The sequence below is a fragment of the Pseudomonas sp. IT-P253 genome, assembly GCF_949768125.1.
GTDB lineage: Bacteria > Pseudomonadota > Gammaproteobacteria > Pseudomonadales > Pseudomonadaceae > Aquipseudomonas.
Genome location: NZ_CATKPT010000044.1, coordinates 1 through 113024 on the forward strand (window position 1 = coordinate 1; position 113024 = coordinate 113024).

General features: G+C 58.4%; 110 protein-coding genes, 3 tRNA genes and 2 pseudogenes (1 of these 115 running past the window's edge). 83 read left to right on the forward strand and 32 right to left on the reverse strand.

Annotated features, from left to right (window positions below; genetic code table 11):
• Window positions 1-114: 114 nt before the first annotated feature.
• Window positions 115-1434 (reverse strand): tRNA 5-hydroxyuridine modification protein YegQ, encoded by a 1320-nt coding sequence (gene yegQ / locus ACM6IR_RS20435; RefSeq protein WP_414909374.1) that lies wholly within the window; start codon window positions 1432-1434, stop codon window positions 115-117.
• A 164-nt stretch (window positions 1435-1598) separates the two neighbouring features.
• Here yegQ and ACM6IR_RS20440 point away from each other — a divergent pair, with 164 nt between their 5' ends.
• Entirely contained in the window at window positions 1599-2660 is a 1062-nt protein-coding gene (locus ACM6IR_RS20440) for an AI-2E family transporter (RefSeq protein WP_414909375.1), read from the forward strand.
• Here the strand turns inward: ACM6IR_RS20440 and ACM6IR_RS20445 are convergent.
• From ACM6IR_RS20445 to ACM6IR_RS20455, 3 genes are all read right to left on the reverse strand, one after another.
• Window positions 2657-2839 (reverse strand): hypothetical protein, encoded by a 183-nt coding sequence (locus ACM6IR_RS20445; RefSeq protein ID WP_414909376.1) that lies wholly within the window; start codon window positions 2837-2839, stop codon window positions 2657-2659. The genes ACM6IR_RS20440 and ACM6IR_RS20445 overlap by 4 nt on opposite strands.
• Before the next feature lie 105 nt (window positions 2840-2944).
• Window positions 2945-3139 carry a hypothetical protein gene (locus tag ACM6IR_RS20450; protein WP_414909377.1) on the reverse strand — a complete coding sequence of 65 codons (195 nt, stop codon included), beginning with the start codon at window positions 3137-3139 and terminating at the stop codon, window positions 2945-2947.
• A gap of 233 nt (window positions 3140-3372) precedes the next feature.
• Entirely contained in the window at window positions 3373-3765 is a 393-nt protein-coding gene (locus ACM6IR_RS20455) for a hypothetical protein (protein ID WP_414909378.1), read from the reverse strand.
• 245 nt (window positions 3766-4010) lie between these two features.
• Between ACM6IR_RS20455 and ACM6IR_RS20460 the strand changes: the two genes are divergently transcribed.
• Both ACM6IR_RS20460 and ACM6IR_RS20465 read left to right on the forward strand, forming a co-directional pair.
• Window positions 4011-4829, forward strand: a complete 819-nt coding sequence (locus tag ACM6IR_RS20460; RefSeq protein WP_414909379.1) for a shikimate 5-dehydrogenase — start codon at window positions 4011-4013, stop codon at window positions 4827-4829.
• A 37-nt stretch (window positions 4830-4866) separates the two neighbouring features.
• A complete protein-coding gene (locus tag ACM6IR_RS20465) occupies window positions 4867-5385 on the forward strand; it encodes a cupin domain-containing protein (RefSeq protein ID WP_414909380.1) in 519 nt (172 codons plus the stop codon).
• A 172-nt stretch (window positions 5386-5557) separates the two neighbouring features.
• Here ACM6IR_RS20465 and ACM6IR_RS20470 read toward each other — a convergent pair whose 3' ends face one another.
• Window positions 5558-6199 (reverse strand): YceH family protein, encoded by a 642-nt coding sequence (locus tag ACM6IR_RS20470; protein ID WP_414909381.1) that lies wholly within the window; start codon window positions 6197-6199, stop codon window positions 5558-5560.
• Window positions 6200-6501: 302 nt separating this feature from the next.
• Between ACM6IR_RS20470 and ACM6IR_RS20475 the strand changes: the two genes are divergently transcribed.
• From ACM6IR_RS20475 to ACM6IR_RS20500, 6 genes are all read left to right on the forward strand, one after another.
• Complete coding sequence (locus tag ACM6IR_RS20475) at window positions 6502-7479, forward strand: NAD-dependent epimerase/dehydratase family protein (RefSeq protein ID WP_414909382.1); 978 nt, start codon at window positions 6502-6504, stop codon at window positions 7477-7479.
• Between the two features lie 45 nt (window positions 7480-7524).
• A complete protein-coding gene (locus ACM6IR_RS20480) occupies window positions 7525-8265 on the forward strand; it encodes a glycosyltransferase family 2 protein (protein WP_414909383.1) in 741 nt (246 codons plus the stop codon).
• Window positions 8262-8540, forward strand: a complete 279-nt coding sequence (locus ACM6IR_RS20485) for a lipid-A-disaccharide synthase N-terminal domain-containing protein (RefSeq protein WP_414909384.1) — start codon at window positions 8262-8264, stop codon at window positions 8538-8540. Before ACM6IR_RS20480 ends, ACM6IR_RS20485 begins: the two co-directional genes overlap by 4 nt.
• A gap of 3 nt (window positions 8541-8543) precedes the next feature.
• Window positions 8544-10049 (forward strand): ArnT family glycosyltransferase, encoded by a 1506-nt coding sequence (locus ACM6IR_RS20490; RefSeq protein ID WP_414909385.1) that lies wholly within the window; start codon window positions 8544-8546, stop codon window positions 10047-10049.
• Window positions 10050-10240: 191 nt separating this feature from the next.
• Window positions 10241-10750, forward strand: a complete 510-nt coding sequence (locus ACM6IR_RS20495; RefSeq protein ID WP_414909386.1) for a DUF1993 domain-containing protein — start codon at window positions 10241-10243, stop codon at window positions 10748-10750.
• Between the two features lie 235 nt (window positions 10751-10985).
• Window positions 10986-12140, forward strand: coding sequence for an MFS transporter (locus ACM6IR_RS20500; protein ID WP_414909387.1), 1155 nt, complete (start codon window positions 10986-10988; stop codon window positions 12138-12140).
• Between the two features lie 7 nt (window positions 12141-12147).
• On the opposite strand, the gene nhaR is transcribed toward ACM6IR_RS20500, so the two are convergent.
• Window positions 12148-13047, reverse strand: a complete 900-nt coding sequence (gene nhaR, locus ACM6IR_RS20505; protein ID WP_414909388.1) for a transcriptional activator NhaR — start codon at window positions 13045-13047, stop codon at window positions 12148-12150.
• 205 nt (window positions 13048-13252) lie between these two features.
• Between nhaR and ACM6IR_RS20510 the strand changes: the two genes are divergently transcribed.
• Together ACM6IR_RS20510 and ACM6IR_RS20515 are read left to right on the forward strand one after the other, a co-directional pair.
• The gene (locus ACM6IR_RS20510) at window positions 13253-13495 is read left to right on the forward strand and encodes a hypothetical protein (RefSeq protein WP_414909389.1); all 243 of its coding nucleotides are present in this window, start codon (window positions 13253-13255) and stop codon (window positions 13493-13495) included.
• Window positions 13496-13524: 29 nt separating this feature from the next.
• Complete coding sequence (locus ACM6IR_RS20515; RefSeq protein WP_414909390.1) at window positions 13525-14274, forward strand: TerC family protein; 750 nt, start codon at window positions 13525-13527, stop codon at window positions 14272-14274.
• Between the two features lie 77 nt (window positions 14275-14351).
• On the opposite strand, the gene ACM6IR_RS20520 is transcribed toward ACM6IR_RS20515, so the two are convergent.
• Window positions 14352-14519, reverse strand: coding sequence for a hypothetical protein (locus tag ACM6IR_RS20520; protein WP_414909391.1), 168 nt, complete (start codon window positions 14517-14519; stop codon window positions 14352-14354).
• Between the two features lie 173 nt (window positions 14520-14692).
• Between ACM6IR_RS20520 and ACM6IR_RS20525 the strand changes: the two genes are divergently transcribed.
• The 3 genes from ACM6IR_RS20525 (at window position 14693) to ACM6IR_RS20535 (ending at window position 15961) form a co-directional block, all read left to right on the forward strand.
• The gene (locus tag ACM6IR_RS20525; RefSeq protein ID WP_414909392.1) at window positions 14693-15421 is read left to right on the forward strand and encodes a peptidase C39 family protein; all 729 of its coding nucleotides are present in this window, start codon (window positions 14693-14695) and stop codon (window positions 15419-15421) included.
• Window positions 15422-15516: 95 nt separating this feature from the next.
• The gene (locus ACM6IR_RS20530) at window positions 15517-15738 is read left to right on the forward strand and encodes a DUF6021 family protein (RefSeq protein ID WP_414909393.1); all 222 of its coding nucleotides are present in this window, start codon (window positions 15517-15519) and stop codon (window positions 15736-15738) included.
• A gap of 7 nt (window positions 15739-15745) precedes the next feature.
• On the forward strand, window positions 15746-15961 hold the full coding sequence (locus ACM6IR_RS20535) for a hypothetical protein (RefSeq protein ID WP_414909394.1): 216 nt from the start codon (window positions 15746-15748) through the stop codon (window positions 15959-15961).
• A gap of 59 nt (window positions 15962-16020) precedes the next feature.
• Here the strand turns inward: ACM6IR_RS20535 and pbpG are convergent, their stop codons facing one another.
• Entirely contained in the window at window positions 16021-16959 is a 939-nt protein-coding gene (gene pbpG / locus ACM6IR_RS20540) for a D-alanyl-D-alanine endopeptidase (protein ID WP_414909395.1), read from the reverse strand.
• Between the two features lie 236 nt (window positions 16960-17195).
• A complete protein-coding gene (gene folD, locus ACM6IR_RS20545) occupies window positions 17196-18050 on the reverse strand; it encodes a bifunctional methylenetetrahydrofolate dehydrogenase/methenyltetrahydrofolate cyclohydrolase FolD (RefSeq protein WP_414909396.1) in 855 nt (284 codons plus the stop codon).
• Between the two features lie 279 nt (window positions 18051-18329).
• Between folD and ACM6IR_RS20550 the strand changes: the two genes are divergently transcribed.
• From ACM6IR_RS20550 to ACM6IR_RS20595, 10 genes are all read left to right on the forward strand, one after another.
• A tRNA-Arg gene (locus ACM6IR_RS20550) sits at window positions 18330-18406 on the forward strand.
• A gap of 40 nt (window positions 18407-18446) precedes the next feature.
• Window positions 18447-18522, forward strand: a tRNA-His gene (locus ACM6IR_RS20555).
• Window positions 18523-18576: 54 nt separating this feature from the next.
• A tRNA-Leu gene (locus ACM6IR_RS20560) sits at window positions 18577-18661 on the forward strand.
• 423 nt (window positions 18662-19084) lie between these two features.
• Window positions 19085-20395: a trigger factor gene (gene tig / locus ACM6IR_RS20565; protein WP_414909397.1), complete on the forward strand. Its 1311-nt coding sequence runs from the start codon at window positions 19085-19087 to the stop codon at window positions 20393-20395.
• Window positions 20396-20488: 93 nt separating this feature from the next.
• Window positions 20489-21124, forward strand: a complete 636-nt coding sequence (clpP, locus tag ACM6IR_RS20570; RefSeq protein WP_414909398.1) for an ATP-dependent Clp endopeptidase proteolytic subunit ClpP — start codon at window positions 20489-20491, stop codon at window positions 21122-21124.
• A gap of 111 nt (window positions 21125-21235) precedes the next feature.
• A complete protein-coding gene (gene clpX / locus ACM6IR_RS20575) occupies window positions 21236-22519 on the forward strand; it encodes an ATP-dependent Clp protease ATP-binding subunit ClpX (RefSeq protein ID WP_414909399.1) in 1284 nt (427 codons plus the stop codon).
• Between the two features lie 161 nt (window positions 22520-22680).
• The gene (gene lon, locus ACM6IR_RS20580) at window positions 22681-25077 is read left to right on the forward strand and encodes an endopeptidase La (RefSeq protein WP_414909400.1); all 2397 of its coding nucleotides are present in this window, start codon (window positions 22681-22683) and stop codon (window positions 25075-25077) included.
• A gap of 151 nt (window positions 25078-25228) precedes the next feature.
• Entirely contained in the window at window positions 25229-25501 is a 273-nt protein-coding gene (locus tag ACM6IR_RS20585; protein WP_002552737.1) for an HU family DNA-binding protein, read from the forward strand.
• Between the two features lie 233 nt (window positions 25502-25734).
• Window positions 25735-27606, forward strand: a complete 1872-nt coding sequence (locus ACM6IR_RS20590) for a SurA N-terminal domain-containing protein (protein ID WP_414909401.1) — start codon at window positions 25735-25737, stop codon at window positions 27604-27606.
• A 199-nt stretch (window positions 27607-27805) separates the two neighbouring features.
• Window positions 27806-28630 carry a DUF2242 domain-containing protein gene (locus tag ACM6IR_RS20595; protein ID WP_414909402.1) on the forward strand — a complete coding sequence of 275 codons (825 nt, stop codon included), beginning with the start codon at window positions 27806-27808 and terminating at the stop codon, window positions 28628-28630.
• Window positions 28631-28980: 350 nt separating this feature from the next.
• On the opposite strand, the gene ACM6IR_RS20600 is transcribed toward ACM6IR_RS20595, so the two are convergent.
• On the reverse strand, window positions 28981-30021 hold the full coding sequence (locus ACM6IR_RS20600; RefSeq protein WP_414909403.1) for an AraC family transcriptional regulator: 1041 nt from the start codon (window positions 30019-30021) through the stop codon (window positions 28981-28983).
• Between the two features lie 3 nt (window positions 30022-30024).
• Window positions 30025-31155: a nitrilase-related carbon-nitrogen hydrolase gene (locus tag ACM6IR_RS20605; RefSeq protein WP_414909404.1), complete on the reverse strand. Its 1131-nt coding sequence runs from the start codon at window positions 31153-31155 to the stop codon at window positions 30025-30027.
• Between the two features lie 415 nt (window positions 31156-31570).
• Here ACM6IR_RS20605 and ACM6IR_RS20610 point away from each other — a divergent pair, with 415 nt between their 5' ends.
• Window positions 31571-33610 (forward strand): FAD-dependent oxidoreductase, encoded by a 2040-nt coding sequence (locus ACM6IR_RS20610; RefSeq protein ID WP_414909405.1) that lies wholly within the window; start codon window positions 31571-31573, stop codon window positions 33608-33610.
• Between the two features lie 155 nt (window positions 33611-33765).
• Window positions 33766-34683, forward strand: coding sequence for a 1-aminocyclopropane-1-carboxylate deaminase/D-cysteine desulfhydrase (locus ACM6IR_RS20615; protein WP_414909406.1), 918 nt, complete (start codon window positions 33766-33768; stop codon window positions 34681-34683).
• Between the two features lie 10 nt (window positions 34684-34693).
• Here the strand turns inward: ACM6IR_RS20615 and ACM6IR_RS20620 are convergent, their stop codons facing one another.
• From ACM6IR_RS20620 to ACM6IR_RS20630, 3 genes are all read right to left on the reverse strand, one after another.
• On the reverse strand, window positions 34694-35242 hold the full coding sequence (locus ACM6IR_RS20620) for a cytochrome b (protein ID WP_414909407.1): 549 nt from the start codon (window positions 35240-35242) through the stop codon (window positions 34694-34696).
• 185 nt (window positions 35243-35427) lie between these two features.
• Window positions 35428-36255 carry a phosphonoacetaldehyde hydrolase gene (gene phnX / locus ACM6IR_RS20625; RefSeq protein ID WP_414909408.1) on the reverse strand — a complete coding sequence of 276 codons (828 nt, stop codon included), beginning with the start codon at window positions 36253-36255 and terminating at the stop codon, window positions 35428-35430.
• A 191-nt stretch (window positions 36256-36446) separates the two neighbouring features.
• Window positions 36447-37556, reverse strand: coding sequence for a 2-aminoethylphosphonate--pyruvate transaminase (locus ACM6IR_RS20630; protein ID WP_414909409.1), 1110 nt, complete (start codon window positions 37554-37556; stop codon window positions 36447-36449).
• A gap of 109 nt (window positions 37557-37665) precedes the next feature.
• On the opposite strand from ACM6IR_RS20630, the gene ACM6IR_RS20635 reads away from it, so the two are divergent.
• Together ACM6IR_RS20635 and ACM6IR_RS20640 are read left to right on the forward strand one after the other, a co-directional pair.
• Window positions 37666-38529 (forward strand): LysR substrate-binding domain-containing protein, encoded by an 864-nt coding sequence (locus ACM6IR_RS20635; RefSeq protein ID WP_414909410.1) that lies wholly within the window; start codon window positions 37666-37668, stop codon window positions 38527-38529.
• Window positions 38530-38670: 141 nt separating this feature from the next.
• Window positions 38671-38763: pseudogene (locus ACM6IR_RS20640) on the forward strand (hypothetical protein); the annotation flags it as partial.
• A 53-nt stretch (window positions 38764-38816) separates the two neighbouring features.
• Here ACM6IR_RS20640 and ACM6IR_RS20645 read toward each other — a convergent pair.
• The gene (locus ACM6IR_RS20645) at window positions 38817-40139 is read right to left on the reverse strand and encodes a type VI secretion system Vgr family protein (RefSeq protein WP_414909411.1); all 1323 of its coding nucleotides are present in this window, start codon (window positions 40137-40139) and stop codon (window positions 38817-38819) included.
• A gap of 232 nt (window positions 40140-40371) precedes the next feature.
• On the opposite strand from ACM6IR_RS20645, the gene ACM6IR_RS20650 reads away from it, so the two are divergent.
• A complete protein-coding gene (locus ACM6IR_RS20650; protein ID WP_414909412.1) occupies window positions 40372-41079 on the forward strand; it encodes a YebC/PmpR family DNA-binding transcriptional regulator in 708 nt (235 codons plus the stop codon).
• A gap of 140 nt (window positions 41080-41219) precedes the next feature.
• On the opposite strand, the gene ACM6IR_RS20655 is transcribed toward ACM6IR_RS20650, so the two are convergent.
• Entirely contained in the window at window positions 41220-42536 is a 1317-nt protein-coding gene (locus ACM6IR_RS20655) for a leucine-rich repeat-containing protein kinase family protein (protein WP_414909413.1), read from the reverse strand.
• 152 nt (window positions 42537-42688) lie between these two features.
• Window positions 42689-43819, reverse strand: a complete 1131-nt coding sequence (zapE, locus tag ACM6IR_RS20660) for a cell division protein ZapE (protein ID WP_414909414.1) — start codon at window positions 43817-43819, stop codon at window positions 42689-42691.
• Window positions 43820-44011: 192 nt separating this feature from the next.
• Here zapE and selD point away from each other — a divergent pair, with 192 nt between their 5' ends.
• Together selD and mnmH are read left to right on the forward strand one after the other, a co-directional pair.
• Window positions 44012-45046 (forward strand): selenide, water dikinase SelD, encoded by a 1035-nt coding sequence (gene selD, locus ACM6IR_RS20665; protein ID WP_414909415.1) that lies wholly within the window; start codon window positions 44012-44014, stop codon window positions 45044-45046.
• Window positions 45046-46149, forward strand: coding sequence for a tRNA 2-selenouridine(34) synthase MnmH (mnmH, locus tag ACM6IR_RS20670; protein WP_414909416.1), 1104 nt, complete (start codon window positions 45046-45048; stop codon window positions 46147-46149). Before selD ends, mnmH begins: the two co-directional genes overlap by 1 nt.
• Window positions 46150-46259: 110 nt before the next feature.
• Here the strand turns inward: mnmH and ACM6IR_RS20675 are convergent, their stop codons facing one another.
• Window positions 46260-47315, reverse strand: a complete 1056-nt coding sequence (locus ACM6IR_RS20675) for a permease (protein WP_414909417.1) — start codon at window positions 47313-47315, stop codon at window positions 46260-46262.
• Between the two features lie 57 nt (window positions 47316-47372).
• Complete coding sequence (locus ACM6IR_RS20680) at window positions 47373-48047, reverse strand: histidine phosphatase family protein (protein WP_414909418.1); 675 nt, start codon at window positions 48045-48047, stop codon at window positions 47373-47375.
• A gap of 339 nt (window positions 48048-48386) precedes the next feature.
• Between ACM6IR_RS20680 and ACM6IR_RS20685 the strand changes: the two genes are divergently transcribed.
• Window positions 48387-49100 carry a glutathione binding-like protein gene (locus ACM6IR_RS20685; protein ID WP_414909419.1) on the forward strand — a complete coding sequence of 238 codons (714 nt, stop codon included), beginning with the start codon at window positions 48387-48389 and terminating at the stop codon, window positions 49098-49100.
• 208 nt (window positions 49101-49308) lie between these two features.
• Window positions 49309-50283, forward strand: a complete 975-nt coding sequence (gene hemB / locus ACM6IR_RS20690) for a porphobilinogen synthase (protein WP_414909420.1) — start codon at window positions 49309-49311, stop codon at window positions 50281-50283.
• A 123-nt stretch (window positions 50284-50406) separates the two neighbouring features.
• Here the strand turns inward: hemB and ACM6IR_RS20695 are convergent, their stop codons facing one another.
• Window positions 50407-51942: an FAD-dependent oxidoreductase gene (locus ACM6IR_RS20695; RefSeq protein ID WP_414909421.1), complete on the reverse strand. Its 1536-nt coding sequence runs from the start codon at window positions 51940-51942 to the stop codon at window positions 50407-50409.
• 175 nt (window positions 51943-52117) lie between these two features.
• On the opposite strand from ACM6IR_RS20695, the gene ACM6IR_RS20700 reads away from it, so the two are divergent.
• The gene (locus ACM6IR_RS20700; RefSeq protein WP_414909422.1) at window positions 52118-53203 is read left to right on the forward strand and encodes a DUF1615 domain-containing protein; all 1086 of its coding nucleotides are present in this window, start codon (window positions 52118-52120) and stop codon (window positions 53201-53203) included.
• A 421-nt stretch (window positions 53204-53624) separates the two neighbouring features.
• On the opposite strand, the gene ACM6IR_RS20705 is transcribed toward ACM6IR_RS20700, so the two are convergent.
• A complete protein-coding gene (locus ACM6IR_RS20705) occupies window positions 53625-54203 on the reverse strand; it encodes a Maf family protein (protein WP_414909423.1) in 579 nt (192 codons plus the stop codon).
• Window positions 54204-54308: 105 nt separating this feature from the next.
• Between ACM6IR_RS20705 and ACM6IR_RS20710 the strand changes: the two genes are divergently transcribed.
• From ACM6IR_RS20710 to ACM6IR_RS20810, 21 genes and pseudogenes are all read left to right on the forward strand, one after another.
• Window positions 54309-54836, forward strand: a complete 528-nt coding sequence (locus tag ACM6IR_RS20710; RefSeq protein ID WP_004371317.1) for a YceD family protein — start codon at window positions 54309-54311, stop codon at window positions 54834-54836.
• Between the two features lie 13 nt (window positions 54837-54849).
• Complete coding sequence (gene rpmF, locus ACM6IR_RS20715; RefSeq protein WP_008152339.1) at window positions 54850-55032, forward strand: 50S ribosomal protein L32; 183 nt, start codon at window positions 54850-54852, stop codon at window positions 55030-55032.
• Between the two features lie 4 nt (window positions 55033-55036).
• Window positions 55037-56047 carry a phosphate acyltransferase PlsX gene (gene plsX, locus ACM6IR_RS20720; protein WP_414909424.1) on the forward strand — a complete coding sequence of 337 codons (1011 nt, stop codon included), beginning with the start codon at window positions 55037-55039 and terminating at the stop codon, window positions 56045-56047.
• 125 nt (window positions 56048-56172) lie between these two features.
• Complete coding sequence (fabD, locus tag ACM6IR_RS20725) at window positions 56173-57111, forward strand: ACP S-malonyltransferase (RefSeq protein ID WP_414909425.1); 939 nt, start codon at window positions 56173-56175, stop codon at window positions 57109-57111.
• Window positions 57112-57127: 16 nt separating this feature from the next.
• The gene (gene fabG, locus ACM6IR_RS20730) at window positions 57128-57871 is read left to right on the forward strand and encodes a 3-oxoacyl-ACP reductase FabG (RefSeq protein ID WP_201113817.1); all 744 of its coding nucleotides are present in this window, start codon (window positions 57128-57130) and stop codon (window positions 57869-57871) included.
• Window positions 57872-58062: 191 nt separating this feature from the next.
• Window positions 58063-58299: an acyl carrier protein gene (gene acpP, locus ACM6IR_RS20735; RefSeq protein WP_003442511.1), complete on the forward strand. Its 237-nt coding sequence runs from the start codon at window positions 58063-58065 to the stop codon at window positions 58297-58299.
• Window positions 58300-58407: 108 nt separating this feature from the next.
• Entirely contained in the window at window positions 58408-59652 is a 1245-nt protein-coding gene (gene fabF, locus ACM6IR_RS20740; RefSeq protein WP_414909426.1) for a beta-ketoacyl-ACP synthase II, read from the forward strand.
• Entirely contained in the window at window positions 59652-60467 is an 816-nt protein-coding gene (gene pabC, locus ACM6IR_RS20745) for an aminodeoxychorismate lyase (RefSeq protein ID WP_414909427.1), read from the forward strand. Before fabF ends, pabC begins: the two co-directional genes overlap by 1 nt.
• Window positions 60468-60470: 3 nt before the next feature.
• Window positions 60471-61691: an endolytic transglycosylase MltG gene (gene mltG / locus ACM6IR_RS20750; protein WP_414909428.1), complete on the forward strand. Its 1221-nt coding sequence runs from the start codon at window positions 60471-60473 to the stop codon at window positions 61689-61691.
• A 20-nt stretch (window positions 61692-61711) separates the two neighbouring features.
• A complete protein-coding gene (gene tmk / locus ACM6IR_RS20755; protein ID WP_414909429.1) occupies window positions 61712-62344 on the forward strand; it encodes a dTMP kinase in 633 nt (210 codons plus the stop codon).
• A complete protein-coding gene (locus tag ACM6IR_RS20760; protein WP_414909430.1) occupies window positions 62337-63323 on the forward strand; it encodes a DNA polymerase III subunit delta' in 987 nt (328 codons plus the stop codon). Before tmk ends, ACM6IR_RS20760 begins: the two co-directional genes overlap by 8 nt.
• Before the next feature lie 77 nt (window positions 63324-63400).
• A pseudogene (locus ACM6IR_RS20765) lies at window positions 63401-63491 on the forward strand (pilus assembly protein PilZ); the annotation flags it as partial.
• Window positions 63492-63505: 14 nt separating this feature from the next.
• Window positions 63506-64291, forward strand: coding sequence for a TatD family hydrolase (locus tag ACM6IR_RS20770; protein ID WP_414909431.1), 786 nt, complete (start codon window positions 63506-63508; stop codon window positions 64289-64291).
• A 342-nt stretch (window positions 64292-64633) separates the two neighbouring features.
• On the forward strand, window positions 64634-65272 hold the full coding sequence (locus ACM6IR_RS20775; protein WP_414909432.1) for a TetR/AcrR family transcriptional regulator: 639 nt from the start codon (window positions 64634-64636) through the stop codon (window positions 65270-65272).
• Between the two features lie 139 nt (window positions 65273-65411).
• Complete coding sequence (locus ACM6IR_RS20780) at window positions 65412-66380, forward strand: GTP 3',8-cyclase MoaA (protein ID WP_414909433.1); 969 nt, start codon at window positions 65412-65414, stop codon at window positions 66378-66380.
• Between the two features lie 244 nt (window positions 66381-66624).
• Window positions 66625-67233: a DUF4823 domain-containing protein gene (locus ACM6IR_RS20785; RefSeq protein WP_414909434.1), complete on the forward strand. Its 609-nt coding sequence runs from the start codon at window positions 66625-66627 to the stop codon at window positions 67231-67233.
• A 16-nt stretch (window positions 67234-67249) separates the two neighbouring features.
• Window positions 67250-67810 (forward strand): DUF1285 domain-containing protein, encoded by a 561-nt coding sequence (locus tag ACM6IR_RS20790; protein ID WP_414909435.1) that lies wholly within the window; start codon window positions 67250-67252, stop codon window positions 67808-67810.
• Window positions 67811-67908: 98 nt separating this feature from the next.
• Window positions 67909-68622, forward strand: coding sequence for a GntR family transcriptional regulator (locus ACM6IR_RS20795; protein WP_414909436.1), 714 nt, complete (start codon window positions 67909-67911; stop codon window positions 68620-68622).
• Window positions 68619-69617 carry an ADP-ribosylglycohydrolase family protein gene (locus tag ACM6IR_RS20800; RefSeq protein WP_414909437.1) on the forward strand — a complete coding sequence of 333 codons (999 nt, stop codon included), beginning with the start codon at window positions 68619-68621 and terminating at the stop codon, window positions 69615-69617. Before ACM6IR_RS20795 ends, ACM6IR_RS20800 begins: the two co-directional genes overlap by 4 nt.
• A gap of 192 nt (window positions 69618-69809) precedes the next feature.
• On the forward strand, window positions 69810-71276 hold the full coding sequence (locus tag ACM6IR_RS20805; RefSeq protein ID WP_414909438.1) for a purine-cytosine permease family protein: 1467 nt from the start codon (window positions 69810-69812) through the stop codon (window positions 71274-71276).
• Complete coding sequence (locus ACM6IR_RS20810; protein WP_414909439.1) at window positions 71269-72198, forward strand: PfkB family carbohydrate kinase; 930 nt, start codon at window positions 71269-71271, stop codon at window positions 72196-72198. The genes ACM6IR_RS20805 and ACM6IR_RS20810 overlap by 8 nt, the downstream gene beginning before the upstream one ends.
• 132 nt (window positions 72199-72330) lie before the next feature.
• Here ACM6IR_RS20810 and ACM6IR_RS20815 read toward each other — a convergent pair whose 3' ends face one another.
• The 4 genes from ACM6IR_RS20815 to ACM6IR_RS20830 all read right to left on the reverse strand — a co-directional run bounded on the left by ACM6IR_RS20815 (window position 72331) and on the right by ACM6IR_RS20830 (window position 74687).
• Window positions 72331-72711, reverse strand: a complete 381-nt coding sequence (locus ACM6IR_RS20815; protein WP_414909440.1) for a Rho termination factor N-terminal domain-containing protein — start codon at window positions 72709-72711, stop codon at window positions 72331-72333.
• A gap of 40 nt (window positions 72712-72751) precedes the next feature.
• Window positions 72752-73006 carry a hypothetical protein gene (locus ACM6IR_RS20820; RefSeq protein ID WP_414909441.1) on the reverse strand — a complete coding sequence of 85 codons (255 nt, stop codon included), beginning with the start codon at window positions 73004-73006 and terminating at the stop codon, window positions 72752-72754.
• A 53-nt stretch (window positions 73007-73059) separates the two neighbouring features.
• Window positions 73060-73398 (reverse strand): hypothetical protein, encoded by a 339-nt coding sequence (locus ACM6IR_RS20825; RefSeq protein ID WP_414909442.1) that lies wholly within the window; start codon window positions 73396-73398, stop codon window positions 73060-73062.
• 83 nt (window positions 73399-73481) lie between these two features.
• Complete coding sequence (locus ACM6IR_RS20830; protein WP_414909443.1) at window positions 73482-74687, reverse strand: MFS transporter; 1206 nt, start codon at window positions 74685-74687, stop codon at window positions 73482-73484.
• Window positions 74688-75041: 354 nt separating this feature from the next.
• On the opposite strand from ACM6IR_RS20830, the gene ACM6IR_RS20835 reads away from it, so the two are divergent.
• The 6 genes from ACM6IR_RS20835 to ACM6IR_RS20860 all read left to right on the forward strand — a co-directional run bounded on the left by ACM6IR_RS20835 (window position 75042) and on the right by ACM6IR_RS20860 (window position 80909).
• A complete protein-coding gene (locus ACM6IR_RS20835) occupies window positions 75042-75524 on the forward strand; it encodes a GNAT family N-acetyltransferase (RefSeq protein ID WP_414909636.1) in 483 nt (160 codons plus the stop codon).
• Between the two features lie 210 nt (window positions 75525-75734).
• Window positions 75735-76727: a 2-dehydro-3-deoxygalactonokinase gene (locus ACM6IR_RS20840; protein WP_414909444.1), complete on the forward strand. Its 993-nt coding sequence runs from the start codon at window positions 75735-75737 to the stop codon at window positions 76725-76727.
• 19 nt (window positions 76728-76746) lie between these two features.
• Entirely contained in the window at window positions 76747-77367 is a 621-nt protein-coding gene (locus tag ACM6IR_RS20845; RefSeq protein WP_414909445.1) for a 2-dehydro-3-deoxy-6-phosphogalactonate aldolase, read from the forward strand.
• A gap of 45 nt (window positions 77368-77412) precedes the next feature.
• Window positions 77413-78561 (forward strand): galactonate dehydratase, encoded by a 1149-nt coding sequence (gene dgoD, locus ACM6IR_RS20850; protein ID WP_090186690.1) that lies wholly within the window; start codon window positions 77413-77415, stop codon window positions 78559-78561.
• 173 nt (window positions 78562-78734) lie between these two features.
• Window positions 78735-80045, forward strand: a complete 1311-nt coding sequence (locus tag ACM6IR_RS20855) for an MFS transporter (RefSeq protein ID WP_414909446.1) — start codon at window positions 78735-78737, stop codon at window positions 80043-80045.
• A 60-nt stretch (window positions 80046-80105) separates the two neighbouring features.
• Entirely contained in the window at window positions 80106-80909 is an 804-nt protein-coding gene (locus tag ACM6IR_RS20860) for an IclR family transcriptional regulator (protein ID WP_414909447.1), read from the forward strand.
• An 11-nt stretch (window positions 80910-80920) separates the two neighbouring features.
• Here ACM6IR_RS20860 and ACM6IR_RS20865 read toward each other — a convergent pair whose 3' ends face one another.
• The gene (locus ACM6IR_RS20865) at window positions 80921-81973 is read right to left on the reverse strand and encodes an NAD(P)-dependent alcohol dehydrogenase (RefSeq protein ID WP_414909448.1); all 1053 of its coding nucleotides are present in this window, start codon (window positions 81971-81973) and stop codon (window positions 80921-80923) included.
• Between the two features lie 191 nt (window positions 81974-82164).
• Here ACM6IR_RS20865 and ACM6IR_RS20870 point away from each other — a divergent pair, with 191 nt between their 5' ends.
• A complete protein-coding gene (locus ACM6IR_RS20870) occupies window positions 82165-83055 on the forward strand; it encodes an AraC family transcriptional regulator (protein ID WP_414909449.1) in 891 nt (296 codons plus the stop codon).
• A gap of 96 nt (window positions 83056-83151) precedes the next feature.
• Here ACM6IR_RS20870 and ACM6IR_RS20875 read toward each other — a convergent pair whose 3' ends face one another.
• Window positions 83152-84816 (reverse strand): electron transfer flavoprotein-ubiquinone oxidoreductase, encoded by a 1665-nt coding sequence (locus ACM6IR_RS20875; protein WP_414909450.1) that lies wholly within the window; start codon window positions 84814-84816, stop codon window positions 83152-83154.
• 544 nt (window positions 84817-85360) lie between these two features.
• Here ACM6IR_RS20875 and ACM6IR_RS20880 point away from each other — a divergent pair.
• The 10 genes from ACM6IR_RS20880 (at window position 85361) to ACM6IR_RS20925 (ending at window position 94896) form a co-directional block, all read left to right on the forward strand.
• A complete protein-coding gene (locus ACM6IR_RS20880; protein ID WP_007945693.1) occupies window positions 85361-86110 on the forward strand; it encodes an electron transfer flavoprotein subunit beta/FixA family protein in 750 nt (249 codons plus the stop codon).
• The gene (locus ACM6IR_RS20885) at window positions 86111-87040 is read left to right on the forward strand and encodes an electron transfer flavoprotein subunit alpha/FixB family protein (RefSeq protein WP_414909451.1); all 930 of its coding nucleotides are present in this window, start codon (window positions 86111-86113) and stop codon (window positions 87038-87040) included. It begins immediately after the preceding gene.
• 191 nt (window positions 87041-87231) lie between these two features.
• Window positions 87232-88056 carry a substrate-binding periplasmic protein gene (locus ACM6IR_RS20890; protein WP_414909452.1) on the forward strand — a complete coding sequence of 275 codons (825 nt, stop codon included), beginning with the start codon at window positions 87232-87234 and terminating at the stop codon, window positions 88054-88056.
• A 9-nt stretch (window positions 88057-88065) separates the two neighbouring features.
• The gene (locus tag ACM6IR_RS20895) at window positions 88066-88422 is read left to right on the forward strand and encodes a DUF4398 domain-containing protein (protein ID WP_414909453.1); all 357 of its coding nucleotides are present in this window, start codon (window positions 88066-88068) and stop codon (window positions 88420-88422) included.
• The gene (locus tag ACM6IR_RS20900; RefSeq protein ID WP_414909454.1) at window positions 88419-89231 is read left to right on the forward strand and encodes an OmpA family protein; all 813 of its coding nucleotides are present in this window, start codon (window positions 88419-88421) and stop codon (window positions 89229-89231) included. Before ACM6IR_RS20895 ends, ACM6IR_RS20900 begins: the two co-directional genes overlap by 4 nt.
• 223 nt (window positions 89232-89454) lie before the next feature.
• Window positions 89455-90894 (forward strand): PLP-dependent aminotransferase family protein, encoded by a 1440-nt coding sequence (locus ACM6IR_RS20905; protein WP_414909455.1) that lies wholly within the window; start codon window positions 89455-89457, stop codon window positions 90892-90894.
• A gap of 89 nt (window positions 90895-90983) precedes the next feature.
• Window positions 90984-91457, forward strand: a complete 474-nt coding sequence (locus tag ACM6IR_RS20910) for a translation initiation factor 2 (RefSeq protein ID WP_414909456.1) — start codon at window positions 90984-90986, stop codon at window positions 91455-91457.
• A 167-nt stretch (window positions 91458-91624) separates the two neighbouring features.
• Window positions 91625-91879 carry a YkgJ family cysteine cluster protein gene (locus tag ACM6IR_RS20915; RefSeq protein ID WP_414909457.1) on the forward strand — a complete coding sequence of 85 codons (255 nt, stop codon included), beginning with the start codon at window positions 91625-91627 and terminating at the stop codon, window positions 91877-91879.
• A 41-nt stretch (window positions 91880-91920) separates the two neighbouring features.
• Window positions 91921-92526, forward strand: coding sequence for an START domain-containing protein (locus tag ACM6IR_RS20920; protein WP_414909458.1), 606 nt, complete (start codon window positions 91921-91923; stop codon window positions 92524-92526).
• A 276-nt stretch (window positions 92527-92802) separates the two neighbouring features.
• Window positions 92803-94896: an LTA synthase family protein gene (locus tag ACM6IR_RS20925; protein WP_414909459.1), complete on the forward strand. Its 2094-nt coding sequence runs from the start codon at window positions 92803-92805 to the stop codon at window positions 94894-94896.
• A 63-nt stretch (window positions 94897-94959) separates the two neighbouring features.
• On the opposite strand, the gene ACM6IR_RS20930 is transcribed toward ACM6IR_RS20925, so the two are convergent.
• The gene (locus ACM6IR_RS20930; protein ID WP_169858239.1) at window positions 94960-95118 is read right to left on the reverse strand and encodes a DUF3309 family protein; all 159 of its coding nucleotides are present in this window, start codon (window positions 95116-95118) and stop codon (window positions 94960-94962) included.
• A gap of 282 nt (window positions 95119-95400) precedes the next feature.
• Here ACM6IR_RS20930 and ACM6IR_RS20935 point away from each other — a divergent pair, with 282 nt between their 5' ends.
• The 3 genes from ACM6IR_RS20935 to csrA all read left to right on the forward strand — a co-directional run bounded on the left by ACM6IR_RS20935 (window position 95401) and on the right by csrA (window position 96952).
• Window positions 95401-96216: an SDR family oxidoreductase gene (locus tag ACM6IR_RS20935; RefSeq protein ID WP_414909460.1), complete on the forward strand. Its 816-nt coding sequence runs from the start codon at window positions 95401-95403 to the stop codon at window positions 96214-96216.
• Window positions 96217-96280: 64 nt separating this feature from the next.
• On the forward strand, window positions 96281-96613 hold the full coding sequence (locus ACM6IR_RS20940; RefSeq protein WP_414909461.1) for a YnfA family protein: 333 nt from the start codon (window positions 96281-96283) through the stop codon (window positions 96611-96613).
• Window positions 96614-96766: 153 nt separating this feature from the next.
• Window positions 96767-96952: a carbon storage regulator CsrA gene (gene csrA, locus ACM6IR_RS20945; protein ID WP_414909462.1), complete on the forward strand. Its 186-nt coding sequence runs from the start codon at window positions 96767-96769 to the stop codon at window positions 96950-96952.
• Between the two features lie 5 nt (window positions 96953-96957).
• Here the strand turns inward: csrA and ACM6IR_RS20950 are convergent, their stop codons facing one another.
• Window positions 96958-97185 (reverse strand): YheU family protein, encoded by a 228-nt coding sequence (locus ACM6IR_RS20950; protein WP_003199186.1) that lies wholly within the window; start codon window positions 97183-97185, stop codon window positions 96958-96960.
• A 228-nt stretch (window positions 97186-97413) separates the two neighbouring features.
• Window positions 97414-99396 (reverse strand): bifunctional tRNA (5-methylaminomethyl-2-thiouridine)(34)-methyltransferase MnmD/FAD-dependent 5-carboxymethylaminomethyl-2-thiouridine(34) oxidoreductase MnmC, encoded by a 1983-nt coding sequence (gene mnmC, locus ACM6IR_RS20955; protein ID WP_414909463.1) that lies wholly within the window; start codon window positions 99394-99396, stop codon window positions 97414-97416.
• Window positions 99397-99715: 319 nt separating this feature from the next.
• Between mnmC and pap the strand changes: the two genes are divergently transcribed.
• From pap to ACM6IR_RS20970, 3 genes are all read left to right on the forward strand, one after another.
• Complete coding sequence (gene pap, locus ACM6IR_RS20960) at window positions 99716-101239, forward strand: polyphosphate:AMP phosphotransferase (RefSeq protein ID WP_414909464.1); 1524 nt, start codon at window positions 99716-99718, stop codon at window positions 101237-101239.
• A 102-nt stretch (window positions 101240-101341) separates the two neighbouring features.
• Window positions 101342-102526 (forward strand): thiolase family protein, encoded by a 1185-nt coding sequence (locus ACM6IR_RS20965; RefSeq protein ID WP_414909465.1) that lies wholly within the window; start codon window positions 101342-101344, stop codon window positions 102524-102526.
• A gap of 268 nt (window positions 102527-102794) precedes the next feature.
• A complete protein-coding gene (locus tag ACM6IR_RS20970) occupies window positions 102795-103754 on the forward strand; it encodes a DMT family transporter (RefSeq protein WP_414909466.1) in 960 nt (319 codons plus the stop codon).
• Between the two features lie 113 nt (window positions 103755-103867).
• Here ACM6IR_RS20970 and ACM6IR_RS20975 read toward each other — a convergent pair whose 3' ends face one another.
• Window positions 103868-105262: a class II fumarate hydratase gene (locus ACM6IR_RS20975; RefSeq protein ID WP_414909467.1), complete on the reverse strand. Its 1395-nt coding sequence runs from the start codon at window positions 105260-105262 to the stop codon at window positions 103868-103870.
• A 192-nt stretch (window positions 105263-105454) separates the two neighbouring features.
• Here ACM6IR_RS20975 and ACM6IR_RS20980 point away from each other — a divergent pair, with 192 nt between their 5' ends.
• The 5 genes from ACM6IR_RS20980 to ACM6IR_RS21000 all read left to right on the forward strand — a co-directional run bounded on the left by ACM6IR_RS20980 (window position 105455) and on the right by ACM6IR_RS21000 (window position 109860).
• Window positions 105455-105979, forward strand: coding sequence for a DUF2059 domain-containing protein (locus ACM6IR_RS20980; RefSeq protein ID WP_414909468.1), 525 nt, complete (start codon window positions 105455-105457; stop codon window positions 105977-105979).
• 12 nt (window positions 105980-105991) lie between these two features.
• Entirely contained in the window at window positions 105992-106303 is a 312-nt protein-coding gene (locus ACM6IR_RS20985) for a BolA family protein (protein ID WP_414909469.1), read from the forward strand.
• 163 nt (window positions 106304-106466) lie between these two features.
• Entirely contained in the window at window positions 106467-107408 is a 942-nt protein-coding gene (locus ACM6IR_RS20990) for a rhodanese-related sulfurtransferase (protein ID WP_414909470.1), read from the forward strand.
• Window positions 107409-107411: 3 nt separating this feature from the next.
• On the forward strand, window positions 107412-108050 hold the full coding sequence (locus ACM6IR_RS20995; protein WP_414909471.1) for a DsbA family protein: 639 nt from the start codon (window positions 107412-107414) through the stop codon (window positions 108048-108050).
• Complete coding sequence (locus ACM6IR_RS21000; RefSeq protein ID WP_414909472.1) at window positions 108043-109860, forward strand: ABC transporter ATP-binding protein; 1818 nt, start codon at window positions 108043-108045, stop codon at window positions 109858-109860. The genes ACM6IR_RS20995 and ACM6IR_RS21000 overlap by 8 nt, the downstream gene beginning before the upstream one ends.
• Before the next feature lies 1 nt (window position 109861).
• Here the strand turns inward: ACM6IR_RS21000 and ACM6IR_RS21005 are convergent, their stop codons facing one another.
• A protein-coding gene (locus tag ACM6IR_RS21005; RefSeq protein ID WP_414909473.1) for a hypothetical protein crosses the window boundary here: on the reverse strand, window positions 109862-113024 show its 3' portion. The gene runs 1568 nt beyond the window's last position; only the last 3163 of its 4731 coding nucleotides appear in the window; its start codon lies beyond the right edge, outside the window — the gene reads right to left on this strand; it ends in the stop codon at window positions 109862-109864.

The window sequence follows — 113024 nt, forward strand, 5'->3', positions numbered from 1 at the left end:
CACGGCAGGTTTACCGAGCCATCGTTCTTCGCGAGCAAGTCGAATCGTCGTACCGCCGTTCCCACATTGGATCTTCGGTGTTAGTGAGATCCGGGCTTGCTCGCGAAGGTGGAATCACCGCACATCCCGCATCAACAGTCCAAAACTCAGCTCTACCGCGTCGGGAATCGGCACATACACCGTGTGCCCATCTCCCGGCGCCACTTCAATCGGCTCACCTTTGGCGTTTTGCAGCTGATGCAAATCGAAGTGAAAGTTGCCCTTGGGTGTCATTAACTCGATGTGATCGCCCAGGCGAAAACGGTTCTTCACTTTGACTTCCGCCAGTCGGTCACGCCGCTCGCCGGTCAACTCGCCTACAAACTGCTGGCGCTCCGACACTGAGCTGCCGTTCTGATAGTTCTGGTATTCGTCATGCACATGCCGGCGCAGGAAACCTTCGGTGTAGCCGCGCTGGGCGAGGGACTCCAGGTCCGTCATCAGGCTGCGGTCGAACTCGCGACCGGCCACCGCATCGTCGATTGCCCGGCGATACACCTGAGTGGTCCGTGCGCAGTAGAAGTGCGATTTGGTCCGGCCCTCGATTTTCAATGAGTGCACGCCCATTCGCGTCAGGCGCTCGACATGCTGCACGGCGCGCAGGTCCTTGGCGTTCATGATGTAGGTGCCGTGTTCGTCCTCGAAGGCCGGCATCAGTTCGTCGGGTCGACTGGCCTCCTGCAACAGGAACACCCGGTCGGTTGGCGCGCCAATTCCCAGGGTTGGTTCAGGCTGGAAGGTCTGAACAATCTCACCAAGCTGGTTTTCCGTGGCCTCTGTGGCAGAGTATTTCCAGCGACAGGCATTGGTGCAGCTGCCTTGATTGGCATCGCGCTTGTTCATGTAGCCCGACAGCAGGCAACGGCCGGAATAGGCCATGCACAACGCACCGTGCACAAACACCTCCAGCTCCATTGTCGGCACTTGCTGGCGGATCTCGGCGATTTCTTCCAGGGACAGTTCCCGCGACAGGATGATCCGGCTCAAGCCTTGTTGCTGCCAGAATTCGACACTCGCCCAATTGACCGTGTTGGCTTGCACTGAGAGGTGGATCGGCATTTGCGGAAAATGCCGGCGCACCAGCATGATCAGGCCTGGGTCGGACATGATCAACGCGTCCGGCGCCATGGCAATCACGGGCTCCAGGTCCCTGAGGAACGTTTTGAGCTTGGCGTTGTGCGGGGCGATGTTCACCACTACATAAAAACGCTTGCCCTGGGCCTGGGCCTCGCGAATGCCAAGGGCCAGGTTGGCGTGATCGAATTCGTTGTTGCGTACGCGCAGGCTGTAGCGCGGCTGCCCGGCGTAGACCGCATCGGCGCCGTAGGCGAAGGCATAACGCATGTTTTTCAGGGTGCCGGCGGGGGCCAGGAGTTCGGGGGAGACAAGGGTCATGGCGGTGTCGATCGCAAAAGTCGCCGAGGGTAAGCGGCTTGCCCCAAGGGTTTATTGATCTGGATCTATGCTTGATGAACAAACGGATGGCACTCGCGCGAACCGTGGCGGACTAAGCATCAGGACATGACATTAGTGTCCCTGCGGACTGACATGGATCGGACATGAACGACTCGACGCTACAAGACAAATCGCTGGTGATCTTGTTGGGGCTGGTGACCGCCGCGTTTATCTGGATTTTGCTGCCGTTCTACGGCGCAGTGTTCTGGGCGGTGATCCTCGGCATCCTCTTTGCGCCCCTGCAGCGTCGACTGCAACTGAGATTCGGCTGGCCGCGCAACCTGACCTCGTTGCTCACCTTGGGCATCTGCCTGGTGATTGCGATCTTGCCGGTGATCATCCTCAGTACCCTGCTGGTTCAAGAAGGGACAACACTTTACAAAAACATCGAAAGTGGTGAGCTGGACATCGCCGGGTATATGACGCATTTCAAACACAGCTTGCCACCGTACTTTCAGCATTTGCTCGACAGGCTGGGCATGGGCGAGTTGAACGGACTGCGGGAGAAAATCATCAAGAGTGCAATGACGGGTAACGAGTTCGTTGCCGCGCAGGCGTTCAGCTTTGGCCAAGGCACGTTTGATTTTGTGGTGAGCTTTTTCATCATGCTCTACCTGTTGTTTTTCTTTCTGCGGGACGGCGCCGAGCTTGCACGCAAAGTGCGGTCTGCCGTGCCGTTGCAGGAGCACCAGAAACGCCGTTTGCAACTCAAGTTCAATCGCGTAGTGCGGGCGACGGTGAAGGGCAACCTGGTGGTGGCTATCACGCAGGGGGCGTTGGGTGGTTTGATTTTCTGGTTTCTGGATATTCCGAGCGCGTTGCTCTGGGCGGTACTGATGGCGTTTCTGTCGCTGTTGCCAGCGGTGGGGGCGGGGATTGTCTGGGCGCCAGTGGCAGCGTTTTTCCTGCTCAGCGGGGCCATCTGGCAGGGCGTGGTGCTGGGGTTGTTCGGGGTATTCGTCATCGGCCTGGTGGACAACGTGCTGCGACCGATCCTGGTGGGCAAGGATACGAAGATGCCGGACTACCTGATCCTCATCTCAACCCTGGGTGGTCTGGCGATCTTCGGCCTCAATGGCTTTGTTATCGGACCATTGATTGCGGCACTTTTCATGTCGAGCTGGGCCATTTTCATCGAAACCAAACCGCGGGTTCAGCTGCCTTAGGCGCTGAGGTTGCCTTTGCCGATACATCGCGAAAGTGCCTGGGCGGCCGGCAACGAGGTGAGCGGACCGCTGATGGGTTCGCCGTCCTGCATCAGGTACCAACAGGCGAGCAATCCCAGTTCTCGCAGAGGTGCGGGAACGGCGCTGCCAATAACGGACATGATCTGAACCTGGGACATAAATACCTCCATCAATCGATGGAGCTACCTTACGGACCTGGCGATTTTTCGGACAATCAACGCTTTCGATAGTGATCATTGATATCAGTGAGACCAATCGACCTGTCAATCGACGACCAAATCGAGCATATGAATGACTTCGTGCTCATTGAGCAGGCCTTTGCGCACCAGGTTCTCAGCCAGCAGCGAGAGAAACTTGGCACTGCGATGGCTTTCCAGGTGCCTGAGTTCGGTCAGTGTGTTGTACACCTTGCTGGAAGTGCACAAGTCGACATTGCGGTGCGGGTTTTGCGTTGGCATGAGGTCGTCCTTGTTTTTATCAACCTGTTGTTGGCGGACAGATCCAAGCTTGCGGACCTGATATGACGAAAATATGACCGTTTTCCTCGCGTGGGCGCGAATAGTTGAGTCAATCTTGCCAAGTTGAACCGGCGCCGCTGTCCCGACAGCGACCTTGACGCGATTTATCCAGACCAGCGCCGACGGACGGTCATAAAAAAGCCCCGCTGTCGAAGCGGGGCTTGATGACACCGTTACCAGTGGCCATACCCGTGGCCATAACCGTGGCCATAACCGTGGGGAGGGCCGTAGTAACCTCGGCCGTAGTAACCGCGTGGCGGGCCGTAATAAACCGGTGGTGGGCCGACGTAGACCGGTTGTTGCACGTAGACCGGGGCCGGCTGGTAATAAACCGGTGGCGGTTGTTGCATGTAAACCGGTTGTGGTTGAGCGTACACCGGTTGCGGCTCTACATAGACCGGCCGGTTGGCGTTAATCAGGGCCGAACCGACGATTGCAGTACCGACGATCGCGCCAAACACCGCTGGACCTTCCCAACTGTTGCCACCACCGCCATGGGCTTGCGCCTGCCCTGCGATAGCGAGTGCGCCGATCAGCAAAGCTACTGTGGGGATTTTACGGATCATGATAATTCCTCGGTTCTTCGACCCGGCGCTTGGGTCTGCAATAGACCCAAGGATTGTCGCGGGGATACTTCTAAGACAGCGAATTTCTGAAAATCAGCACGGTCGTTAGGTAAATTTTGTGTAAGGTCTGTACCGCCATCCTTACGGTCCCGCGCAAACCCGCGTAGACAGGCCTATATGATCGATCAGAACCCGATGGAATGGCTAATCCCGTCCATCTGAAAGTGCTATTGAAGGAGATCCATATGCAGATGAGCCCCAACAAAGACACCCAGTTGTGCATGTCCCTGTCGGGGCGCCCGGGGAACTTTGGCCTGCGCTTTCACAATCATCTGTACGAACAGCTGGGCCTGAATTTTTACTATAAAGCCTTCAGTAGCCAGGACCTGACCGGAGCGGTTGGCGGTATTCGCGCCCTGGGGATTCGTGGCTGCGGCGTTTCGATGCCGTTCAAGGAAGCCTGCATTGCGCTGGTCGATGAGCTGGACGCGTCTGCCGCCGCCATTCAATCGATCAACACCATCGTCAATACCCACGGGCATCTCAAGGCGTATAACACCGATTACATTGCCATCGAGCAATTGCTTAAAACCCATGAAGTGCCCAAGAACTCGACCTTCGCCTTGCGCGGCAGCGGCGGTATGGCCAAGGCCGTGGCCAGTGCCCTGCGCGACGGCGGCTACAACAATGGGCTGATCGTCGCCCGCAACGAACAGGCTGGCCGGGTGCTGGCCGAATCGTTGGGCTATCAATGGCAGGCGGAACTGGGCAGTCAGCGGCCACAAATGTTGATTAACGTCACCCCGATCGGCATGACCGGCGGCCCGGAGGCCGATCAACTGGCGTTCGATGCTCAAACCATTTCATCTGCAGAGACCGTCTTCGATGTGGTAGCGATCCCCTCGGAAACCCCGCTGATCGTGCGAGGCCGAGTCGAAGGGAAGCGGGTGATCACCGGGCTGGAAGTGATCGCGATTCAGGCGCTGGAGCAGTTCGTGCTTTATACCGGCGTGCGGCCGACGGATGAGCAGTTCCACAAAGCGGTGGAATTTGCCCGTCGCTGAAAGATCTTTTGCGTTTTGTGCCCTATGGAGGTTTCTCATGCATCCCGCCATTCTCAACCTGCACCAGGTCAAACTTGAACCGCTACCCGAGGCCCTGGCGCCCACCGGCGACACAGCTGGGCGCTATCAACAGCGGATAGCCCGCGTCGGTCAGCAATTGGGGGCGAAAAAGCTGGGTTATCGGTTGTACGTACTGGAGCCAGGCATGCGCGGCAGCCCGTTTCATAGTCATCGGGTCAACGAGGAGATGTTTTACGTCGTGGCCGGGGAAGGGGAGGTTCGTCTAGGTGGCGAACGTTTTCCCATCAGTGCGGGCGACGTGATCGCCTGCCCGCCGGGTGGTCCTGAGGCGGCGCACCAGATCATTAACACCAGCGACGCTGAACTGCGCTACCTGGCGGTCAGCACCCAGCAATCGCCAGAGATCTGCGAATACCCGGATTCAGGCAAGTACGCGGTGATGGACGACTTCAAGGTCGACGCCCAGGGCAATGCCTCGGGCTTCGTCGCCATCGCCCGACCGGGCGACGGTGTGGATTACTGGGACGGCGAGTAGGCGCACCCTGTAGCAGCTGCCGAGCCTGCGAGGCTGCGTTCGGCTGCGCAGCAGTCGTTTTATCAAACGATGCGGTGCTTCAGGAAAATCGTGTGTGCAGGTTTTACGACTGCTGCGCAGCCGAACGCAGCCTCGCAGGCTCGGCAGCTGCTACAGGGTGCTACAGCGTTGGTTATTCGAGGCGCGCCAGGCGTTCTTCCAGTGCTGCAATTCGCGCTTCCAGCTCTTCGATCCGCTCAACCGACACGCCGCTACTGCGCTCCACCGGGTTTTGCCGTGCCGCGAGTATCACTTCAATATCCGCCGGATCCCCCATCGCGTGCATATACCGGTCTTCACGCTGGCCCGCCTGACGCGGTATCAGCAGCGCCAGACCCCGCGCGATCAACCGTTCCAGCTGATGCACGACCTGTTCGGTATCTTCAAATTCATGCATGCGCGCGCTGCGGGTCAGCAGTTCATTGACCGTCTGCGGACCACGCAAAAACAACAACCCCGTCAAAATTACCTGCGCAGGCACCAGTTCCAGTGCCTTGTCGACCTTATGCTCCCAGCGATCTGCCCGGCTGCCCATCACCAATCGGGTGAAGCCGCGACCTTCGAGGGCACGCAGGCTCTGGCCGACCTGACCCTGGGTAAGGTTCATCACCGGTTCACGGCTGGTTTTCTGATTGCAGGCAATCACCAATGCATTGAGCGTCAGCGGATAGGTTTCCGGGCTGGTCGCCTGTTTCTCGATCAACGAACCCAGAATGCGAATTTCCGTGCTGTTGAGTCGCGGCTCGTCGATGGTTGTTTCTTGCTCAGTGCTCATGATTCTGCATCCTTACTCAGGTTCATGTTTTTCTCTTGCGTGGATGCACTTTAGATGGGCAGGCGTTAATGACAACACAAATCATTGCATCGGCTCATCACAAAACATGAATGATTTGTTAACATCATTTTTAATATTCGGTGGACACCGCAGGCATAGCCGCGGATCTGGTCCTCAAATGAGGCCCTGCGCGTCTCCTTGAGCGACAGCGCCACCGGCCTTATTTAATGGTATTTGGAGCAAGGCATGAAGCTGACGTTGATATTGACCAGGCACGATGTGCTGATTTACGCATACGCATCATGACTCTTCTGGTCACCGGCGCAGCTGGTTTCATCGGTTTTCACACGGCCAGGCGTTTATGCCAGGACGGACATGAAGTAGTCGGCATCGACAACCTCAACGACTACTATGATGTGGCGCTCAAACGCGCGCGTCTCAAAGAGCTGGAGTCCTTGCCGGGCTTTCGATTCCAGAAGCTGGACATCGTCGACAAGCCGGCATTGATGGCGTTGTTCAGCGACTATGGTTTTACCGAAGTTGTGCATTTGGCCGCGCAGGCGGGCGTTCGTTATTCGCTGGACAATCCCGACGTTTACGCGCAATCGAACCTGGTGGGCTTTCTCAATGTGCTGGAAGCCTGCCGGCACTATCGCCCCGCGCATTTGATTTATGCTTCGAGCAGCTCGGTGTATGGCACCAACAGCAAAATGCCGTTCAGCGTCGAGGACGCAGTCGATAATCCCATTTCGCTCTATGCAGCCAGCAAGCGGGCCAATGAATTGCTGGCCCACACTTACTGCCATTTGTATGGGTTGAAGGCCAGCGGTTTACGCTTTTTTACCGTTTACGGGCCGTGGGGGCGACCCGACATGGCGCTGTTCAAATTCACCAAAGCGATGCTCGAAGGCCAGCCGATTGATCTCTATAACCAGGGTTTGATGGCGCGCGACTTCACCTACGTCGACGACATTGTCGAAAGCATTGCCCGACTGCGCCCTAGACCTCCGGTGGCGGACGGGCCGGCCGATGGCGTCCACCGGCTATTCAACATCGGGCGCGGCATGCCGGTGGCGCTGCTGGATTTCGTCAACTGCCTGGAGACCGCGCTGGGTATGCAAGCCAAGCGCAACTTGTTGCCGTTGCAGGCCGGCGATGTGATTAAAACCTGGGCCGATGTCTCGGCACTGACCGAATGGGTCGACTTCAGTCCGCAGGTTGCGGTTGAAACCGGTGTGAGGGAATTTGTGAAGTGGTATCGCCAGTTCTATCAGATATGAGCCGTTCGCCCTTAATAGAAAAGACCGAAGTAAAAGAGGGCCACTATGAGCCATGACATTTTTGTATCTGTACTGATTCCCGCAAAGAACGAAGCGAACAATCTCAAGCAGTTGCTTGAGGAAGTCCGTGTTGCTTTGGCCGATGAGTCTTACGAAATCATCGTTGTGGACGATGGCAGTACCGATGCCACCTTGCATGAACTGGGGCAGATCAAGCACAACGGCTTGAGCCAGTTGCGCATCCTGCATCATGAGCGTTCGCTGGGGCAAAGCACCTCGCTGTATCACGCGGCGTTGGCCGCTCGTGGGCAATGGCTGGCCACGCTCGATGGCGACGGTCAGAACGACCCTGCGGACATTCCGGGGATGTTGGCACTGGTGCGCAATCAGCAGGGTCGCGTCGACCTGCAACTGGTGGCTGGGCACCGCGTCAACCGCCGTGATACCGCCAGTAAGCGCTGGGCTTCACGGTTTGCCAATGCCCTGCGTCGCCGCATGCTGAAGGACGATACCCCGGACACCGGTTGCGGGCTGAAAGTGATCGAGCGTGCGGCGTTTTTGCGCCTGCCTTACTTCGACCATATGCATCGGTATATTCCGGCACTGATCCAGCGGCACAACGGCCGAATGATCGTCCATCCGGTCAACCATCGACCGCGCACGGCCGGGATCTCCAAATACGGCAACATCGACCGCGCTCTGGTGGGCATTCTCGACCTGATCGGCGTTTGGTGGCTGATCAAGCGCACGCGTCTGAATACGAATGCGCAGGAGATCGAAGGATGAACCTCTCCCGTGAAACCCTCTGGCTGGTGATCGGCTTTATCGGTCAGATAGCCTTCACCGGACGCTTCATCCTGCAGTGGCTGTACAGCGAATATAAAAAGCGCAGCGTGATTCCGGTGAGCTTCTGGTACCTGAGCATCGTCGGTAGCACCCTGCTGCTTTTTTATGCCATTTACCGACAAGACCCGGTCTTCATCGCCGGTCAGGCGTTCGGTTCCATCGTCTATTTTCGCAACCTGCAATTGATTGCCAAAAGCAAACATCCGAAGGAATAAATCATGCGCAGAACCCTATCGCCCAGGGTCGAATGCCTAGGCCTGATGCTGCTTGCTCTTTTATTGATCGGCGCGGGACTTGGGCTGCGTCAGCCGCAGAATGTCGACGAAGAGCGATTCCTCGGTGTTGCGCTGGAGATGCTGCACCACGGCTCGTGGCTGATACCCCACCGTGCGGCGGAGATCTACGGCGACAAACCTCCGGTGTTCATGTGGGCGGTGGCGTTCTTCGCCTGGCTTACTGGCAAGCCTTCTATCGCCCTTTATATTCCGGGCCTGCTGTCGGCCGTGACGGTCACGGCGGCGGTCTATGACCTGGGTCGCAGGCTCTGGAATCAGCGTGCCGGCCGCACGGCGGCGCTGTTGTACCTGGCGACTTATCAAACCTACAGCATCCTGCAGACCGGCCAGATCGACAGTTTTGTGGTGCTGTTCACCTCTGTCGGGCTGTACGGATTGGCGCGTCACCTGCTGCTCGGCCCCGCCTGGCGCTGGTTTTACGTTGGTTGCGCGGCCATGGGTATTGGCGTGATTACCAAAGGGGTGGGCTTCCTCCCGGCGCTGATGCTCATTCCGTATGCTTACGCGGTGCGCAAAGATTGGCCGGGTGTGGTGGCCATGCCGGGCGAGAAGCGCAAGTGGTTGCTCGGGTTTTTGATCATGCTGGGTGCCATCGCGATATGGTTGCTGCCCTTGGCCTTGTCCATTGTGCTGAATGGCGGTGCCGAGGAGATCGCCTACGCGCGAGAAATCCTGCTGCGCCAGACGGCAGGGCGCTATGCCGCCTCGTGGGACCATCGCGAACCGTTCTGGTATTTCTTCGTCAAAGTGATCCCGCAATACTGGCTGCCGTTGGTGCTCGCGCTGCCGTGGCTGGTTCCCGCCTGGCGCAAACAGCTGCGCAAGCATGACGGTCGAGTGCTGGTACTGCTGGGCTGGGTCGGACTGGTCGTACTGTTTTTTTGCATCAGCGCCGGCAAACGCAAGTTGTATATCTACCCGGCGGTGCCCGGGCTGGTGCTGGTGGCTGCACCGTTGATTCCCTGGTTACTCAAACGCTGGTTCGGCCAGCGCCCGCGTGGTCGAAAGGTATTCCAGGCACTGGTCTTTACCTGGTTTGCTCTATGGATCGTTCGCGGTTTCATCGAGCCGATCAAAGACGGTCCCAATCCGCATGAGGCGATCATGGCGCAGGCGGCGACCATGACCAATGGCGCAGAGCTGGTGCTGGTCACCTGGCGTGAGGGCCACTGGCTGTACGCTCGCCAGCCGATCGTGCATTTCGGGATGGCCGACTCTACGGTCGAGCAGGCAGCTCAATGGCTGCGCGAACACCCTCAGGCCTACGCATTGGTACCGGACGAATTACTGAGCCAGTGTTTCAACCCTCAGACCGCCCGTGAGCTGGGCGAAACATCCCGTGCGCAATGGTCGATCGTCGGTGCCGATGCCGATAACGGCAAATGCCATCCGGGGCAACCTGGCCATGTCTATCGCTTCAGCTGGTGACCAGAAAAAACGTGAGCAATCCATGGAGGGCCGGATTACTCGTTGTCGCTGTTGCATTGGCGCTACCTGTCCGGCCAGGGGCTGACTGCCCCTGATCCTTCAGGTGGACACCGGATAAAAGACACCTCGCAGGAGGGGCGAGCATGGCTATAATCGGCCAACGTTTCCTCCTGTCACCACACGAGACTGCCATGACCATTTCCCTGTACGACGCTTCCGTCCCGGTTTTCAAACAAATGCTCACCGCCCTGAGCGATGTGTTGAACAAGGCCGAAGCCCACGCGACTGCCAAGAACATCGACCCGAACGCGTTCCTGCAAGCCCGTCTGTACCCGGACATGTTCCCGCTGGTGCGGCAGGTGCAGATCGCCGTTGATTTCGCCAAGGGTGTTTCCGCGCGTCTGGCTGAAGTGGAACTTCCGAAGTACGACGACAGCGAAACCACCTTCGCCGAGTTGCAAGCGCTGCTGACCAAGGTTCTGACCTTCATCGGCGAGATCAAGCCTGAACAGATCAACGGCAAGGAAGGCATTGAAATCATCACCCGCCAGGGCACGCCGAAAGAGAAGCGCTTTACCGGCCAGGCTTACCTGCTGAGCTACGGTCTGCCGCAATTCTTCTTCCACGTCACCACCGCCTATGCGCTGTTGCGCCACAACGGTGTGGAAGTGGGCAAGCGCGATTACATGGGCGCGTTCTAAACCCCAGCTTAAAAAAGCCCGCCAAGGTATGCGCCTTGGCGGGTTTTTTGTGTCCCCTTGTAGGAGCGAGTTTGCTCGCGAAGGTGTGTCAGCTACATAGGTGTCGACTGACCCACCTTCGCGAGCAAGCTCGCTCCTACAGGAAACACTCTGTTAAGATTCGCCATCCTCATTTTCATGTACTGCCAGTGGGCCCTCGGGCTATCGCTGGTGTTGGCGTTTTCTGGAGTTTTGCATGCTGTTGCCCATCCTTCTGTTGTCCGCCGCCGGTTTCACGGTGCTGACCACGGAATTCATCATCGTCGGCCTGCTGCCGGCCATCGCTAGAGACCTTGAAGTCAGCATTCCCCAAGCGGGCTTGCTGGTGACTTTGTTCGCCTTCACCGTCGCCGCGTTCGGGCCGTTCCTCACGGCGTATTTCGCCCGGTTCGAACGGCGCAAGCTGTTCATTTCGGTGCTGATCATGTTCGGTCTGGCCAACACCCTTGCAGCGTTTGCACCGAACATTTGGGTGATGGCCGTTGCCCGTTTGATCCCGGCGCTCGGGCTGCCCGTGTTCTGGGCGCTGGCCAGCGAGACAGCGGTGGACATTGTCGGGCCGGATTACGCCGGACGCGCCATCGCCAAAATCGGTTTCGGCATTGTGTGCGCCACGGTGTTCGGCATTCCAGTGGGCACATTGATCTCCGATGCATTCGGCTGGCGCAGTGCCTTCGGCATTCTGGCGGTGATTGCGTTTGCCAAGGCGTTACTGCTGTTTATCTACCTGCCGAAAACCAATCTGCACCAGCATCAGGTGAGCTTGCGCGCTCAGTTCAAGATCCTGCGCAGCCCGTTAATGCTGGGCCATGTGCTGTTGTCGATCCTGGTGTTCAGCGGCATGTTCACCGCTTACACCTACCTGGCGGATATCCTCGAACGCCTGGCTGGGTTCGACGGCGCCGTGGTCGGCTGGTGCCTGATGGGCTTTGGCGCGGTCGGTTTGATCGGCAACTCGCTGGGCGGCCGTGCGGTGGATCGCCATCCGCTGATTGCCTCGATGATGTTCTGTGCGTTCATGATCGCAGGCATGGTGGCGCTGGTGCCCAATATTCATTCGCCCCTCGGCCTGGCGGCGTCACTGGGGATCTGGGGCGTGACGCAGGCAGCGTTGTTCCTGGTCAGTCATGTGCGGTTGATGAAGGCTGCGCCTGAAGCGCCGGCCTTTGCTGCGTCGCTGAACATTGCCGGCGCCAACCTCGGGATCGGCCTGGGCGCCATGGTCGGCGGTCGAGTGATCGACGGTGTCGGTCTGCAAGGACTTGGTTTCGCGGCCGCCGGATTTATCCTTGCTTCGATCCTGCTGGCGATTGCGTTGATGACCTTCAAGCCGCGTGAAGTCTGCGCCTGAAACCTTTTTAAATTTCGGTAAATAGCTCGCGTCGGGCACCTTCGGTAATGGCGACAATGCCGGGGTGCTTGACCTTGCGTTCCACCGAAATGGCGTAGAACGACTCGGTCACCGCGTCAGTCTGGCCGATCACCTCGACACCGTATTGGCGTTTCACCTCCTCGGCAATCACGCTCGGGCCGATGAATATCCCGCTGCCGGATTGGCCGAAGGCCTGCATCAGCGCGCTGTCGTCGAACTCACCGACGATTCGCGGCTGAATTTGCTGCTCGGCAAACCAGCGCTGCAAGCGACTGCGCACGACGGTTTCCGGCCCGGGAATCAGCAGGGGCGCGCCGTGCAGACTGCGAGGGAAATCCTGTCCATACTGTGCCGCCAGCTCCATGGTGGCGAAGAAGCTGATGCCGCATTCACCCAGTTTCTGACTGTAGCCCTTGATGTCCAGGTGCGACGGCATCGGACTGTCGGAAATCACCAGGTCCAGACGCTGGATCGCCAGGTCCGCGAGCAAGCGTTCGAGTTTGTCTTCGCGACAGGTGATGCGTAGCGGCTCGCCGAGCTCCATGGTCGGCGCGATCAAGCGATAGACAATGGATTTGGGCACCACGTCCGCCACCCCCACCCGAAACAGAATTTGCTGCTCGTTGGGTTGTGCTCGCAACATCAACTCCAGTTCACCGCCCAGCTGAAACATTTGCTCGGCGTAGGGCAGGGCCTGGCGACCGGCCTCGGTGAGTTCAAGCTGGCGACCGACTCGGCGAAACAGCTCAATGCCATAGGTTTGTTCGAGTAGTGAAATCTGCCCGCTAATGGTCTGCGGTGTCAGGTTCAACTGCTCGCAAGCGCGCACGATGCTGCCAGTCTTGGCCACCACCCAGAAATAATGAAGCTGTCGATAATTAAGCATGTTGCTGAAATCCCGGTTTTTATCATCTGTAGGAGATCTGTAGGAGGTAAGGCACTTGCGATATTCGAATTATTAGCTATGGGTTCGTATAAATCGAAGTATAACCGTTAAAAATACGAATTTTACTGAAGTGTCTGTCTCCCTAGAATGCGCCGCTATCGACGGGTGGTCTTTTCGGCCTGTCTGTTCTTTCAAGGAAAACATCATGAAGCTCAAAACCACGGCGCTGCTGATTACGTCTTTACTGGTACTGGCCGGTTGCGACCAGGCCGAGAAAAGCGCGCAGCAACTGATGGGCAAGGCTGCCGAAACCGCCAAACAGGCGATTGACGATACCCACAAAGCCGCCGAGCAAGCGATCAGCGATGCTGCTCGCGGTTTGATCAGTAAGAAAGAATCACCGGGCGAAGACAAAGACAAAACCGACGCTTCATCCCAGGAAATCTAAACCGTCTTACAGCGAGTCAGGACTGACCCATGGAATACCTAGTACAACTTGCCGCCAGCCCCACCGCGTGGGTCGCCCTGGCCACTTTGATCGTCATGGAAATCGTGCTCGGCATCGATAACCTGATTTTCATCTCGATCCTGACCAACAAATTGCCGGAGCAGCACCGTCAGAAGGCGCGGCGCATGGGTATCGGCATGGCGTTGATTTTGCGTCTGGCGTTGCTGAGCACTATCGCTTTCATTGTCCAGCTGACTGAACCTGTGATCGATATTTTCGGCCAGGCCTTCTCGTGGAAGGACATGATCCTGATTGCCGGTGGCCTGTTCCTGCTGTGGAAGGCGACCACCGAGATCCATCACAGCATGGACCCGGCACCGGAAGATCCGAAGTCGGCTACGTCTGGTGTGACTCTGGGCTTTGCGGCTGCAATCGGTCAGATCCTGATGCTGGACATGGTGTTCTCCATCGACAGCATCATTACCGCGGTTGGCATGACCGAGCACTTGCCGATCATGATCATTGCAGTGGTGGTGTCGGTGCTGGTGATGTTGCTGGCGGCTGATCCCCTGGCCAAGTTCATCAACGACAACCCGACGGTGGTAATGCTGGCGCTGGGCTTCCTGATCATGATCGGCATGACGCTGATCGCCGAAGGTTTCGGTGCCCACGTACCGAAAGGCTACGTCTACGCGGCCATGGCGTTCTCGGCGACGATCGAGGGGCTGAACATGATGTCGCGCCGGGCCAGGCAGAAACGCCTCCAGGCTGAAGCTTGACCCGCTGTAAATGAAACGGCCGCCTGGGTTCGAAAGAGCCCAGGCGGCCGTTTTGGTTGGGGGCTGAACAGCGCCAGTCAGTGTGCGGTCGCGTGCTGTGCAGCAGTTTTTTCGGGTTTGGTCACCGGCACCGCTTGAGCGTGGTGATGGTAGCGTCGGGTAATGCGCAGGACGCCCCACAACATGGCGGCGGCAACGGCCAGCCAGCTGGAAATCAACATCACAATGGTCATTGTCAGGCTCATCAGTGCCTCCTCTTTGCCCTGCTGCGGGCACACACACAAACACTTTGCAAGTGACAGTCTAGTCGCTGCTGTATTTCAGGCTATTGACCAAAGGTCGGCAGTCACCAACCGGTTCGCTCTATCGAATGCAATCAACTACCGTTTAAGGCTATACCGCCGCCGCGCGGCGTCCTATGATCGACGGTCAAGCCGGGAGCGCGAATACCTGGCGTCTAATCAAGAGAGTGATGAAGGTGCGGGTATTTTCTCGAATTCTATCGGCGGCGCTAATTGTGGGCTGCATTTCAGGTCTGGTGGGGTGTGCGGGGAGCGTTGCGCCAGAGATCAAGCGCCTGCCGGAGCGTGTCGAACTGAGCGGCAGGTTCTACGTGGGTGTGGCCGAACAAAGCGGACCGCAAGTGCTGGCCAGCATGCTGTCGCAACAAGGCGTTGTGATTACCCCGGGTTTACTCGAAAAGCCTTTGAATTTACCGGGTGCCGAAGCGCAGTTGCCGCAGAACATGCAGAACCTCGCCCGCGAGTACGGCATGATGGTCTATCCCCTCGACAGCAATCTGCCCGCATTGTTGACTCAGGTCGCGGCCGGTTTTCCGGTGATGGTGCGTTTTACCGACGGTTCGGCGTTCTGGGCGGAACCCCGTTACGCCATTCTTGCTGGCTACAACCGTCAGAAGAAGACAGTGCTGCTGCGCGCCGGTATGAATCGCCGGTACCTGACGAGCTTCAGTTCATTTGAATCGGCTTTCAAGGATGCCGGTGGCTGGGCTGTTTTGATCCAGGCACCCACGCAGATTCCAGCCAACGTCGATCATCAGCGTTGGCTTAAGGCCGCGAATGATCTTGCCCAGGCAGGACAGGAACAGGCCGCTGCCCGGGCGAAGAAGGCACTGCCCGCGCAATAAGGTTCCATTCGTCATCTGTATGGCACTGCCAGGCGCGATTGGCCTCTTATGGATAAGGCCCCGGATTCTTCCGGGGTAGAATCAAAGAGGCGTCCATGACACATTCCACTACACCCTCGGGCCCGCATTCGTCTGAACATTCTTCAGGCGATGATGAATTGGGTTTTGATCCTGATTCACCGGACCTCGCCGATCCTCAGGTCGATCCTGTCGGACCTGCCAAGGCGCCTAGAGATGTAAAGCCGGGCGACGAGGGCAAGGCTCCGGCCAAGCCTTACGATCCGCTCGCTGATCTGAAACCCCGACGTTCAGTGTGAGGTGTGTATGTCTACTGATTCGAGTTTTGACGACAAACGTCCGGACAGTGTTCCAACAACCCCCGAAGACGACATTGATCCGGTGATGGATCCTGACAGCCCGTTACGGGATCCTTTGGCCAGGCCTATGGTGGTGTCGACAGAGCATCCGCGAGGCACAAGAGATCCGAGTACCGGAGACGGCATTCCCGATGATGACCAGATGCCGCTGCCGAATGATTAATGCCAGACGAAAAAAAGCCCCGAATATTCGGGGCTTCTTTTTATTGGTTTGTCTCTGACTTATTTCGACGCTTCAATCACGCCACTTTGGCGGTGCTTGAGGTTCTTTTCTGCCTTGTATTGCAACGCCACCGACGGCACGTCTGTGCTCCTGCCGGATTCGACCCAGTTGCGGATCCGCGTGGCGTCGGCAAAGTGCGTGTATTTGCCGAAAGCGTCGAGAATTACCAGTGTCACCGGACGATTACCCATGCTGGTCACCAGCACCAGGCAGTGGCCGGCCGGGTTGGTGAAACCGGTCTTGGTGATCTTGATGTCCCAATTGGGCTTGTTGACCAAGTGATCGGTGTTGTGGAAACCGAGGACGTAGTTGGGGTTGCGGAACCGCACGCTTGTTTCTTTGGTGGTGGTCAGCTCGCTCAGGATCGGGTATTTGTGCGCAGCGACCAGCAGTTTGCTCAGGTCTCGGGCGGTGGAAACGTTACGAGGCGAGAGGCCGGTCGGTTCGACGAAGTGGGTACTGGTCATGCCCAGCGCCCTGGCCTTTGCGTTCATGGCCGCAATGAATGCGACATAACCGCCTGGATAGTGATGGGCAAGGCTGGCGGCGGCTCGGTTTTCCGACGACATCAGGGCGATCAGCAACATTTCCCGGCGCGGCAATTCGCTGTTGAGTTTGACGCGGGAGAACACGCCTTTCATTTCCGGTGTGTCAGCGATGTTCACGGAAATGTACTCAGACATATTCTGCCGGGCTTCGACAATCACAAGGCCCGTCATCAGCTTGCTGACGGAAGCGATCGGCACAACCACATCCGGGTTGTTGGCATAGATGACTTTGTTGGTCTGCATATCAATTAGCAACGCGCTGCCTGAAGCGATCTTTAAATGCGAAGCGTCTCGGGGCGCCGATGTTGTGTCGGCGGCGTTGGCCATTGGTGCGATGAAAGTCCCTGTAAATGCAAAAATTAGACTCAGGATGAATAGGTGGATTTTCACGCTGGCAGACTCGTAATGTGTTGATAGGCCGTTTTGTAACGGGCTATTTCTGAAAAACGCGACATTCTGGAGTATGGCTGAATAACTGTCGATGGTTGTTCAAGTAAGGGGTGAAAGTCCTTGGAAACATGAAAAAAAAGTCATTTTCCGGCGGATGGTCGATCTTTTTCTGCGGACAAAAAGAACCCCGCCACAGGCGGGGTTCTTTGACTCGTTGTCTACGTCTGCGTCGACACTCAGCTGTGCAGGGTTTCGGCGGCGTACAACGTGTTTTCCAGCAGGCAGGCACGGGTCATCGGGCCAACGCCACCAGGAACTGGAGTGATCCAGCCAGCGCGGGGCAGGGCGGTTTCGTAGATCACGTCACCGACCAGTTTGCCGTCTTCCTGGCGGTTAATGCCGACGTCGATCACGATCGCGCCTTCCTTGATCCACTCACCCTTGACCAGCCCCGGCTTGCCGGCGGCGACCACCACCAGGTCGGCACGACCGACGTGGCCAGCCAGATCCTTGGTGAAGCGGTGGGTGACGGTCACGGTGCAACCCGCCAGCAGCAATTCCATCGCCATCGGGCGACCGACAATGTTGGACGCGCCAACAATGACAGCATCCATTCCGTAAAGATCGGCACCGGTGCTTTCCAGTAACGCCATGATGCCTTTTGGCGTGCACGGACGCAGCAGTGGAATACGCTGGGCCAGACGGCCGACGTTATAAGGATGGAAACCGTCGACGTCCTTGTCTGGACGAATGCGTTCCAGCAATTTGGAGGCATCCAGGTGTTCCGGTAAAGGAAGCTGAAGCAGAACGCCGTCGATCGCCGGGTCGTCGTTCAGGCGATCGATCAGATCGGTGAGTGCTTCTTGAGTGGTTTCGGAAGGCAGGTCGTAGGCTTGGGAAATGAAGCCGACCTCTTCGCAGTCTTTACGCTTGTGCGAGACATAAACCTGAGAGGCGGGATCGCTGCCGACCAGGATCACCGCGAGACCGGGGGTGCGCAGGCCTTGCTGGCGACGCTCGGTGACGCGTTTGGCGATCTGCTGGCGCAGGCTGGCGGCGATCGATTTGCCGTCGATTAGTTGTGCAGTCATTGCGCGTGATTAACCATCGAGAGGGGAAAAAAAGAGAACGCATTCTCGCATGTCATGAGGTGAGGGCAAAGGCGCTTGGTCTGCAAATTCCCCTAACCCCTTTAATTAAATGAATTTTTTTTAAAAAAGAGTTGACGACCTCCAGGCTCACCTATAACATTCGTCGCACTTGTCGGGCACAGCCTAGCACTGGTTAAGAAGGTCGAGCAGAGTTGATGTTTAATTCGGTGAGACTGAAAGCACTTAGTTTGTAATCGTCCAAGAATACAGATTAAAAAGGCGCCCGTAGCTCAGCTGGATAGAGCATCCGCCTTCTAAGCGGATGGTCGCAGGTTCGAGTCCTGCCGGGTGCGCCATTAGGCAGCTTTGGCACAAGTAACGCAACATGGCAATATGGTGGGCGTAGCTCAGTTGGTAGAGCACGGGATTGTGACTCCCGTTGTCGAGGGTTCGATCCCCTTCGTCCACCCCATATTTAGAAAGGCGCCAGATTAATAATCTGGCGCCTTTGCTTTAAAAGCTTGATGCGGATGTGGTGGAATTGGTAGACACACTGGATTTAGGTTCCAGCGCCGCAAGGTGTGAGAGTTCGAGTCTCTCCGTCCGCACCATTACAAATAGCTATTTAGATAGCAAAAAACGGCGCAGCACCTGAAAAGGGCTGCGCCGTTTTTGTTTTAGAAGTCGAATTTTTCAAAACGATCGCGGGTTCCGGATCGAGAGGGTGGGTTGGTTCGTCGCATTTGTGTTTCTCGATGATGCCGATTCGCCCGTCGGTCCCCTTGTGGGGTCGGCTGTCAGGGATGGATTGCCGAATCCTTCTATATATAGAAGGATTGTTGCAGGGCCCTGGCTTGATTGGCTGTATTTGCTAACAGGGCGAGGCACAACCGTTTGTCCCCGCCTATAAATTGCCTGCTGCGTTTTTACCCGTTTTCAGTAGGGTGACTTCTTGAGTTTGACCCACTAGAATGCATGCCCTTGATTCTGGGGTCGGAAACGGCCGGCTAACGTCTGTGCAACGAGGAATATCCATGCAAGTTTCTGTTGAAAATACTTCTGCTCTTGAGCGCCGCATGAGCATCACCGTGCCGGCTGAGCGCATCGAGACTCAGGTCAACAAGCGTCTGCAGCAGACTGCCCAAAAGGCCAAGATTGCTGGCTTCCGTCCAGGCAAAGTGCCTATGAGCGAAATCAAGCGCCGTTTTGGTGCCGATGCGCGTCAGGAAGCTGTCGGCGACGTCATTCAGTCCTCTTTCTACGAAGCTGTCGTTGAGCAGAAGCTGAACCCGGCTGGCGCTCCTTCGATCGAACCAAAATCGCTGGAAGCGGGCAAAGACCTGGAATACGTCGCTATTTTCGAAGTGTTCCCTGAGTTCACCGTTGCCGGTTTCGAAGGCATCACTGTCGAGCGTCTGAGCGCTGACGTAGCCGACGCCGATCTGGACAAAATGCTGGACGTGCTGCGCAAGCAGAACACCCGTTTCGAGGTGGCCGATCGCGCCGCTCAGAACGAAGACCAACTGAACATCGATTTCGTCGGCAAGGTTGACGGTGAAGTGTTCGCTGGCGGTTCTGCCAAAGGTACTCAGCTGGTGCTGGGTTCCGGTCGCATGATCCCTGGTTTCGAAGACGGTCTGGTCGGCGCCAAAGCCGGTGAAGAACGCGTTCTGAACCTGACCTTCCCAGAGGACTACCAGAACCTCGATCTGGCTGGCAAAACCGCTGAGTTCACAGTAACCGTGAACACTGTTTCCGAGCCAAAACTGCCAGAACTGAACGAAGAGTTCTTCGCTCAATTCGGCATCAAGGAAACCGGTCTGGAAGGCTTCCGCGCCGAAGTTCGCAAGAACATGGAGCGCGAACTGCGTCAGGCGATCAAATCCAAGGTCAAGAATCAGGTAATGGATGGTCTGCTGACCACCAACCCGATCGAAGTGCCTAAGGCTCTGCTGTCCAACGAAGTAGACCGTCTGCGCGTGCAGGCTGTTCAGCAGTTCGGCGGCAACATCAAGCCTGATCAACTGCCGGCCGAACTGTTCGAAGAACAAGCCAAGCGCCGCGTTGTCCTGGGTCTGATCGTGGCTGAAGTGGTCAAGCAATTCGACCTCAAGCCTGACGAAGCCCGCGTTCGTGAAATGATTCAGGAAATGGCTTCGGCCTACCAAGAGCCTGAGCAGGTCGTGTCCTGGTACTACAAGAACGACCAGCAGCTGAACGAAGTCCGTTCGGTTGTGCTGGAAGAACAAGTTGTGGATACTGTTCTGCAGAAGGCTAGCGTGACCGACAAATCGGTCTCTTACGAAGAAGCAGTCAAGCCGGTAGAAGCTCCACAAGCCGACTGATCGTTTTTGCTGTAAGAAGTACACACCATAAGCCAGCCTTCGTGCTGGCTTATGCGTATTCAAGACATAACTATTTGGGAGTGACTGCAGAGCATGTTCCGTAATTCGTATATTCAGCAGAACTCTGATATCCAGGTCGCAGGCGGCCTGGTCCCGATGGTTGTCGAGCAGTCTGCTCGTGGCGAGCGCGCTTACGACATTTACTCGCGCCTTCTCAAGGAGCGAGTGATTTTTCTGGTTGGTCCGGTAGAGGACTACATGGCCAACCTGATCTGTGCGCAACTGCTGTTCCTTGAAGCGGAAAACCCGGACAAGGACATCCATCTCTACATCAACTCCCCGGGCGGTTCGGTGACGGCGGGTATGTCGATCTATGACACCATGCAGTTCATCAAGCCAAATGTGTCGACCACCTGTATCGGTCAGGCGTGCAGCATGGGCGCGTTTCTGCTGACGGCAGGTGCCGCTGGCAAGCGTTACTGCTTGCCGAACTCGCGTGTGATGATTCACCAGCCATTGGGCGGTTTCCAGGGGCAGGCGTCGGATATCGAAATCCATGCCAAGGAAATCCTCTTCATTCGCGAACGTCTCAACACGCTGATGGCCCAGCATAGCGGGCACACTCTCGAAGAAATCGAGCGTGACACCAATCGCGATAACTTCATGAGTGCAGACGCCGCGCGTGAGTACGGGTTGATCGATGAAGTGATCAGCCAGCGCCCTGCTTAAAATAAGCAGCTCAAAAAGGGGTGGTCGGCTGCTCCGATCACCAGCGGGCTTGAAAAAGCCCGCAATAGCCTTCATCTTGTGTTGCAAGCCTATCGGATTTGGATCGAACGAATGACTGACACCCGCAACGGCGAGGACAACGGCAAGCTGCTCTATTGCTCCTTCTGCGGCAAAAGCCAGCATGAAGTGCGTAAGTTGATTGCCGGCCCCTCGGTCTTTATTTGCGACGAGTGCGTCGACCTGTGCAATGACATCATCCGTGAGGAGGTGCAGGAAGCCCAGGCCGAAAGCAACGCGCATAAATTGCCTTCGCCTAAAGAAATCAGCGGCATCCTTGATCAGTATGTGATTGGTCAGGAGCGTGCGAAAAAGGTTCTGGCCGTAGCGGTATACAACCACTACAAGCGTCTGAACCAACGCGACAAGAAAAGTGACGACGTCGAACTCGGCAAAAGCAACATCTTGCTGATCGGCCCGACAGGCTCGGGTAAAACCCTGCTTGCCGAAACACTGGCCCGCTTGTTGAACGTTCCGTTCACTATCGCCGACGCAACCACCCTCACCGAGGCGGGTTATGTGGGTGAAGATGTCGAGAACATTATTCAGAAGCTGCTGCAGAAGTGCGATTACGACGTAGAAAAAGCCCAGATGGGCATTGTCTATATCGATGAGATCGACAAGATCTCACGCAAGTCTGACAACCCGTCGATCACCCGGGACGTTTCCGGTGAAGGCGTGCAGCAGGCCCTGCTCAAGTTGATCGAAGGCACGGTCGCTTCCGTTCCGCCTCAAGGTGGTCGCAAGCATCCGCAGCAGGAGTTCCTTCAGGTCGACACCCGTAACATCCTGTTCATCTGTGGTGGTGCGTTCTCCGGTCTGGAAAAGGTTATTCAAAACCGTTCCACCCGTGGCGGCATCGGCTTCAACGCAGAAGTGCGCAGCAAGGAAGAAGGCAAGAAAGTCGGTGAGTCCCTGCGTGAAGTCGAACCTGACGATCTGGTCAAGTTCGGTCTGATCCCGGAGTTCGTCGGTCGTCTGCCCGTTCTTGCCACGCTGGACGAGCTTGATGAGGCTGCTTTGATGCAGATTCTCACCGAGCCGAAAAATGCTCTGACCAAACAGTATGCCAAGCTGTTCGAGATGGAAGGTGTGGACCTGGAATTCCGGGCCGACGCTCTGAAATCGGTCGCCAAACGTGCCCTGGAACGCAAGACCGGTGCCCGTGGACTGCGCTCGATTCTCGAAGGTGTATTGCTCGACACTATGTATGAAATTCCCTCGCAGTCCGAGGTGAGCAAAGTAGTGATCGATGAAAGCGTTATAGAAGGCAAGTCCAAGCCACTGTATATCTACGAAAACAGTGAGCCGGCTGCCAAGGCCGCGCCAGACGCTTAAGCGTCACGCAGCTGGAACAAAGAAGGGGCCTTCGGGCCCCTTTGCTTTTAGCGCGGTTTAACACAGTCTTTGCGCTTGTTTTTTTTCAAGGCAGCCCCCATCTTGGTTTCAAGCTTACATCCATCTGTTTACGGCCATATGGCCGCCGTAGAGGCGAAATCATGAAGACAACCATCGAATTGCCTCTCTTGCCATTGCGTGATGTTGTGGTTTATCCGCACATGGTTATCCCGCTGTTTGTGGGGCGCGAGAAATCCATCGAAGCCCTCGAGGCTGCGATGACGGGCGACAAGCAGATACTTCTGCTGGCTCAGAGAAACCCTGCTGACGACGACCCCGGTGAAGAAGCACTCTATCGCGTAGGTACAATCGCTACTGTCCTGCAGTTGCTCAAGCTGCCTGACGGCACGGTCAAGGTTCTGGTTGAAGGTGAGCAGCGGGGCGCTGTGGAGCGCTTCAGCGAAGTGGACGGCCACTGCCGTGCCGAAGTCTCATTGATCGACGAAGTCGACGCGCCTGAGCGCGAGTCGGAAGTGTTTGTCCGCAGCCTGCTGGCTCAATTCGAGCAATATGTGCAGCTGGGCAAGAAAGTCCCCGCTGAAGTCCTGTCGTCGCTCAACAGCATCGACGAGCCAGGCCGCCTGGTCGATACCATGGCTGCGCACATGGCCCTGAAGATCGAGCAGAAGCAGGAAATCCTCGAAATCATTGATTTGTCGGCCCGGGTCGAGCACGTTTTGGCGTTGCTGGATGCCGAGATCGATCTGCTGCAAGTCGAAAAACGGATTCGCGGCCGCGTCAAAAAACAAATGGAGCGCAGCCAGCGCGAGTACTACCTGAATGAGCAAATGAAGGCCATTCAGAAAGAACTCGGCGACAGCGACGAAGGCCACAACGAAATCGAAGAGCTGAAAAAGCGCATCGATGCCGCGGGTCTGCCGAAAGATGCCTTGGCCAAAGCCCAGGGTGAGCTGAACAAGCTCAAGCAAATGTCGCCAATGTCTGCTGAAGCGACCGTGGTGCGTTCTTACATCGACTGGCTGGTTCAGGTGCCGTGGAAGGCTCAGAGCAAAGTGCGCCTGGACCTGGCTCGCGCAGAGGACATCCTCGACGCCGACCATTACGGTCTGGAAGAAGTCAAAGAACGGATCCTCGAATACCTCGCCGTGCAAAAGCGCGTGAAGAAAATTCGTGGTCCGGTGTTGTGCCTGGTCGGTCCTCCCGGGGTGGGTAAAACCTCTCTGGCGGAGTCGATTGCTCATGCCACTAACCGCAAATTCGTGCGCATGGCCCTCGGTGGTGTGCGCGATGAAGCGGAAATTCGTGGTCATCGCCGTACTTATATCGGTTCGATGCCAGGAAGATTGATTCAAAAGATGACAAAGGTGGGTGTGCGCAACCCGCTGTTCCTGCTCGATGAAATCGACAAAATGGGCAGCGACATGCGTGGCGATCCGGCCTCTGCATTGCTGGAAGTGCTCGATCCGGAGCAGAACCACAACTTCAACGATCACTATCTGGAAGTCGACTACGACTTGTCCGATGTGATGTTCCTTTGCACCTCGAACTCCATGAACATCCCGCCGGCGCTGCTGGACCGGATGGAAGTGATTCGTCTGCCGGGTTACACCGAAGACGAGAAGATCAACATCGCCGTCAAATACCTTTCGCCCAAGCAGATTACGGCCAACGGCCTGAAAAAAGGCGAGCTGGAATTCGACGCCGAGGCGATTCGCGACATCATTCGTTACTACACCCGTGAAGCCGGTGTACGTGGCCTGGAGCGCCAGATCGCCAAGGTTTGCCGCAAGGCAGTCAAAGAGCACGCACTGGAAAAACGCTTCTCGGTGAAAGTGACTGCGGAGATGCTGGAACACTTCCTTGGCGTGCGTAAATTCCGTTACGGCCTGGCGGAATCGCAAGATCAGATCGGTCAGGTTACCGGGCTGGCATGGACTCAAGTGGGCGGCGAATTGCTAACCATCGAAGCCGCTGTCGTACCGGGCAAAGGCCAGTTGATCAAGACCGGTTCGCTGGGTGACGTGATGGTCGAGTCGATTACCGCAGCGTTGACCGTTGTCCGCAGTCGCGCGAAGAGCCTGGGGATTCCTCTGGACTTCCACGAGAAGCGCGACACGCATATCCATATGCCGGAAGGGGCGACCCCGAAGGACGGCCCTAGCGCCGGTGTAGGCATGTGCACGGCACTGGTATCGGCATTGACCGGGATCCCTGTGCGCGCGGATGTCGCCATGACGGGCGAAATCACATTGCGCGGTCAGGTATTGGCGATTGGCGGTCTTAAAGAAAAACTGCTCGCTGCTCACCGTGGCGGGATCAAGACCGTGATCATTCCTGAAGAGAACGTGCGCGATTTGAAGGAAATTCCCGACAATATCAAGCAGGATCTGCAGATTAAACCGGTTAAATGGATTGACGAGGTCCTGCAAATTGCGCTGCAATACGCGCCGGAGCCCTTGCCGGATGTGGTTCCAGAGATTGTTGCGAAGGATGAAAAGCGCGAGTCTGACTCTAAGGAAAGAATTAGCACGCATTAGTACGGATTTGCCTGAGGGGCTTTCTTGACAGCTTTTTAGAGCCCTTGTTATAAAGCGGCTCTTTCTTAGTGTCTGTAGGCCATTCAGCAGTTGTTTTTGTTTTCACCAAAAAACTTAGAATTATACTCAAATAGATATAAGGGGACTTAGAGTGAACAAGTCGGAACTGATTGATGCTATCGCTGCATCCGCTGATATCCCGAAAGCTGCTGCTGGCCGTGCGCTGGACGCTGTAATCGAATCCGTCACTGGCGCTCTCAAGGCTGGTGACTCTGTTGTTCTGGTTGGTTTCGGTACTTTCTCCGTAACTGATCGTCCAGCTCGCATTGGTCGTAACCCACAGACCGGTAAGACACTGGAAATTGCAGCCGCTAAAAAACCAGGTTTCAAAGCCGGTAAAGCGCTGAAAGAAGCTGTCAACTAAGTTCGATTCAGGTTTTTACCTATCCGGGTCGGGGTCATGCCTGACCTGGCAGCGGAGCGGTAGTCCAGTCGACAAGTCGCCGATCTGAGACCACCGAGGGTCGCCAGTTCGAACCCTCGGTCCGCTCCGCCAGTTACGAGAAGGCGCATCCTCGGATGCGCCTTTCTTCTATCCGGATTCTACCCACGCTCCACGGTTGCCTAATTTGAAGTTCAACCGTTTCTGGGGGACGCATGCTGCAGAATATCAGGGACAACTCACAAGGCTGGATTGCCAAGACCATCATTGGTGTCATCGTTGCGCTGATGGCTTTGACCGGTTTCGACGCCATCTTCAGGGCCACAAGGCACACCAATGATGCGGCCAAGGTCAACGGCGAAGAAATCAGCCAGAACGAGCTGAGCCAGGCGGTTGATATGCAACGTCGCCAGCTGATGCAACAACTGGGCAAGGATTTCGACGCTTCCTTGCTCGATGAAAAAATGCTGCGCGAATCGGCCCTCAAAGGCCTGATCGATCGCAAACTGCTGCTGCAAGGCGCAGAAAACTCGAAATTCGCTTTTTCCGAAGCTGCTTTGGATCAGGTGATCCTGCAAACGCCTGAGTTCCAGGTGGATGGCAAGTTCAGCTCTGACCGTTTCGATCAGGTCATTCGTCAACTTGGCTACAGCCGTATGCAATTCCGCCAGATGCTGGCTCAGGAAATGCTGATCGGTCAGTTGCGCGCTGGTTTGGCGGGTAGCGGTTTCGTCACTGATGCACAGGTGCTGGCGTTCGCCCGTCTGGAAAAACAGACCCGCGATTTCGCTTTCCTGAACGTCAAGGCTGACCCGGCGGCTGTGAAGCTGACCGACGATGAGGTCAAGGCCTACTACGACGAACACGCCAAGGAGTTCATGACGCCGGATCAGGTCGTCATTGATTACCTCGAATTGAAGAAGGCGTCCTTCTTCGATCAGGTCAGCGTCAAGGACGAAGACCTGCAAGCGGCGTATCAGAAAGAAATTGCGAACCTGTCCGAACAACGCCGGGCTGCGCACATTCTGATCGAAGTGAACGATAAAGTGACCGAGGCGCAAGCCAAGGCCAGGATCGAAGAGGTCCAGGCGCGTCTGGCCAAAGGTGAGAAATTCGAGGCTCTGGCCAAGGAATTCTCCCAGGATCCGGGTTCGGCGAACAACGGCGGTGACCTCGGTTATGCAGGTCCTGGCGTCTACGATCCAGCCTTCGAAAAAGCGCTGTATGCGTTGGCCAAGGATCAGGTTTCCGAACCGGTTCGCACCGATTTCGGTTTCCACCTGATCAAGTTGCTGGGTGTGGAAGCACCTGAAGTGCCGACGTTCGCCAGCCTGAAAGACAAACTGACCCGCGAGCTGAAAACCCAGCAGGTCGAGCAACGTTTTGTCGAGGCGACCAAGCAATTGGAAGACTCCACGTTCGAAGCGTCCGATCTGGCCCAGCCGGCGCAGGACCTGAAGCTGACGGTTCATACGTCCAAGCCGTTCGGTCGTGAAGGTGGCGAAGGTGTTGCGGCTAACCGTGCCGTGGTCACCGCGGCATTCAGTCCTGAAGTGCTGGATGAAGGTGCCAACAGCACCGCCATCGAGCTGGACCCTGAAACCGTGGTCGTGCTGCGAGCCAAGGAGCACCTGAAGCCTGCGCAACTGCCGCTTGAAAGCGTTAATGCGAGCATCCGCGTGCAATTGGCCAAGGAGCACGCCAGTGCCGCCGCCAAGACCAAGGCAGAAGAGCTGATTGTCAGCCTGCGCGAAGGCAAGACACCGCTGGACAAGGCGATCGACGGTCAGGCCTGGAAAGTAACCCAGGCAGCCACTCGTGGCCAGGAAGGGGTCGACCCTGCCGTGCTGCAAGCGCTGTTCCGCATGCCGAAGCCTGCAGCCAAGGACAAGCCAACCTTCAGCAACGTGACCCTGGCCGATGGTAGCCTGGTGATCGTGCGTCTGAATGCCGTGAATGAAGCAGCGGCGCCTACCGATGAAGAGAAGGCTCAATACCGTCGTTATCTCGCGTCGCGTATTGGCCAGCAAGACTTTGCGGCTTACCGCAAACAGTTGGAAAGCCAGGCCGATATCAAGCGTTTCTGATGTCAGACTGAGTTTTGCGCTAAACAAAGACCCCGGCCGAAAGGCCGGGGTCTTTTATTTTCCGTACGTCGTTTTTTTTGCGACATTCCCCGCAAACATGGGTCAATACCCGTGTAACTGTTTTAAGACACAATCGATGCGGCACTCAGCATCGATCTGTTGCACAATACGCCCCGGACCGTTTTCCTCAGGATGTTCAATGTTTAACTCATTTCCCATGCGTGTTGCCGGGCTGGCGTTGATGCTGGCCGCTGCGGCCGGTTGCTCGTCGAAAAAGTCCGCCGTCTATGAGCATGAGAACTTCAACGACTCCGGCACGTTTTCGCGCAGCTACCCGGTGACTGATGTGCAGACGTGCGAAGCCGCTCGTCGGGCATTGCTCAGCCAGGGCTACATCATTACCAGCGGCGACCCGAAACTGGTCAGCGGACACAAAAGCTTCCAGCAGACCGGCGAGACCCACATGGAGATCAGTTTCAGTGTGGTCTGTGCCGATGACGGCAGCGAGGGGCATCACGCCACCATGTTCGCCAACGCGCTGCAGGATCGTTATGCGCTGAAGAAGACCAACAACTCCGCCAGTGTCGGTGTGGGTGTACTGGGTTCGGTGTCGATGCCCATTGGCTCGTCCGACGACTCAATGGTCAAGGTCGCCAGCGAAACCGTATCCTCGGCCAAGTTCTACGAACGTTTCTTCACCCTGGTCGAGTTGTTCCTGCCGCCTGAAGCGAAGAAAGCCGCGCACATCATCGAGAAACCGAAAACCGATCTGGGTGTGCCAGAAGCCAAGGTTGCGCCGCCAGCGCCGACCCCGGCACCTGCGGCAGAACCTGCACCGACCCCAGCCGAATCCGCGCCTGTAGCATCGGAGCCAGTGGCTCCTGCGCCTGAAGCGGCGCCGATTGCCAAGACCGAAAACACCGAGTCGACGTCGTCCACGCAAGCCGTTACTCCACCGGCGAACCCGAGCAACATGGCGCCGCCGACCGAGCCGATTCCGGCCATGCCTGTCACCGGCCAGTAATCCGGCACCGGGTTACGGGTTCGGGTCAGACGATACCGAACCCGTAGCTGCGTTCAAGATTGATCTGCGTCAAGCCGGGCTGTTGTCCTACAGCCTGTATCGAAGAAATCCTGTGATAAATTCCTGACGGGCTGCTACTTTTTATCAAGTGGCTGCTTAGTGTCGTGCCTGCGTCATTTTTCGTTCACGTGGGCACTTTATGCTTGGAGCACTGGTCATTTATTCAGGCGATTTTTTAAACGAGCTGTGGGGGATTGAAAAATGGACGATTATCAAGAAGAGCTGCTCGAGTTTCAGGCGTTTGAACTGGACCCACTGGAACCGGCCGAAGATGCTACCGAGCTGTAGCATCAGGCGGATTGGCGATGACTGCGACGAAACTCGCCGGGTGTCTGGCCATTCCACCGTTTGAAGGCCCGTTGAAATGCTTCGGCTGAGGCAAAGCCGAGCAGGTAGGCGATTTCACCGAATGCCAGTTCGGTGTCGCGGATGTAGGTCATGGCCAGGTCGCGACGCGTGTCGTTGAGAATCGCCCGAAACTGCGTGCCTTCCTCGGCGAGTTTGCGGCGCAAGGTCCAGGTGGGCAGCTTCAGGCGGGCCGCCACTTCTTCCAGGTCGGGTTCCCGGCCACCATTGAGTAAGGGCCCCAGTAACTGAGTGATGCGTTCACGCAGGGTGCGGGTGCGTGTCAGCTGCTCCAGTTCCCGCTCACACAGTTGCAACAAGTGCCGCCAGGTGCTCGGGCAGTGCTCCGGGTTGCGCTGGGCGAGGCTTTGCAGGCTCAAGCGCAGTTGGTTGTGCTCGCAACCAAACTGAATCGGACAGTCGCCCAGCACCGCATAAGCCTCACGGTATTGCGGCGCTTCGAATTCGATCTCAATGCGTTCGGCACGTAGCGGGGCAGGGCTTACGCTGGATAACTGCTGCAACCAGCCCGCAAGGATCGAATCCACCACGAAGCGGTTATAGGCGTTATACGGGCTGATGGAGTAGAACCTCAGCCAGGCACCTTCGGCATCTTCGTGAAAGGACGATTGTCCCCGATAGTTGGAACCATACAAGGCTTCGAAGCGAATCAGGCAACGTGCCGCTTCTCGCACCGTCGGCGCCTGCGCGGCGGTGACCCCGGCCAGGCCTGCCTGGCTCAGGCGACTGAGCTGGCCCATGCGCAAACCCAGGGCAGGGTTGTCGGTCAGCTGAATGGCGCCGTGGCCCAGGCGCATGTAGCGTGGGATCGAAAGCCGGGCGCCGCCTTCGCCAAGGCGTGCTGCGTCCAGGCCATATTGTTCAAGCAGTGGCAATGGGTCGACGCCGTGACTGCGCACGGCATCGGCGAGGCTATGGACGAAGCCTACCGAAAGATCACCGAGACGCATCGGCAGCGGTTTCATTGTCTACAACCAGAGATTCAGCAGACGTGCACCACGTGCGTTGCCGTCGGCAAATTGCTGTCCGTTGCTGCTGAGAAAGCTTTGGCCGGCGCTGCCCTGATCCCAGAACTGTCCTCTCAGGAACACGCTCATGCCGGCGATCGCCTGACTGCTGGGCGGTTGAGCGGTGAGGGTCAGGCGATGCCAGGCCTGGCCTTCGCTGAGCTCACCAGCCTTGAGGCTGACCGAGGTTGGCGTCAACAGCCCCTTGTAGCCGCGCCACGGTTTGTCCCACGTGCCGTGCCCGCTGACGTAGGCCGGGACCGCCACCAATTGCGCGCCCTGATCGTCGAGCTTGCGGTAGTTGTCGGGGTACCAGCTGTCGCTGCCGATCAACACACCCAGGCGCCCGGCCGGGGTGTCGACGACATTGAGCGTGTGCTCGCCATTGGCCTCGATGACGTCATTGTCATCGAAAACTGGATGCATCTGACGCTGGGGCTGGCCGATGGGCAGGCCATCACGGCCGAATACCACGCTGCTGTTGAACAGCGCGCCTCGGCCGATTTTCAGGGTGCCGTCGATGACGCTGGGGTCGGGCAGCACAATGGAACCCGCCACCAGTGTTACGTGAAACTCTTTCGCCAGACCACCGAACAGCGCCTGGTAATCCTTGGCCATGCCCTTGGCTTTCATCCGTAAGTGAGCGTCGTCCAGTCGGCTGTCGCCCTTGGCGCTGATCAACGCGCGAAGGAACTTCCAGGGGTTGCTCACCGCCAGCCAGTTCATGGCTTCTTTGAGCGTGGTGGCCTGGTACAGCTCATCTTTCTCGCCGCTGACCATCAGCCAGGTGCCGACATGTTCCGGCAATACGACGATGGTTTTTTCATTCAGCAAGCCCTGATCCTGCGCCTTCTGCAAGTAAGCAGCGAGTTTGCGGTGCAAGTGTTCGGGACTTTGATAGTCGGTGGGAAACAGCTCGGGCTGGATGCCCAGCAGGTTGCCGCGGTCGGCGGGCGTACCCTGATCCACCGCCAGATTGATTCGCAGGTCTGACAAGTAATGACCCACCGGACGGTCCGCGGCCCACATCGCGTAGGTCGTTAGGGCGGCGATCAAGGCCATGGAGCAGGTCAGGTACAGAAGTTTGCGCATGGGAAAGCAATCAACAGCCGTGTGCAGGGTTCGCGACTAGGGTAGGGCTCATGCCGGCGCTTGCCAAGGGTTGCTGCGCATTTGGATCAATAAGTTGTCAGTTACGGTCATTGAGCGACAGCGGCACGGCTCTTAGTCTGTCGAACATGACTGACAGGGGCCGTAGAACCAGTTAAGCCGTAACGCGATCTGTAGCCGCTGGCGAAGCCTGCGTTCGGCTGCGCAGCAGTCGTGAAGCCTGAGCGCAAGGTCTTCCTGAAACACCACGCCGCCTGATTTCACGACTGCTACGCAGCCGAACGCAGGCTTCGCCAGCTGCTACAAGGGGCGTGTTTCGCCTGAGATTTATTAACTGACTGGCATTAGCCGTAGAGCCCCTGCACTTTTTCCGTGATCGCTTGTTGTGGAGTTACCGATGGCCGCCGCTCATTACCCGCACCTGTTGGCCCCGCTGGACCTGGGTTTTACCACGTTGCGCAACCGCACCCTGATGGGTTCGATGCACACCGGACTTGAGGAAAAGCCCGGTGGCTTTGAACGCATGGCGGCGTACTTTGCCGAACGTGCCCGCGGCGGTGTCGGCCTGATGGTGACCGGCGGCATTGGTCCGAACGACGAGGGCGGCGTTTATTCCGGCGCGGCCAAGTTGACGACCGAAGAAGAAGCGCTCAAGCACCAGATCGTGACCCGTGCAGTGCACGAGGCGGGCGGCAAGATCTGCATGCAGATCCTTCATGCTGGTCGTTATGCCTACAGCCCGAAGCAGGTTGCACCGAGCGCCATTCAGGCACCGATCAACCCGTTCAAGCCCAAAGAGCTGGACGAGGAAGGCATCGAGAAGCAGATCAGAGATTTCGTCACCTGTTCGTCCCTGGCGCAAAAAGCCGAATACGACGGTGTCGAAATCATGGGCTCCGAGGGTTATTTCATTAACCAGTTCCTCGCGGCTCACACCAACCACCGTACCGACCGTTGGGGCGGCAGCTACGAAAACCGCATGCGCTTGCCGGTGGAAATCGTTCGCCGGGTACGTGAAGCAGTGGGGCCCAACTTCATTATTATCTTCCGCCTGTCGATGCTCGACCTGGTGGAAGGCGGCAGCACCTGGGAAGAAATCGTGACGCTGGCCAAGGCCATCGAACAAGCCGGTGCGACCCTCATCAACACGGGGATCGGCTGGCACGAAGCGCGGATTCCGACCATCGCAACCAAGGTGCCGCGTGCGGCGTTCAGCAAAGTCACGGCCAAGCTGCGTGGCTCGGTGAACATTCCGCTGATCACCACCAACCGCATCAATACCCCTGAAGTCGCCGAGCAGATTCTGGCCGAAGGCGATGCCGACATGGTCTCGATGGCACGGCCGTTCCTCGCCGACCCGGACTTCGTCAATAAGGCGGCCGCTGGGCGTGCCGATGAAATCAACACCTGCATCGGCTGCAACCAGGCCTGCCTCGATCACACCTTCGGCGGCAAGCTGACCAGCTGCCTGGTGAACCCGCGGGCTTGCCATGAAACCGAGCTCAACTATCTGCCGGTGCAGCAGATCAAGAAAATTGCCGTGGTTGGCGCGGGTCCTGCGGGTTTGTCCGCCGCCACTGTGGCTGCCGAACGTGGTCATCAGGTGACGCTGTTCGATTCAGCCAGCGAAATCGGCGGTCAGTTCAACATCGCCAAGCGTGTACCCGGCAAGGAAGAGTTCTTCGAAACCTTGCGCTATTTCAACCGCAAACTGCAGACCACCAACGTTGAGCTGTGCCTGAACACCCGCGTCGATGTGGCGAAACTGGTTGAAGGCGGATACGACGAGATCATTCTCGCCACGGGCATTGCCCCGAGAACTCCGGCGATTGCCGGCGTAGAGAACGCCAAGGTGTTGAGTTATCTCGACGTGATCCTCGAGCGCAAACCGGTGGGCAAGCGTGTCGCGGTGATCGGTGCCGGTGGTATCGGTTTCGACGTGTCGGAGTTCCTGGTCCATCAAGGCGTTGCGACCAGCCTGGACCGTGAAGCGTTCTGGAAAGAGTGGGGCATCGATACGCACCTTGAAGCACGCGGTGGTGTTGCCGGCGTCAAAGCTGAACCGCATGCACCGGCCCGTGAAGTGTTTCTGCTGCAACGCAAAACATCCAAGGTCGGCGACGGCCTGGGCAAGACCACTGGCTGGATTCACCGCGCCGGTCTGAAGAACAAGCAAGTGCAGATGCTCAATAGCGTCGAGTACCTGAAGATTGACGACGAAGGCTTGCACATCCGCATCGGCGAAACCGGCGAGCCGCAAGTGCTGGCGGTGGACAACATCGTGATCTGCGCGGGGCAGGATCCACTGCGTGAACTGCAAGACGGCCTGGTGGCTGCGGGGTTGAATGTGCATTTGGTTGGCGGCGCGGACGTGGCGGCAGAGCTGGATGCCAAACGGGCGATCAACCAGGGTTCGCGGTTGGCTGCCGAGTTGTAATACGCAGGCCAAGCGTGCCAATGGCTTTCGCGAGCAGGCTCGCTCCCACATTTGATCTTCGGTGCGACATCGATCTGGTGTGGGAGCGAGCCTGCTCGCGAAGGCATCCTGTGAGCGACTAGAATGCTGGCTCTTTCGAGCACAGTCAGGCGCCAATGCTTTTCCCGTCCTCCAACGGGCTACTCCAAGCCCCTCTAGAACCCCTTCACCTCGACTGGCTCAAAACTGCCGGCATCGAAGTCGCGACCCTGCGCCTGGACCAGATCGACCCGCTGATCAGCGGCAACAAGTGGTTCAAACTCATCGAACACCTGAAGATGGCTGACCTCGCCGGTGCCAAAGGCATCATCAGTCTGGGCGGTGCTCACTCCAATCATCTCCACGCACTGGCGGCCGCAGGTAAGCGTTTCGGTTTCAGTACCGTTGGCCTGCTGCGCGGTCATCCGCAAGACACGCCAACGGTGAACGACTTGCAGGCCTTCGGCATGCAATTGCACTGGCTGGGTTATGGCGGTTATCGCGCGCGGAATGAAGCGGGCTTCTGGCGCCCATGGCAGGCGCAGTACCCGGATCTGCATCCAGTGCCTGAAGGTGGTGGCGGTTTGCAGGGGGCAAAAGGCTGCATGCAGCTTAAAGCGAGGGTCCACGAGCAGCTGAACGGTGTGGGCTGGAGCGGTTACGACGGCTGGTGGCTGGCCTGTGGAACCGGTACGACGCTGGCCGGCCTGGTATTGGCCGAGGCGGGAGAGCATCCGGTTTACGGTGCGTTGGCAGTGCCCGACGATCACGGCGTGGCGCAGCAGGTCGAATCGATTGTGCAAGCAGCGGGTTTGCCGCCTTCAGATTACCAACTGTTCGACGCCAGCCGGGGAGGCTTCGCCAAAGTCGATCCACTGTTACTCGAATTCATCGAGCAGACCGAACTGGCCAGCCGCATTCCTCTGGAGCCGCTGTACACCGGGAAAGCACTGCTGATGCTCAAGCAGCAAGTCGAAGCCGGAAGATTCGAAAAGGGAACGCGTCTGATCTTCATCCACACCGGCGGTTTGCAGGGCCGCCGGGGGTTTCAATGACAGGCCGGAGTCAGCCGCGTTTGGGCATCATCCGCAGAAGTGTGTTATCGCCCACCACATAATGGTGATAAAGCCCGGCCACGGCGTGCAGGCCGATCAGCCAGTAACCGATGGTGCCGCCGAGCACATGCCAGTGCTCGATTTGCCTGGCCAGTGCCTTGTCCTCCGACACCAGTAATGGCAGGTCAAAGCCGTAGAACATTACCTGCTGGCCCTTGGCGCTGGTGACCAGCCAGCCCAGAATCGGCATTGAAATCATGAAAATGTACAACGCCCAATGCATCACCCGGGCGAGTGTGGTTTGCCAGTGAGGTGAGGCGGGGAAAATCTGCGGTGCCGGGCCCAGGCTGCGGGCGAATAATCTGAACCAGACCAACACAAACACCGTTAAGCCCAACATGTAGTGCGTTTCGGTGATCAGCGCTCGTCCGCCACTGCCTTTGGGAAAAATCCCGCGAAATTCGATACAGGCGTAGACCAGCACCAACAGCACCAGCATCAACCAGTGCAAAACGATCGATACAGTGCTGTAGCGCGAGTGGGAGTTTGTCCACGGCATACGGTGTTCCTCACAGGTCAGGTCTAGCCACCGTTCTTGTTTGGCGGTGTGCTGTAACTGTAATCCTGTTTCACCGGGTTTGCCCGAGGCCAATGGTCGTTGAATGCTCTGGTTCAGGTGATAGACAGCAAAACGGCGCCCGTTCTGGTCAGGAACGGGCGCTTTTTTGAGACAGGGAGGTGTTTTTAGCTGCTTTGCGGCATCTCGCCGTTGGTCAAACGCTTATTGATATCGGCAATCACTTCCGGCAAATCGGTGATGGTGTCAATCATATAATGTGGCCGTGAGCTTACGAACATGGCATGGATACGCTTGCGTTCGCTGGCCAGGGTGTCGCTGCTCAGGGCGCGAAAGCCTTCGTAGTCCAGGCCCAGCGCGTTGCCCGAGCAGATCAGCGCCACGGTCCACATGCCTGCGCGACGACCTTCGAGGATGCCCGGCACGGTGTCGTCGATCTTCACACACGCCGCGACATCGTCGATGCCCAGGGCGATGACGTTAGCCAACGCTTGGGCCGGCCATGGGCGGCCGTTCGGCACTTCGTCGGTGGCGACCACGTAGTCGGCGATATAGCCATTGGTGGCGGCCAGTTCAACCACTTTGTCCATGACCTGTTTCGGGTAGCCGGAGCAGGAGCCGATTTTGATCCCTTGCTGGCGCAGGTTGGCGATGGTGTCCAGCGCCCCCGGAATCAATGCCGAGTGCTCGGCGATTTTTTCGATTTGCAGCGGCATGAAGCGTTTGTAAATCGCGGTGACATCATCGTCGGTCGGCGTGCGGCCGAATACCTTGCGATAACGTTCGGCGACTTCCGGCTGATCACACAACGTGCGAATGTGATCCCATTTGCCCATGCCCATAGGCCCGCGAGCTTCTTCAATGGACACCTGGACGTCGAACTCGGCGAAGGCTTCGACAAAAATCTGCGTCGGCGCGAAAGAACCGAAGTCGACGACGGTGCCGGCCCAGTCGAGGATCGCAGCTTGCAGTTTAGTTGGGTTTGCGTAGTTCATAATGATCAAATCCTGTAGTCGGGCAATGGTGATCCCCGTAGCAGCTGTCGAGCCCCAGCGAGGCTGCGTTCGGCTGCGAAGCAGTCGTAATCCCTGTCAGCGAGGTCTACCTGAAACACCTAGGTGGACGGTTTTACGACTGCTTCGCAGCCGAACGCAGCCTCGCAGGCTCGGCAGCTGCTACAGGTAAGTCAGATTTCGAGTACTTCCATTTCCAGCAATGCTTCGGCGACCGCTGCCACGGCAGCGTGCATCTCGGCCTGGTTGACGTGTCCGATGCAGCCGACACGGAAGGTTTCGACTTGGGTCAATTTGCCCGGGTAGAGGATGAAACCCTTGGCTTTGACACGTTCGTAAAAATCCTTGAACTGGTAGCGCGGGTCTTTCGGTGCGTGGAAAGTGACGATGATCGGCGCCTGAATCGCGGCGGGCAGGAAGCTGCGCAGGCCCAGCCTGGCCATGTCATCCAACAGCACTTTGCAATTGTCGGCGTAGCGTTGGTGCCGGGCCGGCAACCCACCTTCTTCGTTGTATTGCAGCAGGGCTTCATGCAGCGCCGCGACTACGTGGGTCGGCGGAGTGAAGCGCCATTGGCCGGTCTTGGCCATGTAGGTGTGCTGATCGAACAAGTCCATCGCCAGCGAGTGCGAGTTGCCGGCGGCATTCGCCAGCGCTTCTTTGCGAGCGAAGACGAAACCCATCCCCGGCACGCCTTCCAGGCATTTGCCCGAGGCGGCAATCAGCGCATCGAAGGGCACCTGTTGCGCATCGATCGGCAGCGCGCCGAAGGAGCTCATGGCGTCGATGATCAGGCGTTTGCCGTGTTGCGCGATAACGTGGGCGATCTCCGGCAGCGGGTTGAGGATGCCGGTACTGGTTTCGCAGTGAATCAGCGCGACGTGGGTGATGCTGGCGTCGGCCTGAAGCAGACGGTCGACGTCGGCGGCGGTGGTCGGTTCGTCTTCGGCGGTTTCAAAGGTGCTGAAGGAACGGCCGAGGACTTCGCAAATTTTCGCCAGGCGTTTGCCGTAGGCACCGTTGATCAGCACCAGGACTTTGCCGTCGCGTGGCACCAGGGTGCCGATTGCTGCTTCGACTGCGAAAGTGCCGCTGCCTTGCAATGGCACGCAGTGGTGGCTGCCGCCGCCGTTGATGATCGCCAGCAATTGTTCGCAGAGGCGGGCGGTCAGTTGATTGAAGCGGTCATCCCAAGAACCCCAGTCGACCATCATCGCCTGACGGGTGCGATACGACGTGGTCAATGGGCCGGGGGTGAGCAGGATGGGTTCGGCAGTACTCATTCTCGTGTCCTCGCAATCGATGGGATGAAGCTACGGGACTTAAATTGCAATTTGCCGTGCTATCAATCAAATTGTTTGTTGTTATGCCAGCCATCAGTGAGGGTTATTCATGAATCTGTTCCAGCTCCGTGCCTTCGATGCGGTGGCCCGTGAGGGCAGCTTCACCCGGGCCGCCGCGCGATTGTTCATCAGCCAACCGGCGGTCACCGGGCACATCAAAGCGTTGGAGGAGCATTACCAAATCACCTTGTTGCGGCGCACCGCGCGAAGGGTGGAACTGACGGAAGAGGGCACCCAACTGGCCGCGATCACTCGCGCGATGTTTGGTCTGGCCGAAGAAGCGCAGGTGATGCTGGAGGCCAACCGACAGTTGTTGACCGGGCGCCTGGAAGTGGCGGCGGACGGGCCGCACATGGTCATGCCGATGCTCGCCAGTCTGCGGGCGAGGTATCCCGGGGTCACGGTGAATCTGCGCCTTGGTAATGCTCAGGAAACCTTGGCGGCGTTGTTGTCCGAGCATGCCGACGTGGCGGTGCTCACCGAAGTCGAGCCGCGCAAGGGTTTGCATTTACAGGCGTTGAGCGAGTCGCGGATATGTGCGCTGGTGCCCGAAAGTCACCCTTGGGCGCAGCGTTCGAAGGGGGTGCCACTCACGGCGCTGGATCAGGTGATCATGGTGTTGCGCGAACCTAGTTCGATTACTCGACGCACGTTTGATTCGGCTTGCGTTCAGGCCAAGATCAATCCGCGAGTGTTGCTGGAGCTGGACAGTCGTGAGGCGGTAACCGAAGCCGTTGCAGCGGATTTGGGGGTGGGCGTGGTGTCGTCGGTGGAAGTCAGCCACGATCCCCGCGTGGTGGCGGTGCCGATTATCGGCGATGGACTGGTGAATCGGCACATGATCGGTTGTATGGAACGGCGGCGGGATTTGCGTTTGATACAGGCGTTTTTTGGCTTGGCGCCAAACAGATAGACCGAGGTGCGGCCTTCGCGAGCAGGCTCGCTCCCACAGGGGTTATGTGAACGCCGCAGATCCAGTGTGTGAGCCTGCTCGCGAAGGGGCCGGACCTGCCTACACAAGACTCTCGCGGACCATCTCCAGAAATGTCGCCACTATTCCGGCAGCGGGGTCGGGCCCTGTCATATGGGCGGGCAGATTCTCGCCTCAATGGTTCAGGGGCTGGACAATGCCTGGACGCGTTCGCCGCCGCGGCCGGCAAGGCTGACAAGGCTGACAAGGCTGACAAGGGTTGAATACGCCTAGCGGTTAACCAGCCAATCGAGCAGCAATCGGGCATCGTTACGGGGCTCGTCAGCGATTCGAGGGGCTGGCGGGGGGCTCGCAGTCGCGCATAGCACCGGACGGTCCGGGTCGCTGTCGAGAAAACTGATGAGCACTTCGCAGCCACCAAGGGGCAGCCGGGAAGGATCGATCCGACCCTCGGGCGTTGCGAAGATAACGGGCAGCCAGATGCCGGAGGATTCGCCGGTATCGGACGCAGGCGTTGGCCACAACCTGACCTGTATCCGCCCGCGTTCATCCTGCGGCGAAGGTTGCCCGGGAGGGCCCAGCACTCGAGCTGTCTGAAAGCCCGGAATGCGCGGTCTGGCGTGTGTGAGCGCAGGCCTGAACACCGTTGACCACGGAATAGCGGTGAACCGATTGGTGTAGCGCCGGACAATGTCGATGCGCTCTTCGGCAAGAATCGACGGCTGTTGGCCCTGATGCCGAATCTCGGTCAGCAGCCACTGATCGTTGAAGGTTGGGAGCGGATGTTCAGACACTTGTACGATTTGCCCGGCGCGCAATTCACTCTGGTTGCTTTGACCCTGTATCTGCCAATGCAGGCAGCGCAGCCGCTCCAGTATCCGACGGCTGGGTTGCTCACTTCGGAGTGGCTGCGGGGTGGAGTGCGCGGCAAGTGGCGGCGAGGTGTGACGCTGGAACAATTCACTGATCACCGGCACATTCAGGTCATGAGGAGGATCGCCATGAAAAGGCATGAGCAGCGGTTCCTGGGGAAAACTCAAACTGTCATCCGCCAGCACCAGCACATGGCCGTCGCGCCGATGTTCGAAGTGATAGTGGATGCCTTCTTCTTCACAGAGCCTTTGCAGGAACGCCAGGTCGCTCTCATCAAACTGAATGCAAAATGCCCGGATGGGGTAGCGCCCGCTCGGTAGCTCAAACCGATAGCTGTCTTCGGGCAGCGCGTTTTCCTCAAGCAACTGGCGCAGGATGGCGGGTACACCGAGTTGATGAAAAACCCGGCGAGAACGCTGACGGTCGAGGTTTTGAAGGTAAGGCACCAGCACCAGGTGGTAGCCGGTCCGGTGCGGGCCGCGATGCTCGCGGCTGGCACTGTGCAGGATGCCGTGAATGCCTGTGTCATCCCCGAAGTTCAAGTACACCGGTTGTTGCAGCAGTCGATCAAGACTTATCGTCGGTGCCAGTCCGATGGCTTCTATGTCGAATCGATAAGGCTGGTTGAGGGCTTCATGGCCACTGAACTGCAACACCTGCAAACTCAACTCGTCGTCGAGCAGTGTCAGGGTGAGGGGACTTTCCTTGTCGTTGTACATCAATTGCGCTTCTGCCAGGGAACACGGGTGCAGAGGGTACGAAACCATTGCCGTTTAGGGACACCGCAAATCGACTTTTCAGAATCGCCCTACAACCGCTGGTGAAGATGTCGATCGTGATGCCGGTGTATAAGTCAGAATTTGTGGTCGATTGCCAACTTTAGGCCGTATAAACTTGGCGCCATGCGTCGGCCAATAGATGTCTCGGCGCCATAGATAAGAGAGTGAGTAAATGGGCGCACAGTGGAAGGTTAAACACAAAGAAGCGGCATCTAACGCCAAGGGCAAGATTTTCGGCAAACTGGTGAAAGAAATCACCATTGCTGCGCGCAACGGCGCCGATGTCGCCACCAACGCACACCTGCGCCTGGTGGTCGAGCAAGCAAAAAAGGCTTCGATGCCACGTGAAACCCTGGAACGTGCGATCAAGAAAGGCTCGGGCCAGCTCGGCGAGACCGTGCAATACCATCGCGTGACCTATGAAGGGTTCGCTCCGCACCAGGTGCCGCTGATCGTTGAATGCGTGACGGATAACATCAACCGCACCGTCGCCGAAATCCGCGTTGCTTTCCGCAAGGGTCAACTGGGCGCTTCCGGTTCGGTGGCCTGGGACTTCAACCACGTCGGCATGATCGAGGCGTCCCCGGACAGCCCTGACGCCGATCCGGAAATGGCGGCCATCGAAGCGGGCGCTCAGGATTTCGAGCCCGGTGAAGAAGAAGGCACCACCCTGTTCCTGACCGAGCCTGCCGACCTGGACGCCGTGCAAAAAGCCCTGCCTGAGCAAGGTTTCACGGTGTTGTCGGCCAAGTTGGGTTATCAGCCAAAGAACCCTGTCAGCGGGTTGAGCGATGAGCAAATGGCTGAAGTCGAAGCGTTCCTGGAAGGCCTCGATAACCATGATGACGTGCAGGACATGTTTGTCGGGTTGGCGGGTTAAGCCGAGCGGCTTGCGATTCTAATTGTGGCGAGGGAGCTTGCTCCCGCTCGGTTGCGCAGCAGCCGTCGCTTTTGGGACGGCTCCGCCGTCCAGCGGGAGCAAGCTCCCTCGCCACAGGTTTTGTATGTGTCTTTAGTTCTTCAGTTGGATGCCGCCAGCTCCCGCACAATCTCGCTGAACCCCGGTCGCGCCAGCACATCCGGCTGACAGCATCGCTGCTGCAACGCCTTCAGCTGCAAACGACCTTCATCGCTCAGTCCCGAGTCGATCCGCTCCAGCAATTCCCCCAGCAACACACCAAACGCTCGCACTTCGATCCGTTGCAATGCACGGCTCTCCAGGCTGTCCGAAGTGGCGTGGAAAGACGCTGCACCAAAGTCCCCCAGCAGGCAATCACCTGATTCGTGCCACAGAATATTGTGGCCATAGAGATCACCGTGGGTGATGCCCTGTTGATGCAGGTGTTCGGCCACCGAGGCGATGCCATTGGCGATTCGCAATGCCACGCCAGCACTGAAGCGGGTGTCGTTGGCATAGATGTCCCGGGTGCAGGACGCCAGACTTGGCAGACTGGCGAGGTTGCGGTAGCTCGGATCGATCAGTTGCATCACCAGCCCGGCCTGGGCGTGTGGATGCTCGACAATCCGTCCTTCGACCCGAATCAGATTCGGGTGGAGGCCGGCGGTGATGCACGCGTTCATTTCGTGCAACGGCGAGCCGTCGCTGGTCATTTCGCCTTTGTAGAGTTTGACCGCGACCTGCATGGCCGGCTGCCCCGGTCGATCCCAAGTCGCCCGATGAATCACCCCCGAAGCGCCTTCGCCCAGTTGCTGTTCCAGGCGCAGACCCGACCAAGGGATGTTCGCCGTTGCTTCAAGGGCGGCCGCATCGGCTTCGGTTTCCAGCGGGTTACCGGCGTAGGCCAGCCAGGTCAGGCTCGGCAGGGACAGCAACCACTCGGGTAGCTCGGTCAGCTGGTTGGCGGCGATGCGGATCAATTCGAGTCGATGGCAATGACGCAAGCTTTCGGGCAAGTGCTGCAAGCAGTTACCGGCCAGCATGAGTTTTTGCAGGTGCGGGCGTTCACCCAGCTCAGGCGGCAGCTCCGTGATGCAGTTGTCGGTGAGGATCAGCCAGCGCAGTAATGGCGGCAGGGCGGCGGCCGGCACTTTTTCGATGCGGTTGGCTTTGAAGCCGATCATCGACAGCGCGGTGCATTGGCCCAAACAGGCGGGCAGTTCGGTGAACAGATTGTCCGAGCAGAACAGCACGCGCAAACGGGTCAGGCGATGCAGATCGTCCGGCAGGCTGCTCAGGGCATTGCCACTGAGGTTGAGCACCTCCAGCGAATCCGCCAGGTCGAAGATTTCCCGGGGGAACTCCGTCAGTCCGCAGACGAGGTCCAGGCGGGTAGCGCCCGTCAGTGTGCCGGCGCGCAGTTGTGCGAGGGTATCCATGAACAAATTCACTTCTAATCGGGAAGAGGGCTCGAGGGGCCCGAAATGGGCGACATGATAGCGGGAAAGATGTGTTGCTGGTGAGGCCGTCTTCGCGGGCAAGCCTCGCTCCTACAAGCGAAGGGGCCAGCGGCCAAAACCGAAAATATGCATCAGACCGGCTCTCGGACTTCCACCAACTGCCCCAACCGGCTACGCGTGCGCGCCAGGTCGATGGCATCCCCGCCCAGGCTTTCGCGGAGTGATCGCTGTCCGAGCACAATCAAATGCTTGTCCTGATCGTACAAAACATCAATCAGATTGATGAAGCGCTGCTGGGCGGCGATCGAACAATCGGTGAGGTTGGGCAGATCAAAGATGATCCAGTGATCGAAACGCCGGCACAGCTCCAGGTAGTCCATCACCGCCGTCGGGCGATCGCACAGCTGGCTGAAGGCAATGCCGAGGGTCCGATCCTTGCAATATCGGGCTTGAAGATGCCGTGTCCCGACAGCCAGCTCGATGGCGGGCAACGTGGGTTCAGGCAGGCTCAAGGCCTGACGCTGCGCCACCGTGGCCGGCCAGACGTAATGGCCTTGGGTGAACAACTGCTCGGCGTGGGTTCTGACATGGCTACGGTAGTCGTGCGGGCCGCCGACTTCCATGACCTGCATTCGCACGTTGATCAGGTCGATCACCGGCTTGAAGCGCGCATGGTAGAGCGGGTTGGGCAACAAGCCTTCCGGCGGGTAGTTGGACGTGACCAGCAGCAGGATGCCTCGGCGGAACAAGGCTTTGAACAGCCGCGTAATGAGCATTGCATCGCCGATGTCGTGGACATGAAACTCGTCGAAACACAGCACCCGGCAATCGCGCAGCTGTTCATCAAGGGTGGTTGCCAGCGGATCCGATTGATCGCGATGACGGAACATGCCCTGGTGCAGTTGGGCGAAAAATTCATGAAAGTGCAGGCGCTGTTTTTCCGCGAGCGGGATGGCCTGGAAAAAACCGTCGAGCAGCCAGCTCTTGCCGCGACCTACGGCCCCATGCAGATAAAGGCCGGGAAGTGTCTTCGTCGACGTGCCCAACAGCACCGAGGCGTGCTGCGCCATGCAGTCGATCACGCGCTGTTGGCTGTGACTGAGGGTGTATCCCTGGGAATGGGCTTTGTGGTGGAAGTAATCGTGGATGACGCGACCGGACACGGTGCCGCTGGCGTTGGCAGCCGAAGCTGTGCCGAAGAGACGGCGGAGCGCGGACCAGCGCGGTGCGAATCGCGATCGGTTGGGCGGTCGAGCGGCCACTGTGATGTCACCCCGTAATCTTCAGGCAAGCTCCCCGAGCTGCGGCGGCGTAGTGTAACCAAAGGCGGAATAACCCGACCACTGCGGGCAGTGTGTGCGGCGCAAAAGATCGCGGCTTGAGGGCGCGAAGGAAGCGGTTCGCGCAGCCCGGCTCTGCTAGAATCGGTCACCTTGACTTCACGAGGTGCCTCCATGAACGAGCCGATCCGCCTGACCCAGTACAGCCACGGTGCAGGTTGTGGCTGCAAGATTTCTCCCCAGGTGCTAGAGGTGATTTTGGCCGGCAGCGGGGCGCAGAATCTTGATCCGAAACTTTGGGTGGGCAATGCCTCCCGCGATGACGCAGCAGTTTATGCCATCGATGATGAGCGCGGTGTCGTCTCGACCACCGATTTTTTTATGCCGATCGTCGACGACCCGTTCGATTTCGGCCGCATCGCCGCCACCAATGCAATCAGTGATATCTACGCCATGGGCGGCGATCCGTTGATGGCGATCGCGATCCTTGGCTGGCCGGTCAATGTGCTGGCCCCGGAGATTGCCCGTGAAGTCATCCGCGGTGGGCGTTCGGTCTGCGACGAAGCAGGCATTCCGCTGGCCGGCGGGCACTCGATCGATGCACCGGAGCCTATTTTCGGCCTGGCGGTCACCGGGCTGGTGGAAAAGCGCCACATGAAACGCAATGACACCGCCACGGCCGGTTGCCTGCTTTACCTCACCAAACCCCTGGGAATCGGCATCCTCACCACCGCCGAGAAAAAGGGAAAATTGCGCGATGGTGACATCGGGCTGGCCCGTGACTGGATGTGTACCCTGAACAAACCCGGCAGCCGTTTCGGCAAGCTCGAGTGCGTGACCGCGATGACCGATGTCACCGGTTTTGGCCTGCTCGGCCACCTGGTGGAAATGGCCGATGGCAGCAACCTGTCTGCCCGCATCGAATATGACCGTGTGCCGCGCCTGCCGGGTGTCGAGTATTACCTCGACCAGGGTTGCGTTCCAGGCGGGACGCTGCGCAATTTTGACAGCTACGCGAGCAAGGTCGGTCGTCTACAGGAACTGCATAAACGTGTGCTTTGCGATCCACAGACCAGCGGTGGGCTGCTGGTCGCCGTCACCCCTGAAGGCAACGAACAGTTCCTCAAGGTGGCCGCCGAGTTGGGGCTGACCCTGGCGCCGATCGGCGAATTGATTGAGCGACAGAGCCATGCGGTTGAGGTGTTCTGATGTCCATTGAGTTCACCGATTACCGCGACATCTTTCTCAACGATCGGCCAATGATGGATGCCCGCGCACCGGTCGAGTTTCACAAAGGCGCTTTCCCCGGCGTGATTAACCTGCCGCTCATGAACGACCTGGAGCGACAACGGGTTGGCACCTGTTACAAACAGCACGGTCAGCAAGCGGCCATTACGCTGGGGCATCAGTTGGTGTCGGGTGAAATCAAGGCCGGGCGCGTTCAGGCCTGGGCCGATTTTGCCCGGGCGCATCCTGACGGTTATTTGTATTGTTTTCGTGGCGGGCTGCGCTCGCAAATCGTCCAGCAGTGGCTCAAGGACGAGGCGGGTATTGACTATCCGCGGGTCGGCGGCGGCTATAAGGCCATGCGGACGTTTTTGCTGGAGACGATCGATCAGGCGGTTGCCCAATGCGATTTCGTGTTGCTGGGTGGCATGACCGGCACCGGCAAGACTGAAGTGCTCACGCAATTGAGCAACGGACTGGACCTTGAAGGTCACGCCAATCATCGAGGCTCCAGTTTCGGCAAACGCGCGACGGGCCAACCGTCCAACATCGACTTTGAAAACCGGCTGGCGGTGGACGTGCTGAAGAAACGCAACCACGGCATTGAACAGTTTGTACTGGAAGACGAGAGTCGCATGGTCGGCAGTTGCGCCTTGCCGCTGCCACTGTTCCAGGGCATGCAGCAGTTTCCGATGGTCTGGCTTGAAGACAGCCTGGAAGGGCGAGTCGAGAGGATCTTGCGCGATTACGTGGTGGACTTGTGTGCCGAGTTCATCGGCGTATATGGCGATGAAGGCTTCTCGCTGTTTTCCGAGCGTTTGTTGGCGAGTCTGAACAATGTTCAAAAGCGACTGGGCGGCGAACGTCATCGGCGGATGTTGATTTTGATGGAAGACGCGCTGGCGGAACAGGCGAGCAGCGGGACGGTGGACTTGCACCGGAGCTGGATTGAAGGGTTACTCTGCGAGTATTACGACCCGATGTATGCGTTCCAGCGGGAGAAGAACGGGACGCGGATCGAGTTTTCCGGGGAGCGGGGGGCTGTTCTAGAGTACCTGCGGGAGCGTGTTAATCGGCGGGGGTGATGTTGTTTTTGCTGGCCCCTTCGCGAGCGGGCTCGCTCCCACACTGGATCTCAGTGCTGCACCGATCCAATGTGGGAGCGAGCCTGCTCGCGAAGGGGGCGCTATAAATCCTAGAGCAACGCAGCTCCGATCACCCCACTGACCACACCGATCACCATGGTCATCAACGCCACGCTCACCAGCACCTTGGCATCGAAATCCTTGCGCAGCATCAGCAGTGACGGCAGGCTGATGCTCGGCAGGGTCATCAATAGCGCGACAGCCGGGGCGATGCCCATGCCCAGCGTCATCATGGTTTGCACGATGGGGATCTCGGCGGCGGTGGGGATCACAAACAGCGTGCCGATGATCGCCAGCGGCACCAGCCACAACAGGCTGTTGGCCATGGCGCCATCAATGTGCGGAAACACCCAGACCCGCACGGCGCCCAGCACCAGGACTGCCAGGATGTAGATAGGGATGGTGCTCCAGAATAATTGCCACAATGTCCGGCCCCAGCGGGTCAGGAACGGTTGCGAATCCTTTTCGCTGGCGTCGGCCACCGCTTCGACAGCCGCTTCCGGCAACACCTCAGGGCCGGCGATGCGCTGAGCGATCATCGACACACCAAACACCAGAACAATACCCGCCACCAGACGCAACGCCGTGAACCCCCAACCCAACACAAAGCCCATGAACACCAGGGTGGCCGGGTTGAGCACCGGGTTGCCGATCCAGAACGCCAACGCCGCGCCGACCGATACATTCGAACGGCGCATGCCGGCGGCCACCGGGGCGGCGCAGCACGAGCACATCATCCCCGGCAGGGCAAACAGACCTCCGCGCAGGGTCGACGCAAAACCGGCCTGGCCAAACAGGCGCAGCAACCAGTCTCGCGGGATCAGTACTTGCAGGAGAGAACCGAGGATCACCGCCAGCACGGCCGCTTTCCAGATTGCCAGGAAATACACCTTGGCGTAGGTCAGCGCGGCAGTCAGGGGAGCGGTTTGTGCATCGTTGAGAATTGAGGCGCCGATGCTGTGGTTGTCAGCCGCGAGGAACGCTTTTGCGTAATAAGGCGACCATTTGACGTAGTAGAGGCCGATACAGGCCACCAGGATAAACAGGGCGGGTTTCCACCAGAACGACCAACCCCTGGAAGGGACAGCTGCGCTTGAAAGTGACATTGAGAGGTTTCGCTTGTGAGGGGGGAGATGCGTACAGGATAGCGCAGCCCCCAACACTTATGTCGGGCACACCTGCGAACCGTTATCCAGACCCTGTTTGTAGCTGTGGCTGACCAGACTGGCTTTGCCGTTGCGCCACGTCAGGGTGAGCACGTACAGCGAGTCGTAGTCACTGGACGCCCAGTCGTCGGTGATGATTTGTTTCTCGCCGACAGCTTCCCCGGCGACCTTGTTGAGCAGCTCCGGCAAATAGCCGTGGGACCATGCGGTGTAGATGACCGAATTGTGATACTTGTCCTGCAGCAGCTCCTCGGCAAGGTCGCTGGTGTCGTTGGCCGAGAAACTGATGTTCACCGGCAACCCGAGCTTGATCGCGCTGGGGTTGATGGTCATCAAGGGCCGGAGGTAACTGTAGGAATTGTCCAGTTCGCCTTCTTCGACATTGCGCGTCGGGTTGGCCGCGAACACGTAATTGGCCTTGCCGAATTTTTCCGGCAGCAAGGTGGCCAGGTCGATGGCGCGATTCAACCCCTGGCAATTGAGCTGGCCCAGGCCCTCAGCGGGTTTTTCCGCGTGGCGCAGGAACACCAGCGTCTGGGTGCCGTCTGCCGGTTGGGCGCGACCTTTACTGTATTCCAGCAGCAGGAAAAGCGCGCTGGCCGCCAACAGGGCGAGCAGGACAACATACGGGCGATGTTTGAGGCGCAGGACGAATTTCATAGGGTTCATCATTGAATAAGAGTTCTCCAGCGCATTCGATTAAGGCTGACAAACCTTTTTACACCGCGGCCTCCTGGTCAGTTTCCCAAAGGGCAGTAATCAGCGTTCGCTGAAGCCCGTTTGGTTCGATTCCGCGGATTTTTCAGCAATGTACCGACAACCTTGAACGGGGTGGAGCAGAGCTTTTCGACAGGATGTTGCTGATTTTATCGACGCAGTACAATTCGGGGCGCTGACGAAGGCTGGATTTTTTGAGATGGCTCGTCAAACCTGTCGATAACGCCAAAAGATCGCAGCCTTCAGCCACTCCCATTATGATCGTCACTCTTAATTTATTCGTGGATTCCCCCCATGACCGATCTGTCTGCGTTCCCCATCACCCGAAAATGGCCGGCCCAGTACCCGGAGTGGATTCAGCTGTACTCCCTGCCGACCCCCAACGGTGTCAAAGTCTCGATCATGCTCGAGGAAATCGGTCTGCCCTACGAGCCGCATCGCGTAGGTTTTGACACCAACGATCAACTGTCGCCCGAATTTCTGTCGCTGAACCCCAACAACAAGATCCCGGCCATCCTTGACCCTCATGGCCCGGACGACCAACCCCTGGCACTGTTCGAGTCCGGGGCGATTCTGATTTACCTCGCCGACAAGAGCGGGCAACTATTGGCTCAGGAATCGGCGGCGCGTTACGAGACGATCCAGTGGCTGATGTTTCAGATGGGGGGGATCGGGCCGATGTTCGGCCAGCTCGGGTTCTTCAACAAATTCGCCGGCAAGGACTACGAGGACAAACGTCCCCGTGACCGCTACGTCGATGAAAGTAAAAGGTTGTTGAGCGTTCTTGATGGCCGCCTGCAAGGTCGCGACTGGATCATGGGCGAGCGTTACACCATCGCCGACATTGCGACCTTTCCGTGGGTGCGCAACTTGATCGGCTTCTACGAGGCCGGCGACCTGGTGGGTATTCAGAATTTCCCCAATGTCACGCGGGTGCTGGAACGCTTCCTGGCACGGCCGGCGGTAAAGCGCGGGCTGGAAATCCCCAAGCCAAACGATTCCATTTGATCAGAACCAGCACCTTCAATTTCAAGCAACTGAACATCTGACCCTGTAGGAGCAGGCTCGCTCCCACAGGGTTCAGTGGCCGATACGTGCGATTGTTGCCGTCGCGGTAACGCAGTCTTGAGCGATCAGGGTTTGTACCCTGCGCCGCACAGGGCATAAGCTTCGGCCCCTACGACTTTCGTCTCGTCCCCCGTTTTCAGGAAATTTCATGTCCAGTCAGTTCCCCGAAGCACGTCCACGCCGTTTGCGCCGCAATGCGAGCCTGCGCAGCCTGTTCCAGGAAACCGAATTCAGTCTGAACGACCTGGTCCTGCCGATTTTCGTCGAAGAGGAAATCGACGATTTCGTGCCGATCAAGAGCATGCCCGGCGTGGTGCGCATTCCAGAGTCGAAACTGGCCGGCGAGATCGAGCGTTATGCCCGGGCCGGTATCAAGTCGGTGATGACGTTCGGTGTGTCCCATCATCTGGACAGCAACGGCAGCGACACCTGGAGCGACAACGGCCTGGTGTCGCGCATGTCGCGCATCGCCAAGGACGCGGTGCCGGAAATGATCGTGATGTCCGACACGTGCTTCTGTGAATACACCGACCACGGCCATTGCGGCGTGCTGCATCACCACGAAGTCGACAATGACCAGACCCTGATCAACCTCGGCAAACAAGCCGTGGCCGCCGCCCGCGCCGGTGCTGACGTGATTGCCCCGTCGGCTGCCATGGATGGCCAGGTCCAGGCGATTCGCCGGGCGCTCGATGACGCCGGTTTCAGCCAGACCGCGATCATGGCCTATTCGACCAAATTTGCCTCGGCGCTCTACGGTCCGTTCCGTGAGGCCGGCGGCAGTGCGCTCAAGGGCGACCGCAAAAGCTATCAGATGAACCCGATGAACCGCCGCGAAGCCGTGCGCGAGTCACTGCTGGACGAGCAGGAAGGCGCCGATGCGCTGATGGTTAAACCGGCCGGTGCGTACCTGGACATCATCCGCGACATTCGGGAAGTGTCCCGTTTGCCGCTGTCGGCGTATCAGGTGAGCGGCGAGTACGCGATGATCAAGTTCGCCGCACAGGCGGGGGCGATCGATGAGGATCGTGTGGTGCGCGAGAGCCTTGGCGCGATCAAGCGGGCAGGGGCGGATTTGATCTTTACCTATTTTGCGATGGACCTGGCGTTGGCCGGGATCTAAATCCCCCCTGTAGGAGCGAGCTTGCTCGCGATGGACGTGAACGATGACGCGTATTGTCTGAAAAAAGCGCCGCCTTCGAATTTATCTCGAGCAAGCTCGCTCCTACACCGGGATGGGGTGGCCTCAGGATTTGCCAAAAAACGGCCTGATGCCGTGAGCCCGGAAATACCGCTCGATCACTTTCGGGTCCGAGCACGTTTCGGCAATTGCCACGTACGTATCCGGTCGTAACAGATAAAACCCGTTACGCCCCAAGCCTGCGGCTTCAAACGCCGGCCGCCAGTCAAATACCTGCAGCGGTAAATGATGCTCGAGGCACCAGGCGATCATTTCGTCGCTGGTGTCGCCATACACATGCACCTGCCAGGTCGGACACTTCAGCGACTCGAAATTGTCGCCCTCACCGTCGTGCGCCCAGGGCAATCGATCACCGCCATGAACGTGCCCGGCAACGCCGTCGCTCAAGGGCATCCCGCGATAATTCAGGGTGACCTGCGACACCATGCGGAACAGGAACTCACGGGTCGTCTCGAACGAGGCCAGTTTGGGAATCACGAACGGTACCAGGCGAGTGCGCAGTACATCGGCCACGCGGCCTTCGGCGGTGACGAAAGTGAACACCCGGTCAGTGGTCGCCACCAGTTTACGCGCAAAAGCGATGCGCTCGGTTTCGTAGGTGTCGAGCAGTTTGGCCTCGGCACCACCGCTCACTACGGCGGCGAGTTTCCACGCCAGGTTGATGGCATCGCCGATTCCGGTGTTCATGCCCTGGCCACCTGCCGGGCTGTGGACATGTGCAGCGTCGCCCAGCAGAAACGCGCGCCCGCTGCGAAAGTGGTCCGCCACCCGATGATGCACCCGATAGGTCGAGAACCAGTTCACCTGTTCGATTTGCACCTTCATATGCTCGATAGCGCGACTGCTGACGTCTTCGAAACGCAGGGTTTCGGCATGCTCGGCACGTTCATCGCGCACGGTGCCGATCAGCCGCGCGCGACCTTCACCCGCCAATGGAAACACCGCGAGAAAATCGGCTTCATCGAGGTCCACGTGCAGTTCGCCGTTGAACGCCGGGCCGCTGGCTTGCACATCCGCCACGTAGAAAATCTGCTGGTAGGTGCCGCCGGGAAATCCCGTGTCGAGGGTCTTGCGCACAATCGACCGTGCACCGTCACAGCCGGCGAGATAACAGGCCTGGCAGGTTTCCTGCTGGCCATCGGGCAGACGCAGATGGGCGGTGATACCGTCGCCGGTTTCCTCGAAACTTTCCAGTTCAGTGTTGCGCTCAACCTTGATGCCAATGGCTTCCAGGCGGTCTATCAGTAGCCGTTCGTGCTCGTCCTGGGGGAACATCTCGAGGAACGCATAGGGCGTCAGACCCTCACCGATGCGGGTGAGTGGCAAGCGCGCCACGGGTTCGCCCTTGACCCAGAAATTGGCTGCTGCCACGCGATGACCGTCGCGCACAATGGCATCGCTGAGGTCGAGCTGACGGTAGAGTTCCAGCGTCCGCGCCTGGACGGCCAGTGCCCGGGACGTGGTGCCGGCGGCCGACGTCTTGTCGATAATCCGCACGCGGATCCCCAGTTTGTTCAGCCATAGCGCCAGCACCAGTCCGGTCGGGCCGGCGCCGATGATCAATACGTCGCTACGGTTCATGCGCCGGTCCTCCTCGGTTTGTGGAGCAAGTATGGTTCACTCGCAGAGGACGGCCAGGCTGACTGCCCAACGGAAAAAGACCTTTCTGGAACATCCGGAGACCGCCAGCAGTCATAGCCTGCGTCATGCCTTTGAGCGTAGGGTGACCCCGGTTAAACGGATTTGATGGAGCAACATGCAAGCCAATCGACTGATCATGAGTGTTGCCGCGCTGTTGGTCCTGGCCGGTTGCGGCACTCAGCGTCCTCAGGAAGCAGCGGTGCGCAAGCCCGACGAGGTCAAGGCGCAGATCGTGCGCCTGTTGCCCGCCAAGACTGTCGATCGCCAAGGCTGGGCCACGGACATTTATGCGGCATTTGCCGCCCAGAACATTTCACCGACCACGCAAAACCTGTGCTCGGTATTGGCGGTCGCCGAGCAAGAGTCCACGTTTGAGGTGGACCCAGTGGTGCCGGGCCTGGGCAAAATTGCCCGCGACGAGATCGATCGCCGGGCCGCCAAAGCTCACATTCCCGGCCTGCTGGTGAGTGGCGCATTGCAGGTGCGTTCACCCAACGGCAAAAGCTATAGCGATCGACTGAGTGCGGCGCGCAGCGAAAAAGAGCTCAGCGCGATGTTCGATGACTTTATTGGCATGGTGCCCATGGGCCAGACGCTGTTCGGTGGTTTCAATCCGGTGCATACCGCCGGGCCGATGCAGGTCAGCATTGAGTTTGCCGAGCAGCAGGCAAAAAATTATCCGTACCCGGTAGAGGGTTCGATCCGCCATGAAGTGTTCACGCGGCGCGGCGGCCTGTATTTCGGTATCGCCCATTTGCTCGGTTATCCGGTGAGCTACACCCAGCCGCTTTATCGTTTTGCCGATTTCAACGCTGGCTGGTACGCCAGCCGTAATGCTGCGTTTCAGAGCGCAGTGAGTCGGGCGTCGGGCATACCGCTCGCGCTGGACGGTGATTTGATCCGCTATGACTCGATCATGCCGAGCTCCACGGAGTTGGCGGTGCGCACCCTTGGCAAGCAATTGGACATGCGCAATCCGACGATCCGGGATCAACTGGAACAAGGCAAAAGCCTCGATTTCGAGGACAGCAAACTCTATCGGCGGGTCTTCGAGTTGGCCGAAAAGGCCGAAGGCCGGCCATTGCCTCGTGCGGTACTGCCGGGGATCGTCCTGCAAAGCCCGAAAATCACCCGCAAACTCACCACGGCGTGGTTCGCCAAACGGGTCGATGAGCGTTATCAGCGGTGCATTGCGCAGTGAACCGATAAAAATGCGCATAAAAAACCCGGCTGATGAGGCTAATGCCAGTCAGTTAAGCCGTAACGCGATCTGTAGCAGCTGGCGAAGCCTGCGTTCGGCTGCGCAGCAGTCGTAAAGTCAGACAATGCGGTGCGTCAGACTCACCGCGCCCTCAGGATTTACGACTGCTGCGCAGCCGGACGCAGGCTTCGCCAGCTGCTACGGGGTATGTGTTGCTGCTGAATTTGCTTAACTGATCGGCATTAGCCTTCCTGGCCGGTTTTTTATGTCTGCACGGTCTCTAGCAGCTGGCGAAGCCTGCGTCCGAGTGCGCAGCGCTCGCAAATCCGAAGTGCGCGGATTGCCTGAAAAGTCACGGCGAATTGTTTGGCGAGCGCTGCGCACTCGGACGCAGGCTTCGCCAGCTACTGCAAGGGGGGGCTCAGGGGATTTGCACGCCTTCAGCCAGCAGCATGTCAATCAGGCGGATCAGCGGCAGTCCGATCAGGCTAGTGGCGTCAGGGCCTTCGGTGCGTTGAAACAGGCTCACCCCCAAACTTTCGGCTTTGAAGCTGCCAGCGCAGTCGTAGGGCTGTTCGGCGCGCAGATAGCGGTCGATGCGGGCGGTGTCGAGTGTGCGCATGTGTACGGTGAAGGGCACGCAGTCGACCTGGCAGTGTCCGGTCTGGCTGTTGAGCAGCGCGAGGCCGGTCAGGAAGGTCACGCTCGCGCCGCTGGATGCCAGCAATTGTTCGCGGGCCTTTTCGAAGGTGTAGGGTTTGCCGAGAATCTGCTCGCCGAGTACCGCGACCTGGTCGGAGCCAACGATCAGGTGAGCGGAATGTGTGCCAGCGAGTGCGCGTGCTTTTTCTTCGGCGAGGCGCTTTACCAGCTCGATGGCTGGCTCGTCCGGGCGATGGCTTTCGTCGATATCCGGCGAGCTGCACGTGAACGGCAGCTGCAGGCGGGCCAGCAATTCCCGGCGATAGACCGAGCTTGAAGCGAGTAATAACGGCAGCATGCGCATCTCCAAAAGGCAGGCGCGAATTCTAGCGAGGCTTCCAAGTGACGGACAGGGCTGAATTTCCTTTGACATGGCTGGGGGCATCCCTATAATGCTGCGCCTATGTTGAATGACCCGATTCCACCTCACGTTGACCCGCGCAAATTGGCTGATCGTGGCACCACCCTTCAAGGTGAACTGCTGCTGGCCGATTTGGAGAGACTCTGCGACCCGCTTTCCGATACTGTCGGTACGGTGCAGGCTAAATTCGTTTTTGAACGAGATGAACGTAAATCTGTGGTAATCCACAGCTTTATCGACACTGAGGTCAAAATGGTTTGCCAGCGTTGTCTTGAGCTGGTCACCCTGCCGATCCACAGCGAATGCAGTTATGCTGTGGTGAAGGAGGGTGCGAATACCCAGTCGTTGCCGAAAGGTTATGACGTGCTGGAACTGGGCGAAGATCCTTTGGATCTGCAGTCACTGATCGAGGAGGAGCTTCTGCTCGCCTTGCCCATTGTGCCTGCTCATCATCCGGAAGAATGCCAGCAGCCGGCGGGTCTCGATGAGCCCGAACCGAGCGAGGACGAGGTAACGCGGTCCAACCCGTTCAGTGTATTGGCGCAGTTAAAGCGTGACCCAAACGTTTAGGAGTTAATCAATTATGGCTGTTCAGCAGAACAAAAAATCCCGCTCTGCCCGTGACATGCGTCGTTCGCACGACGCCCTGACGGCAAGCACTCTGTCTGTAGAAAAAACCACCGGTGAAATTCACCTGCGTCACCACGTATCGCCAGAAGGCGTATACCGTGGCCGTAAAGTGATCGACAAGGGCGCTGACGAGTAATCACTTGTCTGCTCAAGTCATCGCGATTGACGCAATGGGCGGGGACTTCGGTCCCCGCAGCATTGTTCAGGCCAGCCTTGCTTGTCTGAATGCTACGCCCTCGCTGTACCTGACCCTCGTCGGTCAATCCTCACTTCTTGAAGAATTGCTCAGCGGCCAATCGGCTGTGGATCGCTCGCGCCTGTCGATTACGCCGGCGTCCGAAGTTATTGCCATGGATGAAAAGCCTGCCCAGGCCTTGCGTGGCAAGCCTGATTCGTCGATGCGCGTGGCGCTTGAGTTGCTGCGTGATGGCAAAGTCCAGGCCTGTGTCAGTGCCGGCAATACCGGTGCGTTGATGGCGTTGTCGCGGTTTGTGCTCAAGACCTTGCCGGGCATTGACAGGCCAGCGATGGTGGCGGCGATTCCGACACAGAAGGGCTACTGCCAATTACTTGATCTAGGGGCCAACGTCGATTGCAGTGCCGAGCATTTGTTGCAATTTGCGGTGATGGGCTCGGTGGCGGCAGAAACCCTCGGTGTCGTGCGTCCACGCGTGGCGCTGCTGAACATCGGCACCGAAGACATCAAGGGCAATCAGCAGGTCAAGCTGGCGGCCACCTTGTTGCAGGCTGCTCGTGGCATTAACTACATCGGTTTTGTCGAAGGTGACGGTCTGTACCGTGGCGAGGCAGATGTGGTTGTGTGTGACGGTTTTGTTGGCAATATTCTGCTCAAGTCCAGCGAAGGCCTGGCGACCATGATTGCCGGGCGCATAGAAGCGTTGTTCAAGAAAAGTGTGGCGTCGCGAATGGTCGGCGCGCTGGCGTTACCGCTGATGAAGCGTCTGCAAGCCGATCTGGCGCCTGCGCGGCACAACGGTGCAAGTTTCCTTGGTTTGCAGGGAATTGTGGTGAAAAGCCATGGTTCAGCCGGGGTTCAAGGGTTTCAGAGTGCGATCTCGCGAGCGTTGATCGAGATACAGGAAAACCTGCCGGAACGGATTCATGGTCGTCTGGAGGATTTGTTGCTTTAGGCGTTTTCGTCGGACAATGCTTAAATGTGACCGCTCAATTCAATTGGCCATCCAACTGTCAGTTTCTTGCGTCCCTCAGGCGGGACGTCAATTCTCCGACGACAAGATCATTAGGGGCTTGTTACATGTCTGCTTCCCTCGCATTCGTCTTTCCAGGACAGGGTTCGCAGTCCCTCGGCATGCTGGCCGAGTTGGGCGCGCAACATCCGGTTATCCTCGAAACATTCAAAGAAGCTTCCGATGCTCTGGGTTACGACCTGTGGGCACTGACCCAGCAAGGGCCGGAAGAGCAACTCAATCAAACTGATAAAACCCAGCCGGCCATTCTGACCGCCTCGATCGCTTTGTGGCGTCTGTGGCTGGCCGAAGGCGGTGCGCGTCCGGCTTACGTTGCCGGTCACAGCCTGGGCGAATACAGCGCCCTGGTCGCCGCGGGCAGCCTGAGTCTGGGCGATGCAGTGAAGCTGGTTGAGCGTCGCGGTCAGCTGATGCAAGAAGCCGTTCCGGCCGGGCAGGGTGGCATGGCCGCTATCCTCGGTCTGGACGATGCCGACGTGCTGGCGGCCTGCGCTGAAGCGGCGCAAGGCGAAGTCGTCAGCGCCGTCAACTTCAACTCCCCTGGCCAAGTGGTCATCGCCGGTGCCAAGGCAGCGGTCGAACGCGCCATTGAAGGCTGCAAGGCGCGTGGTGCCAAACGCGCCATGCCATTGCCGGTCAGTGTGCCGTCCCATTGCGAGCTGATGCGTCCAGCGGCTGAGCGTTTCGCCGAATCGATTGCCGCGATTGACTGGCAAACTCCGCAGATTCCTGTGGTACAAAACGTTAGCGCCAACGTGCCGGCCGATCTGGAAACCCTCAAGCGCGATCTGCTTGAGCAGCTCTACAAGCCTGTACGCTGGGTTGAATCGGTCCAGGCGCTGGCCGCCAAGGGCGCGACTCAATTGGTAGAATGCGGCCCGGGCAAAGTGCTGGCCGGTCTGAACAAGCGTTGCGCCGAAGGCGTGTCGACATCCAACCTCAATACCCCAGACGCATTCGCTGCCGCCCGTGCAGTGCTGGTCTGAATCAGGAGAAGCTTGCATGAGTCTGCAAGGTAAAGTTGCACTGGTTACCGGTGCTAGCCGCGGTATCGGCCAGGCTATCGCCCTGGAATTGGGTCGTCAGGGTGCCATCGTCATCGGCACTGCGACGTCTGCCTCGGGTGCCGAGCGCATCGCCGCGACCCTGAAAGAAAACGGAATTCAGGGCACTGGCCTGGAACTCAATGTCACCAGCGACGAGTCCGTGGCGACCGTTCTGGCGAGCATTCAGGAGCAGTTCGGTGCGCCGGCGATTCTGGTCAACAATGCCGGTATCACCCGCGATAACCTGATGATGCGCATGAAAGACGACGAGTGGCATGACGTTGTCGATACCAACCTGAACAGTCTGTTCCGCCTGTCAAAGGGCGTTTTGCGCGGTATGACCAAAGCCCGTTGGGGACGAATTATCAGTATTGGCTCGGTTGTGGGTGCCATGGGCAACGCAGGCCAAGTAAACTACGCTGCCGCCAAGGCCGGTCTGGAAGGTTTCAGCCGTGCACTGGCGCGTGAAGTCGGTTCGCGTTCGATTACGGTAAACTCGGTGGCCCCAGGGTTCATCGACACCGATATGACCCGTGAACTGCCCGAGGCACAGCGTGAAGCCTTGCAGACGCAAATTCCGCTGGGCCGTCTGGGGCAGGCACAAGAGATCGCATCTGTGGTCGCTTTTCTTGCATCCGACGGTGCGGCTTACGTTACTGGGGCTACAATCCCGGTGAACGGCGGGATGTACATGAGTTAAATGTGACGGGTTGCTTCAAAAAAATGTCATACGAGCTGTCTAAAATCCGTTATAAAGCTGCAATCTATTTAGAGGCAGAGGGCAACAGGGTTTGAGGAGTGAAGCTTTCAGTTGAAAAACTGAAAAGGCTTTCTATACACTTACCCACTGGCCAGCTGCCTGAATTTGTCCATTAGGAGTGAAAACAAGGTATGAGCACCATCGAAGAGCGCGTCAAGAAAATCGTTGCTGAGCAACTGGGCGTTAAAGAAGAAGAAGTGGTCAACACTGCTTCCTTCGTTGAAGACCTGGGTGCCGACTCCCTTGACACCGTTGAGCTGGTGATGGCTCTGGAAGAGGAATTCGAGACCGAAATCCCTGACGAAGAAGCTGAGAAGATCACTACTGTACAAGCCGCAATCGATTACGTTACTAACCACCAGGCTTAATAGCTTGTAATCGTTGCTTGCTGTCATGGAAAAACCGCACTGCCATCACGGCGTGCGGTTTTTTCTTTAGGCCTGATGCAAAGTCGTCATTTGAAAAAGGAGAGTGCTGTGTCGCGTAGACGCGTCGTAGTCACCGGTATGGGTATGTTGTCGCCACTGGGCACGGATGTGCCAAGCAGTTGGCAGGGCATTCTGGCTGGCCGCAGTGGCATTGGTCTGATCGAACACACCGACCTTTCTGCCTATTCCACCCGTTTTGGCGGCTCGGTAAAGGGCTTCAATGTCGAGGAATACCTGTCGCTCAAGGAAGCTCGCAAGCTTGACCTGTTCATTCAGTACGGTCTGGCCGCAGGTTTTCAAGCGGTGCGTAACTCCGGTCTGGAAGTCACCGACGCCAACCGTGAGCGCATCGGCGTGGCCATAGGTTCGGGTATTGGCGGATTGACCAATATTGAAGAAACCAGCCGCACCCTGCATGATTCCGGCCCACGACGGATTTCTCCGTTTTTCGTGCCTGGCTCGATCATCAATATGATTTCCGGTTTTCTGTCCATCCACTTGGGTGCACAGGGACCTAACTACGCCATCGCCACCGCATGTACCACCGGTACGCACTGCATCGGCATGGCGGCACGCAACATCATGTATGACGAAGCCGACGTGATGATTGCCGGTGGTGCCGAGATGGCCGCGTGCGGCCTCGGCATGGGCGGCTTCGGTGCCTCCCGCGCACTGTCGACCCGTAACGACGAGCCAACCCGCGCCAGCCGTCCCTGGGACAAGGGCCGTGATGGCTTCGTGTTGTCCGATGGTGCCGGCGCACTGGTTCTTGAAGAGCTGGAGCACGCCAAGGCTCGCGGCGCGACCATCTACGCCGAGCTGATCGGCTTCGGCACCAGTGGCGACGCCTACCACATGACGTCGCCACCCGCCGACGGTGCCGGTGCTGCACGCTGCATCACCAATGCCCTGCGCGATGCGAAGATCAATGGCGATCAGGTTCAGTACATCAACGCCCACGGCACTTCGACATCGGCCGGCGACCTTGCGGAAGCCTGTGCGATCAAGTCGGTATTCGGTGATCACGCTTACAAACTGGCGGTCAGTTCGACCAAATCCATGACCGGCCACCTGTTGGGTGCGGCGGGCGCGGTCGAAGCGATCTTCAGTGTGCTGGCGATCAACAGCCAGGTGGCGCCCCCGACCATCAACCTCGATGAGCCGGACGAAGGCTGCGATCTCGATTTCGTGCCGCACACTGCGCGCAACATGGATATCGATGTGGTGCTGTCCAACTCGTTCGGTTTTGGTGGCACCAACGGCTCGCTGGTGTTCCGTCGGTTCGCTGACTGATGGACAGCTGGGTCGACGGTCAGCCGGCTGACGCTTTGTCGCTGAAAGATCGCGGCCTGGCTTATGGCGACGGTCTATTCGAGACCATTGCCGTGCGTGGCGGGCAGCCGCTGTTGCTGGATCGGCATCTGTCACGTCTGGCAGATGGCTGCTCGCGGCTGGCAATCACAGCCGATCACGAGTTGATCCGCGGTGAATTGCAGGCCTATGCCTCTGCGTTGGGTGAGGGTGTGCTCAAGCTCATCGTCACTCGCGGCGACAGCCTGCGCGGTTACGCGCCCGATCCCTCGGCACAGGCACGCCGCATTCTGCAGGGCAGTCCTCCTGCCGCTTATCCTGTTATTCACGCGGAGCAGGGCGTTCGCCTGTTTCCCTGCGCAACACGGCTTTCCAGGCAGCCACTGCTTGCCGGCCTCAAACACCTGAACCGTCTCGAGCAAGTGATTGCCCGTTCCGAATGGCAAGACACCGAGCACGCCGAAGGCTTGATGCTCGATCAAGCCGGGCGAGTGATCGAAGGCGTGTTCAGTAATCTGTTCCTGGTGCGCGATGGCGTGTTGATCACCGCCGATCTCAAACGCTGCGGTGTGGCAGGCGTGATGCGTGCTGAATTATTATTTCAAGCCAAGTCCTTGGGGATTCCCACGCAAATTACCGACATCACCCTCGAACAGCTGCAATGGGCTGATGAAGTCTTTATCTGCAACAGCGTGTATGGCGTCTGGCCTGTGCGCGCGTATGCAGCACTGAGCTGGCCGGTTGGGCCGCTCACCCGTAAACTCCAAGTCATTGCCCGCGCGCTACTGGATGCTTGATACGTGAGACGTAAATTCTTGCTGCTGCTGGAAACCGGATTGGTCCTGGCGGGGCTATGTATGGGCGCTTCGGCCTGGAAGATCCATTCAGCGCTGGAACAGCCGCTGAACATCACCCAGGAAGAGCTGCTGGATGTGCCCAAAGGCACCACACCCACCCGCACCTTCTATCGACTCGAAGCCAAAGGCGTCATCAAGGACGCTTTTTGGCTGCGTGTGTATTGGCGCTTCAATCTGAGCAGGCAGCCGTTGCACAGTGGCGAGTACCGCATGCAGCCCGGCATGACTGTCGAGAGCCTGATCGACTTGTGGAAGCGTGGGGAAATGGTTCAGTACAGCCTGACCCTGGTAGAGGGCTGGAATTTCCGTCAGGTGCGCGCCGCGCTGGCCAAGGATGAAAAGCTTGAGCAGACGCTGACCGGCTTGAGCGATAGCGAAGTGATGGACAAGCTGGGCCACACCGGGGTCTTTCCGGAAGGGCGATTCTTCCCGGATACCTACCGCTTCGTGCGTGGCATGACAGACGCCGATCTGCTGAAAAAAGCTTACGATCGCCTCGACGAGGTCCTTGCCAAGGAATGGGATCAGCGCGCCGCTGATGTGCCGTACACCGAACCGTATCAAGCGTTGATCATGGCGTCGCTGGTGGAAAAGGAAACCGGTGTGCCACAAGAGCGCGGACAAATTGCTGGCGTCTTTGTGCGGCGCATGGCGATTGGCATGTTGCTGCAGACCGATCCGACGGTGATCTACGGCCTCGGTGACCGCTACAGTGGCAAGTTGACCCGTGCTCACCTCAAGGAAGCGACGCCTTACAACACCTACGTGATTTCTGGTTTGCCACCGACGCCGATTGCCATGGTCGGGCGTGAAGCCATTCATGCGGCGCTGAATCCGGTTGCCGGCAACAGCCTCTACTTTGTCGCTCGCGGTGATGGCAGCCACGTGTTCTCCGATGATCTGGATGCACACAACAATGCGGTGCGTGAGTTCCAGCTCAAGCGTCGCGCCGATTACCGTTCCAGCCCGGCGCCTGCGACTGCGCCGGAGGCTCAGAATGCCCAGGAGTCGATCCCTGCGGCTTCGCCTGATATTGCGCCTGAAGAACTGCCACCCGTAGCACCGCAAGAACCCGCGCCCGCGCCTGCTCCCATGCCCATGCCTGCCCCTGCCGCTGCCCCCGTGCCTGCACCGGATGCAGCTGCGCCGCAAAGCCCGCAATGACTCTGATTAAAGGACTGCCTGTGACTGGCTTGTTTATTACCCTGGAAGGCCCGGAAGGCGCTGGCAAGAGCACCAACCGCGAATACCTGGCCGAGCGCCTGCGCGCCGCCGGTATCGAGGTGGTACTGACCCGCGAGCCGGGTGGCACACCGTTGGCCGAGCGGATCCGCGAGGTGCTGTTGGCGCCGGTCGACGAAGTCATGAATCCGGACACGGAGTTGCTACTGGTGTTTGCCGCGCGAGCCCAGCATCTGGCCGAGGTGATTCGCCCGGCACTGGCGCGAGGCGCGGTGGTGTTGTGTGATCGTTTTACCGATTCGACTTACGCCTATCAGGGCGGTGGACGCGGTTTGTCGCTGGAGCGCATCGCGGCGCTGGAAACATTCGTCCAGGGTGATCTGCGCCCGGACCTGACGTTGATCTTTGACCTGCCGGTGGAAGTGGGGCTGGCCCGGGCGAGCGCTCGTGGACGGCTGGACCGCTTCGAACTCGAAGGCCGAACCTTTTTTGATGCCGTGCGCAGGGCGTTCCTCAAGCGTGCTGAAGCCGATCCTGCGCGTTATGTCCTGGTCGACGCCGCCCAGCCGCTGGCGCAGGTTCAGCAGTCTCTGGATGCCTTGCTGCCGCGTCTGCTGGAGTTGACTCGTGGCTGAAGCCTATCCGTGGCAGGACAGTCTCTGGCAGCAGTTGGCGGGCCGAAAGCAACATGCTCATGCCTATTTGCTGCACGGCCCGGCCGGGATTGGCAAGCGAGCGTTGGCCGAGCGACTGATGGCCAGTTTGCTGTGCCAGCGTCCGACCGCTCAGGACGCCTGCGGCGAATGCAAGTCCTGCCTGTTGCTGAAGGCCGGCAGTCATCCCGACAATTACATTCTGGAACCGGAAGAGGCTGATAAGGCGATCAAGGTCGATCAGGTTCGTGATCTGGTCAGCTTCGTGGTCCAGACCTCGCAGATGGGCGGCCGTAAAGTGGTGCTGATCGAGCCGGTCGAGTCGATGAACATCAACGCCGCCAACGCCTTGCTCAAAAGCCTTGAAGAGCCTTCCGGCGATACTGTTTTGCTGTTGGTCAGCCACCAGACCAGTCGACTGTTGCCGACCATCAAGAGCCGTTGCGTGCAGCAGGCTTGCCCACTGCCCAGCGAGGCCATGAGTCTTGCGTGGCTGGCAAAGGCTTTACCGGACTGTTCGGAAGAAGAGCGTATCGAATTGTTGACCCTGGCGGCCGGTTCGCCACTGGCTGCGGTCAATTTGCAGGCCCAGGGCGTGCGCGAACAGCGTGCGCTGGTAGTCGATGGCGTGAAGAAGTTGCTCAAGCAGCAGCAATCGCCGACTCAATTGGCTGAAGGCTGGAATGCGATTCCGTTGTTACTGTTGTTCGACTGGTTCTGCGACTGGTCGAGCCTGATCCTGCGCTATCAGCTGACTCAGGATGAAGAAGGGTTGGGGTTGGCGGACATGCGCAAGGTGATTCAGTATCTGGCGCAGAAAACCAGGCAGGACAAAGTCCTGGCTATTCAGGACTGGATCCTCGCCCAGCGCCAGAAAGTCATGAGCAAGGCCAACCTGAATCGGGTGCTGTTGCTGGAGGCGCTGTTGGTGCAGTGGGCGGGATTACCTACCCAGAAGTGACCGTCCGGGCTTAGACTCTGAGCGTCAGCAGTGGAGTTCAGCATGAATGAAGTCGTCAATCCGGGGCCGCGTAACGGCAGTTCAACGAAGGCGACAACAGCGCGCAGTCGAATCGAAACCCATCTGGCCGGAGCCATGAAGTCCGACCGTCCCACTCATACGATGTAAGTTGCAGCCCTTTTATGCTCGTAGATTCCCATTGTCACCTCGATCGCCTCGACCTTGCCGCCCACGACGGCTCCCTGGACGCCGCTCTTGATGCGGCGCGTCAGCGCGGGGTCGGTCACTTTCTGTGCATTGGTGTCAGCGTCGATAACGCCGCCGACGTCAAAGCATTGGCCGAGCGTTACGACGACGTCGACTGTTCGGTTGGCGTGCATCCACTGGATGTGCAACCGGGGGCCGCGCCAGCACTGGATTGGCTGTTGCAAGAGCTCAATCATCCGCGAGTGGTGGCGATTGGTGAAACCGGCCTGGATTATCACTACGAGCCGGAAGCGGCGGAGTTGCAGCAGGCCTCGTTTCGCCTGCACCTGCAAGCGGCGCAGCAGACAGGCAAGCCGGTGATCATCCACACCCGTGGCGCCCGCGCCGACACATTGAGCCTCCTGCGTGACGCTGCACTGCCGCAGGCGGGTGTGCTGCATTGCTTTACTGAAGACTGGGAAATGGCCAAGGCTGCACTGGATATGGGGTACTACATTTCCCTGTCGGGCATTGTCACTTTTCGCAATGCCGATGCTCTGCGCGATGTCGCCAGTAAAGTGCCCGCTGATCGCCTGTTGGTGGAGACCGATTCGCCCTACCTTGCACCGATCCCGCATCGCGGAAAGCCGAACCTGCCACAGTACGTACGCGACGTAGCGGAATTTCTGGCAATGTTGCGAGGTGAGTCCTACGAGCGATTTGCCGAGCAGACGACTGAAAATTTCAAGCGGCTGTTCCCGTTGGCGCATGTGAAAGGTTAAATCGCAGGCAAAAAAAACCCGGGTTCTGGGGGGTGAATCCGGGTTAAGACCATTAGGAGTAAAACAATGGTACGCCATCCGTTGGTACCAATATCGGCGTGACACTTGGGGGAGATGTCCCGCCGACAGTTCAAGTATTGATCAGTATTGCGCCGAGTCCAGTTTACCGGCCCCGGTTTTTAAACAATTTTGGAATACGACCGCTTCGGAAGCGTTCTCATCGATTGAGGACTCTGTCGGAATTCATCACGAAACACATATATGGTCGGATGATCCGTGCATTTTTGCGCAAGTTAGGCATAATACGCGGCTTCGAATTTTGACCCCTACAGACCTTTTCTTATGCATAAAGAACCTCGTAAGGTCCGTGAGTTTCGTCGCCGCGAGCAAGAAATTCTCGATACCGCGCTCAAGCTGTTCCTCGACCAAGGTGAAGACAGTGTCACCGTCGAGATGATTGCTGATGCCGTCGGGATCGGCAAAGGCACGATCTACAAGCACTTCAAATCCAAGGCGGAGATTTACCTGCGCCTGATGCTCGATTACGAGAGCGATCTGAATGAGCTGTTGCATTCGGCCGATGTCGATAAGGACAAGGAAGCGCTGTCCCGGGCCTACTTCGAATTCCGCATGCGCGACCCGCAACGCTATCGGTTGTTCGATCGCCTGGAAGAAAAGGTGGTCAAGGGCAACCAGGTGCCGGAGATGGTCCAGGAACTGCACAAGATTCGCGCCTCGAACTTCGAACGCCTGACCCTGCTGATCAAGGGTCGCATCAGTGAAGGCAAGCTCGAAGACGTGCCGCCGTACTTTCATTACTGCGCATCCTGGGCGCTGGTGCATGGCGCCGTGGCGCTGTATCACTCGCCGTTCTGGAGCAATGTGCTGGAAGATCAGGAAGGCTTCTTCCAGTTCCTGATGGACATTGGTGTGCGCATGGGCAACAAGCGCAAGCGCGATACCGACACCCCGAGCAGCTGAGTCATTCAGCTGCCTGATTGCGAAATGTTTTCGCTATATGACGCGGGACCGCAGGAATATACTCAGGCATAGGACTTGCTAAAACTTGATTTGTGAGTCAAGTTTTATGGGTTCGAATTTCCCATTGCCGGAGTGATCCATGATCGTTGACCGTCAAGGCAGGCGTTTTCGCAATTTGCGAATCAGTCTGACCTCAGCCTGCAATTACGCTTGCACCTACTGTGTGCCCAACGGCAAGCGACTGGTGGCTGCGCAGGATGAGTTGTCGGCCGAAGCCATGGCGCGCGGTGTGGCGTATTTGATCGAAGCCGCCGGCATTGAGCGCTTGCGTATCACCGGTGGCGAGCCGCTGGTCAGCCCCAAACTCGAAACCTTCATGACCGCCGTCGGGCAGATGGGCCTGGAGGACATCAGCCTGACCACCAATGGTCAGCTGCTGGCGAAAAAACTGCCCCTGCTCCTGAATGCCGGCATTCGCCGCATCAATGTTTCCCTCGATACCCTGGATGCCAGCGCGTTCCGTAGCATTGCTCGCGGCGGTGACCTGGCAACCGTGCTCGACGGCATGGACCAGGCGAGCGCTGCGGGGTTGAAGATCAAGGTCAACATGGTCCCGTTGCGCGGACAGAACCTCGATCAGGTGATGCCGCTGCTCGATTACTGTCTGGAGCGTGGCTACGAGCTTCGTTTCATCGAGTTGATGCGCATGGGTCACCTGGCCAGCGACTCCAATGCCTTCCTCCAGCAATTCGTCAGCCTTCAGCAATTGCTAAGCCTGATTGGCGAGCGCCACGAGTACCTTCAGGCCGATGCGCCGGTAGACGCGACGGCCGTGCGCTACGAGATTCCGGGCCTAGGCCATTTCGGTGTGATCGCCAACGAGAGCGTGCCGTTCTGCCGAACCTGTTCGCGGCTGCGTCTGTCGTCCACGGGCTGGCTGCATGGCTGCCTGTCATCGAGCAACCGTCACTATGTCGGCGATCTGTTGGACAAACCTCGTCATCAGGCGCTGCCGGCCTTGCAACGACTCCTGGTGAAAGCCTTGGGCGACAAGCAGGAAGTGGCGTTCTCTGGTGGCGCAACCATCATGAAGATCATCGGCGGCTAAGCACCGTCCTTGTAGCAGCTGCCGAGCTTGCGAGGCTGCGTTCGGCTGCGAAGCAGTCGTAAAACCTGTATCCGCGGTTTTTCTGAAATACCGCATCGCCTGATTTCACGACTGCTTCGCAGCCGAACGCAGCCTCGCAAGCTCGGCAGCTGCTACAAGGAGTGTGTGCTTCTCCTGAGCTGGCGCGGAAGCTGCATTCCTTGGCCAATCGCCGGTTTTCCGTCACCGGCCTCTGGAGGGTAGGATGCGTAGCCTGGTTTTGCTGCTGGCCATTTTGGCGCTTGGCGGCTGCATGAATGTCAGCGATATGGCTGAAGGGACTCGCTACCAGATGAGCGACGTAGGGCTGCTGGATCACAGCGACAGTCGCCGCGTACACAATCTTCGTATCCAGCCGGACTCGTTCGTCTACATCGCCCAGGGTGCCTTCATTCCACCGGGCAGTGTCATCTACCCGCGACCTAACGTGATCGCTGAAGTCGCCTTCGAAGGCTTTGTCGAATATTTCCCGATGGTGCGTCGCGCCCGAATGCCGGAAGGTCTCGACCAGGCCATGGCTGAAGCCCGTGCCGCCGGTGCCCATTACCTGTTGTATACCCGTTTCGCCAAGTCCGACGATCGAATCGGCAACTTGGACGAATGGATGGATCAGGAGGCCGTGGACCGTTTCGGGATCGACAGCGGCGTGATTCAGATCAGTTTGATCGAGACCAGCACCCAGTATTTGATTGATACTGCGCGTATCAAGAGTCGTGGCGGTTTACTGACGTTCCACGACACCAAGCCCGAAGACCTTATGGGCCCGCCGCTGGCGCAATATGCACGCAGCCTGCTGGGGCTCAGCGACCAATAACTCAGAGGAGAGCAACATGAGCGGTCCGGAAAAAGCCATCGACTTGTTGGGGCAGATCCCCAAAACCAAAGGCTTGCCGCCGGTCCACTTGTGGAACCCTGACTTCTGCGGCGACATCGACATGCGCATCGCCCGCGATGGCACCTGGTACTACCTCGGTACGCCAATCGGACGCAAGCCGATGGTCAAGCTGTTCTCCACCATCATTCGCCGCGACGGCGATGATTACTTCCTGATCACTCCGGTCGAGAAAGTCGGTATCAAGGTCGACGATGCGCCCTTTGTGGCGATTGCCGTAGACGTTGAAGGCGAGGGTGAAGCTCAACGCTTGTGCTTTACCACTAATGTTGACGAGACGGCTGAAGCAGGCGTCGAACACCCGATTCGCGTGGTGATCGATCCAGTGACGCAAGAACCTGCACCTTATGTGCATGTGCGTACCAACCTCGAAGCCCTTATTCATCGCAACGTGTTCTACCAGCTGGTGGAGCTGGCCGTGCCCCGTGAAATCGACGGGCAAAGCTGGCTTGGCGTGTGGAGCGGTGGCGAATTTTTCCCCATCGGTCTTGAGCCGTAATTGATCAAAATTTGGGAGTCAGCTGGCTCCCGCTCCTTCTGTCACCTCTGGGAAATAGTCCTTGCTCGCCCCGTCCCGTTTCGGTTATCACGTTGTACATGATTAGACAGGTACGATTTGACAAGAAACAACGGGTGGTCGACGAGCTCATCCGGCGCATCGAAAGCGGCCTCATGGAGGATGGCTTTCTGTTGCCGGGCGAGCATCAATTGGCTCAAGAATTCAAAGTCAGCCGAGGCACGCTACGTGAAGCCCTGGCCGAACTGAAACGCCGTCACTACATCGCGACCCAAAGCGGTGTCGGTTCCATCGTCACGTTCGACGGCGTGGTGCTCGATCAGCGCAACGGTTGGGCTCAGGCGCTGGCCGACAGTGGGGCGCTGATCAATACCGAAGTGCTGCGGCTGGAGGCGGTCACCCGTTCTGACCTGCTGTTGCGTTTTGGCACGGATCAGTTCATCACTCTTGACCGTCGCCGCCGCTCCAACGACGGCACGCTGGTCTCCCTCGAACGCTCTTTGATGCCCGCCACCGGAGGTCTGGAAAGCCTGCCGCGTGTCGGTCTGATCGACAATTCCCTGACCATTACCCTGGCCGCCTACGGCTACATCGGTGAGCGCGGCGATCAATGGATCGGTGCAGAACCCTTGAACGCCGAAGACGCCGAGTTGCTCGGTCGCCCGGTCGGCACGGTATTTCTCAAAGCCTTGCGCACCACCTACGACCGAAAAAACCGCTTCATGGAGCAGGTCGAAAGCTTGCTCGACCCTGTGCACTTCCGACTGCACCTGCAATTTGGCACTTCACAATGACCGCGCTCAATCGTGCTCTCGGCGCGTTCTATGGACTGGCGCTGGGGGATGCGCTGGGCATGCCGACGCAATCGCTCAGCCGCGCCGAAATCAAGGCGCGCTTCGGTGAGATCACCGGTCTGGAAGATGCCGGCCCGGACCAACCCATTGCGGCCAACATGCCCAAAGGCTCGATCACCGACGACACCGAACAGGCGATTCTGGTCGCTCGGTTACTGATCGACGGCGAGGGCCGGATCGAGCCGACAGTACTCGCCCAACGGCTGATCGAATGGGAAGCCGGGATGCAGGCCAAGGGCTCGCAAGACTTGCTCGGCCCTTCGACCAAACGCGCGGTCGAGATGATTCTCGCCGGTCATTCTCCGGAAGAGGCGGGACGCTACGGCTCCACCAATGGTGCGGCAATGCGCATCACGCCGGTCGGGATTGCGACGGATATCGCCCAGCCTGAACGCTTCATCAACGCCGTGGTGCAGGCCTGCCAGGTCACTCACAACACTACGCTGGGTATCTCCAGCGCGGCGGCGGTGGCGGCGGTAGTCTCGGCCGGCATCAACGGCATGGACCTGGGCGAGGCGTTGAACCTCGGTCAGCAATTCGCTCAGCAAGCTGAAAACCATGGCCACTGGGTCGCGGGTGGACGCATCGCCTCGCGCATCAGTTGGGCGCGGACCGTCAGCGTCGACAGCGACAAGGCATTGCTGGCGGACCTGATGTATGACGTGATCGGCACGTCGGTGGCCTCCCAGGAATCGGTCGTCGTCTCGTTTGCTTTGGCCCAACAAGTGGCCATCGGCGAAATGAACGCCTTCGAAGCGCTGTGCATGGCTGCGGGATTAGGCGGCGACACTGACACCATCGCGGCGATTCTCGGCGCCATGCTCGGGGCCTGCCTGGGTCTGGAGAGCTGGCCGGTGGCGATGATCGAGCAAGTCAAAGCCGTTAACGATCTGGAACTGGAACCGCTGGTGCGGGGGCTGTTGGCTTTGCGTTGACTGGACTGACGCCATCGCGAGCAAGCTCGCTCCCACAGGTTAGGCGTTGATCTTGAGGTTTTCTCTATTCCTGTGGGAGCGAGCTTGCTCGCGATAGGCGTGCCGCGTACTTGAATTTTTCACCTGCAATGGAACACACAGGTCAACTTCCGCACTTGCCCACAACCACAAAAATGGCAACAGGAGCCTCACATGAATTCATCGACCGCCGGGCCTGGCGCCGGGCAATTGGAAACCCGTGGCATCGAACCGGTGCCGGAGGCCGAGTGTAGCGGTCATCCACTGCAACTGTTCTGGGTCTGGTTCGCGGCCAACATTTCCATCCTCGGCCTGCCGCTGGGCGCCACGCTGGTTGCGTTTCGCGGCCTGGCAATCTGGCAGGCAATCATCGTCGCGATCCTCGGCGCTGCCGGTTCTTTCGCCGTGGTCGGGATCATCTCCATCGCCGGTCGTCGTGGTCGCGCACCGAGCCTGACCCTGTCGCGAGCGATCTTCGGAGTCCGCGGTAATATCGCGCCGACCCTGGTCTCGTTGATGTCGCGCCTGGGTTGGGAAACCGTCAACACCACTACTGCAGCGTTCGTGTTGCTGTCGCTGTGCTCAATCCTGTTTGGCTCGCCGGTGGAAGCCAAAAGCGCACCGGTATTGACCCTTATCTTCATCGCGATTTTCGTGTTGCTGACCTTGTCGGTATCCGGCCTTGGGCATGCGACGTTACTGGTCATCCAGAAGTGGGCCACTTACGTATTCGGCGCACTGAACCTTCTGGTCGGCGGTTTCCTCTGCGCTACCATCGACTGGAGCGCGGTGTTCAACGCCGCGCCCGCACCGTTGAGCGCGATGATCATCGGCGTCGGCACGATGGCGGCCGGCACCGGGATTGGATGGGCCAATGCCGGTGCGGACATGTCGCGCTATCAGCACCGCAGCGTCAAAGCAGCGCGCCTGGTGGCGTCGGCGGCCTTCGGGGCGGGAATTCCACTGGTATTGTTGATCACCCTCGGCGCCCTGCTGTCGGTGGGTAACAACGACCTGGCCTCGGCCACCGACCCGATCATCGCGATCCGCGACATGCTTCCGACCTGGATGGCCGTGCCGTACCTGATCACCGCCTTCGGTGGATTGCTGCTGTCGAACAACCTGTCGGTGTACTCCGCTGGTTTGACCACGTTGACCCTGGGCTTGAAGGTCAAGCGCGTCTACGCGGTGGTGGTTGATATCGTCGCCATCTTTGCCGGTTCGATTTACTTCATGCTGATCGCCGACAGTTTCTATGGTCCGTTCATTACCTTCATTTCCTTGCTGGCAGTACCGATCACGGCATGGGTCGGGATCTTCGTCGTGGACTTGATTCACCGTCATTACTACAGCCCCAAGGATCTGCTGGACGTCAGCCCGAGCAGTGCTTATTGGTATCGCGGTGGCATCGAGTGGCGCGCATTGGGGGCGTGGGCGGTGGCGATCGTGTTGGGCTTCAGTTTCACCACCATCGGCACCACTGAACAAACTGTCTGGTTCCGCGGGTTCCTGTCCGACTCCTGGCTGGGGCATAACGGCCTCGGCTGGATCGTGACGTTCCTGGTGGCGGGTGGGATCTATTTTGTACTCGGTGGTGCCAAGGATCGTCGCTGCGCATTGGTCGAGAGCGCTCATGCCTAAGATGCTGCACACCGGCCAGGTCATGATCGACCTGGTCATGGCCGTGGATAAACTGCCTCAGCCGGGCGGCGATGTGCTGGCACAGTCCGCCAGTTTTGAAGCCGGCGGCGGGTTCAATGTGATGGCTGCTGCACGGCGTAATGGCTTGACGGTGGTCTACCTCGGTCGTCATGGCACCGGTCGTTTCGGTGATCTGGCGCGCGAGGCCATGAAGGTTGAAGGCATTCGGATCGGCACCGCTCAGTGTGCCGAACGGGATACGGGCGTGTGCGTGGCAGTGACCGATGCATCGGCTGAACGCAGTTTCATTTCGTACATCGGCGCCGAGGGCGAGTTGACGGCCGAGGATTTGGCGAGCGTGCGGGCCGAGGCGGGCGACTACGTTTACGTCAGCGGCTACAGCCTGCTGCATGGCGGCAAGGCTCAGGCGCTGGTGGGGTGGGTGATCGGTTTACCGAAGGCGATCAATGTGGTGTTCGATCCAGGTCCTCTGGTCGATTCGCCGGATGCACCGTTGATGCAGGCCTTGGCGCGGCGCATTGATCTGTGGACCAGCAACAGCGTTGAGGCGTTGCGGTTTACCGGGGCGTTGAACATTGCCCAGGCATTGGATCGATTGACCGAGTATTTACCCGCCGACGTATTGATGGTGGTTCGCGACGGCCCGCAAGGGTGTTGGATCAACCAGCGTGGCGACCGTCAGCAGGTGCCCGGTTTCAAGGTTGAGGCAGTGGACAGCAACGGCGCGGGGGATGCGCATGCCGGGGTGTTTGTGGCCGGGTTGGCGCAAGGGTTGTCGGCGCCTGAAGCGGCGCGGCGGGCGAATGCAGCGGCGGCACTCGCGGTCACTCGGCGGGGGCCGGCGACGTCGCCTGGGGTTGCTGAGGTGGATGCGTTGATCAGCAAGACGTTCGGCGCCTGAACGACCGCTATCGCGAGCAAGCTCGCTCCCACAGTTGATCTATGTTGGTCGAGGTATCGGCTGCTGGTATAGATCCAATGTGGGAGCGAGCTTGCTCGCGATGAGGTCCTCAACTCTCCATTATTTAGGCCGCTAACCCGCCTTGCGCAACGCCTCGATCAACTCCTGCTTACGCATGCCCGACCGCCCCGGAATGTTCTTCGCCCGTGCTTCTTTCCTCAAGCTTTCCACGGTTTGCATATCGCGCGAAGCCTTGCTGTTACGAGAGTGACCTTCACGGCTGGCCACAGCACGCCGCGCTGACTCCTTGCGATCTTCAGACTTGGCGCTCGCCGGTTTCTTGCGTCCGGAACCACCCCTGCGTTCTCCGCCCCCCGACTGTTTGTTCACGGTCGCCCAGGCGCGTGCTTCTGCTTCATCCTTCGAGACACCTTTGTGCTCGTAGCTTTCTTCGATGTGCTCGGCTTTGCGCTTCTGCTCGGCGGTGTATTTGTCTTTGCTTCCACGAGGCATGGGATCTCTCCTACATTCGGGATCTTTTGATGTTCAGGTGCTACACATCCAGCATGCGTGCAGCCTCGACACCCGCGGCACTGAGTTTGATCGGCAGATGCAGCGAGTGCTCGCCGGCCCCGTTGCAGATCACATGACCATGCTGAATCAATCCACGATCCTGCAGGGTGGCGAGGGTGCTGGCCACAACTCTCTCCCCCCGGTAATTGTCCAGGACCTCCTTGCCCAGACCACTCGGGTGGGCGTGCAGCAGGCGGGTCAGGACTTCTTTCTCAAGGTTGTTATCGACGTTCATGGTTACCTCTTCATGGATATGGACAGGTTTGTCGTATAGCTCGCGTCGGCGAATTATTGGCTGATACCGCCTTCGGAACCCGAACCACCGGTGGTGGGTTTCGAGCCGATGGCGGGGCCTGCTTTATCGGGCGTCTGGGTGTCTGGCACGCTCACGCCGCCTTGACGGCTCATGTCGTTGCCCTGGAGACGAGGATCAGTGCCGGTCGACGGCGGCAGGCTGCTGCCGATGCTCGCACCGTCAGTGTTCATGCCCGGTGCGCTCTGGAGGGCAGGCGCTTTCGGTTTTTCGACCGGGTCGGTCGGGCCCGTGCCGGACGCCATGGTGGCGGCGAAGGCAGCAGAGGACAACAGGGTGACGAGAGCGAGGGCGGTCAACCTGGACATGATCATGGTGTCGTCTCCGTTTAATAGAGTCCTTACCTGATATTGGTCCGCCCCCGATCTGGATTGGTGCCTGATGAACGACGAACGGTCTAGGCCTGCTGCAACGCTTTGGTGCTGGCGACCTGGCGCCAGATCAGCCGCCCCACAGTGATCAGCCAGTTCAGCAACGCTACCACCAGTACCGTGAGCAGTAACGTCGCCATGCCGTGTTCCACGATGATTTCCCCGGCCAGCAATGGAAAGCCAAACACGCCGATAAAGTAGGACAGGCTGAACAGCAGCAAGGATTGCGAGGTGGTGCCGTGCGGTGCTTCATTGGCCGCGAGGCCGTTGATCACTGAATAGGTCAGTCCGTATCCGACGCCGAGCATCATCGCCGCCAGTACGTAGCTCAAGCCGCCGTCGACGACGAAACCGAACAGCACAATCGAGCCCATCATCAGCCCTGACAGCAGACAGGACGCACGCAGCGGATCGCGCTTGACCACGAACCCGGCGATCAACAGTCGGCTGCTGATCGCTGCGCCCATGAAGCCGAAAAAGAACAACGAGTAGTCGAGCGAGCGGGTCGCCGCGTAACTGGTTTGAAAACTCGACAGACCACCGAATACGCACCCGCCGAGACCGACCATGATGATCGGGAGTACCGCTCTGGAGGACAGTACCTGTGCGGTGGCGCGCCAGGAAATTCCTGCGACTACGGCGGTGGGTGAGGGCGCTTTTTTTAGCTGCGCATCCAGTCGCCAAAACAGCAGAACGCCGATCAGGCTCGCCAGTGCCGCGAGGTAAAACGCCGCCGTCACCGGATAGCCGAAGGCACTGGCCGCGCGGCCGAGCAATGGACCGCTGCCGATCCCGGTCATCATGCTGCCCGACAGTAGCGCGAAGTATTTGGCGCGTTGAGCGGGCGTCACCAGGCTCGCCACAATGATCGGCCCCAGTGTGTAGAACACGCCCCAACCCAGCCCGAGCAGCAGCCCGAAAAACAGCAGCAAAGGGCCAAATCCCGGTGTCAGTGCAAAGCCCAGGCTGGCGGCCACCAGCAGAACGCCGAAGACGGCAATCGAGCGCGCTGCGCCAAGCCAATCGGACAAGTGCCCGGAGATAATCACCGCCGCAAACGTACTGAGCATCGCCGCCGAAATCACGCTGCCGGCATCATGTTCGTTGCCGCCGCGTGAGCCGATCAACAGCGACAGCAAAAACGTCGAGCCATAGGGCAGTGACAGCAAATAACTGGCGAGACAGAACAGGCCGAATAACCTGCTGGAGACTTGCGGTGGTGCGGTAGACATGACCCAGTTCCTTGACCCGATAACGGTGAGTGTCATCTATCTATCATGCAAGGCGCCGATGTTAGGTCCGAGGTTATCGATTTCAGGGTTAGTGATGGCCGGAGTAAAGCGTCGAAAACGTTTATGGTCTGTAGCAGCTGGCGGAGCCTGCGTTCGGCTGCGCAGCAGTCGTGAAACCTGAATACGTGGTTTTCCTGAAACACCTCAGCGTCTGATTTCACGACTGCTGTGCAGCCGAACGCAGGCTTCGCCAGCTGCTACACATGCTCCATAAATCACCTTTGAATTTCCTGTGTGACGTGCACCTCGCGCCGACTTAGTATGGCGTTTTCAACTTTTGACGAAGGCACGTTCATGACCATCGAGATCCGTCCGGCGACCCCCAGCGATGCACCGCAAATCCTCGCGTTCATCACTGAACTGGCCGATTACGAACGTGCCCGCCACGAAGTCATTGCCAGCGTCGCCGACATTGAGCGCAGCCTGTTCAGCGAAGGTGCCACAGCCCATGGCCTGATCTGCCTGCGCGATAGCCTGCCGATCGGTTTTGCGGTGTTCTTCTTCAGCTATTCCACCTGGCTGGGCAGTAACTGCCTGTACCTCGAAGACCTTTACATTACCCCCGAACAGCGCGGCGGCGGTGCCGGTAAAACCTTGCTGCGCCACCTGGCAAAAATCGCCTGCGCCAATGATTGCGGACGCTTTGAGTGGAGCGTGCTGGACTGGAATAAGCCGGCGATCGATTTCTATAAATCCCTCGGCGCGCAGCCACAGGAAGAATGGGTTCGGTATCGGATGGATGGGGCAGTGTTAAGGGAGTTTGCCGCGGGCAATTAAACCCTTAACAGATCGCAGCCTTCGGCAGCTCTACAGATTCGGTGAACGCCGCGATATCGCGGTCGACCTCAAACTCATGAGCTGGCGAAGGCTGCGATTTTTTTTGATTTAATCCCAGTATGTGGGAGCTGTAGTTATATATTGAGATTTGTCGGCGTCCGGGTTTATAGTCCAGCTCACTCACTGCCCATAAACAAAACAGGTGAAGCGATGCTGGCGCAATTGATCGCGCTCGACTGGGGGACAACCTCATTACGTGCTTACAAACTGGCCGCGGGTGGCCAGGTACTCGAACAGCGTTCGCTGTCGTCGGGGATCATGCAGTTGCCGCGCACGCCGCGAGTCATTGCCGGTGGGGAATGCGCTGACGGTTTTGAACTGGCGTTCGATGAGGCCTGCGGTGACTGGCTCGACGCGCAGCCGGATTTGCCGGTGATTGCCTGTGGCATGGTCGGCAGCGCACAGGGCTGGCACGAAGCGCCTTACCGCGACACGCCGGCGAACGTCGCTAGTCTCGGAACTTCCTTACAAATCGTGCGCAGTCTGCGCGGTGTCGATGTGCATATCGTGCCGGGTGTGATTCAGCGTTCGCGTCTGCCGAATGTGATGCGTGGCGAAGAAACCCAGGTACTGGGTGTGCTGCAGAATCTGCCGAACGGGGTGAGCGCTGATCTATTGATCGGGCTGCCGGGCAGTCATTCGAAATGGGTGGAAGTGGCCGATGGCTGCATCGTGCATTTCGATACGTTCATGACCGGCGAAGTGTTCGCCGTGCTCAGTGAACACAGCATTCTGGGGCGCACCCAACAGCGCGGGGCGTCCTTTGATGGTGAGGCATTTGATCGTGGCGTGCAGGTGGCCTTGTCCGCGGACGGCGAGATCGGTCCGCTGTCGACGCTGTTCAGTGCCCGCAGTTTGGGGCTGACCGGTGAACTGAGCGCCACGGCTCAACCGGACTATCTGTCCGGTCTTCTGATCGGTCATGAGCTGGCGGCGCTGGCCAGCGTTTTGAGGCGTCGGCGCAACAACGTTCATCTGCCTTCGATTGTCCTCATCGGTAACTCCCAACTCTGCGCCCGCTACAGCCGTGCCCTCAATGCCTGCGGTTTTGCGCGGGCGACGCTGGCCGAGCAAGCCACCGAACGCGGGTTGTGGCAGTTGGCTGTCGCCGCCGGACTGATTACCCGAACCCCATCCCGTTAAACCCGACTGGAGGTCTGACATGCTCAAGCAAGCACTGGCGCAAAACGGTCTGATCGCGATCTTGCGCGGCCTGCGCCCGCAAGAAGCGGCCGCCATTGGTGAAGTCCTTTATGCCGCCGGATTTCGCGTCATCGAAGTGCCGCTTAATTCCCCTGAGCCGTACGAAAGTATCCGCATCCTGCGCAGTACCTTACCCGCCGATTGCCTGATCGGCGCGGGCACGGTGCTGACGCCGGAACAGGTCGAACAGGTGAAAGCGGCGGGTGGACAGGTGATTGTCATGCCGCATAGCGATGCCAAGGTATTGCGCGCGGCAAAGGCAGCAGGGTTGTTTCTGTCGCCGGGTGTCGCGACGCCGACCGAGGCGTTCGCCGCGTTGGCCGAAGGCGCGGATGTGCTGAAGCTGTTTCCCGCCGAGCAGATGGGGCCGGCCGTTGTGAAAGCCTGGCTCGCGGTGTTGCCGGCAGGAACCGTGTTGGTGCCGGTCGGTGGGATCACCCCGGACAACATGCAGGTGTTTATCGATGCGGGTGTCAAAGGCTTCGGCCTGGGTTCCGGGTTGTTCAAACCGGGCATGAGTCCGCAAAACGTGGCCGTGAACGCCAAGGCGTATGTCGCTGCATGGAAGGCTCTGCGTTAAGACTTTTTGGCGCCGAGCGCGCTGCATCCAATAAGAGAGACAAAGATGAAAATTACCAAACTGACCACCTTCATCGTCCCGCCACGCTGGTGCTTCCTCAAGATTGAAACGGACGAAGGCGTGACCGGTTGGGGCGAGCCCGTGGTCGAAGGACGCGCTCACACCGTGGCGGCTGCCGTCGAAGAATTGTCTGACTACCTGATCGGCAAAGACCCACGCAACATCGAAGACATCTGGACCGTGCTCTACCGCGGCGGCTTCTACCGTGGCGGCGCAATCCACATGAGCGCGCTGGCCGGTATCGATCAGGCGTTGTGGGACATCAAGGGCAAGGCCTTGGGGGTGTCGGTCAGCGATTTGCTCGGTGGTCAGGTGCGCGACAAGATTCGTGTGTATTCGTGGATCGGCGGTGACCGGCCGGCGGACACCGCTCGTGCTGCGAAAGAAGCGGTCGAGCGTGGTTTTACGGCGGTGAAAATGAACGGCACCGAGGAGCTGCAGTTTCTCGATTCCTTCGAAAAAGTCGACCTGGCGCTGGCCAACGTCGCGGCCGTGCGCGATGCCGTGGGCCCGAACGTCGGCATTGGCGTGGACTTCCATGGCCGGGTGCACAAGCCGATGGCCAAAGTGCTGATGAAGGAACTCGACCCGTACAAACTGATGTTCATCGAAGAACCGGTGCTCAGCGAAAACTACGAAGCGCTGAAGGAGCTGGCGCCCCTGACCAGCACGCCGATTGCCCTCGGCGAGCGCCTGTTTTCGCGCTGGGATTTCAAGCGCGTGCTCAGCGAAGGTTACGTCGACATCATTCAGCCCGACGCGTCGCACGCTGGCGGCATCACCGAAACCCGCAAGATCGCCAACATGGCCGAAGCCTACGACGTGGCGCTGGCGCTGCATTGTCCGTTGGGGCCGATTGCACTGGCGGCGTGCCTGCAACTGGACGCGGTTTGCTACAACGCGTTTATCCAGGAGCAGAGCCTGGGCATCCACTACAACGAGAGCAACGACCTGCTGGATTACGTCAAGGATCCACGGGTATTCGACTATGACAAAGGCTTCGTGAAAATTCCGAATGGTCCGGGGCTGGGAATCGAGATCAATGAGGAGTACGTCATCGAACGCGCAGCGGTCGGCCATCGCTGGCGTAATCCGATCTGGCGCCATGCCGATGGCAGTTTTGCCGAGTGGTGAGTGCTGTCTGATTCAACCCCCATTCCCTGTGGGAGCGAGCCTGCTCGCGAAGACGGACTGACATTCAAAATAAATGTCCACTGATACACCGCTTTCGCGAGCAGGCTCCCACACACAAGGGGTAGCGCACGTCTTTAAATCGACCTCAATAAACATAAGAAGAGGCATTCCCCATGCAACCGCAAACCCTCACCGGGCAGGCGTCGTTGGTGACGCCCAGTCGCAAGCGTTTTTTCATCATGGTCCTGCTGTTTATCACTGTGGTGATCAACTATCTGGACCGCAGCAACCTGTCGATCGCGGCGCCGGCGCTGACCAGCGAACTGGGCATCGATCCGATTCACGTCGGGCTGATTTTCTCGGCGTTTGGCTGGACTTACGCTGCCATGCAGATCCCCGGCGGTTGGCTGGTGGACCGGGTTCCGCCGCGGATCCTCTACAGCGTCGCCTTACTGCTGTGGTCGGTCGCCACGGTGATGCTCGGTTTTGCGGCCAGTTTCATCGCACTGTTCGTATTACGTATGGCAGTCGGTGCCCTGGAGGCACCGGCGTACCCGATCAACAGTCGCGTGGTCACCACCTGGTTTCCCGAGCGCGAGCGCGCCACGGCGATCGGTTTCTATACCTCCGGGCAGTTTGTCGGGCTGGCGTTCCTGACACCGGTATTGGCCTGGTTGCAGCATCAATATGGCTGGCACATGGTGTTCGTCAGTACCGGTGCGGTGGGCATTCTCTGGGCGGTGATCTGGTACGCGGTGTATCGCGAACCTCGGGATTTCAAAGGCGCCAACGACGCCGAAATCGATTTGATCCGCGAAGGTGGCGGGTTGGTGGATATCCAGGCTGAACAAGCCAAAGTCAAAGCCAGGTTCAGCTGGACCGACCTCGGGATTGTTCTGAGCAAACGCAAGCTGTGGGGTATTTACCTCGGCCAGTTTTGCCTCAATTCGACGCTGTGGTTTTTTCTGACATGGTTCCCGACCTACCTGGTGAAGTATCGCGGCATGGACTTCATCAAGTCCGGTTTGTTGGCCTCGCTGCCATTTCTCGCGGCCTTCATCGGGGTGCTCTGTTCCGGGTTCTTTTCAGACCTCTTGATCCGTCGCGGTTACACGGTGGGTTTCGCCCGCAAGTTGCCGATCATTGGCGGCTTGCTGATTTCCACCTCGATCATCGGCGCCAACTTCGTCGAGTCGACACCGCTGGTGATTGCGTTCCTCGCGTTGGCGTTCTTCGGCAACGGTTTGGCCTCGATCACCTGGTCGCTGGTTTCAACGCTGGCCCCGGCACGGTTGCTTGGGCTGACCGGTGGGGTATTCAATTTCATCGGCAATCTGTCGGCCATTACCACACCGATCGTTATCGGTTTCCTGGCCACCGGTGATTCGTTCGCACCAGCCATCACTTACATCGCGGTGCTGGCGTTGATTGGTGCACTTTCCTACGTGCTGTTGGTCGGGAAGGTCGAGCGTATCAAGTTGTAGTCGCAGCGGTCGGGCGACCATAATGTCGCCCGTTCACTCGCTCAACGGTAAAGGCTGGATATGCAGGAAGACGCCCCAAAAAACGCCAAGGACACCGCGCCGACCGGTACCCAGACACTGCTTCGTGGCTTGGGTGTGGTTCAGGCCGTGGCCAGTGGCGCCCGCGATCTCAAGGCAATCGCCCGGCTGATCGGCACGACGCGCAGCACCACGCATCGTCTGGCCAGTTGCCTGGTGGACGAGCGTTATCTGCGTGTGGTGCCGCAAGTCGGTTATTTGTTGGGGCCGAAGCTGATCGAACTGGGTTTCCAGGCGCGCGAAGAGTTGCCGCTGGTGACCCTCGCCGGGCCCTATCTGGATGAGTTGTCGGCATTGACCGGCGACACCATTCACCTGGCGATCCGTGAAGGCGACGAAGTGCTGTACCTGCACAAGAATCCGGGGCGCAATGGCCCGGAAATGCGTTCGCGGGTCGGTCATCGCATGCCGTTGGCGCGCACCGGGATCGGCAAGGCATTGATGCTCGATGACACGCCGCAAGAGTGGCAGCGGCTGTACGAAGTCAGCCTGCCAGCGGGTGGAAAAAATCAATTCTGGCCGCAACACCCGGAGCAGTCCTGGGAGCAGTTTCAGCAGCGCATGGTCGAGTACGTGGCAGGTGGTTACGCCTTCGATCTGGAAGATAACGAACCGTCGATCCGCTGTGTGGCGGCGCCCATTCGTGATGCCAGCAAGCGCATCGTTGCCGGCATCAGCATCGCCAGCACCGTGCCTTATATGCCACTGGAAAAAATGGCCGAGCTGATTCCCCTGATCAAAGGGGTCACAGCCCGGCTCTCGGCGGAACTTGGCTTGAAGGTATAAGCCGCGAAGGTTTAGACCTTCAGCGTGGCCATGTCGATGACGAAGCGGTACTTCACGTCGCCCGCGATCATGCGGGTGTAAGCCTCGTTGATCTGACGGATGTCGAGCATTTCGACGTCGCAGGTGATGCTGTGCTCGGCGCAGAAATCCAGCACTTCCTGGGTCTCGGCGATGCCGCCGATCAGCGAGCCGGCCAGTACGCGACGCCCCAACACCAGTTTGGCGGCGTGGACCGGTGGATCAATAGGTTCGATCAAGCCCACCAGAATGTGCACACCGTCGAAACGCAGGGTGTCGAGATAGGGATTGAGATCGTGCTGCACCGGAATGGTGTCCAGCAGGAAGTCGAAATGCCCCGCCGCAGCTTTCATCTGCTCGGCATCGGTGGACACGATCACGTGGTCCGCCCCCTGACGACGACCTTCTTCAGCCTTGCTAGCCGAACGGGTGAACAGTGTGACTTGCGCGCCCATGGCTTTGGCGAATTTGATGCCCATGTGGCCGAGACCGCCCATGCCGAGAATCCCGACTTTGTCGCCAGCCTTCACGCCGTAATGCTTGAGCGGCGAATAGGTGGTGATGCCGGCACACAGGATCGGCGCGGCGCTGGCCAGGTCGAGCTTTTCCGGGATGCGCACCACGAAGTGCTCGCTGACCACGATGCTGTCGGAGTAGCCGCCCATGGTGTTGCTGCCATCGACGCGATCCGGGGTGGCGTACGTCATGGTCGGGCCTTCGAGGCAGTATTGCTCGAGATTCGATTGGCAGGCCTCGCAGCTGCGGCAGGAATCGACCATGCAGCCGACACCGACCAGATCGCCAATTTTGTGTTTGGTGACATTCGCACCAATGGCGGTCACTTTCCCGACGATTTCGTGGCCGGGCATCAGAGGGTAAACGGCAATGCCCCACTCATTGCGTGCCTGATGGATGTCGGAATGGCAGACGCCGCAGTACAGAATGTCGATTGCAACGTCGTCGGCGCGCGGGCTGCGGCGCTCGAATTTTACGGGGGCGAGGGGAGTGGTGGCCGACTGGGCGGCATAACCGATGGCGGTGTACATGAGGAACCTCGCAAAAGCTGTGACAAGTGAGGCGACGCATTTTGGGCGCCGTACCCGCTACCGACCATGGCGATTCCTCCGGGTGTCATGCCTAATCCTCCGGCATCGGCTTTCGAGTGGACGCAATGGCGATCAGACCTGCGATGATGCTTTCATCCCTTTTTTCGCGACTTTTTTTGTGAAGAGCTCTCATGTTGTTGACACGTCATCTCGATGCCAATGCCGCGCTGGTTTCGCTGATTCAGCCGTTGGCGATCCGTGACGGGTTCGTCCCGACCGCGTTGCCGGGTGTGCAGGTTTTGCGAGCCGGCTGCGATGTGGCTCGTGGTCCGCAGATTTACGAGCCTAGCCTGGTCATCATCGCCCAAGGCAGCAAATTGGCGTATCTGGGGCCGCGTACGTTGGAGTACGGCGCCGGGCATTATTTGATTCAGGCATTGCCTGTGCCGTTTGAGTGCGAAACGTTTTCGGCACCGGATGGACCGATGCTCGGGGTTTCGATCGCCATCGACCGGGCGTTGCTCGGAGAGTTGGTGTTGGCCATGGGGCTGGTGCCGGGGCGCAATATTCCCGCTCAGACACCTGAGTCCATGACCTCGGCAGTGCTCGACGATGCCATGCGCGGTTGTGTGGAACGGTTGTTGCGCTGTCTGTACGATCCGCTGGAATGCCAGATCATGGGCCCGGCGCGGTTGCGTGAATTGTTGTTCGTCGCGTTGCGGGGACCGCAGGCCGATGTGCTACGGGCATTGGTGGAACAGCAGGGGCAATTCGCCCGGATTGCGGCTTCACTCAACCATCTGCATGGGCATTTTACTGAACCGTTGAACGTCGAGACGCTGGCCGCCTGCGCGAACATGAGCGCCTCGACTTTTCATGAACACTTCAAACGCAGCACGCTGTTGTCGCCGGTGCAGTACTTGAAGCGGTTGCGACTGCTCAAGGCGCAGCAGTTGTTGCTCGCCGAAGGTTTGGGTGTGGCGCAAGTTGCGCATCGGGTGGGGTATCAGAGTACGTCGCAGTTCAGCCGCGAGTACAAGCGCTACTTCGAACGTAACCCTGGCGACGAACGCGCTGCCTGACACACCTTTGATCCCACAGGGGTAGTGGGTGTTTCCATAAATAGCAGGCAACAAAAAGGCCCCCATTTCGGGAGCCTTGATGTTCAGGCGTTCGACTTACATGTTCGGGTAAGTCGGGCCGCCAGCACCTTCTGGTGCCACCCAGGTGATGTTCTGTGCAGGGTCCTTGATGTCGCAGGTCTTGCAGTGAACGCAGTTCTGGGCGTTGATCTGGAAGCGCTTCTCGCCGTCTTCTTTGGTCACCACTTCGTACACGCCGGCCGGGCAGTAACGCTGGGCAGGCTCATCGTACATCGGCAGGTTTTTGCTGATCGGGATGCTTGGGTCGGTCAGCTTCAGGTGGCACGGTTGTTCTTCTTCGTGGTTAGTCCCCGAGATGAATACCGAGCTCAGTTTATCGAAGCTGATCTTGCCGTCCGGTTTCGGGTAATCGATCTTCTTGCAGTCGGCCGCGAGCTTGAGGCAAGCGTAATCCGGCTTGGTGTCGTGCAAGGTGAACGGCAGTTTGCCGCCGAAGATGTTCTGGTCGAGCCAGTTGAAACCGCCACCGACGATAGCGCCGAACTTGTGGATCGCCGGGCCGAAGTTGCGGCTGGCGAACAGTTCGTCGTAGAGCCAGCTCTTCTTGAACGCGTCGACGTAGGTGGTCAGCTCTTGCGTGCCATCCAGGTCGGCGAACAGTGCGTCAGCCACCGATTCAGCGGCGAGCATGCCGGACTTCATCGCGGTATGGCTGCCTTTGATCTTGGCGAAGTTCAGGGTGCCGAGGTCACAGCCGATCAGCGCGCCGCCCTTGAACACCATTTTCGGCAGCGAGTTCAGGCCGCCCTTGCAGATGGCGCGGGCGCCGTAGCTGATGCGCTTGCCGCCTTCGAGGTACTGCTTGAGTACCGGGTGATGCTTGAGGCGCTGGAACTCGTCGAACGGCGACAGGTAAGTGTTGCTGTAGGACAGGTCGACGATCAGACCCACTACCACCTGGTTGTTTTCCAGGTGATAGAGGAACGAACCACCGGTGTTCTCGGTGCCCATGATGTCCAGCGGCCAACCGGCGGTGTGTACCACCAGGCCTGGCTGATGCTTGGCCGGGTCGACTTCCCAGATTTCCTTCAGGCCGATGCCGTAGTGCTGGGCGTCAGCTTCGCTGTCGAGATTGAAACGCTTGATCAGCTGCTTGCCGATGTGGCCGCGGCAACCTTCGGCGAACAGCGTGTATTTGCCACGCAGTTCCATGCCCGGGGTGTACAGGCCTTCTTTCGGATGGCCTTCGCGGTCCACACCCAGGTCGCCGGTGATGATCCCGCGAACCACGCCGTTCTCGTCGAACAACGCTTCCTGCGCGGCGAAGCCTGGGTAGATTTCTACACCCAGGTTCTCGGCCTGCTGGGCCAGCCAGCGGCACAGGTTGCCCAGGGAGATGATGTAGTTGCCTTCGTTGTGCATGGTCTTGGGCACAAAGAGGTCAGGAATTTTCTGCGCGCTGTCGGCGTTCTTGAGCACGAAGATGTCATCGCGGGTGACCGGCGTATTCAATGGCGCGCCGAGTGCTTTCCAGTCCGGGAACAACTCGTTCAGGGCGCGTGGTTCGAACACGGCACCGGACAGGATGTGAGCACCGACTTCGGAGCCTTTTTCGACCACGCAGACGCTGATTTCCTTACCGGCTTCGGCGGCCTTCTGCTTCAATCGGCAGGCAGCGGAAAGACCAGCGGGGCCGGCACCGACGATGACGACGTCGAATTCCATGTATTCGCGTTCCACAGGTTATCTCCTACTCAAGGCTCAACAGTTTTTTTTCTAATTGGAGGTTTGATGTCGCATCCATGAACCCCTGCGCGAGCGGGGGAGAGGACAATCGATGAACCACCTTTCTCTTTGGGTGGCGCATTATATCTACACCACTCTCAGCGTCCAATACAAACGTTTGTTTGAATTGGCTCCAGGCCAGATAAATCAAAGTCACGCGGCTTATGAACGGCCATTTTGCCGTATTGACCGGAATAGGCGTTCCGGTCAAGATACGGTCGGTTTTGCGCTCGCCGTAGGCTGACTATAGGTTTCAAGAGCACCTCTAAAGACAGGGCGATGGCAGTACCCGGTAATGCGTTGCGATCTTTGTCCACGCAGTTTACACGCCGCGATAATGAATGACTCGTCAGTCATCGCTGACGAACGGTCATTACTGTCGTGAGCAAGTTCACCGGATCCAGTGCCAGCGTTTTTAGAGGTGCCCTTGCGCCGATGAGCATTATCCGCCAGGTTCGCCTAGGCGACTTTCTTTTCACCGGAGAGTAACGAGGAATCCATGAAGGTTCTTGTAGCTGTCAAACGCGTTGTGGATTACAACGTCAAGGTTCGCGTCAAGGCGGACAATTCCGGCGTCGACCTCGCCAACGTCAAGATGTCGATGAACCCGTTCTGCGAAATCGCAGTGGAAGAAGCCGTGCGCCTGAAAGAGAAAGGCGTTGCGACTGAAATCGTCGTCGTCTCCGTCGGCCCGTCTACCGCTCAAGAGCAACTGCGCACCGCGCTGGCTCTGGGTGCCGACCGCGCCATCCTCGTCGAATCCGCCGAAGACCTGACTTCCCTGGCCGTTGCCAAACTGTTGAAAGCGGTTGTCGACAAGGAACAGCCTCAGCTGGTGATCCTTGGCAAACAAGCCATCGACAGCGACAACAACCAGACTGGCCAGATGCTCGCTGCATTGAGCGGCTACGGTCAGGGCACGTTTGCTTCGAAAGTCGAAATCAGCGGCGACAGCGTTGCCGTGACTCGCGAAGTCGACGGCGGCGCGCAGACAGTTTCCCTGAAACTGCCGGCCATCGTCACCACCGACCTGCGTTTGAACGAGCCGCGCTACGCGTCCCTGCCAAACATCATGAAAGCCAAGAAGAAGCCTCTCGAAGTGCTGACTCCGGACGCTTTGGGCGTTTCCACCGCCTCCACCAACAAGACCGTCAAAGTCGAAGCGCCTGCGGCACGTAGCGCGGGTATCAAGGTCAAGTCGGTGGCTGAACTGGTCGAGAAACTGAAAAACGAAGCGAAGGTAATCTAAATGACTATCTTGGTTATTGCTGAACACGACAACAAAGTAGTGGCCCCGGCCACACTGAACACTGTGGCGGCTGCCGCCAAAATCGGTGGTGACATCCACGTTCTGGTTGCAGGCCAAGGCGTTAGCGCTGTGGCTGAAGCCGCTGCGAAAATCGCTGGCGTGGCTAAAGTGCTGGTGGCTGACAACGCCGCCTACGCTCACCAACTGCCGGAAAACGTAGCCCCGCTGGTTGCAGAGTTGGGCAAGGGCTACAGCCACATCCTGGCTGCCGCTACTTCCAACGGCAAAAACATCCTGCCGCGCGTTGCCGCTGCACTGGACGTTGACCAGATCTCCGAGATCATCTCGGTGGAAAGCGCTGACACCTTCAAGCGCCCGATCTATGCCGGTAACGCCATCGCTACCGTGCAATCGAACGCTGCCGTGAAAGTGATCACCGTGCGTGCCACCGGTTTCGACCCGGTGGCTGCTGAAGGTGGTTCGGCTGCCGTTGAAACCGTTGCTGCTGCTCACGACGCTGCGATTTCCAGCTTCGTTGGCGAAGAACTGGCCAAGTCCGATCGGCCGGAACTGACCGCTGCCAAGATCGTCGTTTCCGGCGGCCGCGGCATGCAGAACGGCGACAACTTCAAACACCTGTACGCCCTGGCCGACAAGCTGGGCGCGGCCGTCGGAGCTTCGCGCGCCGCGGTCGACGCAGGTTTCGTACCCAACGACATGCAGGTCGGTCAGACCGGCAAGATCGTTGCGCCACAGCTGTACATCGCCGTCGGTATCTCCGGCGCGATCCAGCACCTGGCCGGCATGAAAGACTCCAAGGTGATCGTTGCGATCAACAAGGACGAAGAAGCGCCGATCTTCCAGGTGGCCGATTACGGCCTGGTGGCGGATCTGTTCGAAGCTATCCCTGAGTTCGAGAAGCTGGTCTAATCCAGCGGCCTGACTTATAAAGAGCCCGACCTTTTGGTCGGGCTTTTTTTTTGTTCTTCCTGTAGGAGCGAGCTTGCTCGCGATGGACTTTAACGTTGACGCGCACTTTGGATAAACGCGGCGTACTGGAGATCATCGCGAGCAAGCTCGCTCCTACAGGGTATAACCGGGTTTGAGTGGAGAATGTCGCCATGGATCTGCGCCGAGTGTTGGGTCGGTCAGTACTGCTAGGGCTATCGGTGTTGCCAGCCCTGTCCATAGCAGCGGGCAAGTGCGAACGCCTCGTGGTGACCGGCAGTCCGGATGCGCCCCCGTATCTGTGGCAAGACCCGCAAAACCCCAAGCACCTGATCGGCGCCAGTGCCGATCTGTTAAAGCAAGTAGCGGGGCAGTTGGGCATCAAGGTTGAGCTGCTTTATGCCGGCAGCCGTTCCCAGGCCCTCGACGAAGTGCGCAGCGGGCGCATGGACATGCTTGCCGATGCATCACTGACGGTCAGCGAGCTGGAAGCCCTGGATTACATTCATCCGCCGTTGCTGGAAAACGATTACCTTGTCTGGACTCGCAAAGACTCGGCATTGGTTTACAACGAAGCACAGGACCTTCACGGTCATCCCGGCGCATTGTCGCAAAAATCTCGAATGACCCCGGCATTCGGCACCTTCGCCGAACAGCAATTGACCCTCGTACGCACTAAAAACCTGACGCAGGCCTTTCAGAAGTTGCTGTTGGGCGAGGTGGAATATGTGCTGGCCGGACGCTACTCGGGCATGGCGGCCGCGCAGACACTAAGCATGGACAGCGACCTGGTTGCTCGTTCGCAGCCGGTCGACAAACCCGGTCTGTTCCTCGCGGTTTCCCATAACTCCGCCTGCAACGATCCATGGTTGCGCGGACAGCTGGCCAAAAAGATGACAGAATTGCCCGCGTCCGGACTGACGGAAGCCGTCCTGCAACGCAACATCGAGCGTTGGAAATCGCAGCAGCAACAACCCGTCAGTACCTCAAAACAGTAGGGATTCTTAGTGAGTATTCGACCTCTTTTCGCTGCCCTGGCCGTTCTGGCTCTGGCGGGTTGTGCAGCCGATCCGGCGCCGAATGAACAAATACGTTTGACCGAACAGGCACTTGAACAAGCCAAGGCCGTGGGCGCCAACGCCGACGACGTGCCGGAGATGAAGCTGGCCGAAGAAAAATTCGCCCGTGCCCAGGGCAACATGGCGGATCAGTCCTACAAACACGCCCGCATGCGGGCCGAACAGGCCGAGCTGGATGCGCGTCTGGCCGAAGCCCGGGTCCTGACCCTCAAAAGTGAAGAGCAGCTGAACGTGCTCAATACCCGCATCACTCGCCTGCGCAAGCAATTGGGAGATGCCCAATGAGCCTCAAATCCAAAGTGCTTGGCGGTTTGATCCTGGCCGGTTGCGCCAGCCTTTACGGTTGCGCCGGCCAGCAGAGTGAGGCCGCGCTGCAGCAGGCCGGTAGCGATTTCCAGAAGGTCAAGGAAGACGCCAATGTGCTGCGTATTGCACCCAAGGACGTGATTCGCGCCGGTGAGTCCCTGGCCCGCGCGGATCGGCTGTCCAGTTACTGGGGCAGCGGGCCCGACGTGCTGCATTACGCTTATCTGAGCCAACGCTACAGCGAGATCGCTCGGGAGCACACCAATCAGGTGCTCAACGAAGAGCGTGCGGCCAAACTCGACCTGGAGCGTCAGCGCCTGCAACTGGCCCTGCGAGAATCCAAACTGCTGAGCGTGCAGCAGCAGGGCAAGTGGCTCGAAGAACAGATCGTTGCGCTGGCCACCACTCAGACCGACCGTGGTCTGGTGATGACACTGGGCGATGTGCTGTTCGACACCGGCGAAGCAGAGTTGAAAAACTCCGCCAACCGAGTGGTATTGAAAATCGTCCAGTTCCTGCAGCTCAACCCCAAACGTGTGGTGCGGATCGAAGGTTATACCGACAGCACCGGCGGCAAACAGGACAACCTCAAGCTGTCGCGTGACCGAGCACAATCGGTGGCGGATGTACTGATAGACCTTGGCATCGACGAAAAACGTATTCAGGTCGAAGGCTACGGGGACGAATATCCGGTGGACGTAAATGCCTCCGAGCGAGGTCGTGCACAGAACCGTCGTGTGGAAATTGTGTTCTCCGACAAAAAAGGCCAGCTCGGCGCCGCCCGCTAAGGGGGGCGCCAGTAGCCCTGTAGGAGCTCCAACCCGGCCTGTCAGTCAGCGCCGGGTTTTTTTGCCTGCCGATTACCTCGCACCTATCCATAAAAGCAGTACAGATTTTGCTGACACCGCACTGTATGGTCGACTATTGTGGCAACTGTCCCCGTACACTTCTAAACTGTTCCGGTATTGTTTCACACAAGAATAAAATGCCCGTGAAATCGAGTGCTGCGTCATGACCAATCTTTTGCTCTACCAACGTATTGCTCAACAACTGGCCGAAGACATCCGCCGCGGTGTCTACCAACCGGGGGAGCGCGTGCCTTCGGTGCGCAAGATGAGCTCGCAGCTCAATGTCAGCCATGCCACGGTGTTGCAGGCTTACGCCAATCTCGAAGATCAGGGGCTGATCCGTGCCCGCCCGCAGTCGGGTTACTACGTGCACCAGACGCCAGCGCTGACGGCACCGACGCCGGATATCGCCCGGGTCGAGCGCCCCGGTCTGGTCACTCGCAGCAGCATCATTCAGCAAGTACTGGTCGAATCCCGCCGCGAGGGCGTGTTCCCGTTGGGCGCCGCAGTGCCGAGCGTCGATTACCTGCCCGTGCGGGCGCTGCATCAGCAACTGGCTAAAGTCACCCGCTTCCATAGCCCTCGGGCTTTCAGCTATATGTTCAGCCCGGGTTTTGAGCCGTTGCGCCGACAAGTAGCGATTCGCATGCGCGATGCTGGCGTGGTGGTCGATCCGTCGGAAGTGGTAATCACCCACGGTTGTGTCGATGCCTTGCAGATGTCATTACGCGTGCTGACGCGGCCAGGTGATCTGATTGCTGCTGAATCGCCGACCTATTACGGTCTGCTGCAACTGGCAGACTTATTGGGCCTCAAGGTCATCGAGATTCCCAGCGATCCGGCTACTGGCATGAGCCTTGAGGCTCTGCAGTTGGCGGCTAACCAGTGGTCGATCAAGGCGCTGGTGCTGACCACTCGTCTGAGCAATCCTTTGGGCGGCACCATGCCCGAAGAACGGCAGAAGCAACTGCTGCGGCTGGCCTCGGATTTCGATATCCAGATTGTCGAAGACGATATCTACGGCGAGTTGATGTTTGAACAAGGTCGCACCAAATCGCTCAAGGCCTACGATCGGCTGGACAGGGTGATCTATTGCTCAAGCTTCTCCAAAACCCTGTCGCCGGGCGTGCGGATCGGCTGGATGATTGCCGGCAAGTACCAGCAGGAGATCCAGCGCTTGCAAACCTTCAGTACGCATTCCGCCTGTAGCGTCACGCAGATGGGCATTGCGGCTTACCTGGAGAACGGCGGCTACGACCGTCACTTGCGCTACATTCGTCAGGAATACCGCAAGAATCTCAGCGCCTTTCAGCTGGCGGTGCAGCAGTATTTTCCGGAAGGTACACAGATGACCCGACCGACCGGCGGTTTCATTCTGTGGGTCAGTCTGCCAGGGCGGGTCAACACGCAGGAGCTGCACGTACGGGCCTTGCAGCAAGGCATCAGTATCGCCCCGGGGTTGATTTTCAGTAACACCGAGCAGTTCAATCACTGTATTCGGCTGAACTGCGGGATACCCTGGAATCGTGAAGCCGAGCGAGCATTGATGACCCTTGGCCTGCTGGCCACTCAGCTCTGCCAGGAGACGGCTGGCGGCATTTGATAAAACGGACAGGTTGTTCCTGTCCGCGCTTGTCTTGTGACGTGCAACAAGCCAGCATATGGCCCTCTGCCGTTAGTGCTGTTGAGTCCATGAAACCGATTTTTCCTGCCGCCTGGCTGTCGATCTGCCTGTTGATAACCTGTCCGGCCGAAGGTGTGGTGGCGGCTTCCCTACAGGAAAAGCCGCTAACAAGCGCCACCGCGAAAAAAACATTACCCATCAAGAATGTCGCGCCGGTCAAAAAGAAACCGGCAGCCGTCAAGAAACGTCCACCGATTGCCTCAAAATCGATGCCGGCCAGCGAAGTGGTGAAAACCCAACTTCCTTCGGCCAACCTGGATTTGAGCCTGCCCAAGGATATGGTCGAAGAATTGAAGCCGGAGGGTACGGTCACGTTACCCCGGCACGATGTAGTGCTGCCGCAAATGTTTGGAGAAAAGACAGACAGCAGCCCCTTTCAACTCAATGGGCGGCTGATCAAGAACGGAATGGGCTTACAGCTGCGCAACGAAGAACGCCGTGAAGTCGAAGGTGCTGCGTTGGATTTTGAGTTCAAGCGCTGATTTTTCTATCCATCCACGACCCGCCAACCAGACGCTTTGTCGGAGACTGGTCAGTCACCTTCGTTTCAGCGAAAAAACCCGGTCCCAGGTAATTTTAAACAACTGTTTTAGCGGTTACTCTGTGCCACGTCCTTTAACACATCGCCCGTCGCGAGGAGCTCGTCGTCATGAAATGCCGTGAAGGCTGTGGCGCCTGTTGCATTGCCCCTTCCATCAGTTCGCCAATTCCCGGTATGCCCAATGGCAAAGCGGCCGGAGAACGTTGCCTGCAACTGTCTGTCGATAATCTGTGCAGTATTTTCGGAAAACCGGAACGTCCGGCGGTTTGCTCGGCGTTTGAAGCCGATGTCGAGGTGTGTGGAGGCAGCAGTGAGGAAGCCATCAAGCTACTTGGTTGGTGGGAGCAAATGACGGCGGCGTGATGTATTCAACGAACGGAACTTCAACAACAAGGAATAAGACTATGGGTTCGCTGCATCGTTTGGCTGTGCTATGTGGTTTGACGGTTGTGCTGGCTACTTCGGTCGCTCAGGCCGAAGACTGGAAAACCGCCAAGGACGAAGACGGCATCAAGGTTTCGTTGAGTGAAGTCGCTGGCTCCGACTACAAGGCCTACCGGGGCGTCACCGTCATGAAAACCACCATTGCCAAACTGCGGGCGTTGCAAGAAGACGTGCCGGGAGCCTGCGCCTGGATTCACGAATGCAAGACCCAGAAGCTGCTCAAGCATGAGGGTGATCAGAGCTGGACGTACACTCAGTTCAACACCCCATGGCCGGTCACCCCGCGTGATTCGGTGTTGCATGTCACCACCGTCGAAGGCGCCGATGGCAGCCTGACCCGCAAACTCGAAGGCGTGCCGAAGTACGTTCCCGAAGAGAAAGGTTTCGTGCGGGTCGCCAAGGTCGAGGGCTTCTGGAAATTCGTACCCAAGGGCGACCAGATTGAAGTGACCTATCAGGTGCATACCGAGCCGGGCGGCAGCATACCGTCGATGGTGGCCAACAAGTTCGTGGTCGATGCGCCGTTCAATACCTTGAAAGCCCTGAGAGCGCGCGCCGAGAAGTAAACGTGTCGCTCTTTTGATAAGATGCCCCGACTTGTTCGGGGCGTTTTGCTTTTTGCGCTTTAATTTGTTTCTAATTATACGTTGCACGAAATTTTCACAAAGCCCCCAAGACAATTCGCCCGCGCCAGGAATGCCCGGCAGTAATCCATGGCAATGCTGCGGTCGATCGTGCACCATTTACTCACCGCGCAAGCCACGGGGCCGAGGCATGGCCAATAGATGGCAGGGCGCAGCTTTATTTTTGAAACTTAAACTTCCAATGGGTCCTAAAACGACATGGCAATCCCGGACGCCCTGAATCAGCAGCGAGCTTCAAGTCGCCTGCTGCAACCGACCGTCAAATCGCATCTGGCCTACACGCTTTTGTGTGCCTTGGTCATGATGGTCATGTTCAGCCTGCTGCGCGTCGCGCTGTTGGTCTACAACCGGTCGATGATCCTCGATACACCAGCCTCGACCTTCCTCGAGGCATTTGCCAACGGTCTGCGCTTCGACGTGCGCCTTGTGGTCTATCTCTCCATTCCGCTGGTGCTGGCGCTGTTCAGTGCCCGGGCCATGGCGGCTCGTGGGTTCTTTCGTTTCTGGTTGACCGTTACCTCCAGCATTGCGCTGTTCCTCGGCTTGATGGAGATGGATTTTTACCGTGAATTCCACCAGCGCCTCAACGGCCTGGTCTTCCAGTATGTAAAGGAAGATCCGAAAACCGTGATGAGCATGCTTTGGTACGGTTTCCCGGTGGTTCGCTACCTGCTGGCCTGGGCCGTGGGCACTTTTATTCTGACGCTGGGGTTCAAGGGCGCCGACCGCGCCACCCGTCCTCGCGGTCCATTCAGCGGCGGCAGCATAGGCACGCGCCAGGTCGCTCCGTGGTATGCGCGTATCGCGGTGTTCGTGGTGTGCCTGATGGTCTGCGTGGTTGCCGCTCGTGGCACTCTGCGTCAAGGCCCGCCGTTGCGTTGGGGGGACGTCTACACCACTGACTCCAACTTCGCCAACCAGTTGGGCCTCAATGGCACCTTGCAACTGATTGCCGCGGCCGAGAGCCGGATGTCGGACGAGCGCAGTAACATCTGGAAAGCGAGGCTGGATCAGCCATTGGCCGAACAGACCGTGCGTGACATGCTACTGACCTCGGGCGACAAGCTGGTCGATGCCGACATCGCCGCGGTACGCCGTAACTACACACCTGACGCCAACAAGACCCTGCCGATCAAGAATGTCGTCGTCATTCTGATGGAAAGCTTCGCCGGTCACTCGGTGGGTGCTTTGGGTCGTCCGGGCAACGTCACGCCATACTTCGACAAATTGTCGAAAGAAGGTTTGTTGTTCGACCGTTTCTTCTCCAACGGAACCCATACCCACCAAGGCATGTTCGCCACGATGGCCTGCTTCCCTAACCTGCCGGGTTTCGAGTACCTGATGCAGACCCCGGAAGGCAGCCATAAATTGTCTGGCCTGCCGCAACTGCTCAGCGCTCGTGACTACGACAACGTGTACGTCTACAACGGCGATTTTGCGTGGGACAACCAGTCGGGTTTCTTCAGCAACCAGGGCATGACCAACTTCATTGGTCGTAACGACTACGTTAACCCGGTGTTTTCCGATCCTACGTGGGGCGTGTCCGATCAGGACATGTTCAACCGTGGTCTGGAAGAATTGAAAGCACGCGATGGCAAGGACAAAAAACCGTTCTATGCCTTGCTGCAAACCCTCTCCAACCACACGCCATACGCGATGCCTACGCCATTACCGGTGGAGCCTGTAACTGACCGTGGCACCCTCAACGAGCATTTGACCGCGATGCGTTACTCCGACTGGGCGCTGGGTCAGTTCTTCGAGAAGGCGCGTAAAGAGCCGTATTTCAACGAAACCCTGTTCGTGATCGTTGGCGACCACGGTTTTGGCGACGAACAGCAAATCACCGAAATGGACCTGGGCCGCTTCAACGTACCGATGCTGATGATCGCGCCGGGCATCCAGGAAAAATTCGGTCAACGTGACCACACGGTAGGCACGCAGATCGACATCGTGCCGACCATCATGGGGCGCGTAGGTGGCGACGTGGTGCATCAATGCTGGGGTCGTGATCTGCTGAATCTTCCGGAAGGCGACAAGGGTTTCGGCGTAATCAAACCTTCGGGTAATGATCAGACAGTCGCATTGCTGACCGCGGACCGAGTGTTGGTACTGCCCAAAGATATGCCGCCGAAGCTTTATCAGTACGAACTGGGGGCCAATCCGAAAGGTGAGGTTATTCCGACATCGGGCGACGAAGCAGCCCTCCAGCAGAAACTTGAGTCGTTCTTGCAGACTGCGACCAAAAGCCTGCTCGACAACACCGCCGGTGTGGTTGACGGCAAGCCGGACTAAGTTTGGCGCAATAAAAAAAGAGGCCCATCAAAATGGGTCTCTTTTTTTTTGCCTGCCAATTCTTTATATCTTGCCAAGCAACAGCAGGATCAACAGCACCACCAACACCACACCGATGATACCCGATGGGCCATAACCCCAACTTCTGGAATGCGGGAACACTGGCAAACCACCGACCAGCAACAGGATCAGGATAACGATAAGAATTGTGCCCATGTCTATTTCCTTGTTGGAAGTGTTGTGGAAAGACCTAGCCTTTTAACGATCAGCTGGAATGCAATTAATTCGAGCTGCTTACAAAATCCGACTGGCGCGAATGAATGAAAATTCCAAGTTTTTTTAATATTTTTTGAAGAAGGGTTTATTTCGTTTTTTGTTGGTTCTGGTTAACGCTGTCGCTCCCACGGTTTGCTCGAACCATTCAGCAATCTGATGGAGCGTGGGTCGGGCAATATCCTTCGCTACACTCGGCGCATCTTTCCCCGAACAACAAGGCTGTTTGCTATGCAAAATCGCATGATGATCACTGGCGCGGGCTCGGGCTTAGGTCGCGAAATCGCGTTGCGCTGGGCCCGTGAAGGCTGGCAGTTGGCGTTGTCGGATGTCAGCGAGCCTGGCCTGCAGGAAACCTTGAAGCGGGTTCGCGAAGCCGGCGGCGATGGTTTTATCCAGCGTTGCGATGTGCGTGACTACAGTCAACTGACCGCCTTCGCCCAGACCTGCGAAGAGAAGCTCGGCGGCATCGATGTGATCGTCAACAATGCCGGCGTTGCCTCCGGCGGATTCTTCAATGAACTGTCCCTGGAAGACTGGGACTGGCAGATCGCGATTAACCTGATGGGCGTGGTCAAGGGTTGCAAGGCTTTCCTGCCACTGCTGGAAAAAAGTAAAGGCAAAATCATTAACATCGCCTCCATGGCAGCCCTGATGCAAGGCCCGGCCATGAGCAACTACAACGTCGCCAAGGCGGGCGTGGTGGCATTGTCCGAAAGCCTGCTGATCGAACTGGCGCAGCAGGAAATCGGCGTACACGTGGTGTGCCCGTCGTTCTTCCAGACCAACCTGCTGGATTCCTTTCGTGGCCCGACGCCCGCGATGAAAGCCCAGGTTGGCAAACTGCTCGAGAGTTCGCCGATCACTGCCGCCGACATTGCGGATTACATCTACCAACACGTCGCCGCCGGAGAGTTCATGATCCTGCCCCACGAACAGGGCCGCATGGCCTGGGCGATCAAACAGAAAAATCCGCAACTGCTCTACAACGAAATGACGCTCATGGCCGACAAAATGCGCGCCAAGGCCAAACAAACCGCAGACTGAACTTGCCCGGACGCAACACCGTCGTTAGGGTGGCCGCAACCGGCCATCCCAGCGAGACGTTTGCATGCTCAATTACCTGTGGTTTTTCCTCGCCGCGCTGTTTGAAATCGCCGGCTGCTTTGCTTTCTGGATGTGGCTGCGCCAAGGCAAAAGCGCCTGGTGGGTCGTGCCGGCGCTGCTCAGCCTGACCTTGTTTGCAGTGCTGCTGACCCGGGTCGAAGCGACCTACGCCGGTCGCGCCTATGCCGCCTACGGCGGCATCTACATCATTGCGTCAATTGGCTGGCTGGCGGTGGTCGAGCGGATTCGCCCGCTGGGCTCGGACTGGTTCGGCGTGGCGCTGTGTGTGATAGGGGCCAGCGTCATCCTTTTCGGCCCGCGCCTATCCGCTTCCTGACGGACCTGTCCTACATTTAACGGGTTTGTCAGACGTTTCCGTAAGGGTGGTGCGCCGAGCGTTGTAGGCTGGGACTGATTTGCCTGCATCGCATTGAAGCCCCGCGCAGCGCCGGGCATCTTCAAGGTCCGGTAACCCTGAAGGACGAATACCATGCTTGTACTTAGCCGCGTTGTAGGCGAATTGATTTCCATCGGTGACAACATTACGGTGCGCATTGTGGCCGTCAACGGCGGTAGTGTGCGCTTCGGCGTAGAAGCGCCACCCAACGTCAATGTGCACCGGGCTGAAGTCTATGAGCGCATTCAGGTCAAACGGGCAAAAGCCAAAAGTCGCTGAACATCTCAGTCAAACAGGTGCTTGGGCACATCATGCTTGAGCATTAACTGGCATTGCTCGCTTTCCGGATCGAAGACAATCAGCGCCTGGCCCTTGGTCAATGCCTGGCGCACACGCAATACACGGGTTTCCAGCGGAGTGTCATCACCGTTGTCTGTGCCGTCACGGGTCACGAAATCCTCGATCAGGCGGGTCAGGGTGTCGACTTCAAGTTGGTCGTGGGGAATCAGCATAGGTACCTCGGCTAAACAATGGCGCGATGCTACGGCGAATGAAGGATTGCGGCTAGTCTGGGGGGAATGGGCGTCTGGCCTGACGCCTTCGTCGGAACGCCGCCCGGAGCAGGCTCGCTCCCACAAATTGACCGAGTTCCTGCAGGAGGAGCGTAGTCAACTGTGGGAGCGAGCCTGCTCGCGAAGGCGATGGAACAGGCGGCACACGATAAGTTATAAGTTGGGGCGTCAGACTTTTCCGCGGACCAGTTGGCGCAAGGCAAAACGGTTGGGGTGACACGCCTCGGCGACCGTCCGTGGCAGCGGCAATGGTTCGTTATCCAGCCAAGCCGCCAGCAGCTCTCCCGACAGTGGGGCGGTGATCAGGCCGCGAGAGCCATGCCCACTGTTCACATAGAAACCCTCAAGCCAGGGGCAAGGAATGTCGGGGACCTGGCGGGCGTCTTTACTCAGTGCGGCATACGCGTCGGCGAAGGCCTCGTGTTCGGCCAGCGGGCCAACGATCGGCAAGTAGTCCGGGCTGGTACAACGGAACGCGGCGCGTCCTTCAAGTTGTTGCGGGTCCAGCTTCTGAGCGTGCAGTCGAGTGGCCAGGTCGGGGGAGATTTCCTCCAGCAAGGCCAGGTTGCCGAGGTGTTCGGCGACGGTCGGGGTCAGCTCATCACTCTTGAAATCGAAGCTGGCCCCGAGGGTGTGTTCACCCAGGCGTGCCGGTGCGACATAGCCTTCGGCGCAGACAACGGTGACCAGGCTTTGGCTTTCCGGGGTTTGCGCCAGTCGGGTGATTTGACCACGAATACGTTTGAGGGGCAGTTCGGCGCTTTGCGCGAAACGTTTGATCTCGGCTGCACCGGCCAGAATCACCACCGGGGCACTGGCCAGCAGAACGTCACCGTCCCAGGCTTGCCACTGGTTATCGACCTTGCGCAAATCCAGCACTTCACGATGAGGCAGCCACTGAATATTGGTTGAGGACGCCTGCCAATGGCATAACGCTGGCGGGTGAACCCAGCCACCTTCCGGGAAGAACAGTCCTGCGTGTTCCAGGGCGATGCCTGCCTGCACCTCAGCCTGAGGTTGATCTAGCAAGTGCACCAGATCTGGAGCGAACGCTGCGGCCAATTGCGCCTGACGTTGCGCTTCCTTGGCATTGAACGCCAGTTGCAGAACACCGCAATCGTCCCAGTCAACGCCTCGATGCAAATGCTCGAGCAACCGCCGGGTGTAGCCAAAACCGCTGACAATCAACTGCGAAAGTGCGGTGCCATGCGCCGAAAGCTTGAGGTACAACACACCCTGAGGATTGCCCGAGGCTTCCTGCGCCAGGGCGTCGTGCCGTTCCAGCAGACTCACGTGCCAACCCCGTGCCGCAAGGCTGGCGGCGCTGGCGCATCCCGCCAGACCCGCGCCGATCACCAGCGCTTGACGTTCGCCGGTCAGCGGCGTCGGGCGCGCGAACCACGGTTTGGCCACGGCTGGCGCCGCTGCGTCTTGCGGCCAACCGAGAAAAACGCCCCGAAGGATTTCCCATTTGTGGCCAATGCCAGGGGTGCGCTTCATCTTGAAACCCGCCGCATTCAGCAGGCGCCGCACCCAACCGGTGCTGGTGAAGGTGCTGATGGTTGCGTCGGGCGCGGCCAGGCGGGCCAGTTCGGCAAACAGCTCGGCGGTCCACATGTCGGGATTTTTCGCCGGGGCAAAACCGTCGAGAAACCAGGCGTCGATCTGCGCGTCCAGTTGCGGCAACTGCTCCAGCGCATCGCCGATGAGCAGGGTCAGGGTGACTCGGCCATTATCCAGCACCAGGCGCTGGAAACCTTGATGGATCGCCACGTATTGCGCTAACAGCTGATCGGCAAACAGGGTGAGTTCAGGCCACAAGGCCAGGGCTCGTTGCAGGTCGGGCAGACTCAGTGGATATTTTTCGACGCTGACAAAATGCAACCGCGCACCGGCCACCGCATGCTGTTGGAATAGTTGCCAGGCGCACAGAAAATTTAACCCGGTGCCGAAGCCGGTCTCGCCAATCACCAGTCGACCGCCCGCGGGCAACGCGGCGAAGCGCTCACGCAAAGCGTTCTGTTCGAGGAATACATAACGGGTTTCATCAAGGCCCGACTTGTCCGAAAAATAGACATCGTCGAACACCCGCGAACGCGGGAGCCCTTGGTCGTCCCAGTCGAGCTGGGCGTGGGGCAATACAGGTTTCATGGCAGGCTCGGCAACGACAAGGCGGCCATTCTAGCCGATTGCGGAGGCGGTGCTTGATCCGTGGCAAGGTGCGCGTTAGCGGACCCGCTGAAAATCTGTAGCAGCTGCCGAAGGCTGCGTTCGATCGCGCAGCGGTCGTAAATCCTGAGTTCACGTTTTACCTGAAAAAGTACATTGCCTGATTTTGCGATCGCTGCGTGATCGAACGCAGCCTTCGGCAGCTGCTACAGGAAACTATCGTTGCTGCGGAAAAAGGGATTTCTCCCACGGAAAACAACTCAATCCGCTAGTCTTGCTCTATCCGGGAAGGGAGTCATCCATGTTCGAATCTGCTGAAATTGGTCACGCCATCGACAAAGAAACCTATGACGCCGAAGTGCCAGTCCTGCGTGAAGCATTGCTGGAAGCGCAGTTCGAGCTACAGCAACAAAAACGTTTTCCGGTGATCATTTTGATCAATGGCATCGAAGGAGCGGGCAAGGGCGAAACGGTCAAATTGCTCAACGAGTGGATGGACCCGCGCTTGATCGAAGTTCGCACCTTTGATCAGCAGACCGACGAAGAGCTGGCGCGGCCACCGGCGTGGCGCTACTGGCGGATGTTGCCTGCCAAGGGCCGCATGGGGGTTTTCTTTGGCAATTGGTACAGCCAGATGCTGCAAGGCCGGATCAATGGTGTGTTCAAGGACCCTCGTCTCGATCAGGGTATCAACGCCGCCGAGCGACTGGAGAAGATGCTGTGCGATGAAGGCGCGCTGATCGTCAAGTTCTGGTTCCACCTCTCCAAGAAGCAAATGAAGGCCCGTCTCAAAGCCTTGGCGGATGACCCGCTGCACAGCTGGCGCATCAGTCCGCTGGACTGGCAACAGTCCCAGACCTATGACAAGTTTGTGAAATATGGCGAACGCATTCTGCGCCGCACCAGCCGTGACTATGCGCCATGGCATGTGATCGCCGGAATGGATGCGCGTTATCGCAGCCTGGCGATGGGCAAGATTCTGCTGGAAGGCCTGCAAGGTGCCCTGAGTCGTCCCAAGATTCACCCCGACAAAGTCAGCGCCGCGCCATTGCTCAGCAGCGTCGATCAGATGAACTTGCTGGACAGCCTCGATCTGACTTTGCATCTGGACAAGGACGATTACGAGGAACAACTGATCACCGAGCAGGCGCGTTTTTCCGGGCTGATGCGTGACAAGCGCATGCGTCGGCATGCCTTGGTGGCGGTGTTCGAAGGCAACGACGCGGCCGGCAAGGGGGGGGCGATCCGCCGGGTGGCTGCCGCGCTGGACCCGCGTCAATACAGCATCGTGCCGATCGCTGCGCCGACCGAGGAGGAGCGGGCGCATCCGTATCTTTGGCGTTTCTGGCGGCATCTTCCGGCACGGGGCAAATTTACCGTGTTCGACCGATCCTGGTATGGCCGGGTACTGGTAGAGCGCATCGAGGGCTTTTGCAGCCCGGCCGACTGGTTACGTGCCTATAGTGAAATCAACGACTTCGAAGAGCAGATCGCCGATGCCGGAGTGATCGTGGTCAAATTTTGGCTGGCCATCGACAAGCAGACTCAACTGGAGCGGTTCGAGGAACGCGAACAGATCCCCTTCAAGCGCTTCAAGATCACCGAAGATGACTGGCGCAATCGTGAGAAATGGGACAACTATCGCGCTGCCGTCAGTGACATGGTCGATCGCACCAGCACCGAGATTTCGCCCTGGACCCTGGTGGAGGCCAATGACAAGCAGTGGGCGCGCGTCAAGGTCTTGCGCACCATCAACCGTGCGCTGGAAGAGGCGTTCGAAAAGTCCGACAAGCATGAGAAAAAGCTGCTGAAAAGTAAGCGGTAAGCCCATGGTTACGCATACGCGGGGTGAATGATTGTCGCTGTAGGTAATGGGGTGGACTTATGCTCGGTCCACTCTCAACCCACAACAACAATGAGGTATGCCATGCGTGAAGTGGTGATCGTCGACAGTGTGCGGACCGGCCTGGCCAAGTCCTTTCGCGGCAAGTTCAACCAGACCCGTCCTGACGACATGGCGGCGCATTGTGTCGATGCCTTGTTGAGGCGCACGGGCATTGACCCGGCCAGCGTCGAAGACTGCATCGTCGGCGCCGGCTCCAACGAAGGCGCCCAGGGTTACAACATCGGTCGCAACGTCGCGGTGTTGTCGCGTCTGGGCATCGGCACCGCCGGCATGACCCTGAACCGTTTCTGCTCGTCGGGCTTGCAGGCGATCGCCATTGCTGCCAACCAGATCGCTTCGGGGTGCAGCGACATCATCGTCGCCGGTGGCGTCGAGTCCATCAGCCTCACGATGAAAAGCGTGAACACCGATAACCTGATCAACCCGCTGCTCAAAGAGCAGGTGCCGGGCATCTACTTCCCAATGGGCCAGACGGCCGAAATCGTCGCTCGTCGTTACAACGTCAGCCGTGAAGAGCAGGACCTGTACGCCCTGCAAAGCCAGCAACGCACCGCCCAGGCTCAAGCTGCCGGGTTGTTCGACGATGAAATCGTGCCGATGACGGTGAAGTATCGGGTTGAAGACAAGGCGACCGGCGAGGTGAAAATCCTCGACGGCATCGTCGATCACGATGACTGCAATCGCCCGGACACCACACTGGACAGTCTGGCGGGATTGAACCCGGTGTTTTCCGAAGACGGTTCGGTCACGGCTGGTAACTCCTCGCAACTGTCCGACGGCGCCTCCATGACCCTGGTCATGAGCCTGGAAAAAGCCCTGGCGCTGGGCCTGAAGCCGAAAGCCTTCTTCCGCGGTTTTACCGTGGCCGGGTGTGCGCCGGATGAAATGGGTATCGGCCCGGTTTTTTCAGTGCCGAAACTGCTCAAGGCCAAAGGTTTGCAGATTGCCGACATTGACCTGTGGGAGCTCAATGAAGCATTCGCCTCCCAGTGCCTGTATAGCCGCAACCGGCTGGGGATCGATAACGGGAAATACAACGTCAATGGTGGCTCGATCTCTATCGGCCATCCGTTCGGCATGACTGGTTCACGTCAGGTCGGGCACCTTGTTCGTGAGTTGCAGCGACGCACACTGCGTTACGGCATCGTCACCATGTGCGTGGGGGGCGGGATGGGGGCTACGGGGTTGTTTGAAGCGGTGCGTTAAATCTCGACAGTTTGTGGTGAATGTTACATCGCCTTCGCGAGCAGGCTCCCACATTTGACCGCATTCCAATTTGAAAACTCGGTCAATGTGGGAGCGAGCCTGCTCGCGAAGGGCAGCGCTCCGATCTAACGCCTGGATTTCCCGTACCGTGCCCATTTAACGTTGCGACCTGTACAGTTTCATTCGCGGCCAACGGCAAACTGTCCCTGTGTGCCGCACGACTCTGCGCCTAGAATGACCGATCTGGTTTTCTGGTCTTGGGGTTCGCATGCACATTTCATCGGGTCGTTGGGTTTACGGTCTGTTCCTGGCCCTGTTGACCGCGGTGCTGTGGGGAATCCTGCCGATCAAACTCAAACAAGTGCTGCTGGTGATGGACCCGGTGACGGTGACGTGGTTTCGCCTGACAGTTTCCGGTGGGTGCCTGTTCATTTACCTGGCGGCGACCAAACGTCTGCCAAGCCGAGCAGCTCTCGGCCCGCGCGGTGGTTGGCTGGTGTTGATGGCGGTGCTCGGTCTGGTGGGCAACTATGTGCTGTACCTGATGGGCCTGAACCTGCTCAGCCCCGGCACCGCTCAGTTGGTGGTGCAAATGGGGCCGATCATGCTGCTGATCGCCAGCCTGTTTGTGTTCAAGGAGCGGTTCAGCGTGGGGCAGGGCATTGGCTTGCTGGTGCTGCTTATTGGTTTCGGCCTGTTTTTCAATCAGCGCCTGACTGAGTTGCTCACGTCCCTGACGGATTACACCGCGGGCGTTTTGCTGGTGCTGTCGGCTTCAACGGTCTGGACGTTCTATGCGCTGGGGCAGAAACAACTGCTGACGGTGTGGAATTCGTTGCAGGTCATGATGGTGATCTACCTGTTTTGCGCGCTGTTGCTGACGCCGTGGGTACACCCGCTGGAAGCGCTGCAACTGAACCCGCTGCAAGGTTGGCTATTGCTGGCGTGCTGCATGAACACCTTGATTGCCTATGGCGCGTTCGCTGAAGCGCTGGCGCATTGGGAGGCTTCGCGGGTGAGTGCGACCTTGGCGATCACACCGTTGGTGACCTTTGTTGCGGTGGCGTTCGCAGCATGGATGTGGCCAGAGTATGTGCATGCCGAGACGATCAACGGTTTGGGGTATGGCGGGGCGGTGCTGGTGGTGCTGGGATCGGCGCTGGTGGCCTTGGGGCCATCGCTGATAGCGGGGCTTCGAGCTCGAAAGGTACGGATGGCAGCAGGTTAACCGCATTATCGTTCTTCGCGAGCAGGCTCGCTCCCACAGAGATCTATGTCGCACTTCAAATCCCTGTGGGAGCGAGCTTGCTCGCGATGGCGGACTAACTGTCAACGCAGATCTCAGCCCTTGGCCCCTGCCTCCAACATATTCTCCGGCCGCACCCACGCTTCAAACTCGGCATCCGTCAGATACCCCAACTGCAACGCCGCCTCACGCAATGTCAGCCCTTCGGCATACGCCTTCTTGGCAATTTCCGCCGACTTGTCATAGCCGATATGCGGATTCAGCGCGGTCACCAACATCAATCCACGCTCCAGATGTTCAGCCATTTTTGCCGCATCCGGTTCCAGGCCGGCGATGCAATGCTGCTGGAAGTTGCTGCAGCCATCGCCCAGCAGGCGGATCGATTGCAGCAGGTTGTGGATGATCACGGGTTTGAACACGTTCAATTGCAAGTGCCCCTGACTTGCCGCGAAGCCGATGGCGACGTCGTTGCCCATCACTTGGCACGCCAGCATCGACAAGGCTTCGCACTGGGTGGGATTGACCTTGCCGGGCATGATCGAGCTGCCCGGCTCGTTGGCAGGCAGTTTTACTTCAGCGAGACCGGCTCGCGGGCCAGAACCCAGCAAGCGCAGGTCGTTGGCGATTTTCATCAGGGTCACGGCGAGGGTTTTCAGCGCGCCGGACAACGTGGTCAGCGGCTCATGGCCGGCGAGGGCGGCGAATTTGTTCGGCGCGGTGATGAACGGTAGGCCTGAGAGCGCGGCCAGTTCGGCGGCGATGGCCTCGCCAAAACCGTGCGGCGAATTCAGTCCGGTGCCGACAGCAGTGCCGCCCTGGGCCAGTTCACAGACGGCCGGCAGGGCGCTGCGGATCGCCCGATCGGCGTAATCCAGTTGTGCGATGAACGCCGAAATCTCCTGGCCGAACGTAATCGGCGTGGCGTCCATCATGTGGGTGCGGCCGGTCTTGACCAGTTTCATGTGCCGCGCCGAGAGCTCGGCCAATCCGCCGGACAATTCGCTGATCGCTGGCAATAAATGGTGCTGCACGGCCTGAACGGTGGCGATGTGCATGGCGGTGGGGAAGCAGTCGTTGGAACTCTGGGAGCGGTTGACATGATCGTTCGGATGAACCGGCTCTTTGCCGCCGCGAGGGTTTCCGGCCAGTTCATTGGCACGCCCGGCGATCACTTCGTTGACGTTCATGTTGCTCTGGGTGCCGCTACCGGTCTGCCAGACCACCAACGGGAACTGGTCGTCGTGGCTGCCGTCGAGCACTTCGTCGGCCGCCTGTTCAATCAGTCGGGCGATGTCGGCGGGCAGATCGCCATTGCGGTTGTTGACCCGTGCCGCGGCTTTCTTGATCAGCGCCAGGGCATGCAGTACCGCCAGCGGCATGCGCTCGTTGCCGATGGCGAAGTTAATCAGAGAGCGTTGCGTCTGAGCGCCCCAGTAGGCTTCATCCGGGACTTCCACCTGGCCAAGGCTGTCGGTTTCGATACGGCTCATCATGCACACTCCTGTCGGTCTGATAGGGCAGTTTAGGCCCTGATCGCCGACCGTGGTTCCATCCGTGTGGAATTTGATCGTTCAACCCCTCTAAATCAGGCCCCACAAGGCTTGGGGTTGAGTGACACACTTTTTTAGGCGCAGAATAGACGCCCTTGGGGTATGACCTCGCCTGCTAGAAAAGGAAACTCGATGACTCGTCTTCGTGCCATCTGTACCGCGGTTGCACTGGTTTGCGCCAGCGGCCCTGTTTTTGCCGATACCGCCAGCCACAACGCCAGCGCCGAAGCTTTCCTGACCCTGGCGCACGCTGACAAATTGGGCACTCCGGTGTACATGCAAGTGCAGCAAATGTTCGCTCAGCGCTTTGAACAGACCAAAGCGCCTGAATCGAAAAAGGCCGTGCTGGAAACGTATCAGGCCAAAGCCAACGCTGCACTGAACGCGGCCATTGGCTGGGACAAACTGAAGCCGGACATGGTCAAGCTGTACACCACCAACTTCAGCGAATCCGAGTTGAAAGACCTGGTTGCGTTCTACCAGTCGCCACTGGGCAAGAAAGTCCTGGAAAAAATGCCGCAGCTGACTCAGCAATCGGCCCAGATGACCCAAGCCAAGCTGGAAAGCGCGGTGCCTGTGGTCAACAAGTTGCTGGATGACATGACCAACGAGCTGGCGCCTAAAGGCGCTGCCGCTCCAGCCAAGAAAAAGCCTTAAGCGGAGTTCGGTATGACCATGCAGCAACGCATCGAATCGACGTTGGGCCTGTTGCAGCCCGAGCATCTGCAAGTGCTGGATGAAAGCCACATGCACAGCCGTGGGTTGCAAACCCACTTCAAGGCGGTGGTGGTCAGCCAGCAGTTCGAAGGGCTCAATCGCGTCAAGCGTCACCAAAAAGTCTACGGCACGCTCGGCGAGCTGATGGGCGAGTTCCATGCGTTGGCGCTGCATACCTACACGCCAGAGGAATGGGCACAGATCGATGCGGCTCCGGCCTCGCCGACCTGTGCAGGCGGAGAGAAGCAGCAAAAACAGCTTTAAGCTGCAAGCTCCAAGTTCAAGGCATCGCGCTTCTGGCTCGCAGCTTGAAGCTTGCCGCTAACCGCTGCTCCTTTGCTACAATCCGCAACGCGCCGCTGCCCCGGCGCGTTTTTTTTCGCATCCGGTTCACCCCTTACGAGGGTAGCCACCTGGAGAATCACCCATGACACAACAGATTGTCGTGGCGGCACTTTATAAGTTCGTCACTCTGGAAGATTACATCGACCTGCGCGAGCCACTGCTGCAAGCAATGGTCGACAACGGCATCAAAGGCACGCTGCTGATCGCCGAAGAAGGCATCAACGGCACTGTGTCCGGTAGCCGCGAAGGCATCGACGGGTTGATGGCCTGGCTCAAGAACGATCCGCGCATGGACGACATCGACCACAAGGAATCGTACTGCGACGATCAGCCGTTCTATCGCACCAAAGTCAAACTCAAGAAAGAAATCGTCACCCTGGGCGTCGAAGGCGTGGACCCGAACAAAAAGGTCGGCACTTACGTTGACCCGCAGAACTGGAACGCGCTGATCAGCGATCCAGAAGTGTTGTTGATCGACACCCGCAACGACTACGAGGTCTCGATCGGCACCTTTGAAGGCGCCATCGACCCGAAGACCACCAGTTTTCGTGAATTCCCCGACTACATCAAAGAACACTTCGACCCGGCTGTGCACAAGAAAGTCGCGATGTTCTGCACCGGCGGCATTCGCTGTGAAAAAGCCTCGAGCTACATGCTCAGCCAGGGTTTTGACGAGGTCTACCACCTCAAGGGCGGGATCCTGAAGTACCTCGAAGAGGTGCCGCTGGAAGAAACCAAATGGCAGGGCGACTGCTTTGTGTTCGATAACCGGGTCACCGTTCGCCACGATCTGAGCGAAGGCGATTACGATCAATGTCATGCCTGTCGTACACCGGTTAGCGCCTCTGACCGTGCGTCCGAGCATTACGTGGCCGGCATCAGTTGCCCGCATTGCTGGGATAAGCTGAGCGAGAAGACCCGCCGCAGTGCCATCGATCGGCAGAAGCAGATCGAACTGGCCAAGGCGCGCAACATGCCGCACCCAATCGGCTACAACTACAAGAAAGCACCTTCGGAGGCTTGAATCATGTCTGTACGCCGCTTGCTCTATGTGATGGATCCGATGTGTTCCTGGTGCTGGGGCTTTGCGCCGGTGGCCAACGCGCTGGTCGAGCAGGCGCAAGCGGCGGGTGTGGACGTGCATCTGGTCGTAGGCGGTTTGCGCACGGGCAGTGGTGCGGCGATGGAGCCGACCACCCGACGCTATATCCTTGAGCATTGGCAGGCGGTCACAGAGGCTACCGGTCAACCATTCAAGCTGGAAGGCGCATTGCCCGAGGGTTTTGTCTACGACACCGAACCTGCCTGTCGGGCGCTGGTGACTGCGCGCAGCCTGGCACCCGATTGCGCGTGGAAACTGCTCGGGCTGATTCAGCACGCGTTTTACGCCGAAGGGCGCGATGTCACACACGCCAGTGTGCTGGTGGAACTGGCGGAGCAGGCCGGGTTACCACGCATCGAATTCGCCGCTGCGTTCGACCGTGCGGACCAGCACGCCGCGACGGCCGCCGATTTCACCTGGGTGCAAGACCTGGGCATTGCCGGTTTCCCGACCTTGTTGGCTGAGCGTGATGGTCAATTGGCGTTGTTGACCAATGGCTATCAGCCTCTAAGTGTACTGTCACCGCTGCTCGGCCGTTGGCTGGAGCGCGCGGCCTGTGCATGACCTGCCCGATGACGCGCCAGCTCCCAAGCGTGTTGACCGTCTGAGCTGGGCGGAAATCCGTCGGCTGGCACTTCATCACAAGAAATCCCTATGGATCGCCAACGGCGTGGCCGTGCTGGCGACCCTGTGCAGCGTACCCATTCCCTTGCTTCTACCGTTGCTGGTGGACGAAGTGCTACTGGGGCACGGCGACGCCGCACTGAAGATCATGAACCATGCGCTGCCTGAAGGTTGGCAGAAAGCGGCAGGCTACATTGGCTTGATGCTGCTGGTGACCTTGACCCTGCGTTGCGCCGCGTTGCTGTTCAACGTCGTGCAGGCGCGATTGTTCGCGGCGTTGGCCAAGGACATCGTCTACCGTATTCGCGTGCGCCTGATCGAGCGACTCAAGCGCATCTCGTTGAGTGAGTATGAAAGCCTGGGCAGCGGCACGGTCACCACGCACCTGGTGACTGACCTGGATACGCTGGACAAATTCGTTGGCGAAACCCTGAGCCGTTTCCTTGTCGCCATGCTGACACTGGTCGGCACCGCCGGCATTCTGATGTGGATGCATTGGAAACTGGCGCTGTTGATTTTATTGTTCAATCCACTGGTGATCTATGCCACGGTGCAGTTGGGCAAACGGGTCAAACACCTGAAGAAACTCGAGAACGACAGCACCTCGCGTTTTACCCAGGCGTTGACCGAAACCCTCGACTCGATCCAGGAAGTGCGCGCAGGCAATCGTCAGGGTTTTTTCCTTGGGCGCCTGGGCCAACGCGCCCGGGAGGTGCGCGATTACGCGGTGAGTTCGCAATGGAAAACCGATGCCTCAAACCGTGCCAGCGGTTTGTTATTCCAGTTCGGTATCGATATTTTTCGCGCGGCCGCCATGCTCACGGTGTTGTTTTCCGACCTGTCCATCGGCCAGATGCTGGCGGTGTTCAGCTACCTGTGGTTCATGATTGGTCCGGTCGAACAGCTGCTGAATCTGCAATACGCCTATTACGCTGCCGGCGGCGCGTTATCGCGGATCAACGAGTTGCTGGCTCGGGCCGATGAGCCCGAATACCCGGGCGGTGTCGACCCGTTCAATGGTCGTGAAACCGTTGGCATTGAAGTCCAGGGATTGAGTTTCGGGTACGGCGACGAACTGGTGTTGAATCAGATGAACCTGTCGATCGCCCCCGGTGAAAAAGTCGCGATCGTCGGCGCCAGCGGTGGCGGCAAAAGCACGCTGGTGCAATTGCTGCTGGGCCTGTACACGCCGCTGGCCGGGACCATCCGTTTCGGTGGTTCGACCCAGCAAGAGATCGGCCTGGAAACGGTGCGGGAAAATGTCGCCGTGGTCCTGCAACATCCGGCGCTGTTCAACGACACCATCCGCGCCAACCTGACTATGGGCCGCGAACGCAGCGACGAGGCCTGCTGGCAGGCGTTGGAGATTGCTCAGTTGCACCACACGGTTCGTGAGTTGCCCAACGGCCTGGACAGCATCGTCGGACGTTCCGGCGTGCGATTATCCGGCGGGCAGCGTCAACGCCTGGCGATTGCGCGGATGGTGCTGGCCGAGCCCAAGGTAGTGATCCTCGACGAGGCCACCTCGGCACTGGACGCCGCCACCGAATACAACCTGCACCAGGCGTTGGCGCGATTCTTGAGCAACCGCACCACGCTGATCATTGCGCACCGGTTGTCTGCGGTGAAGCAGGCTGATCGAGTGCTGGTGTTCGATGGCGGGCAAATTGCCGAAGACGGTGACCATCAGCAGTTGATTGCTGATGGTGGGTTATACGCCAAGCTTTATGGGCATTTGCAGCAGCACTAGATTAGTGCCATAAGACGTTCAGGGCATTTTCCCTGCCGTCGTAACCGAATTCCTTGATAACAACCGAACAGGATTCGCAGGGTGGCATGGTGGTGGCGACGTTAACCGTTCCGATCGATCTGGGATCGGGGTATTTTTCGCGAATCACGCTGATCAACTTGCTTTCGCTGTCCAGTGACGTGGGCTTGCGAGTCAGTATCGGGCTATAGCTTTCAATATCTTTTATTGTCGCCGGCACAGCGAGTAATTTGCCTTCATCAGACACGCGGAGTGATGTGCTGGGAAAAACTTCGTTCATATCAACATTGAAGTAGGTCGTTTCGCCTACCTTGACCTGATCTGCGCCAAGATTATGTCTGAACAACGGCAGATGTCCGGTCGCCCCCTGCGCTCCCGAAACACTGACATAAACCTCCCGCTTCCCGGTGGCGGTGACAACTTCGGCATAGGCGATGTTTCTAGCATTGAACGGGCGCTGGTGACGAGGGATAAGGTTGTGAAGCTTTTTCATCGTGCTGTCGATCCTCAATGCGCTGTCGGTATTCTTCAGCACGATGCTCGGCTCAAGGAACAATGTATCGAAAATTTCCACTGTTCTTTGACGGAAGGCTTCTGGTGCGACCTTGCTGCGCGACCAGCTTGTCGCACCTTTCGGCAGCTGGGTGACAATCATTCGGGTCGAGTGATCGAACATCAACGCCTCGCCGGGGCTGGTATCGACCTTCAGCCATTTCATGTTGGTTGGCGGAGTGGCGCTGGTACCAATGCGAATGGCGATCCTTTCCATGGTTTCCATTGCCCGCTCGATGGCATCGACGCCGTAGATGCGGGCGACGTTGTTGGCGCCCAGAGAGCCGGTATATACACGCAATAGCTCTGCGCCTTCTGTACCTTCGGCCAGTTCGGCCTTGAGCAACCGTTTCAATGTCAGTGGTTCGGTCAGGCTTTGTCCGGCGAGTACTGTCGTGTGGTAGTACTTGTCGGTATTGAGTCGAGTGAAAACGTGGGTCTTGGTCTCATCGATGGACGGCACCAGAATGGCCCCGACCCTGTGCAGGTCGTCAGTGCCTTCATACGCCCCTCGAACCTCGATACGGCCGTAAATGCCTTTGCGAAATTGCAGGTTGGTCGAAATTTCCTTGCCGGGTACCAACCAGTCCTTGGCGAAGCCCAGTGTAGTGAAGTGCTCTTTATGAGCGGTGAGCACGTTATCCACGTCTTTATAAACCACCCCATCACGGGCGAAAAACGCTCCTTCATGACCCGGCCGGGTAGCCGGGGTCGACAGCCTGTCTCCAAACCATGGCGCGTATCCTTTGGTTTCGTCGAATGAACCGAGCGCAGGCGTAGGGGCCGGATCACCGGTCACATAACTGTTGATACAGGCGTCACTCCCAGGCATGCGGCGGGGGCGGCAAGGGACGAGTTTCAACGCCTCACTGTCATCAATCAGATCGACACGACGCAACACATCGCCATCCAGTCGGTACGGCACATCATCAAGAAACAGCGTGGTCCGGCCATCGATTTCAAGTACCTCGCGCACGCTCGTGTTTTCAGAAAGATCGACGAGGGTCTGGTTGTTGGTCTTTTTCAGGGGGGCGTAGTGGGATCGCCCCTGCGAAAGCTCACCGGCCCTGGTCGGTAGCGTCGGGCCATACGGTTTGGATGAAAGCGGATCGATCAGGCGATAGTCGGACTTGCCGGAGCTCGTCAGATTACGTACGGGTACGTCGTCGACGCCTCTGACGCGGGCTAATTGATCGCCATCCGCCAAGGGCCTCCAACGTTCTGCCTCGCCAGTCTGCGGCAGGCTGTGGACGAAATCGTAGTGACCGGTTCTTCCCGCCAGTCCCTTTAGTTTGCCAAGGGCAAATCGCCCGCCCTTCCACGCGGTGGTGCCTAATACTTTAAGCAGTGACGGAATACCATCTAGCGGGTTGAGCGCACTCAACGTCGAAATCAGTAGTTTTTTTGTCAGTGATGTAAAGGCTGGGAGGGTGGCTCGCAGACTCAGTCGGGCCGTGGTGGTTATCACCCTTACCGAGCCAGACACGAATTTGCCAAATGGCAGTCCGAATGACAGCAGGTCGGTGAACAGGCCAAAAGCTCCCATGGGATAACGGTTTTTGTCACCGGACATCAGGTCTTCGATACTGCCCCAGAACGGTACAACCATTTTTATGATCGCTAGCCCAGTCTCTGTTTGCTCGTCTTCAAGTTCAAACTGTGTCTGCCCATAAGCGCTTTTGCGGAGGGCAACCGGGTCCACAAACAACAACGCTGTTGCGATGTGATGGCTGATTGCAGCTGAGCGGCTAGACGATAATGTCAGTGGGGCACCTTGGGTATTTTGTGCAGGTTTGGGTGTTGCGGTGAGCGTATCTCCCAGTTGTTCGATAATGGCCTGGCAGTCAGTTTGTTTTTTGGGTGCTGTGCCGTTTAAATGAGCGTCCCAATCAAACGGCACTGTTTTATGACGCAGTACCTTGACGGTAGAGGTCCCGTTTTTGGAGACACGCCATTTTTCAGATTTGAGTTCGCCACCGAACAGCTTTGAGTCCAGATTTTCAATGCGACGTAACATTCCCACTCTGGGCAGTAGTTCGTAACAAGTGGTCTGGTGCTCATAGGTTGCCTGCAGTATCAAGCCATTGCGAGCTCTGAGCGGCAGAATGATTTCCGGCGTTTCATTATCGGCCTCGACAAGGTTGGTTTGCATTCTCAGGCTGTGGACCTTGATCTCGCCAAATTCCAGTGCCTGACGGTCGGTATACGGCAGCGATGCCAGTAGGCTTTTAATCAGCGTTTCATAGGCTGCGGTAATCCGTTCCAGATGGTGCTTGAAGTCGTTGTCGAAAAGCGTTTTGACGTCGAGCAACTTAGCAAACGGTGACAGGACCTTTTGTCGGCCTCCCCACCCTTCGCCCAGTGAAATCCCGTTGGACTTTATCGTTCGGCTCTCATCAATCTGAATCCATTTTGAGCTTAGGGTGGTGCCATCAGCTTCTGTTACAAACCATTTTTTCTGATCGTCAAACTTGCCGGAGGCAAGGACGTCGAGGAGTGAGTAAGAGTCGTACCCTTTTCCTCTGAGGAACGGCGTATCACGCGAATAAAGGATGGGTTCCATTTGTGTCCTGGCCAGCTTTCGGCCGTCCGAG

Coding starts and splice junctions, on each gene's coding strand:
- nhaR (WP_414909388.1), bottom strand. CDS start 13,047: ATGCTTAATTATCGACAGCTTCATTATTTCTGGGTGGTGGCCAAGACT.
- ACM6IR_RS20465 (WP_414909380.1), top strand. CDS start 4,867: ATGCATCCCGCCATTCTCAACCTGCACCAGGTCAAACTTGAACCGCTA.
- ACM6IR_RS20970 (WP_414909466.1), top strand. CDS start 102,795: ATGCACATTTCATCGGGTCGTTGGGTTTACGGTCTGTTCCTGGCCCTG.
- rpmF (WP_008152339.1), top strand. CDS start 54,850: ATGGCTGTTCAGCAGAACAAAAAATCCCGCTCTGCCCGTGACATGCGT.
- ACM6IR_RS20920 (WP_414909458.1), top strand. CDS start 91,921: ATGGGTTCGCTGCATCGTTTGGCTGTGCTATGTGGTTTGACGGTTGTG.
- ACM6IR_RS20515 (WP_414909390.1), top strand. CDS start 13,525: ATGGAATACCTAGTACAACTTGCCGCCAGCCCCACCGCGTGGGTCGCC.
- ACM6IR_RS20950 (WP_003199186.1), bottom strand. CDS start 97,185: ATGCTGATTCCCCACGACCAACTTGAAGTCGACACCCTGACCCGCCTG.
- pap (WP_414909464.1), top strand. CDS start 99,716: ATGTTCGAATCTGCTGAAATTGGTCACGCCATCGACAAAGAAACCTAT.
- ACM6IR_RS20645 (WP_414909411.1), bottom strand. CDS start 40,139: ATGTACAACGACAAGGAAAGTCCCCTCACCCTGACACTGCTCGACGAC.
- lon (WP_414909400.1), top strand. CDS start 22,681: ATGAAGACAACCATCGAATTGCCTCTCTTGCCATTGCGTGATGTTGTG.
- ACM6IR_RS20490 (WP_414909385.1), top strand. CDS start 8,544: ATGCGCAGAACCCTATCGCCCAGGGTCGAATGCCTAGGCCTGATGCTG.
- ACM6IR_RS20900 (WP_414909454.1), top strand. CDS start 88,419: ATGAGCCTCAAATCCAAAGTGCTTGGCGGTTTGATCCTGGCCGGTTGC.
- ACM6IR_RS20510 (WP_414909389.1), top strand. CDS start 13,253: ATGAAGCTCAAAACCACGGCGCTGCTGATTACGTCTTTACTGGTACTG.
- mnmC (WP_414909463.1), bottom strand. CDS start 99,396: ATGAAACCTGTATTGCCCCACGCCCAGCTCGACTGGGACGACCAAGGG.
- ACM6IR_RS20495 (WP_414909386.1), top strand. CDS start 10,241: ATGACCATTTCCCTGTACGACGCTTCCGTCCCGGTTTTCAAACAAATG.
- ACM6IR_RS20880 (WP_007945693.1), top strand. CDS start 85,361: ATGAAGGTTCTTGTAGCTGTCAAACGCGTTGTGGATTACAACGTCAAG.
- yegQ (WP_414909374.1), bottom strand. CDS start 1,434: ATGACCCTTGTCTCCCCCGAACTCCTGGCCCCCGCCGGCACCCTGAAA.
- ACM6IR_RS20805 (WP_414909438.1), top strand. CDS start 69,810: ATGAATTCATCGACCGCCGGGCCTGGCGCCGGGCAATTGGAAACCCGT.
- ACM6IR_RS20685 (WP_414909419.1), top strand. CDS start 48,387: ATGACCGATCTGTCTGCGTTCCCCATCACCCGAAAATGGCCGGCCCAG.
- phnX (WP_414909408.1), bottom strand. CDS start 36,255: ATGAACTACGCAAACCCAACTAAACTGCAAGCTGCGATCCTCGACTGG.
- ACM6IR_RS20860 (WP_414909447.1), top strand. CDS start 80,106: ATGCAGGAAGACGCCCCAAAAAACGCCAAGGACACCGCGCCGACCGGT.
- ACM6IR_RS20940 (WP_414909461.1), top strand. CDS start 96,281: ATGCTCAATTACCTGTGGTTTTTCCTCGCCGCGCTGTTTGAAATCGCC.
- ACM6IR_RS20815 (WP_414909440.1), bottom strand. CDS start 72,711: ATGCCTCGTGGAAGCAAAGACAAATACACCGCCGAGCAGAAGCGCAAA.
- mnmH (WP_414909416.1), top strand. CDS start 45,046: ATGTCCATTGAGTTCACCGATTACCGCGACATCTTTCTCAACGATCGG.
- clpP (WP_414909398.1), top strand. CDS start 20,489: ATGTTCCGTAATTCGTATATTCAGCAGAACTCTGATATCCAGGTCGCA.
- ACM6IR_RS20830 (WP_414909443.1), bottom strand. CDS start 74,687: ATGTCTACCGCACCACCGCAAGTCTCCAGCAGGTTATTCGGCCTGTTC.
- dgoD (WP_090186690.1), top strand. CDS start 77,413: ATGAAAATTACCAAACTGACCACCTTCATCGTCCCGCCACGCTGGTGC.
- ACM6IR_RS20485 (WP_414909384.1), top strand. CDS start 8,262: ATGAACCTCTCCCGTGAAACCCTCTGGCTGGTGATCGGCTTTATCGGT.
- ACM6IR_RS20795 (WP_414909436.1), top strand. CDS start 67,909: ATGATTAGACAGGTACGATTTGACAAGAAACAACGGGTGGTCGACGAG.
- ACM6IR_RS20675 (WP_414909417.1), bottom strand. CDS start 47,315: ATGTCACTTTCAAGCGCAGCTGTCCCTTCCAGGGGTTGGTCGTTCTGG.
- ACM6IR_RS20865 (WP_414909448.1), bottom strand. CDS start 81,973: ATGTACACCGCCATCGGTTATGCCGCCCAGTCGGCCACCACTCCCCTC.
- folD (WP_414909396.1), bottom strand. CDS start 18,050: ATGACTGCACAACTAATCGACGGCAAATCGATCGCCGCCAGCCTGCGC.
- csrA (WP_414909462.1), top strand. CDS start 96,767: ATGCTTGTACTTAGCCGCGTTGTAGGCGAATTGATTTCCATCGGTGAC.
- ACM6IR_RS20700 (WP_414909422.1), top strand. CDS start 52,118: ATGCAAGCCAATCGACTGATCATGAGTGTTGCCGCGCTGTTGGTCCTG.
- ACM6IR_RS20905 (WP_414909455.1), top strand. CDS start 89,455: ATGACCAATCTTTTGCTCTACCAACGTATTGCTCAACAACTGGCCGAA.
- ACM6IR_RS20590 (WP_414909401.1), top strand. CDS start 25,735: ATGCTGCAGAATATCAGGGACAACTCACAAGGCTGGATTGCCAAGACC.
- ACM6IR_RS20445 (WP_414909376.1), bottom strand. CDS start 2,839: ATGTCCCAGGTTCAGATCATGTCCGTTATTGGCAGCGCCGTTCCCGCA.
- ACM6IR_RS20440 (WP_414909375.1), top strand. CDS start 1,599: ATGAACGACTCGACGCTACAAGACAAATCGCTGGTGATCTTGTTGGGG.
- acpP (WP_003442511.1), top strand. CDS start 58,063: ATGAGCACCATCGAAGAGCGCGTCAAGAAAATCGTTGCTGAGCAACTG.
- ACM6IR_RS20770 (WP_414909431.1), top strand. CDS start 63,506: ATGCTCGTAGATTCCCATTGTCACCTCGATCGCCTCGACCTTGCCGCC.
- ACM6IR_RS20480 (WP_414909383.1), top strand. CDS start 7,525: ATGAGCCATGACATTTTTGTATCTGTACTGATTCCCGCAAAGAACGAA.
- ACM6IR_RS20775 (WP_414909432.1), top strand. CDS start 64,634: ATGCATAAAGAACCTCGTAAGGTCCGTGAGTTTCGTCGCCGCGAGCAA.
- ACM6IR_RS20520 (WP_414909391.1), bottom strand. CDS start 14,519: ATGAGCCTGACAATGACCATTGTGATGTTGATTTCCAGCTGGCTGGCC.
- ACM6IR_RS20885 (WP_414909451.1), top strand. CDS start 86,111: ATGACTATCTTGGTTATTGCTGAACACGACAACAAAGTAGTGGCCCCG.
- ACM6IR_RS20965 (WP_414909465.1), top strand. CDS start 101,342: ATGCGTGAAGTGGTGATCGTCGACAGTGTGCGGACCGGCCTGGCCAAG.
- pabC (WP_414909427.1), top strand. CDS start 59,652: ATGGACAGCTGGGTCGACGGTCAGCCGGCTGACGCTTTGTCGCTGAAA.
- ACM6IR_RS20450 (WP_414909377.1), bottom strand. CDS start 3,139: ATGCCAACGCAAAACCCGCACCGCAATGTCGACTTGTGCACTTCCAGC.
- ACM6IR_RS20705 (WP_414909423.1), bottom strand. CDS start 54,203: ATGCTGCCGTTATTACTCGCTTCAAGCTCGGTCTATCGCCGGGAATTG.
- ACM6IR_RS20835 (WP_414909636.1), top strand. CDS start 75,042: ATGACCATCGAGATCCGTCCGGCGACCCCCAGCGATGCACCGCAAATC.
- ACM6IR_RS20935 (WP_414909460.1), top strand. CDS start 95,401: ATGCAAAATCGCATGATGATCACTGGCGCGGGCTCGGGCTTAGGTCGC.
- ACM6IR_RS20595 (WP_414909402.1), top strand. CDS start 27,806: ATGTTTAACTCATTTCCCATGCGTGTTGCCGGGCTGGCGTTGATGCTG.
- fabG (WP_201113817.1), top strand. CDS start 57,128: ATGAGTCTGCAAGGTAAAGTTGCACTGGTTACCGGTGCTAGCCGCGGT.
- ACM6IR_RS20820 (WP_414909441.1), bottom strand. CDS start 73,006: ATGAACGTCGATAACAACCTTGAGAAAGAAGTCCTGACCCGCCTGCTG.
- ACM6IR_RS20615 (WP_414909406.1), top strand. CDS start 33,766: ATGCTTTTCCCGTCCTCCAACGGGCTACTCCAAGCCCCTCTAGAACCC.
- ACM6IR_RS20975 (WP_414909467.1), bottom strand. CDS start 105,262: ATGAGCCGTATCGAAACCGACAGCCTTGGCCAGGTGGAAGTCCCGGAT.
- hemB (WP_414909420.1), top strand. CDS start 49,309: ATGTCCAGTCAGTTCCCCGAAGCACGTCCACGCCGTTTGCGCCGCAAT.
- ACM6IR_RS20600 (WP_414909403.1), bottom strand. CDS start 30,021: ATGAAACCGCTGCCGATGCGTCTCGGTGATCTTTCGGTAGGCTTCGTC.
- ACM6IR_RS20635 (WP_414909410.1), top strand. CDS start 37,666: ATGAATCTGTTCCAGCTCCGTGCCTTCGATGCGGTGGCCCGTGAGGGC.
- ACM6IR_RS20530 (WP_414909393.1), top strand. CDS start 15,517: ATGACACATTCCACTACACCCTCGGGCCCGCATTCGTCTGAACATTCT.
- ACM6IR_RS20630 (WP_414909409.1), bottom strand. CDS start 37,556: ATGAGTACTGCCGAACCCATCCTGCTCACCCCCGGCCCATTGACCACG.
- ACM6IR_RS20855 (WP_414909446.1), top strand. CDS start 78,735: ATGCAACCGCAAACCCTCACCGGGCAGGCGTCGTTGGTGACGCCCAGT.
- ACM6IR_RS20780 (WP_414909433.1), top strand. CDS start 65,412: ATGATCGTTGACCGTCAAGGCAGGCGTTTTCGCAATTTGCGAATCAGT.
- ACM6IR_RS20620 (WP_414909407.1), bottom strand. CDS start 35,242: ATGCCGTGGACAAACTCCCACTCGCGCTACAGCACTGTATCGATCGTT.
- clpX (WP_414909399.1), top strand. CDS start 21,236: ATGACTGACACCCGCAACGGCGAGGACAACGGCAAGCTGCTCTATTGC.
- tig (WP_414909397.1), top strand. CDS start 19,085: ATGCAAGTTTCTGTTGAAAATACTTCTGCTCTTGAGCGCCGCATGAGC.
- ACM6IR_RS20475 (WP_414909382.1), top strand. CDS start 6,502: ATGACTCTTCTGGTCACCGGCGCAGCTGGTTTCATCGGTTTTCACACG.
- ACM6IR_RS20655 (WP_414909413.1), bottom strand. CDS start 42,536: ATGGATACCCTCGCACAACTGCGCGCCGGCACACTGACGGGCGCTACC.
- ACM6IR_RS20695 (WP_414909421.1), bottom strand. CDS start 51,942: ATGAACCGTAGCGACGTATTGATCATCGGCGCCGGCCCGACCGGACTG.
- ACM6IR_RS20650 (WP_414909412.1), top strand. CDS start 40,372: ATGGGCGCACAGTGGAAGGTTAAACACAAAGAAGCGGCATCTAACGCC.
- ACM6IR_RS20800 (WP_414909437.1), top strand. CDS start 68,619: ATGACCGCGCTCAATCGTGCTCTCGGCGCGTTCTATGGACTGGCGCTG.
- ACM6IR_RS20910 (WP_414909456.1), top strand. CDS start 90,984: ATGAAACCGATTTTTCCTGCCGCCTGGCTGTCGATCTGCCTGTTGATA.
- ACM6IR_RS20990 (WP_414909470.1), top strand. CDS start 106,467: ATGACACAACAGATTGTCGTGGCGGCACTTTATAAGTTCGTCACTCTG.
- ACM6IR_RS20825 (WP_414909442.1), bottom strand. CDS start 73,398: ATGATCATGTCCAGGTTGACCGCCCTCGCTCTCGTCACCCTGTTGTCC.
- ACM6IR_RS20680 (WP_414909418.1), bottom strand. CDS start 48,047: ATGATGAACCCTATGAAATTCGTCCTGCGCCTCAAACATCGCCCGTAT.
- ACM6IR_RS20470 (WP_414909381.1), bottom strand. CDS start 6,199: ATGAGCACTGAGCAAGAAACAACCATCGACGAGCCGCGACTCAACAGC.
- ACM6IR_RS20790 (WP_414909435.1), top strand. CDS start 67,250: ATGAGCGGTCCGGAAAAAGCCATCGACTTGTTGGGGCAGATCCCCAAA.
- ACM6IR_RS20810 (WP_414909439.1), top strand. CDS start 71,269: ATGCCTAAGATGCTGCACACCGGCCAGGTCATGATCGACCTGGTCATG.
- ACM6IR_RS20840 (WP_414909444.1), top strand. CDS start 75,735: ATGCTGGCGCAATTGATCGCGCTCGACTGGGGGACAACCTCATTACGT.
- ACM6IR_RS20995 (WP_414909471.1), top strand. CDS start 107,412: ATGTCTGTACGCCGCTTGCTCTATGTGATGGATCCGATGTGTTCCTGG.
- ACM6IR_RS20845 (WP_414909445.1), top strand. CDS start 76,747: ATGCTCAAGCAAGCACTGGCGCAAAACGGTCTGATCGCGATCTTGCGC.
- ACM6IR_RS20785 (WP_414909434.1), top strand. CDS start 66,625: ATGCGTAGCCTGGTTTTGCTGCTGGCCATTTTGGCGCTTGGCGGCTGC.
- ACM6IR_RS20870 (WP_414909449.1), top strand. CDS start 82,165: ATGTTGTTGACACGTCATCTCGATGCCAATGCCGCGCTGGTTTCGCTG.
- ACM6IR_RS20710 (WP_004371317.1), top strand. CDS start 54,309: ATGTTGAATGACCCGATTCCACCTCACGTTGACCCGCGCAAATTGGCT.
- ACM6IR_RS20460 (WP_414909379.1), top strand. CDS start 4,011: ATGCAGATGAGCCCCAACAAAGACACCCAGTTGTGCATGTCCCTGTCG.
- ACM6IR_RS20980 (WP_414909468.1), top strand. CDS start 105,455: ATGACTCGTCTTCGTGCCATCTGTACCGCGGTTGCACTGGTTTGCGCC.
- ACM6IR_RS20455 (WP_414909378.1), bottom strand. CDS start 3,765: ATGATCCGTAAAATCCCCACAGTAGCTTTGCTGATCGGCGCACTCGCT.
- ACM6IR_RS20525 (WP_414909392.1), top strand. CDS start 14,693: ATGATCGACGGTCAAGCCGGGAGCGCGAATACCTGGCGTCTAATCAAG.
- ACM6IR_RS20925 (WP_414909459.1), top strand. CDS start 92,803: ATGGCAATCCCGGACGCCCTGAATCAGCAGCGAGCTTCAAGTCGCCTG.
- ACM6IR_RS20605 (WP_414909404.1), bottom strand. CDS start 31,155: ATGCGCAAACTTCTGTACCTGACCTGCTCCATGGCCTTGATCGCCGCC.
- fabD (WP_414909425.1), top strand. CDS start 56,173: ATGTCTGCTTCCCTCGCATTCGTCTTTCCAGGACAGGGTTCGCAGTCC.
- ACM6IR_RS20500 (WP_414909387.1), top strand. CDS start 10,986: ATGCTGTTGCCCATCCTTCTGTTGTCCGCCGCCGGTTTCACGGTGCTG.
- ACM6IR_RS20610 (WP_414909405.1), top strand. CDS start 31,571: ATGGCCGCCGCTCATTACCCGCACCTGTTGGCCCCGCTGGACCTGGGT.
- ACM6IR_RS20535 (WP_414909394.1), top strand. CDS start 15,746: ATGTCTACTGATTCGAGTTTTGACGACAAACGTCCGGACAGTGTTCCA.
- ACM6IR_RS20915 (WP_414909457.1), top strand. CDS start 91,625: ATGAAATGCCGTGAAGGCTGTGGCGCCTGTTGCATTGCCCCTTCCATC.
- ACM6IR_RS20890 (WP_414909452.1), top strand. CDS start 87,232: ATGGATCTGCGCCGAGTGTTGGGTCGGTCAGTACTGCTAGGGCTATCG.
- selD (WP_414909415.1), top strand. CDS start 44,012: ATGAACGAGCCGATCCGCCTGACCCAGTACAGCCACGGTGCAGGTTGT.
- ACM6IR_RS20985 (WP_414909469.1), top strand. CDS start 105,992: ATGACCATGCAGCAACGCATCGAATCGACGTTGGGCCTGTTGCAGCCC.